Annotated in this window: 111 protein-coding genes, 1 tRNA gene and 2 pseudogenes (1 of these 114 running past the window's edge); 43 read left to right on the plus strand and 71 right to left on the minus strand. The window is 59.2% G+C overall.

The window, feature by feature from the left end:
- From RRH01S_RS26540 to RRH01S_RS26570, 7 genes and pseudogenes are all read right to left on the minus strand, one after another.
- Nucleotides 1-534 (minus strand): annotated as a pseudogene (locus RRH01S_RS26540) (hypothetical protein); the annotation flags it as partial.
- A 132-nt stretch (nt 535-666) separates the two neighbouring features.
- A complete protein-coding gene (locus tag RRH01S_RS26545; RefSeq protein ID WP_042475477.1) occupies nt 667-975 on the minus strand; it encodes a hypothetical protein in 309 nt (102 codons plus the stop codon).
- Nucleotides 972-1,316, minus strand: a complete 345-nt coding sequence (locus RRH01S_RS26550) for a head-tail adaptor protein (RefSeq protein WP_042475480.1) — start codon at nt 1,314-1,316, stop codon at nt 972-974. The genes RRH01S_RS26545 and RRH01S_RS26550 overlap by 4 nt, the downstream gene beginning before the upstream one ends.
- Nucleotides 1,313-2,539 (minus strand): phage portal protein, encoded by a 1,227-nt coding sequence (locus RRH01S_RS26555; protein WP_080705480.1) that lies wholly within the window; start codon nt 2,537-2,539, stop codon nt 1,313-1,315. The genes RRH01S_RS26550 and RRH01S_RS26555 overlap by 4 nt, the downstream gene beginning before the upstream one ends.
- Entirely contained in the window at nt 2,526-3,071 is a 546-nt protein-coding gene (locus tag RRH01S_RS26560) for an HK97 family phage prohead protease (protein ID WP_042475484.1), read from the minus strand. Before RRH01S_RS26560 ends, RRH01S_RS26555 begins: the two co-directional genes overlap by 14 nt.
- Nucleotides 3,068-3,346: a head-tail connector protein gene (locus RRH01S_RS26565; RefSeq protein WP_042475488.1), complete on the minus strand. Its 279-nt coding sequence runs from the start codon at nt 3,344-3,346 to the stop codon at nt 3,068-3,070. The genes RRH01S_RS26560 and RRH01S_RS26565 overlap by 4 nt, the downstream gene beginning before the upstream one ends.
- Before the next feature lie 2 nt (nt 3,347-3,348).
- Nucleotides 3,349-4,518, minus strand: a complete 1,170-nt coding sequence (locus RRH01S_RS26570) for a phage major capsid protein (protein ID WP_042475491.1) — start codon at nt 4,516-4,518, stop codon at nt 3,349-3,351.
- 679 nt (nt 4,519-5,197) lie between these two features.
- Between RRH01S_RS26570 and RRH01S_RS34220 the strand changes: the two genes are divergently transcribed.
- Nucleotides 5,198-5,785: a hypothetical protein gene (locus tag RRH01S_RS34220; protein ID WP_131597867.1), complete on the plus strand. Its 588-nt coding sequence runs from the start codon at nt 5,198-5,200 to the stop codon at nt 5,783-5,785.
- 457 nt (nt 5,786-6,242) lie between these two features.
- Here RRH01S_RS34220 and RRH01S_RS26575 read toward each other — a convergent pair whose 3' ends face one another.
- The 5 genes from RRH01S_RS26575 to RRH01S_RS26590 all read right to left on the minus strand — a co-directional run bounded on the left by RRH01S_RS26575 (nt 6,243) and on the right by RRH01S_RS26590 (nt 10,265).
- Complete coding sequence (locus RRH01S_RS26575) at nt 6,243-7,565, minus strand: AAA family ATPase (protein ID WP_042475495.1); 1,323 nt, start codon at nt 7,563-7,565, stop codon at nt 6,243-6,245.
- 1 nt (nt 7,566) lies between these two features.
- A complete protein-coding gene (locus RRH01S_RS26580; RefSeq protein ID WP_042475498.1) occupies nt 7,567-7,776 on the minus strand; it encodes a hypothetical protein in 210 nt (69 codons plus the stop codon).
- Nucleotides 7,773-8,003 carry a helix-turn-helix transcriptional regulator gene (locus RRH01S_RS33665; RefSeq protein ID WP_080705481.1) on the minus strand — a complete coding sequence of 77 codons (231 nt, stop codon included), beginning with the start codon at nt 8,001-8,003 and terminating at the stop codon, nt 7,773-7,775. The genes RRH01S_RS26580 and RRH01S_RS33665 overlap by 4 nt, the downstream gene beginning before the upstream one ends.
- A 93-nt stretch (nt 8,004-8,096) precedes the next feature.
- On the minus strand, nt 8,097-9,269 hold the full coding sequence (locus RRH01S_RS26585; RefSeq protein ID WP_042475502.1) for a tyrosine-type recombinase/integrase: 1,173 nt from the start codon (nt 9,267-9,269) through the stop codon (nt 8,097-8,099).
- A gap of 705 nt (nt 9,270-9,974) precedes the next feature.
- On the minus strand, nt 9,975-10,265 hold the full coding sequence (locus RRH01S_RS26590) for a PsiF family protein (RefSeq protein ID WP_042475504.1): 291 nt from the start codon (nt 10,263-10,265) through the stop codon (nt 9,975-9,977).
- Nucleotides 10,266-10,720: 455 nt separating this feature from the next.
- Here RRH01S_RS26590 and RRH01S_RS26595 point away from each other — a divergent pair, with 455 nt between their 5' ends.
- The 4 genes from RRH01S_RS26595 to RRH01S_RS26610 all read left to right on the plus strand — a co-directional run bounded on the left by RRH01S_RS26595 (nt 10,721) and on the right by RRH01S_RS26610 (nt 15,027).
- Complete coding sequence (locus RRH01S_RS26595) at nt 10,721-11,887, plus strand: septal ring lytic transglycosylase RlpA family protein (RefSeq protein WP_034518217.1); 1,167 nt, start codon at nt 10,721-10,723, stop codon at nt 11,885-11,887.
- A gap of 68 nt (nt 11,888-11,955) precedes the next feature.
- On the plus strand, nt 11,956-13,167 hold the full coding sequence (locus RRH01S_RS26600; protein ID WP_012651478.1) for a D-alanyl-D-alanine carboxypeptidase family protein: 1,212 nt from the start codon (nt 11,956-11,958) through the stop codon (nt 13,165-13,167).
- 142 nt (nt 13,168-13,309) lie between these two features.
- Nucleotides 13,310-13,993 carry a dTMP kinase gene (tmk, locus tag RRH01S_RS26605; protein ID WP_012651477.1) on the plus strand — a complete coding sequence of 228 codons (684 nt, stop codon included), beginning with the start codon at nt 13,310-13,312 and terminating at the stop codon, nt 13,991-13,993.
- Nucleotides 13,990-15,027 carry a DNA polymerase III subunit delta' gene (locus RRH01S_RS26610; protein WP_012651476.1) on the plus strand — a complete coding sequence of 346 codons (1,038 nt, stop codon included), beginning with the start codon at nt 13,990-13,992 and terminating at the stop codon, nt 15,025-15,027. The genes tmk and RRH01S_RS26610 overlap by 4 nt, the downstream gene beginning before the upstream one ends.
- Here RRH01S_RS26610 and RRH01S_RS26615 read toward each other — a convergent pair.
- Complete coding sequence (locus RRH01S_RS26615) at nt 15,024-15,824, minus strand: sulfite exporter TauE/SafE family protein (protein WP_012651475.1); 801 nt, start codon at nt 15,822-15,824, stop codon at nt 15,024-15,026. The genes RRH01S_RS26610 and RRH01S_RS26615 overlap by 4 nt on opposite strands.
- Before the next feature lie 248 nt (nt 15,825-16,072).
- Here RRH01S_RS26615 and metG point away from each other — a divergent pair, with 248 nt between their 5' ends.
- The 4 genes from metG to RRH01S_RS26635 are packed head-to-tail and all read left to right on the plus strand — an operon-like array spanning nt 16,073 to nt 19,737.
- Nucleotides 16,073-17,626 (plus strand): methionine--tRNA ligase, encoded by a 1,554-nt coding sequence (gene metG, locus RRH01S_RS26620; protein ID WP_012651474.1) that lies wholly within the window; start codon nt 16,073-16,075, stop codon nt 17,624-17,626.
- An 8-nt stretch (nt 17,627-17,634) separates the two neighbouring features.
- On the plus strand, nt 17,635-18,417 hold the full coding sequence (locus RRH01S_RS26625; RefSeq protein WP_007696067.1) for a TatD family hydrolase: 783 nt from the start codon (nt 17,635-17,637) through the stop codon (nt 18,415-18,417).
- A 4-nt stretch (nt 18,418-18,421) separates the two neighbouring features.
- Nucleotides 18,422-19,249 (plus strand): MBL fold metallo-hydrolase, encoded by an 828-nt coding sequence (locus tag RRH01S_RS26630; RefSeq protein WP_007696065.1) that lies wholly within the window; start codon nt 18,422-18,424, stop codon nt 19,247-19,249.
- Nucleotides 19,246-19,737 (plus strand): YbaK/EbsC family protein, encoded by a 492-nt coding sequence (locus RRH01S_RS26635; protein WP_007696063.1) that lies wholly within the window; start codon nt 19,246-19,248, stop codon nt 19,735-19,737. Before RRH01S_RS26630 ends, RRH01S_RS26635 begins: the two co-directional genes overlap by 4 nt.
- A gap of 181 nt (nt 19,738-19,918) precedes the next feature.
- Here the strand turns inward: RRH01S_RS26635 and RRH01S_RS26640 are convergent, their stop codons facing one another.
- The 3 genes from RRH01S_RS26640 to RRH01S_RS26650 all read right to left on the minus strand — a co-directional run bounded on the left by RRH01S_RS26640 (nt 19,919) and on the right by RRH01S_RS26650 (nt 21,615).
- A complete protein-coding gene (locus tag RRH01S_RS26640; RefSeq protein WP_034518222.1) occupies nt 19,919-20,476 on the minus strand; it encodes an SEL1-like repeat protein in 558 nt (185 codons plus the stop codon).
- Nucleotides 20,473-21,165, minus strand: coding sequence for a hypothetical protein (locus RRH01S_RS26645; protein WP_234711752.1), 693 nt, complete (start codon nt 21,163-21,165; stop codon nt 20,473-20,475). Before RRH01S_RS26645 ends, RRH01S_RS26640 begins: the two co-directional genes overlap by 4 nt.
- Before the next feature lie 228 nt (nt 21,166-21,393).
- Complete coding sequence (locus RRH01S_RS26650; protein WP_037218482.1) at nt 21,394-21,615, minus strand: DUF1127 domain-containing protein; 222 nt, start codon at nt 21,613-21,615, stop codon at nt 21,394-21,396.
- Nucleotides 21,616-21,745: 130 nt separating this feature from the next.
- On the opposite strand from RRH01S_RS26650, the gene RRH01S_RS26655 reads away from it, so the two are divergent.
- The 7 genes from RRH01S_RS26655 to RRH01S_RS26685 all read left to right on the plus strand — a co-directional run bounded on the left by RRH01S_RS26655 (nt 21,746) and on the right by RRH01S_RS26685 (nt 29,511).
- Entirely contained in the window at nt 21,746-22,621 is an 876-nt protein-coding gene (locus RRH01S_RS26655; RefSeq protein ID WP_174010317.1) for a LysR family transcriptional regulator, read from the plus strand.
- A 269-nt stretch (nt 22,622-22,890) separates the two neighbouring features.
- Nucleotides 22,891-24,669, plus strand: coding sequence for an ABC transporter ATP-binding protein (locus RRH01S_RS26660; protein WP_234904987.1), 1,779 nt, complete (start codon nt 22,891-22,893; stop codon nt 24,667-24,669).
- Nucleotides 24,670-24,671: 2 nt separating this feature from the next.
- Nucleotides 24,672-26,573 (plus strand): ABC transporter ATP-binding protein, encoded by a 1,902-nt coding sequence (locus tag RRH01S_RS26665; RefSeq protein WP_012651469.1) that lies wholly within the window; start codon nt 24,672-24,674, stop codon nt 26,571-26,573.
- Between the two features lie 43 nt (nt 26,574-26,616).
- On the plus strand, nt 26,617-27,081 hold the full coding sequence (locus RRH01S_RS26670) for a GNAT family N-acetyltransferase (RefSeq protein ID WP_012651468.1): 465 nt from the start codon (nt 26,617-26,619) through the stop codon (nt 27,079-27,081).
- A gap of 156 nt (nt 27,082-27,237) precedes the next feature.
- Nucleotides 27,238-27,744 carry a winged helix-turn-helix transcriptional regulator gene (locus RRH01S_RS26675; protein WP_042475599.1) on the plus strand — a complete coding sequence of 169 codons (507 nt, stop codon included), beginning with the start codon at nt 27,238-27,240 and terminating at the stop codon, nt 27,742-27,744.
- A 22-nt stretch (nt 27,745-27,766) separates the two neighbouring features.
- The gene (gene fabF, locus RRH01S_RS26680) at nt 27,767-29,032 is read left to right on the plus strand and encodes a beta-ketoacyl-ACP synthase II (protein WP_042475513.1); all 1,266 of its coding nucleotides are present in this window, start codon (nt 27,767-27,769) and stop codon (nt 29,030-29,032) included.
- Nucleotides 29,033-29,091: 59 nt separating this feature from the next.
- On the plus strand, nt 29,092-29,511 hold the full coding sequence (locus RRH01S_RS26685) for a DUF4864 domain-containing protein (RefSeq protein WP_012651465.1): 420 nt from the start codon (nt 29,092-29,094) through the stop codon (nt 29,509-29,511).
- An 80-nt stretch (nt 29,512-29,591) separates the two neighbouring features.
- On the opposite strand, the gene RRH01S_RS26690 is transcribed toward RRH01S_RS26685, so the two are convergent.
- Both RRH01S_RS26690 and RRH01S_RS26695 read right to left on the minus strand, forming a co-directional pair.
- The gene (locus RRH01S_RS26690; RefSeq protein ID WP_034518234.1) at nt 29,592-30,470 is read right to left on the minus strand and encodes a cell wall hydrolase; all 879 of its coding nucleotides are present in this window, start codon (nt 30,468-30,470) and stop codon (nt 29,592-29,594) included.
- Nucleotides 30,471-30,763: 293 nt separating this feature from the next.
- Nucleotides 30,764-31,153 (minus strand): VOC family protein, encoded by a 390-nt coding sequence (locus tag RRH01S_RS26695; RefSeq protein WP_034519361.1) that lies wholly within the window; start codon nt 31,151-31,153, stop codon nt 30,764-30,766.
- A gap of 33 nt (nt 31,154-31,186) precedes the next feature.
- On the opposite strand from RRH01S_RS26695, the gene RRH01S_RS34695 reads away from it, so the two are divergent.
- Together RRH01S_RS34695 and RRH01S_RS26700 are read left to right on the plus strand one after the other, a co-directional pair.
- Nucleotides 31,187-31,345, plus strand: coding sequence for a hypothetical protein (locus RRH01S_RS34695; RefSeq protein WP_155293908.1), 159 nt, complete (start codon nt 31,187-31,189; stop codon nt 31,343-31,345).
- A gap of 157 nt (nt 31,346-31,502) precedes the next feature.
- A pseudogene (locus RRH01S_RS26700) lies at nt 31,503-32,197 on the plus strand (class I SAM-dependent methyltransferase).
- A 79-nt stretch (nt 32,198-32,276) separates the two neighbouring features.
- Here the strand turns inward: RRH01S_RS26700 and tgt are convergent.
- From tgt to coaD, 5 genes are all read right to left on the minus strand, one after another.
- Complete coding sequence (gene tgt / locus RRH01S_RS26705; protein WP_012651461.1) at nt 32,277-33,407, minus strand: tRNA guanosine(34) transglycosylase Tgt; 1,131 nt, start codon at nt 33,405-33,407, stop codon at nt 32,277-32,279.
- Nucleotides 33,408-33,413: 6 nt separating this feature from the next.
- Complete coding sequence (gene queA / locus RRH01S_RS26710; RefSeq protein ID WP_034518237.1) at nt 33,414-34,496, minus strand: tRNA preQ1(34) S-adenosylmethionine ribosyltransferase-isomerase QueA; 1,083 nt, start codon at nt 34,494-34,496, stop codon at nt 33,414-33,416.
- A gap of 74 nt (nt 34,497-34,570) precedes the next feature.
- On the minus strand, nt 34,571-35,071 hold the full coding sequence (locus tag RRH01S_RS26715; RefSeq protein WP_007696028.1) for a peptidylprolyl isomerase: 501 nt from the start codon (nt 35,069-35,071) through the stop codon (nt 34,571-34,573).
- 82 nt (nt 35,072-35,153) lie between these two features.
- Nucleotides 35,154-35,726: a peptidylprolyl isomerase gene (locus RRH01S_RS26720; protein WP_007696027.1), complete on the minus strand. Its 573-nt coding sequence runs from the start codon at nt 35,724-35,726 to the stop codon at nt 35,154-35,156.
- A 38-nt stretch (nt 35,727-35,764) separates the two neighbouring features.
- The gene (gene coaD, locus RRH01S_RS26725) at nt 35,765-36,268 is read right to left on the minus strand and encodes a pantetheine-phosphate adenylyltransferase (RefSeq protein WP_007696025.1); all 504 of its coding nucleotides are present in this window, start codon (nt 36,266-36,268) and stop codon (nt 35,765-35,767) included.
- A gap of 201 nt (nt 36,269-36,469) precedes the next feature.
- Between coaD and RRH01S_RS26730 the strand changes: the two genes are divergently transcribed.
- From RRH01S_RS26730 to RRH01S_RS26740, 5 genes are all read left to right on the plus strand, one after another.
- Nucleotides 36,470-36,691, plus strand: a complete 222-nt coding sequence (locus RRH01S_RS26730) for a hypothetical protein (RefSeq protein ID WP_007696023.1) — start codon at nt 36,470-36,472, stop codon at nt 36,689-36,691.
- A 92-nt stretch (nt 36,692-36,783) separates the two neighbouring features.
- Nucleotides 36,784-36,942 (plus strand): hypothetical protein, encoded by a 159-nt coding sequence (locus tag RRH01S_RS34535; RefSeq protein WP_007696021.1) that lies wholly within the window; start codon nt 36,784-36,786, stop codon nt 36,940-36,942.
- Between the two features lie 41 nt (nt 36,943-36,983).
- Nucleotides 36,984-37,118: a hypothetical protein gene (locus tag RRH01S_RS35125; protein ID WP_007696019.1), complete on the plus strand. Its 135-nt coding sequence runs from the start codon at nt 36,984-36,986 to the stop codon at nt 37,116-37,118.
- A gap of 226 nt (nt 37,119-37,344) precedes the next feature.
- On the plus strand, nt 37,345-37,989 hold the full coding sequence (locus RRH01S_RS26735; RefSeq protein ID WP_012651458.1) for a TetR/AcrR family transcriptional regulator: 645 nt from the start codon (nt 37,345-37,347) through the stop codon (nt 37,987-37,989).
- Nucleotides 37,982-38,341: a DoxX family protein gene (locus RRH01S_RS26740; RefSeq protein ID WP_007696014.1), complete on the plus strand. Its 360-nt coding sequence runs from the start codon at nt 37,982-37,984 to the stop codon at nt 38,339-38,341. The genes RRH01S_RS26735 and RRH01S_RS26740 overlap by 8 nt, the downstream gene beginning before the upstream one ends.
- A 98-nt stretch (nt 38,342-38,439) precedes the next feature.
- On the opposite strand, the gene gyrA is transcribed toward RRH01S_RS26740, so the two are convergent.
- Complete coding sequence (gene gyrA / locus RRH01S_RS26745) at nt 38,440-41,244, minus strand: DNA gyrase subunit A (RefSeq protein ID WP_012651457.1); 2,805 nt, start codon at nt 41,242-41,244, stop codon at nt 38,440-38,442.
- A gap of 226 nt (nt 41,245-41,470) precedes the next feature.
- On the opposite strand from gyrA, the gene RRH01S_RS26750 reads away from it, so the two are divergent.
- The gene (locus RRH01S_RS26750; RefSeq protein WP_012651456.1) at nt 41,471-42,103 is read left to right on the plus strand and encodes a MarC family protein; all 633 of its coding nucleotides are present in this window, start codon (nt 41,471-41,473) and stop codon (nt 42,101-42,103) included.
- A 69-nt stretch (nt 42,104-42,172) separates the two neighbouring features.
- Here RRH01S_RS26750 and RRH01S_RS26755 read toward each other — a convergent pair whose 3' ends face one another.
- Nucleotides 42,173-42,721: a single-stranded DNA-binding protein gene (locus tag RRH01S_RS26755; protein ID WP_037218473.1), complete on the minus strand. Its 549-nt coding sequence runs from the start codon at nt 42,719-42,721 to the stop codon at nt 42,173-42,175.
- A gap of 259 nt (nt 42,722-42,980) precedes the next feature.
- On the opposite strand from RRH01S_RS26755, the gene uvrA reads away from it, so the two are divergent.
- Complete coding sequence (gene uvrA, locus RRH01S_RS26760; protein WP_042475519.1) at nt 42,981-45,902, plus strand: excinuclease ABC subunit UvrA; 2,922 nt, start codon at nt 42,981-42,983, stop codon at nt 45,900-45,902.
- Nucleotides 45,903-45,932: 30 nt separating this feature from the next.
- Nucleotides 45,933-46,739: a DUF72 domain-containing protein gene (locus RRH01S_RS26765; protein WP_007696008.1), complete on the plus strand. Its 807-nt coding sequence runs from the start codon at nt 45,933-45,935 to the stop codon at nt 46,737-46,739.
- 6 nt (nt 46,740-46,745) lie between these two features.
- Here RRH01S_RS26765 and RRH01S_RS26770 read toward each other — a convergent pair whose 3' ends face one another.
- Complete coding sequence (locus RRH01S_RS26770) at nt 46,746-48,221, minus strand: NAD(P)H-hydrate dehydratase (RefSeq protein ID WP_042475603.1); 1,476 nt, start codon at nt 48,219-48,221, stop codon at nt 46,746-46,748.
- A 349-nt stretch (nt 48,222-48,570) separates the two neighbouring features.
- Between RRH01S_RS26770 and RRH01S_RS26775 the strand changes: the two genes are divergently transcribed.
- From RRH01S_RS26775 to hspQ, 3 genes are all read left to right on the plus strand, one after another.
- Nucleotides 48,571-48,909, plus strand: coding sequence for a P-II family nitrogen regulator (locus tag RRH01S_RS26775; RefSeq protein WP_003539626.1), 339 nt, complete (start codon nt 48,571-48,573; stop codon nt 48,907-48,909).
- A gap of 62 nt (nt 48,910-48,971) precedes the next feature.
- Nucleotides 48,972-50,381: a type I glutamate--ammonia ligase gene (glnA, locus tag RRH01S_RS26780; protein ID WP_007693550.1), complete on the plus strand. Its 1,410-nt coding sequence runs from the start codon at nt 48,972-48,974 to the stop codon at nt 50,379-50,381.
- A 235-nt stretch (nt 50,382-50,616) separates the two neighbouring features.
- The gene (hspQ, locus tag RRH01S_RS26785; protein WP_007693548.1) at nt 50,617-50,946 is read left to right on the plus strand and encodes a heat shock protein HspQ; all 330 of its coding nucleotides are present in this window, start codon (nt 50,617-50,619) and stop codon (nt 50,944-50,946) included.
- Nucleotides 50,947-51,098: 152 nt separating this feature from the next.
- Here hspQ and RRH01S_RS26790 read toward each other — a convergent pair whose 3' ends face one another.
- Nucleotides 51,099-51,755, minus strand: a complete 657-nt coding sequence (locus tag RRH01S_RS26790) for an invasion associated locus B family protein (RefSeq protein ID WP_007693546.1) — start codon at nt 51,753-51,755, stop codon at nt 51,099-51,101.
- A gap of 265 nt (nt 51,756-52,020) precedes the next feature.
- On the opposite strand from RRH01S_RS26790, the gene RRH01S_RS26795 reads away from it, so the two are divergent.
- Together RRH01S_RS26795 and RRH01S_RS26800 are read left to right on the plus strand one after the other, a co-directional pair.
- Complete coding sequence (locus tag RRH01S_RS26795) at nt 52,021-53,829, plus strand: extracellular solute-binding protein (protein WP_042475528.1); 1,809 nt, start codon at nt 52,021-52,023, stop codon at nt 53,827-53,829.
- Nucleotides 53,830-53,939: 110 nt separating this feature from the next.
- On the plus strand, nt 53,940-54,611 hold the full coding sequence (locus RRH01S_RS26800) for a DsbA family oxidoreductase (protein ID WP_042475530.1): 672 nt from the start codon (nt 53,940-53,942) through the stop codon (nt 54,609-54,611).
- A 127-nt stretch (nt 54,612-54,738) separates the two neighbouring features.
- Here the strand turns inward: RRH01S_RS26800 and RRH01S_RS26805 are convergent, their stop codons facing one another.
- Nucleotides 54,739-55,644, minus strand: a complete 906-nt coding sequence (locus tag RRH01S_RS26805; protein ID WP_042475534.1) for a LysR substrate-binding domain-containing protein — start codon at nt 55,642-55,644, stop codon at nt 54,739-54,741.
- 118 nt (nt 55,645-55,762) lie between these two features.
- On the opposite strand from RRH01S_RS26805, the gene RRH01S_RS26810 reads away from it, so the two are divergent.
- Nucleotides 55,763-56,185 carry a DoxX family protein gene (locus RRH01S_RS26810; RefSeq protein WP_042475537.1) on the plus strand — a complete coding sequence of 141 codons (423 nt, stop codon included), beginning with the start codon at nt 55,763-55,765 and terminating at the stop codon, nt 56,183-56,185.
- A 44-nt stretch (nt 56,186-56,229) separates the two neighbouring features.
- Entirely contained in the window at nt 56,230-57,102 is an 873-nt protein-coding gene (locus RRH01S_RS26815) for an NmrA family NAD(P)-binding protein (RefSeq protein ID WP_042475540.1), read from the plus strand.
- Between the two features lie 243 nt (nt 57,103-57,345).
- Here the strand turns inward: RRH01S_RS26815 and mfd are convergent, their stop codons facing one another.
- Entirely contained in the window at nt 57,346-60,846 is a 3,501-nt protein-coding gene (gene mfd, locus RRH01S_RS26820) for a transcription-repair coupling factor (protein ID WP_042475543.1), read from the minus strand.
- A complete protein-coding gene (locus tag RRH01S_RS26825) occupies nt 60,843-61,157 on the minus strand; it encodes an FAD assembly factor SdhE (protein WP_007693532.1) in 315 nt (104 codons plus the stop codon). The genes mfd and RRH01S_RS26825 overlap by 4 nt, the downstream gene beginning before the upstream one ends.
- A 173-nt stretch (nt 61,158-61,330) precedes the next feature.
- Between RRH01S_RS26825 and recG the strand changes: the two genes are divergently transcribed.
- Nucleotides 61,331-63,436, plus strand: a complete 2,106-nt coding sequence (gene recG / locus RRH01S_RS26830; RefSeq protein ID WP_042475547.1) for an ATP-dependent DNA helicase RecG — start codon at nt 61,331-61,333, stop codon at nt 63,434-63,436.
- Between the two features lie 42 nt (nt 63,437-63,478).
- Here recG and RRH01S_RS26835 read toward each other — a convergent pair whose 3' ends face one another.
- Nucleotides 63,479-64,957, minus strand: coding sequence for an esterase-like activity of phytase family protein (locus tag RRH01S_RS26835; protein WP_085946426.1), 1,479 nt, complete (start codon nt 64,955-64,957; stop codon nt 63,479-63,481).
- 391 nt (nt 64,958-65,348) lie between these two features.
- Between RRH01S_RS26835 and RRH01S_RS26840 the strand changes: the two genes are divergently transcribed.
- A complete protein-coding gene (locus RRH01S_RS26840) occupies nt 65,349-66,287 on the plus strand; it encodes a YiiG family protein (RefSeq protein WP_034518257.1) in 939 nt (312 codons plus the stop codon).
- 60 nt (nt 66,288-66,347) lie between these two features.
- Here RRH01S_RS26840 and RRH01S_RS26845 read toward each other — a convergent pair whose 3' ends face one another.
- The 14 genes from RRH01S_RS26845 to pcsA all read right to left on the minus strand — a co-directional run bounded on the left by RRH01S_RS26845 (nt 66,348) and on the right by pcsA (nt 82,721).
- Nucleotides 66,348-67,049, minus strand: coding sequence for a DUF502 domain-containing protein (locus tag RRH01S_RS26845; RefSeq protein ID WP_012651446.1), 702 nt, complete (start codon nt 67,047-67,049; stop codon nt 66,348-66,350).
- A 177-nt stretch (nt 67,050-67,226) separates the two neighbouring features.
- Nucleotides 67,227-69,053, minus strand: coding sequence for a glutamine--fructose-6-phosphate transaminase (isomerizing) (glmS, locus tag RRH01S_RS26850; RefSeq protein ID WP_034518261.1), 1,827 nt, complete (start codon nt 69,051-69,053; stop codon nt 67,227-67,229).
- Between the two features lie 117 nt (nt 69,054-69,170).
- A complete protein-coding gene (glmU, locus tag RRH01S_RS26855; RefSeq protein WP_034518264.1) occupies nt 69,171-70,532 on the minus strand; it encodes a bifunctional UDP-N-acetylglucosamine diphosphorylase/glucosamine-1-phosphate N-acetyltransferase GlmU in 1,362 nt (453 codons plus the stop codon).
- A gap of 204 nt (nt 70,533-70,736) precedes the next feature.
- Nucleotides 70,737-71,483, minus strand: a complete 747-nt coding sequence (locus tag RRH01S_RS26860) for a FadR/GntR family transcriptional regulator (RefSeq protein ID WP_007693517.1) — start codon at nt 71,481-71,483, stop codon at nt 70,737-70,739.
- A gap of 16 nt (nt 71,484-71,499) precedes the next feature.
- Nucleotides 71,500-72,468 carry a galactofuranose ABC transporter, permease protein YjfF gene (gene yjfF / locus RRH01S_RS26865; protein ID WP_007693515.1) on the minus strand — a complete coding sequence of 323 codons (969 nt, stop codon included), beginning with the start codon at nt 72,466-72,468 and terminating at the stop codon, nt 71,500-71,502.
- Nucleotides 72,465-73,493, minus strand: coding sequence for an ABC transporter permease (locus RRH01S_RS26870; protein ID WP_012651443.1), 1,029 nt, complete (start codon nt 73,491-73,493; stop codon nt 72,465-72,467). Before RRH01S_RS26870 ends, yjfF begins: the two co-directional genes overlap by 4 nt.
- Nucleotides 73,490-75,013, minus strand: a complete 1,524-nt coding sequence (ytfR, locus tag RRH01S_RS26875) for a galactofuranose ABC transporter, ATP-binding protein YtfR (RefSeq protein WP_034518267.1) — start codon at nt 75,011-75,013, stop codon at nt 73,490-73,492. Before ytfR ends, RRH01S_RS26870 begins: the two co-directional genes overlap by 4 nt.
- A 129-nt stretch (nt 75,014-75,142) precedes the next feature.
- Complete coding sequence (ytfQ, locus tag RRH01S_RS26880) at nt 75,143-76,105, minus strand: galactofuranose ABC transporter, galactofuranose-binding protein YtfQ (RefSeq protein WP_007693510.1); 963 nt, start codon at nt 76,103-76,105, stop codon at nt 75,143-75,145.
- A gap of 146 nt (nt 76,106-76,251) precedes the next feature.
- Complete coding sequence (locus RRH01S_RS26885) at nt 76,252-77,337, minus strand: BMP family ABC transporter substrate-binding protein (RefSeq protein WP_007693508.1); 1,086 nt, start codon at nt 77,335-77,337, stop codon at nt 76,252-76,254.
- Between the two features lie 49 nt (nt 77,338-77,386).
- Nucleotides 77,387-78,307, minus strand: coding sequence for an ABC transporter permease (locus RRH01S_RS26890; protein WP_007693506.1), 921 nt, complete (start codon nt 78,305-78,307; stop codon nt 77,387-77,389).
- Nucleotides 78,304-79,398, minus strand: a complete 1,095-nt coding sequence (locus tag RRH01S_RS26895; RefSeq protein ID WP_012651441.1) for an ABC transporter permease — start codon at nt 79,396-79,398, stop codon at nt 78,304-78,306. The genes RRH01S_RS26890 and RRH01S_RS26895 overlap by 4 nt, the downstream gene beginning before the upstream one ends.
- On the minus strand, nt 79,388-80,947 hold the full coding sequence (locus RRH01S_RS26900) for an ABC transporter ATP-binding protein (RefSeq protein ID WP_153510320.1): 1,560 nt from the start codon (nt 80,945-80,947) through the stop codon (nt 79,388-79,390). Before RRH01S_RS26900 ends, RRH01S_RS26895 begins: the two co-directional genes overlap by 11 nt.
- Nucleotides 80,948-81,002: 55 nt before the next feature.
- The gene (locus RRH01S_RS26905; RefSeq protein ID WP_034518273.1) at nt 81,003-81,983 is read right to left on the minus strand and encodes a quinone oxidoreductase family protein; all 981 of its coding nucleotides are present in this window, start codon (nt 81,981-81,983) and stop codon (nt 81,003-81,005) included.
- 12 nt (nt 81,984-81,995) lie between these two features.
- Nucleotides 81,996-82,721 (minus strand): phosphatidylcholine synthase, encoded by a 726-nt coding sequence (gene pcsA, locus RRH01S_RS26910; RefSeq protein WP_012651438.1) that lies wholly within the window; start codon nt 82,719-82,721, stop codon nt 81,996-81,998.
- Between the two features lie 213 nt (nt 82,722-82,934).
- Here pcsA and RRH01S_RS26915 point away from each other — a divergent pair, with 213 nt between their 5' ends.
- On the plus strand, nt 82,935-84,137 hold the full coding sequence (locus RRH01S_RS26915) for a UbiH/UbiF family hydroxylase (protein ID WP_012651437.1): 1,203 nt from the start codon (nt 82,935-82,937) through the stop codon (nt 84,135-84,137).
- On the opposite strand, the gene RRH01S_RS26920 is transcribed toward RRH01S_RS26915, so the two are convergent.
- The 4 genes from RRH01S_RS26920 to RRH01S_RS26940 all read right to left on the minus strand — a co-directional run bounded on the left by RRH01S_RS26920 (nt 84,114) and on the right by RRH01S_RS26940 (nt 87,135).
- Complete coding sequence (locus tag RRH01S_RS26920) at nt 84,114-85,076, minus strand: AEC family transporter (RefSeq protein ID WP_012651436.1); 963 nt, start codon at nt 85,074-85,076, stop codon at nt 84,114-84,116. The genes RRH01S_RS26915 and RRH01S_RS26920 overlap by 24 nt on opposite strands.
- Nucleotides 85,077-85,141: 65 nt before the next feature.
- Nucleotides 85,142-85,894 (minus strand): cytochrome c biogenesis CcdA family protein, encoded by a 753-nt coding sequence (locus tag RRH01S_RS26925; RefSeq protein WP_012651435.1) that lies wholly within the window; start codon nt 85,892-85,894, stop codon nt 85,142-85,144.
- Between the two features lie 654 nt (nt 85,895-86,548).
- Entirely contained in the window at nt 86,549-86,947 is a 399-nt protein-coding gene (locus RRH01S_RS34930) for a DUF982 domain-containing protein (protein ID WP_234711753.1), read from the minus strand.
- A gap of 112 nt (nt 86,948-87,059) precedes the next feature.
- Nucleotides 87,060-87,135 (minus strand) — tRNA-Lys (locus RRH01S_RS26940).
- Between the two features lie 371 nt (nt 87,136-87,506).
- Here RRH01S_RS26940 and RRH01S_RS26945 point away from each other — a divergent pair.
- From RRH01S_RS26945 to RRH01S_RS26955, 3 genes are all read left to right on the plus strand, one after another.
- Complete coding sequence (locus RRH01S_RS26945; protein WP_007693493.1) at nt 87,507-87,755, plus strand: GlsB/YeaQ/YmgE family stress response membrane protein; 249 nt, start codon at nt 87,507-87,509, stop codon at nt 87,753-87,755.
- Between the two features lie 163 nt (nt 87,756-87,918).
- The gene (locus RRH01S_RS26950; RefSeq protein WP_007693492.1) at nt 87,919-88,125 is read left to right on the plus strand and encodes a hypothetical protein; all 207 of its coding nucleotides are present in this window, start codon (nt 87,919-87,921) and stop codon (nt 88,123-88,125) included.
- Between the two features lie 177 nt (nt 88,126-88,302).
- Entirely contained in the window at nt 88,303-88,917 is a 615-nt protein-coding gene (locus RRH01S_RS26955; protein ID WP_007693491.1) for a GntR family transcriptional regulator, read from the plus strand.
- 55 nt (nt 88,918-88,972) lie between these two features.
- Here RRH01S_RS26955 and RRH01S_RS26960 read toward each other — a convergent pair whose 3' ends face one another.
- The 5 genes from RRH01S_RS26960 to cysG all read right to left on the minus strand — a co-directional run bounded on the left by RRH01S_RS26960 (nt 88,973) and on the right by cysG (nt 93,997).
- On the minus strand, nt 88,973-89,785 hold the full coding sequence (locus RRH01S_RS26960) for a ferredoxin--NADP reductase (RefSeq protein ID WP_007693490.1): 813 nt from the start codon (nt 89,783-89,785) through the stop codon (nt 88,973-88,975).
- A 240-nt stretch (nt 89,786-90,025) separates the two neighbouring features.
- Nucleotides 90,026-90,538 (minus strand): DUF934 domain-containing protein, encoded by a 513-nt coding sequence (locus tag RRH01S_RS26965; protein ID WP_012651386.1) that lies wholly within the window; start codon nt 90,536-90,538, stop codon nt 90,026-90,028.
- A 10-nt stretch (nt 90,539-90,548) separates the two neighbouring features.
- Entirely contained in the window at nt 90,549-92,222 is a 1,674-nt protein-coding gene (locus RRH01S_RS26970; protein WP_012651385.1) for a nitrite/sulfite reductase, read from the minus strand.
- A 19-nt stretch (nt 92,223-92,241) separates the two neighbouring features.
- Complete coding sequence (locus tag RRH01S_RS26975; RefSeq protein ID WP_007693487.1) at nt 92,242-92,556, minus strand: DUF2849 domain-containing protein; 315 nt, start codon at nt 92,554-92,556, stop codon at nt 92,242-92,244.
- A 4-nt stretch (nt 92,557-92,560) separates the two neighbouring features.
- On the minus strand, nt 92,561-93,997 hold the full coding sequence (gene cysG / locus RRH01S_RS26980; protein WP_034518283.1) for a siroheme synthase CysG: 1,437 nt from the start codon (nt 93,995-93,997) through the stop codon (nt 92,561-92,563).
- Between the two features lie 295 nt (nt 93,998-94,292).
- Here cysG and RRH01S_RS26985 point away from each other — a divergent pair, with 295 nt between their 5' ends.
- Together RRH01S_RS26985 and mazG are read left to right on the plus strand one after the other, a co-directional pair.
- Complete coding sequence (locus RRH01S_RS26985) at nt 94,293-94,880, plus strand: nucleoside deaminase (RefSeq protein WP_042475556.1); 588 nt, start codon at nt 94,293-94,295, stop codon at nt 94,878-94,880.
- Nucleotides 94,881-94,905: 25 nt separating this feature from the next.
- Nucleotides 94,906-95,742, plus strand: coding sequence for a nucleoside triphosphate pyrophosphohydrolase (mazG, locus tag RRH01S_RS26990; RefSeq protein WP_034518286.1), 837 nt, complete (start codon nt 94,906-94,908; stop codon nt 95,740-95,742).
- Nucleotides 95,743-95,762: 20 nt separating this feature from the next.
- Here the strand turns inward: mazG and hflX are convergent, their stop codons facing one another.
- The 8 genes from hflX to dusB form a co-directional block, all read right to left on the minus strand.
- Entirely contained in the window at nt 95,763-97,094 is a 1,332-nt protein-coding gene (gene hflX / locus RRH01S_RS26995; RefSeq protein WP_034518289.1) for a GTPase HflX, read from the minus strand.
- A 78-nt stretch (nt 97,095-97,172) separates the two neighbouring features.
- Nucleotides 97,173-97,415 carry an RNA chaperone Hfq gene (gene hfq, locus RRH01S_RS27000; protein WP_007693481.1) on the minus strand — a complete coding sequence of 81 codons (243 nt, stop codon included), beginning with the start codon at nt 97,413-97,415 and terminating at the stop codon, nt 97,173-97,175.
- 107 nt (nt 97,416-97,522) lie between these two features.
- Nucleotides 97,523-98,386 (minus strand): D-amino-acid transaminase, encoded by an 864-nt coding sequence (locus RRH01S_RS27005; protein ID WP_012651381.1) that lies wholly within the window; start codon nt 98,384-98,386, stop codon nt 97,523-97,525.
- 75 nt (nt 98,387-98,461) lie between these two features.
- Entirely contained in the window at nt 98,462-99,826 is a 1,365-nt protein-coding gene (gene ntrX, locus RRH01S_RS27010) for a nitrogen assimilation response regulator NtrX (protein ID WP_007693479.1), read from the minus strand.
- Nucleotides 99,816-102,089 carry a sensor histidine kinase NtrY-like gene (locus tag RRH01S_RS27015; protein WP_007693478.1) on the minus strand — a complete coding sequence of 758 codons (2,274 nt, stop codon included), beginning with the start codon at nt 102,087-102,089 and terminating at the stop codon, nt 99,816-99,818. Before RRH01S_RS27015 ends, ntrX begins: the two co-directional genes overlap by 11 nt.
- A 283-nt stretch (nt 102,090-102,372) precedes the next feature.
- Entirely contained in the window at nt 102,373-103,824 is a 1,452-nt protein-coding gene (gene ntrC / locus RRH01S_RS27020) for a nitrogen regulation protein NR(I) (RefSeq protein WP_007693477.1), read from the minus strand.
- Nucleotides 103,821-104,978, minus strand: a complete 1,158-nt coding sequence (locus tag RRH01S_RS27025; RefSeq protein ID WP_007693476.1) for a two-component system sensor histidine kinase NtrB — start codon at nt 104,976-104,978, stop codon at nt 103,821-103,823. Before RRH01S_RS27025 ends, ntrC begins: the two co-directional genes overlap by 4 nt.
- Nucleotides 104,975-106,003 carry a tRNA dihydrouridine synthase DusB gene (gene dusB, locus RRH01S_RS27030; RefSeq protein WP_012651379.1) on the minus strand — a complete coding sequence of 343 codons (1,029 nt, stop codon included), beginning with the start codon at nt 106,001-106,003 and terminating at the stop codon, nt 104,975-104,977. Before dusB ends, RRH01S_RS27025 begins: the two co-directional genes overlap by 4 nt.
- A gap of 222 nt (nt 106,004-106,225) precedes the next feature.
- On the opposite strand from dusB, the gene RRH01S_RS27035 reads away from it, so the two are divergent.
- Nucleotides 106,226-107,446 (plus strand): bifunctional 2-C-methyl-D-erythritol 4-phosphate cytidylyltransferase/2-C-methyl-D-erythritol 2,4-cyclodiphosphate synthase, encoded by a 1,221-nt coding sequence (locus RRH01S_RS27035; RefSeq protein WP_012651378.1) that lies wholly within the window; start codon nt 106,226-106,228, stop codon nt 107,444-107,446.
- The gene (locus RRH01S_RS27040) at nt 107,443-107,943 is read left to right on the plus strand and encodes a CinA family protein (RefSeq protein ID WP_012651377.1); all 501 of its coding nucleotides are present in this window, start codon (nt 107,443-107,445) and stop codon (nt 107,941-107,943) included. Before RRH01S_RS27035 ends, RRH01S_RS27040 begins: the two co-directional genes overlap by 4 nt.
- Here the strand turns inward: RRH01S_RS27040 and RRH01S_RS27045 are convergent.
- The 9 genes from RRH01S_RS27045 to RRH01S_RS27085 all read right to left on the minus strand — a co-directional run.
- Nucleotides 107,934-108,377: a type II toxin-antitoxin system RatA family toxin gene (locus RRH01S_RS27045; protein WP_041722509.1), complete on the minus strand. Its 444-nt coding sequence runs from the start codon at nt 108,375-108,377 to the stop codon at nt 107,934-107,936. The genes RRH01S_RS27040 and RRH01S_RS27045 overlap by 10 nt on opposite strands.
- A 9-nt stretch (nt 108,378-108,386) precedes the next feature.
- On the minus strand, nt 108,387-108,953 hold the full coding sequence (locus RRH01S_RS27050) for a P-loop NTPase family protein (protein ID WP_012651375.1): 567 nt from the start codon (nt 108,951-108,953) through the stop codon (nt 108,387-108,389).
- Between the two features lie 51 nt (nt 108,954-109,004).
- Nucleotides 109,005-109,589, minus strand: a complete 585-nt coding sequence (locus RRH01S_RS27055; protein WP_041722506.1) for a P-loop NTPase family protein — start codon at nt 109,587-109,589, stop codon at nt 109,005-109,007.
- A gap of 156 nt (nt 109,590-109,745) precedes the next feature.
- Complete coding sequence (gene lipA / locus RRH01S_RS27060; protein ID WP_012651373.1) at nt 109,746-110,717, minus strand: lipoyl synthase; 972 nt, start codon at nt 110,715-110,717, stop codon at nt 109,746-109,748.
- 36 nt (nt 110,718-110,753) lie between these two features.
- Complete coding sequence (locus tag RRH01S_RS27065; protein WP_007693461.1) at nt 110,754-111,002, minus strand: GlsB/YeaQ/YmgE family stress response membrane protein; 249 nt, start codon at nt 111,000-111,002, stop codon at nt 110,754-110,756.
- Between the two features lie 13 nt (nt 111,003-111,015).
- Entirely contained in the window at nt 111,016-111,273 is a 258-nt protein-coding gene (locus RRH01S_RS27070) for a GlsB/YeaQ/YmgE family stress response membrane protein (RefSeq protein WP_007693459.1), read from the minus strand.
- A 55-nt stretch (nt 111,274-111,328) separates the two neighbouring features.
- Nucleotides 111,329-112,774, minus strand: coding sequence for a dihydrolipoyl dehydrogenase (gene lpdA / locus RRH01S_RS27075; RefSeq protein WP_012651372.1), 1,446 nt, complete (start codon nt 112,772-112,774; stop codon nt 111,329-111,331).
- 54 nt (nt 112,775-112,828) lie between these two features.
- Nucleotides 112,829-113,470 (minus strand): SGNH/GDSL hydrolase family protein, encoded by a 642-nt coding sequence (locus RRH01S_RS27080; protein ID WP_012651371.1) that lies wholly within the window; start codon nt 113,468-113,470, stop codon nt 112,829-112,831.
- A 25-nt stretch (nt 113,471-113,495) separates the two neighbouring features.
- Nucleotides 113,496-113,981, minus strand: the 3' end of a protein-coding gene (locus RRH01S_RS27085; RefSeq protein WP_012651370.1) for a pyruvate dehydrogenase complex dihydrolipoamide acetyltransferase. The gene runs 852 nt beyond the window's last position; 486 of the gene's 1,338 nt are visible here — the last part of the coding sequence; its start codon lies off the right edge, out of view — the gene reads right to left on this strand; its stop codon occupies nt 113,496-113,498.

Genomic DNA, 113,981 nt, shown 5'->3' on the forward strand with positions numbered 1-113,981 from the left:
GTGCTCGATACACCGATCATAGTTAAACGTGACAATAGATACATTATCGAATATCGCATCAATTGAATCCGACTGAATGTTTTCCGTAAGTATTTTGCAGAATATATTATGCCAAAGCAGACTATTGTTTCCTCCAAAAGCGATACGGCCGCTTCTATTCTTGTCCGCCATGATTGTGCTATTCTTTTCAGCTTCAAGAATAGCGGCTGCAATCCCAAGCTTGCCGCACAGCACGATTTCCGCATCATTACTGTGCGTGTGGAGAAAATTATCAATGGATATAGCCAGTGGCATAGCCGAAACAATCGAACGGCAAGCATTCAAATAGTTATCAATTTGGCCTTGATTTTTTTGTTGAGCGGCTGCCTCAAGGGCTTTTAGGACAAGTGGATCGCCAGATGCTAGTTCTCTAAATCCTTCGAAGCGCAAGTCGAGTTTGGTTGCAATGATACCTTTCAGTCCTTCTCCTAAGGGGAAATTTAGATCATAGCTTCCACCGGCGCCTACGATTAAAACGGTCTTCTTTTTGAACATTTGGTACAATCCTCACGTTACTCAAAATGTACCATGGCGACGGGACAGAGACATCGGTGGTTGTCGGTAATCAACTGAAAAATGCCATCTGGGCAAATAGAGAAGCCCGGCTGTTAACCGGGGTCTCTGTCGTTACGCCGCTTGCCGCTGAAAGGCTTCAAGCTCTTTTTCGTATCGCCGAACCGCCATACGCCTAATGGTTCGCTCAAACGGCCCGTCCACCTCAATCCTAAAAGCCCTCGTTTGGGTGTTTGGTAGAGTCGCTGCCGGGCTAATTACCTTCCACCCATCCTCATAATCGCAGAGCTGCAAACCCCTAATCTCGATTTGAAGCTGCGGGATGAGGATCGTTAAGATCGCGCGGAGCTTACTCTTGGAACCCGGCCGATTGTGGAACAGGCGAAAGTCCGTGATTTTGACGGTCAATTCATCGCTGGTCATGCATTTATCCCACTTTTGCAGACAATCGATACAAAGGCTGACCGTTCGTCCGGCTCGACTGAGACAATGTTGTAGAGCTTGCCGGACCGCAGGTCCTTCACCCGCCAAGTGTTGTCCATCGGGATCACGGCTGGCTGGTAGCGGATCGTCCAAACCACGGTCTGCACACCCGTCAGCTTGGCATTCATGACGGACTCGTCGCCCCGTAAAATCTGACGGCGGGCAGGTGCCGTGAACTGCGCGACGAATGGTCCACCCGGAAAGGTATTGCCGAAACCGTCGTCATCCATGGACCGCGCCTCAAGCGCGATCCTTTCCCTAAGCTGTCCCGCGCCGGTCATTGTGTCACCTGCGGGGCGTTATGCTGGCCGTTCACTGCGATTGTGCCAAGCGGGGCATAGTTGAGCGGTTGCAAGTACACGTCGCCGCCCTTGACCTTGCCCATGGATTCGCGAGCGCGGATTTCGTCCGTGTTCAGGAATCCGTTTTGCTTGCCGATAGCGTACGCCTCATAGCGCGTCTTCTGGTCGCCTGCGAGCATGTCCGACCAGTCGTGCTCTAGGTAGTACTCTTTGCGCGCTGTCGGGCTTAGCAAGGCCGTGGAAAGCTGTGCCTCGATTCGCTTGCCGAAAGGCCGAAGGCAACGAATGACTAGAGCGCGGCTTTCGTCCGAAATCGAATTCCAGTTGGAAAACAGAAGCAACCCGACAGCAGAAGGTGGGACGCCAAAAATCCTACAAATGTCATACGCAGCCCACTGCCGAGATTCCAAGAGCTGTGCATCAGCGGCGGAAAACTGGATCGGAGTCCACTTAGCGCCGTTGTCGAGCACCATCAACGAGTTGATATTCCTGCGGCCCAGGAACTTGTCGCGGAACGAGGTTCGAAGCGCTTCGAACTTTGTCGGGTCGACTGCATCGGGAAGGCTGATCAAGCCAGAGGGACGGAAGCTGTTTTCAGCAGATTCGCCTTGGGATTCCTCCATGGCCGTGGCGATACCCATGGAAATTGCCGCGAGGGCGATGGGGGATTGCCCGACATTTTTCCCGTTCGCACGATATTTGAGATGCACAACTTCATCCGCCGTCAATACCTGCACATCGCCGGGCTTGTTCGGGTTGATCCAGCGATAGCGAGGACGGCCCGTGGAGGAGATCGTCTCTACCGTCACGTCGCCCCATGCGAGATGCTGGAGTCCGCTCACCTGAGACTTCCCGTTCCGATGGACCTTCAGGACCGAGTTGCCATAGGTGGCGATTTCAGCGGCAACGGCTTCTTTCATATCGAAGCTCGACACGCCGTTGTAAGCTTCATCGACAAGCACGGACTGCAATGGATGGCTGGCCGCGATTTCAGCCCCACCGGCCGGATTGAGCTTATAGACGTTCAGCTCTGCCGCCGCGATGCTTTCCGAAATCAGCTTCACGCACGCTTGAGCGACCGCAAGATTGCTCACTTTCTCGATGTCGACGCTACCGGCAAACCGAGCGCCAAGGAACTGGCCTAGTAGTGGGTCGCTCGATGCGATCCGCTGCTCCTGTGCGGGTTGTTTAAATGGCCACATTATTCGCAGCTCCTTCCAGTTCGAGAATTCGGATACGGCGCTCGGCGTCCGTCATGGGCTGGCGAGAGCGGACGCTTGCTTCCGTGCCGCTGTAGGCCGGGAAGCTGGACACGAGACTCGCCTCCCGAAGGTTGATCCGCTTCAGGGTTCGATGACTTCCCGTCCAACTCTCAGAATCCGGCCCGTCTACGGTGAATCCAAAACTGAGACCTCCCGCCGTCTTAGTTCGAACCATCTCCAGCGCGTCACGGCCTGCCGCCGTATCCACGGGCGTCAATTCGAACCGCAAGCCGATATAGTCTTCGGCCAGCTTCAGCGAGCCGTTAGCAGTCCGACCGATAACGCGGTCATATTGATGATCCTGCAAAAATAGGATGTCCGGGTTGCTGCGAAGGCTCTCCGAAAACGCACCGGGCGAAATTTCTTCCGAAAAATCAGATATTTGCGCGGTGTTGTTAAATTTGGCGATGTAGCCGACGATGGTCTTGCCGCTCGACTGAACATCAGTAGCGGCGCGCTTTTCAAGCGTCATAGCTGGACTCCCCTCAATGCTGTGATGAATGTTCTAAGAGACAGAGGCAGTTCCTTGACAATCCCGTCTACTACCGGCTCGCGCCACTGGTAGAGCTGACCGCAGAGCAGCAACACGGCTATCTTTGCGTCGGGGTCGATAGGGGCGGCGACTGCCACCCCTATGCGGTTCAAGTACTTCTCTGCCGCCTCGACGTAGGTCATAATCAGCTCGTCGTCTTCATTGTGGAAAACGCGAATTGCCTTTTTGACCGTTTGGAGATCGACAACGCTCATGATTAGACGGCCTTCCAAGCGAATGCCTGATTGTGGCGAACGACCGTATCGCAATCAAGAAATGCGTGGAGTCGCAGGCCGCCCTTGCTGGCGTCCGTGTACGGATTTGCGAGGATGTCTACCCCAGAGAAATACCCGATCATCAGCTCATTCCAGACGCCTGCAATCAGCGGATTCTCGCCAGCGATTGCCGCCACCTGATTGGTGGAAACGACGGGCGTATTGTGGAAGATTTCAGCCTGCGGGATGGTGCGACCCGTGGTGTCCTTAATCTTACGAGCGACAGCAAGCAGGGCCGGATTCGTCAGGAATCCAACCGTTCCCGTCACATCATCAAGCTCCAGATCCGCCAGCAAGTCGGCGGCAATGTCGGACAGGATCGTGCTTACCGTCGCGTTCTCAGCGATGGCGGTAAGAAGGCCGGTCGGCTGGTTAGTGCCAGTACCAGCAATCGCAGCCTTATCGAGACCCTGTGCGAGAACGAAGGCCAGATCATTGCGAAGGACGTTTTCGAGCGCAACGCCATTTTGGAGGAGAAGGCGACGGCTAAGGTACTGTTCCGCTGTGATCGTCTTCGGCTTCAGAGAAACCTTGTCAAAAACGCTATCGGAAGCTGTAGAGCTACCGTCTTCCGCAACCCAGGTAGTAGACGGACCACTCACAAGACGCGGCAAGTCAAGATTCGAGGTAAGGCCAGAGATGACATTCGCGCCAAGCTTTTGGACAGCAAGGACGGGCCGCAGACGGTCGATAAGGCCGCCAAGGTCGGTCGCTACAGTGTTGCCACCCGAACCGCCAACGGTCATTGCACGCTGCTCTTGCTGGCGTTCGCCAAAGATAACGCTGGTAGGGATCATGACGCCCCGTACTTCGCGACCCTTCGACAGGGACTCATGCTGTTCGCGTTCGATACCGGTGAGAGTGCCGTCCTGAGCTTCACGGATAGCTTTGGCTACCGAATAGGACCGAAGTTCGCGACTAAGGTTAGCGTCCGGTTGCGCGTCGGCCTGCCGCTCAAAATCAGCGATTTTGCGGGCGTTCTGGATCTGGATGTCCAGAGCGCGGATTTCGGACTCGAGAGCATTAAAAGCGGCCTGATCCGGGCTAGCGCCGAGAGCCTTCATGGCTTCAAGCTTGGCTGCGCGATTTTCGATTGCATGATTAAGATTCAAGCTGTAGTTCTCCTGTTAGATTGGCTGTTTTCGCGTTGTGGTGATGGGAAAAGCAGCCGGATTGAATGAGTGCGCTTCGCGCGCTGGCCATATCACAGGCCATGGAGCTGAATGCTCGGGAGCTTAGGTGCTCAAGGTTCTGGAAAATGTTGCCGCTTGGGCTGTTGGTCATTCCTTTCTGAATTGGTTCAAATCGACCTAGCTTCAGAGGGAGAGCGGCGACGGAAAATGGTGAAACCGCCGCCGCCTATAAGAGAACACCCACTCGAAGCGTAATACATACTTAGCGGTGGGGTGGGGGCGCTCAACACGAGCCAAATATGATTATTCGTCGTTCTTGTAAGCCGTTGATTTTGATCAGGTAAATCTATTTGGCGCGTGAGCGGAGATATTGTTGCGCAAAGAAAACCCTGTCGGCTCATGTTGGCAGGGTTGCAAGAAATAAAGCCATAGCGAGCACCGCAGGGCTTCAATACATATGAATAGCCCTATATTTTCAATTGCAGCTGTGTGTGCATCGGGACCCCGCCGGTAGTTGATCGCCGCAAATCGACAGACTCCGATGCCGCCCCGGTCCTGTCAGCGATCGAACGTCGCCCCGTCGCTCGCTCAAGTTGATCTCGATTTGCAGCTAAAAAGCTATTATTAATTGCAAGATTCAATTTGGTAGGGCGGAACAATGTGGGTAGTAATTTTAGTCTGTTTTGTCGCTTTCGTGATAGTTGTAAGGTGGCTTCCCGAGAGAAAGAAAATAAGAACGCTCAATAAAGCGCTCGCTAGAATGGAGAATTTTAATCCGCTAGTCTCACGGGCGCCGAGTGGACAGAGTACGGGTATTGCCATCGACCCGACCAGTAACAGGTTCGTACTCACTGATAGTGAAAGACTTAAAGTCTTTAGCTTCTCGGACCTGATCGCTGTTGAAGTTATGAAGAATGGAACATCAATTTCCGTAACCAATCGCGGAAGTCAGGCCGCAGGTGCAGCGGTTGGAGCTTTGTTGCTCGGACCCGTTGGCCTTCTGCTTGGAGGCGTAACGGGATCAAAACGGAACATTCAAAAAATCGAACAATTGTCATTGAAGATATTCACCAATGATCTTGTAAAGCCGGTCTATGAGATAGTGTTTTTCAGTGGAAAGCCCCTCGATCCCAGATCGACGTTGATAAAAAAAGCATCTGAAGAGCTGGATACATGGCATGGTCGTTTTCGAACAATCTTGCATGGAGCACATTCCGAAAGACCAGCAATCAGCCATCTCGAATAGCTGGATTGCCAACCCGGTCAAGCTCTTGCAAGGCGAGCCGCGATGGTGAATCTAGGTGTTGTCTTCGTCAAGACGCCTAACAGCTTGGAAAAGCAATGCGCGAACACATAATCAGCGAGATACGGAGACTGGCTGCGCAAAGCAAAGGTCAGCCACCCGGCAGTAAAGCATATTGGCAACGACGCTTCGCAGATCGGCGAGCGAACGGCGAATGGTTTAAACTCACTCCTGAGGACGTGAAGGCATTCATGCGCCGTAAGTTCCAATAGCTCGCGCTCGCTTTCACTCCGTCCTGTCGGTATCCTTTCCTCACAAAAAACTCGCCACATCTTCTCCGCTCGCTCTTCCTCATCCTCTTAAAGAGGAATGAGGACGAGGATCGGGAGCAGATTCTGATCTCCCGTCCTCATATCCTCAAAGAGATTTCCTCAATGAGGATGACTGTGAGGATGGTGGACTATTCGTCTTGTGATTGATTTTTTGGCGGGGAAATCTCCCCTATTGATGTCAACTCATAGACCATGGATCGCCCGTCCTCTTTCAGGACTCCACGTTCAGTAAGCTTGCTTTTGGCTCGCATCAGATCGCGCCCGGCATTCTTCGGCGGGACCATTGTCTTGAACTCGGCTTCGGCCATGTTCATACTTGCGCGGTAAATCCACAGATCGTCATCGTTCTTTTCCGGTTGCCGTCCGCTGCTGTATACGACGCGAGAAATCGCCAGCCTTAGAGACTTCTCCACTGTCGAGAACGGGTCGACTTTCTTTGGCTGGCCGCTATAGACGACAACAGGGGCAAACCGGGTATCGCCCGATGCTTTCAGGCCGACCGCCACGGAACGCATGCTGTAATCTGTAAGGTAGCCGGTCTCTTCGTCGCGATGCTTTTCTAGAAACATATAACGACGCCCGCGCTCACCCTCGACGTTTTCGGCCTTCAGACCGATAATGAAATCAGCGTGGTCATAGCTGACGCCAGAGCCGCGCACGATTGATCCTTCCTCACCCTTTGCCGAGTGATGCAAAACAGCGATGGTAATACCAAGCGAGCTTGAGATTTCCATCAGCAACGGCCATGCTTTGTTCCATTGCTCTTGATCCGAATCGTTGGTGACGAGGCCGGAAGCCGTGGCAGTGTCGATGACGAGGACGGTAAGTTCACACCCATGCTCTTCGCGGCAGCGCTCTTGATGGTGACGGACAGCGCCAAACATGACGGCATAGCCACTCTTAGCATCCAGTCGAGATGGATTGCTGAGAACTGGGTAAAACGGCACATGGTGCATGACCGATCCAACCTCTTTCGCAATCGCCTTCCACCTATACTTAATAGAGTTGACGCTTTCGTAGCCGTACCAGAGGACACCTTGCTTGCCGGTAACGCGACGGCCGTTCCAGACGTCGCCACGGACAAGGTGCGCCACGATGTCTAGCATTATGGCGGTCTTGCCTGTGCCACTCATGCCAGCAAGCAAACCGACGCCCGGCAGGGGAATTACGCCCTCGATAATCTCCGGTGCATTCGGGATGTCGGCAGTAACGTCGAACTCATCCGCCAATTCCCCAAGGCTATACTTGTCGGCAATTTCCAGAAGCGACATATCAGCGACTTCGCCGCGTGGCGCGCTTTTTAGTCGTTGTTCGGCCAGTTGCCTTGTAAGCTCGGCTTCCCGGCGCTTAGACGCCTCAAGTAGAGCAGCTAACTTTCCTGCTTCGATGTTTGTGTTTGCGGGCTCGGCAAGATGATCCCCAACCCGAATGGCTTTCCTGAGAGGGGCCATTTCAGTCGTTGACCATAAGAACGCTCACCCGGCCGCGCTCAAGCTTAGCCTCGTTTACGGGTGGTATGCCGTGCTTCGCCATGGTGCGGGTAAACCAACCGTCATTGGTGCGGTGGGGGCGAAAATAGATATCGACACCGGCTTCCCGGTAGCCCGCAATCGCACGCTCTGTCTCGATGATGGATTTTTGGATTCGATCAAACTGGCTCATGCTGCACCTCCGACAATGATCATCGGGTACTTTGGTGCACCCCCAATGCGTTCATTAATCCAAGCAGTTACTTCGCTTCGGACATAAGCTATTCTGCGTTCGCCGATCTGCCGGGCGGTTGGAAATTTACCCTCACGCTCCATTGCTCTCAGCAACGGCTTAGACATGGTAGTAAGAGCCGCCGCTTCATTGGGGCTCATCAATAGGCTTACAAATTCAGTCTTCAAGGTAACTCTCCTTTTCGTTTTCTCGCCTTCAAGACATACGTAGAATCTGAGCCCGGTCGCTCAACTTGCCTGAAAAGAGAAATACGAAAAAAATCATACTGCCGGCGAGCTACCGCAATAAGTGGCCCATTCATCCATGAGCGCTCGTCTCTTCTTCAGGGCATCAGAGCGGCGGTATGCGGCTTCCGTCTTATCGGAAAGACCATGAGCAAGAGCATGTTCCATGACTTCGCGCGGATGATGGGTCTCATCTCCAGCCCAATCTCTGAAGCTAGACCGAAAGCCGTGAATCGTCTCATTGCCACCGGATGCCAGCCGTATAGCCTTGACCATTGCCGTATCGCTTATCGGTCGGCCCTCGGACTCGCCCTCGAATACTAGGTCACCCGTGGCGACTTGTTGCCGCTCTTTCAGGAGTTCCACCGCGCGATCACTCAGAGGAACACGATGCTCGACGCCCGCTTTCATCCGTTCCTTCGGAATGACCCAAAGCGCGCCCGCAAGGTCGAATTCGGGCCAGACAGCGCCGCGAACCTCACCTGATCGGCAAGCCGTCAAACAAGTGAGTTCAGAAGCCCTAGCGGAAACGCCCGTGGCGGCCCGCAGTTTAGCCATGACGGCAGGTATCTTCTCGTAAGCGACGGCCTCATGATTGCCGCGCGACAGCTTGCTTTGAGCCGGTAGAAGTTCTTTTAATCCACCCTTCCACCGGGCTGGGTTGTCGCCAGTGAAGATTTTGCGCGCCATGGCATTTTCGAAGACAGATTCAATGCGCATTCTGGTCCGGTTTGCTGTTTCCGGCTTTTCTGTCCAGATGGGCTTGAGCGCCTCAAATACGTCGTCAATGGTGATGTCGGCTATGAATTTCATGTGCAGCGGCTTGGCGTAGGTGCGCAAGGTCATTGCCCATTGCGCCTTGTGTTTCTCATTCTTGGCGCTAGCGGTCTTAACCGTGATCACTTCTTCCATGATCTTTTCGAACGTCGGTCGCTCATCCTTGATGCCGTCTATTGGCTGACCCCGCGCAAGCTGATCTCGAATTTCTTGCGCCTTCTCACGAGCTAGCTCCAACGATACGGGCTGTGTAGAAAAGCCGGGATATGGGCCTAGCGCGATCTCTGTTCGCTTGCCTGACCGCTTGTAAATGAAGTGCCAAGACTTCGAACCACCAACCCGAATCCGAAGGAAAAGCCCCGCTCCATCGCTGTAGATTCCGGGCTTGATTAGCCTCTCTATGCGGGTCTTTGTCAGCTTTTTCTCTGCCATGTCCGATTCCCTATGTCATAACTCTAGTAAGGGAAATACGAAAAATACGGAGAAAATTCAATGGTGTTAGCCCATACTATCCTTATCTTGCGGGAACACGCGGACACCTCTTCCGCCATTTCTACCCTTATCCATAACAGCCGGTACTCAATTCCATATTTCGGCCCCGGCATAACAGCCTCGCGTTCACCTGCGAGATGCCACTTGATTGTCACCGTCGATCCTGTAGACACCACCGAAGAACGCGACTGCCGTCAACTTTAGGGCGGGGTCGGGCGGCAGATTGACGTCACGCTGCTGCCACGAGATTACGTGGCCGTTCTTTTTCTTGAAGACACGAGACATGATACGCCCATGGCTGCACACCCTCGGCCATTTCTCACCATGTCACGCCAGCTGTCACGCGACATTCCTCACTCGCTCCTGTAGTTAGCCTCCAACGTTCGGGTTTGAGGTGCGGATGATGTCGACTTCGATTTTGACTGCTTTGACGGTATGTGCAGGCGCAATCACGGTGGCATTTATGGTAGCGCAGTTGCTTCACTGACCTTGGCGTCCAGTGGCCTGGCTTTTTCTAATTTTTATTTAGAATTACCAATATCATAGGTAATTGCCACCACGGATGAATAGGCTTGACGATGTCCATCGCCCGGAACCGAGAGGGCTGCGGCGGTGTTTACGCCGCAGCCTCAATGTCAGGCCGGCTTATACCTTGCCGCCGTTTTTCTTGCACTGGCTGCGGAACTTGGAGCGTTCCTTTCCATGCAGGCCCTTTGCATCAGCCTGTGCGGAGCAAGCCTTCGAAACCTCTGTCTGTGCAGGCTTGGCGGCCTTCTGCTTCGTCGCGGTTGCGGTCGTTTTCGCGGTTGCCGCCGGCGCTGTCGTGGTCGTGGCCGGCGTGGTCGTTGTCGTCGATGGGGTCGCTGTTTGCGCCATCGCGTTTGCGCTGATCAAAGCAACAATGGCCGCTGCCGTGAATGTCTTAACAAATCGCATGATGTTTTCCTCCGTTAACTGACTTGGTTGGGGGTTCGTAGAGTCAGGTTAACGGTGGAAACTTGGATCATTGTTTGAGCAAAAGCAATCAACTAACCCTTGTAGCGTCCGCCATCGCGACTCGGTGGGATCTGGCAACGTTCGTTAGCCGCGCGTTTCACACCGGGCCGTGCGGGGGTATCGTTTAGACGTATCGGCCCTGATTTTATCCTCATACTCGACCTGCGCGAAGGCGGCCAAGTGTCGGGCAGTAGCCTTCCACTAGCTTTTATTTTCATAATTCATTAACCATAACATTCGGAATTATCCGTATCCGCTCAATTCGGAACGCAAATTCGACAACATGCAATCATGATTAAAGTACCGTTAGGTGATTGGGGCGTAGCAGATATTGGTATGAGGGATATGCCATTGCATGCCTCGGTCCTGGTAATTTGTTAAGCGGCGTGGGACAGATGAAATTCGATAATCGTGCGGTGACATACGCGACAGGTATGCGTTGGTTTGCTCTCTCATTGATGTGCGCCACCGTCACCGCTTGCGGAACCTCGCAGCAGGTTGCGACGAAGCGTCAGCACGGCAAGGAATATTTTTCCGAGAAGGAATATGGCGTCAAAGCAAGCCCGCGGGTTGTCGCCAACGGACCTGTTCCCAAGGGCGGCGGCCGTTTCCTCGTCGGCAATCCCTATCAGGTCAAGGGCAAGTGGTATTATCCCAAGGAGGATTATGCCTATAACAAGACCGGGATCGCCTCCTGGTATGGCTCTGCTTTTCACGGCCGCCTGACCGCCAATGGCGAAGTCTACGACCAGCAGGCGCTGACCGCAGCACACCCGACTTTTCCGCTGCCGAGCTATGCGCGCGTGACCAATGTCGAAACCGGCTCCTCCATCATCGTGCGCGTCAACGATCGCGGGCCTTATCATCCCGGCCGTATCATCGACCTTTCCAACAAGACGGCACAGTTGCTCGATCTGCAGCACAGCGGCACCGGTGATGTGCGCGTGCAATATGTCGGCCGCGCCCGTATGGACGGCCACGACGAGCCCTATCTGATGGCCTCCTACATTCCCAAGGGGTCGCGCATTCCAAGCATCAATCCCGGCGGCCAGATCGCAACGGGCGTGATGGTTGCTTCGAACGGCGCGATGACCGCCGATCAATTGCCCCAGTCGGATAGCTATGCCCGCAAGAGCCGTGAGCAGCGCAGCTTCGACACCACACCGGCACTGGCTCCGATACCGCGATCCTCACCGAATTCTGCTGTCGCCTTTGCCGGCTCCACGCCGACGAATTCCAATGCCGGCAAGCACAACAATCCGCCGCCGATGACCTGGAACGGCGGCGCCGCGCCGTCCGTTGATCCTGTCGAGCCGACGCTTGTTGTCCTGCCCATGATCGGACCCATCCCTTACGAGCGTCCGGATTTCTCACCGGGCATGGCCAGCCTCGCCACGCCGTCGCTCGCCTCCACGGTTGCGGCCTACCAGGATGCGCCGGTCAAGACGGTTTATGTCAACCTCGCTTTCGATGCGGTCATGGTCCGCAATGACGGGTTGACGCAGGAATCGATTCTCTCCGCCTATCACCGCCAGCATCAAGGTCAGACGCAAGTCGATTGATCGGCGTGATTGCCTGAATCTTCACCCCTGGCTAATATGTTCGGGGGTGGTCGCATTGGGGAGCCGGCATGCTAAGACGCTTTACTGTCGCGTTTTTCTTCCTTGTCGGAATTGGATGCCTGCCGGCGGTCGCGCAACAGGCACCGCCTCCCGCTTTCGATACCAAGGCTACTCAAGCCTTCATGGTGGAAGCCTCGACCGGCACGATTCTGCTTGCCAAGAACGCGGATCAACAGATTTCTCCGGCATCGCTTGCCAAGCTGATGACGCTAGATGTCATCTTTGACGCAATCAAGCGCGGCGAGATCTCGCTCGACACCGAATATCCCGTCTCGGAAAATGCCTGGCGAACAGGCGGAGCGCCGTCACGCACCTCGACCATGTTCGCCGTGCTGAAATCACGCGTACGCGTCGGGGACCTGATCCAGGGCATCGCAGTGCAGCAGGCCAATGATAGCTGCATCGTCCTTGCCGAAGGGATTTCGATCAGCGAAAAGGAATTTGCCCGACGCATGACGGCGCGTGCGCGGGAAATCGGCATGCCGCGGGCGGTGTTCACCAATTCCACCGGCCTGCCGGATGCGAACGATCAGAACGGTGGCGGCAAAGTCTCGGTGCGGGAACTTGTGACGCTGGCGCAGGACCTTCAGCAGAATTATCCCGATTTCTACAAGTATCTCGCCCAGCCGGATTTCACCTGGAACAAGATCTTCCAGCGCAATCGCAATCCTCTGCTGCCGCTGAACATCGGCGTCGATGGCCTAGGCCTCGGCTTTGCGGACGGTGAGGGCTACTCGATCGTCGCCTCCATCGAGCGCGATGGCAGACGGCTATTTCTGGCGCTGGGCGGCTTGAAAACGGACAAGGAACGCACCGAAGAAAGCCGCCGCGTGCTGGAATGGGGCCTCAGCAACTTCAAAAGCCAGCGCATCTTCGCCGACGGCGAAGTGATCGGCAATGCCAGCGTCTACGGCGGGGCACAATCCACAGTCGGGCTGCTCGCCAAGATGCCAGTCGATGTCTATGTGGCAAACGACAATCCCGATCGCCTCTCGGCCCGCATCGTCTATCGTTGGCCCCTGACGGCACCTGTTGCGGCTGGCTACGAAGCCGGAACGCTCCGCGTCTTTTCCGGCGCGCGGCTGTTGCGCGAACTGCCGCTTTATACGAAGGATCCGGTCGCGCAGGGAACGCTCAGCCGTCGCGCCTTCGATGCCTTCGTGGAGTTGACGGAGACGCTGCTATTTTCATGGCTCTGGGATACGCCAGCCCCGACCTGATCGCTTCGCGCCTCGCGAAATCCTTGTTCACAGCCTATATAGAATGTCCGAGCTGGTGGTTTCACCCGCCTGCGTCTTGGGTTAAACAGAACACACGTCACGCGGCGGTAAAAGAGCGTAAAACAAGTGCAGGACATGATCATTGGCTGATGCAACCGGACTGTTCGTGAGCTTCGAGGGTGGGGAAGGGGCCGGCAAATCGACCCAGATTCGCCGTCTGGCGGCGTGGTTGCGCGAGCTGGGGCATGATGTGCTGGTGACGCGCGAGCCGGGCGGTTCGCCGGGAGCCGAAGCGGTGCGGCATGTGCTGCTTTCGGGCGCGGCGGAAATGTTCGGCACACGCATGGAAGCCATCCTGTTTGCGGCAGCCCGCAACGATCATGTCGAGGAGATCATCCGCCCGGCGCTTGCGCACGGCACGATCGTACTCTGCGATCGCTTCATGGATTCCTCCCGCGTCTATCAGGGTATCACGGGTAATCTGGAACCGGATTTCATCGAAGCCCTGCAACGGGTGGCCGTCAACGGTGTCGTGCCGGACTGCACGCTGATCCTCGATATCCCCGCCGAACTGGGTCTGGAGCGCGCCCGCAAGCGCGCCTCGGCCGATGCCGCGCCGGATCGCTTCGAAAAGGAAGAATTGCAGACCCATGAGAAGCGCCGCGAGGCCTTTCTCGATATTGCCGCGCGCGACCCGGACCGCTGCCACGTCGTCGACGCGCAACGCGGGGAGGATGTCATTGCCGATGAGATCGCCGCTATTATCGAAAAGCGATTGAGCCTGGCGGATGACGTGCGAGCCACCAGACCGGAAGTTGCACAATGAGCGAAGACCGGCCCGGCGTTCTGGACGGAGCAATCCCTCCGCAGGATAATACCCGTCTTTTCGGCCATGAGGATGCAGAGGCCTTTCTGGCGCAATCCTATCGGTCCGGCAAGGGCCACCATGCAGTGCTGATCGAAGGGCCGGAAGGCATCGGTAAGGCGACGCTCGCTTTCCGCTTCGCCAACCATGTGCTCTCGCATCCGGATCCCGCCACGGCACCCGAGACGATCAGCGATCCGGATCCAGCTTCCGCCGTCAGCCGGCAGATTTCCGGCGGCGCCTCGCACAATCTGCTGCACCTTGCCCGCCCGGTCGACGAAAAGACCGGCAAGGTGAAATCGGCGATCACCGTCGATGAAGTCCGTCGCGCCGGAAAATTCTTTTCGCAGACCTCCGGCACCGGCAACTGGCGGGTCGTCATCATCGACCCCGCCGACGACCTCAACCGCAATGCCGCCAACGCTATCCTGAAAATCCTCGAGGAGCCACCGAAGCGGGCGCTTTTCCTGGTGCTGTCGCACGCGCCGGGCAAGCTTTTGCCGACCATTCGTTCGCGCTGCCTGCCGCTGAAACTGGCGCCGCTCAGCGATAATGCCCTGAGCAACGCTCTTGGACATCTTGGTATTGGCTTGTCAGCAGGGCAGGGAAGTGAACTGCTGGCCGCGGCTAAAGGCAGCGTCAATGAAGCGCTGAAGTTGCTGAATTATGGCGGCGGCGAGATCGTTGCTGCCTATGAGCAGGTGATTTCGGCGGAAGGCCCCGCCGCGCGCCGGGCGATGCACCGCCTCGCCGATGCGCTGTCGGCCAAGGAGAGCGAGACGATATTCGGTTTCTTCGTATCCCACATCGGCGACGACATCATGGCCCGGGCGCGGGCGGCTGCACTGGAGGGGCATCTGACCGTGGCGGAAAAGCTCGCCCGTCTCTATTCCGATGTCACCGAGCGGCTCACCGTATCGCAAGCCTATAATCTCGACCGCAAACAGACCATCATCACCGTACTCGGTGAACTGAAGCAGCAGCTTTCCTACTAAGGGAAGATCAGCTTCAAGGCGACGACCATCAGAGTAACGGCGAGGACGATGCGGATCAGCCGCTCATGCAGGCGCGGCGCAAGCAGGCTGCCGGCGACGATGCCGGGGATCGAGCCGAGCAGCAGCGCAAACAGCATCGTCCAATTGATCTCGCCGATAAACCAATAGCCCATGCCGCCGATCAAGGTCAGCGGTACGGCATGGACGATATCCGAGCCGACGATCTCTCGGACATCGAGCTGCGGATAGAGCACCAGCAACACCGTAACGCCCAGTGCGCCGGCACCGACCGATGTCATGGTAACGAGCGTGCCGAGCACAAGACCGAGGACCAACGTCAGCAGCGCGATGGTGCGCGGCGCCAGCATCCCACGCTCGCCCCGCCATTTGCGCATGGCGTTCAACACCTGGCCACGACAGAGCAGCATCAGCGCCGTCAGCAGCAGAAGACAGCCGAGCGACAGGGTGATTGCATGCGCAACCTCCGGGCTCTCGCGATTGACGCCGGCCATCAGCCACAACATCGCCAAGGCAGCCGGCACGCTGCCGGAAGCAAGCAGGCCCACCACTTTCCAGTTCACCCGCCCATGCATGCCGTGCACGGCCGTTCCAGCCGTCTTGGTGATCGCCGCATAGAGGAGATCAGTGCCGACGGCCGTGGCCGGATGCACGCCGAACAGCAGGACGAGCAAGGGTGTCATCAACGATCCGCCGCCAACGCCGGTAATGCCCACCAACATGCCGACGAAGAAACCGGAGAAGGAATAAAGGGGTTGAAATGTTGCTGGAAAACTCAAAATCACGGCCTTTTCGAGCCGTTGAACAGGCTGTCAAAAATGAAAATGGAATTCACGGTGATTTCTGTCCTGCCCTTCGGTTTTCCGCAGGGGTAAAGCCGGGTCAGGACCCTGTCAAGCAAAGCACGTTCGGAGCCAAGGAATGTTGCAGGCGCGAAACTTGGTGTTTCGCTCCCTGCAAACATGCGCTAAAGCGAGCATGAGCAAGAATAACAATGATGAAACCGTAAAGCGGACCATTGCCTGATATGACCGAAAAGACCCCGTTCTACATCACCACCGCGATCGCCTATCCCAACGGCAAGCCGCATATCGGCCATGCCTATGAGCTGATTGCCACCGACGCCATGGCACGTTTCCAGCGGCTGGACGGGCGCGACGTTTTCTTCCTGACGGGTACGGACGAACACGGCCAGAAGATGCAGCAGACGGCGCGCGCCGAGGGCCTGTCTCCGCAAGAGCTCGCCGACCGCAATTCAGCGGAGTTCCAGGCGATGGGCAAGCTGCTCAATTCGTCGAACGACGACTATATCCGCACGACGGAAGAACGCCACCACGAGACCTCGCGGAACATCTGGAACCTGATGGCCGATGCCGGCGACATCTACAAGGATTCTTATGCGGGCTGGTATTCGGTGCGCGACGAAGCCTATTACCAAGAAAACGAAACGGAGCTGCGCGCTGACGGCGTGCGCTACGGGCCACAGGGCACGCCGGTCGAATGGGTGCAGGAGGAAAGCTATTTCTTCAAGCTCTCGGAATACCAGGATCGCCTGCTGAAGCTCTACGAGGAAAACCCCGACTTCATCGGCCCAGCTGAGCGCCGTAACGAGGTGATTTCCTTCGTGAAATCGGGCCTGAAGGACCTGTCGATCTCGCGCACGACGTTCGATTGGGGCATCAAGGTGCCGAACGATCCGGCGCATGTCATGTATGTCTGGGTCGATGCGCTGACCAACTACATTACAGCAACCGGCTATATCGAGGACCGGAACAATCCGCGCGCGAAATACTGGCCGGCTGATGTCCACATCATCGGCAAGGACATCATCCGCTTCCATGCCGTCTATTGGCCGGCTTTCCTGATGTCTGCAAAGCTGCCGCTGCCGAAGCGCGTCTTTGCTCACGGCTTCCTGCTCAACAAGGGCGAGAAGATGTCGAAGTCGCTCGGTAATGTCGTCGATCCGGTCAATCTGGTGAACCACTTCGGTCTCGACCAGGTGCGCTATTTCTTCCTGCGCGAAGTCTCCTTCGGCCAGGACGGCAGCTACAGCGAAGAGGCGATCGGCACGCGCATCAATTCCGATCTCGCCAATGGCATCGGCAATCTCGCCAGCCGCTCGCTGTCGATGATCGTCAAGAATTGCGATGGCAAGATCCCGGAATGCGGAGAGCTGACTGAAGAGGACAAGGCTCTGCTGGCACAAGCCGATGCGCTGCTGGCCTCCACGCGCGAGGATATGGGCAAGCAGGCGCTTCATCGTGCGCTCGCCTCGATCATCGCCGTCGTCTCCGAAAGCGACCGTTATTTCGCCGGCCAGGAACCCTGGGCGCTGAAGAAGACCGATCCGGCCCGCATGGCGACCGTGCTCTATGTCACGGCCGACGTCGTCCGCCAGATCGGCATTCTGCTGCAGCCGTTCATGCCGGATTCCTCGACCAAGCTGCTGGATCTGATCGCCATTCCCTCAGACAAGCGCGATTTCGCCGCCCTCGGCGAAGCTGGCCGTCTTGTCCCCGGCACACCGCTGGAAGCGCCGAAGCCGGTCTTTCCGCGCTATGTGGCGCCGACAGTCGAATAAGGTTTGTTATGCTCATCGATACGCATTGCCATCTGGACTTTGCCGATTTCGCGGAGGAACGCGACGTAATCGTCGCGCGCGCTCACGAGGTCGGCGTCAAGCAGATGGTCACCATCTCGACCAAGGTCCGAAAGCTCGACGGGTTGCTTGCGATCACCGAGCGGTATCCGTCCGTTTTCTGCTCAGTGGGCACGCATCCGAACAGTGCCGATCAGGAACTGGATATCCAGACCGAGGATCTCGTGCGGCTGGCAAATCAGCACGAGAAGATCGTCGCCATCGGCGAGGCGGGCCTCGACTATTTCTACGACACGGTAAAGCCTGAAGATCAGAGGACCGGATTCCTGCGCCATATAGCGGCCGCTCGCGAAACACAGCTGCCACTGGTCATTCACAGCCGCAGCGCCGACGAAGATATGGCCGCGATCCTGACGGAGGAAACAGGGAAGGGGGCTTTCCCCTTCATTCTGCATTGCTTCTCAGCCGGCCCGGCCCTCGCCCGTACCGGCGTCGAACTCGGCGGCTATATCTCCTTTTCCGGTATTCTGACCTTCCCGAAATCCGAGGAACTGCGCGACATCGCCAAGACGATCCCGCACGATCGGCTGCTGGTGGAGACCGATGCGCCGTATCTCGCGCCAAAGCGTTGGCGCGGCAAGCGCAACGAACCGTCCTATGTCGTCAACACCGCCGAGGTGCTGGCCGACACGATCGGCGTCAGCATGAACGACATCTCAGCGATCACCACCGAGAACGCATTCCGCTGCTTCTCCCGGATGACGAGGGTCTGACGGCGTGACACACCGGCGGCGCTTCACCATATTGGGCTGTTCGTCGTCGCCGGGCGTGCCGCGCATCACCGGCGATTGGGGCGCTTGCGACCCGAAGAATTCCAAAAACCGACGCACGCGCTCGGCCTTCATGGTCGAGCAGATCGCGCCCGATGGCGGCGTGACCACCGTCGTCATCGACACAGGCCCGGATTTTCGCGAACAGATGATCCGCGCCGGCGTCGGCTCGATCGAAGCCGTGCTCTATACGCATGCCCATGCAGACCATATTCACGGCCTCGACGATCTGCGCGGCTTCTTCCACAATTCGCATGAACGCATTCCAATCTATGCGGATCAGCCGACCATGGACCGCATCCGCGAAGGTTTCGGCTATTGCCTTGAAACGCCGCCGGGCAGCAGCTATCCGCCGATCGTCCGTCCGGTCATCATCGAAAGCCTGGACAAGAGCTTCACAGTCGAAGGGCCGGGCGGTCCGATCAGCTTCTGGCCGCACAAACAGCAGCATGGCGACATCCATTCGCTTGGCTTTCGCATCGGCAAACTTGCTTATTGCAGCGATATCAGTGACTTCCCGGCGGAATCTGTCGAGAAGGTACAAAATCTCGACATCTTGATCATCGACGCCTTGCAATATCGACCACATCCAAGCCATCTTTCGCTGGAGCAATCGCTCGCCTGGATCGAACGCTTGCAGCCAAAGCATGCGATCCTGACCCATATGCACACACCGCTCGACTACGAGACCGTACTTGCGGAAACGCCTGAACATGTCGAACCGGCCTACGACCAGATGCGTATTGAGCTCGATGTAGAGGATGATGATCTATGAGCGAGGATAGCAGGAAGCTTTCAAGCCTGGAGCGCGTCGAGCAGGCCGCTCGCGATCTCGGCCTCGACATCGCCATCAAGCGCATGGAGCAATCGACCCGCACGGCCGAGGAAGCCGCCAATGCGGCCGGCTGCGCCGTCGGCCAGATCGTCAAATCGCTGGTCTTCGTCAATGCGGACACCAATGGCCTGACGCTGCTTCTCGTTTCCGGCGCACACAATGCCGATACGGCAAATATCGCTGCCACTTACGGCCTGCGCCTAAAGCGCGCCGACATCGACCGCGTCCGTGACGAAACCGGCTTCGCCATCGGCGGCGTCGGCCCGATCGGCCACCGCGTCAACCTGCCAGTCTTCGTCGATGAAAGCCTGCTGGCCTATGATCAGGTCTGGTGTGCGGCGGGACGGCCAGACAGTATTTTTGCTTGCGACCCCAAGGTTTTGGCGGAGAAGATCGGGGCTAAGGTGATACGGGTGAAGGCTGGCTGAACGGATCCAGAGCACGTCGGATATCGATTTTAGTTCCATAATCTATCTTATGTGACTTTCGTATTCGGGCGGGTGAGCTCTATTTCCAAGTGCGACTTACAATCGTGTGATCACCACACTTCTCCCGCCCACCCCATAGTCATGGACGTCGCGCAAACTCAGGAATTCAGCCATTCCTCGATTACCGAAGTCGTTCATCATATAGATCGCTACGGGTCTGACGGAAGAGATCTCGATGGAGACCAGGCCATATGGACAAACCCCGGCGCCGCGTCCCGAAGCGTTTGTGCCCTTTCATCATTCGAACAGCCGCATCGCGTTTCGCGAATAGATGACCACTGTCTGCCGCCTCGATTAGAAGGTTCTCGGCTTCGTCAGCATAACGCGCCAAATGAGGATGCGTCGCTATAGTCCTGTATTGCCAATAGAGCGACGATATCGGGCGCACGCGGTCTTTCCGGAACCATTCCAGCGCGCGTTCGGCGCGTCCCGCGTCGAAATGGATGAGCCCTAAAGGATTTGCGGCGGACAAGCGTCCGCCGTCATAGGCAAGCTGGTAGTGATGAAGCGATCGATCTCTATCCTTTCGAACAGCGTGGCCATACCAATACATCCAACCGAGCTCTTCGTGAGCCCACGCAAATCCGGCGTTTGCGGCCGCCTCTAGGAGAGGAAATGCTTCCTTATAGCGCTTCTGTTTGCGCAACCGATCTGCCATCTGCTCATCGAACGCCGTCATGTCAGCATCGTACCGATCAGGAGTACAGCCTCTTTAACCTCTGGGCCGTGACGCATGTCGAGCCGATCTACCAACCTGCGCCCCAGTCGCCGCCAGGCATCGAGATGGGTGTCGTAGCCGGTTCCCGAAAGCAACCATGATCCAGCTAAGCGTCCGCCGGCGGATTGACGACGCCTGACGACTTCTTCGGTGGATATGATCCATTCGCAGAGACCGAGAAGCGCTGCATCGTCCTGTTGGGCTAAACGACCAAGCGCGAACCACAGCATGGCCAATCCGAAGAATGGGACTTCTCCCGCTTCATGGTCGGGCAAGCGCGGAATAAGCCAGGACAGCAGTGACAGAGCGTCATCCTCGACTTCCGTGCCGAGCATCTCCAGGCTGTCGAGTAGCTTTATGAGCGTCTGGTTGCTGCCATAGGATGCATCCACGTTGTTTGGATCACCATAGGAGACGAGGAGAACCGTGCATGCGAATGCACGCTGCCTATGTATCCTCGCCACGATATCGAGATCTTCCGCAGAAGCCTCGGACCATCGGGTCAGTTCCAGAACTTCACGCGGATGCCATTTCAGGGGTGTCGGCAATTCGCACAGCCGGACGATATCTGCGAGCCGAGCGAAATGCTCCCCGCTGTCATTGCCGTAATCAGCCCGCGCGACACTCTGCAGATCGTCTTCATCGAGCAAATTGATTGTGGCTCTGAGAAGAGGATATGGATCCCCTGGTGCAATCGATGGAAGCGCAGGCATCACTACTGCTGAGACCCTCTCCTTCATCTTCCTATAAAGCCTTCGCAGATATCTCTTCGGTAAAGATAGGGTGCTGCGACAGATTATTGCAACAGCATTTCGCGTCTGTTCTGCTCATGCCGCCAACTGTTCAAAATCGATCCGGACGTTGAGATCCAGGTCGCGCTACCCCCAGAGCCACGATTTTTTAACCTCTGCCCTCGCCTCCGAACGCGTCACGCCGATATCCAGAAGCTGCGTGTCGGACAACTCCGCCAGATCTATCCTTGTCCTGCGTTTCTCCAGATGGCAGACGAGCGCGGTCAGCGTGCGCCGCACGATATCCATCGCCCTATTCCAGTCCCTTCCCGGCCCTATCGCAATCGGGTTTTCAATGTCGGTTGTCATCGCATAAGCTCCTGATCTGCCATGCAGCCGATGAAACGCCATGCTGCTTTTGGGCATGCCCATAAAATGCACTGGCGCTCCCCACGAAGGAAGCTTATGAAATTAATACAATTCATAAGGAATTCTTCTGATGCTCAATCTCGATCAGCTCGCTGCGTTCGTCAGCGTCGTGGACCTCGGCAGTTTCACGGCCGCTGCCGACAAGGTGGGACTGACGCAGCCGGCCGTCAGTTTGCAGGTGAAGCTTCTTGAGCAGCGGCTCGGCGTTCGATTGATCGAACGCGTGGGTCGGCGGGCGCAGCCCTCTCCGGCTGGCGTCGAGCTGCTGCTTCACGCGCGGCGGATATTGGAGGACTGTTCCGCGGCGCAGGAGGCGATGATGCCTTACCGCCAGGGATCGGTCGGACGCGTCCGGATCGGCAGCGGCGGCACCGCCTCCATCCACCTCCTGCCCCGCGCCATCGCCGCCGTGAAGAAGCGGATGCCTGGGCTGGAGATTATCGTCCGCATCGGCAATACCGACGAGATACTTCGCGATCTGGAGGCGAATGCGCTGGATCTCGCGGTGGTCGTCCTGCCCGCAGCCGGACGCTCGCTCGAGGTGGAACCATTCTACGAGGATGAGCTTCTCGCCGTAGCCCCCAAGGGTAGCCTGATACCGGAAAATGGTCCGGAGCCTGCATTCTTCAGCGACAAGACCCTCATGCTTTACGAGGGTGGCAACACGCGGCGCGCAATCGATGAATGGTTCGCTGCCGCCGGAATCCGGTTGAAGCCCGCGATGGAGTTTGGCAGCGTCGAGGCGGTCAAAGAATTGGTGGCGGCGGGCCTCGGCTGGTCGTTGCTTCCGGGGCTGGCCCTGCAGCGCGATCGAAGCGAGTATCTGCAGACATCGCCCTTAAAGCCAAGGCTTGCGCGCCAGCTGGGCATGGTCATGCGTCGCGACAAACATCTGACCAAAGGCCTGCGCGAAGTCGTCAACTGCTTGCGCGAGTTCCGGAATTGAACATCTATGAACACGCAATCTAACGTTCGGGCAGCACTTGTGACCAATTGAACCCTTGAATGACCGGTTGGAATCGGCGACATTCGTCACATCAATAATTCCCCTTTGCGATCCGAACCCGTTCCGGGCCCGCCTCGTTCTAAAAATGCCTGGATAAGAGCGTGAGCAGCGATTCATCAAGAAGCGCCGCGAAGTCATTGACTTCGTTAGCGCATGTTAGTGCGGCCGGTTGGGGTCGAGGTCTCTCCACAATCGTGCGGATCACGCATATGACGCTGCGTCACCCTTGGCAGACAAGCTTTGCCATAGGTGCCACTTTCGTAGCTGCAACGTTACAGTTGATGATCCCGCGCCTGCTTGGCCATGCCGTGGACCAGACGCAATCGGCCTTCGCCGGCGGTGCCGCCGGCCAGATCGCCGAACATGCCCTGATGACGACAGCGCTACTCCTTCTCGTCGTCAGCGCTCTGCGCGGCCTCTTCACGATGGTGCAGAATTATTACAGCGAAGCCGTCGGCCACCATATGGGCTACGAGCTGCGCCTCGCCTGTTATGAGAAGTTCCAGCAGCTTCCCTTCAGCTTCCACGACAAGGTTCACTCCGGCGACCTCATAACGATTGGGCTGCTCGATCTCGAAGGCGTGCGTATGTATTTCTCCACGGCGCTCGTCCGCACGGTGCTGCTCACCGTGTTGATCGGTGTCGGCGCCTATATACTGCTGTCGACCGATTTCCTGCTCGGGCTTCTGGCTTTGAGCTTTGTGCCCTTCGTCGCCTGGCGCTCCTCCGTAACGCAGCTCAGGCTGCGCGCTACCTGGCTTGATCTGCAGGAACGACTGTCGGTGCTGACCCGTGTCATGGAGGAAAATCTCAGCGGCATTCGTGTCGTGCGTGCCTTCGCCGCGCAGGCTCACGAGCTGATGAAATTCGACAAGGCGTCGCACAACGCCCTCACCCTCGCCCACAAGCGCGTCGGTATTCGCGTCATCAACACCAGCGCGATGAACTTCTCGTTTTTCGCCGCCATGGGCCTCGTGCTTTGGGTCGGCGGCAACAAAGTGATCGCCGGCGAGATCAGCGTCGGCACCCTCGCCTCGTTCCTGACTTTCATGACCATTCTGCAGATGCCGGTGCGCCAGCTTGGGCTGATGGTCAACGCCTTCGCCCGCGCCTCGACCTGCGGCTCGAGGCTCTTTGGCCTGCTCGATCTGGATATCGCCATCAAGGACGCGCCGGACGCCAAGCCGCTGGTCGTTACCGACGGCGTACTGCGTTTCGAGAATGTCAGCTTCGTCTATCCTGGCCTGGAAGACCGTCCTGTGCTCAACACTATCAGTTTCGAGGCACGGCGAGGCGAGACGATCGGCATCGTCGGCCCCCCCGGCAGCGGCAAATCCACCATCGCGCATCTGATCCCGCGCTTCTACGACGTGACTTCCGGCCGCATCACCATAGATGGTCAGGACATCAACAAGGCGACGTTGCAATCGCTGCGCCAGAACGTCGCCGTCGTGCAGCAGGATTCCTTCCTGTTCACCACCAGCATCGAGAACAATATCGCCTATGGCGATCCCTGGGCGAAGGAAGGCCGCATCGAGCGCGCCGCCGAATCCGCGCAACTACACAACTACATTCTCGGCCTGCCGGCCGGCTACACCACCGTCGTCGGCGAACGCGGCGTGTCGCTTTCCGGCGGCCAGCGTCAACGTTTGACGATCGCGCGGACGCTGATGCTGAAGCCGGCGGTGATGGTGTTCGACGATTCCACCGCTGCGATCGACGCGGCCACCGAACAGCGCATCCGCAGCGCCATGAAGCGTTTTGCCCGCGATCGTGTGACACTCGTGGTCGCCCATCGGCTGAGCTCGCTGATGCATGCCGACCAGATCCTGTTCATCGAAGACGGCGAAATCGTCGAGCGTGGAACCCATGAGCAGCTGCTGGCAGCAGGGGGGAGGTACAAGGCGCTGTACGATTTGCAGGTTCGCCCGGATGACGACATGAAGGTGTCCGCCGACCGGGTCGTCGCCGTGAAGAGGGAGGCCTGACAATGTCAGAAACCATCGAGACCGAGCGCAACGATGTGCGCGAGGACGGACGTCGCCCTCCCCGTGCCGTGGTCGGCTCGCATCGAGTCGAGGAAGAAATCTTCGGCAAGGTCTTCGACAGCAAGATCGTCGGCCGCATCTGGACCTTCGTCAGCCCCTATCGCCGCCAGGTCTATATCGCTGTTGTGGCGGTGCTTCTCTTTACCGCGTCGCAGATCGTCATACCGCTCGTCATTCGCTATGCGATCGACCATGCGATGGCGCCCGGCGCTGTCAATTACTCGGCGCTCTGGCTAGCCCTGGCGATCTTTAGCGTGGCGATCCTCGTCAATTATGGGGCGAGCTACGTCCAGGAGACCTATGTCGGCGAAGTCGCGGAAGAGGTTCTGTTCGATATTCGCCGGGCGATGTTTGCGCATATACAGCGCGTATCGCTCTCCTTCATGGACAAGACCGAGGTTGGCCGACTGATGTCGCGCCTGCAAGGCGACGTTAACTCCATGCAGGAATTCCTTGAAACATCAGTACTTTCCGTCGGCGACATTGCCCTGCTCTTCGGCATTATCGTCGTCATGCTGTCGCTCGATTTCCGGCTTGGCCTGCTGACGCTTTCGGTCATGCCGATCCTCTTCATCGTTCGGCTGTTCTGGCTGCCGAAGGCGCGCGTCGCCTTCATGAACGCGCATGAAGTCAATTCCATCACCAGCGGCGCGCTGGCCGAGGCGATCCATGGCGTGCGCGCCGTCCAGGGCATGCATCGCCAGCGCGTCAATTTCGACCTTTTCGACGAGAAGGCGCATACCAATCTGAAGGCGCACCTGACGGCGGCACGATATGCGCAGATCATGGTGCCGATCGTCGACACGCTGACGGGCATGGCCATGGCCATCGTCATCATCGTCGGCGGTTCGATGGTGCTGAACAACAGGCTCGATGTCGGCGTCATGGTCGCCTTCCTGTTCTACATCCAGCGCTTCTTCGACCCGATCCGCTCGCTGACGATGCAGTATTCCGTCATGCAACGTGCCATGGCCTCCGGCCAGCGGCTGACGGACGTGCTCGACGTGCCGATCGACATCAAGGATGCACCCGACGCCAAGGTGTTATCGGCGGATATGGATGGCTCTGTCGAATTCCGCGACGTCGTCTTCGGCTATGATCCGAAGCATCCGGTGCTGAAGAATGTCAGTTTCAAGGTCAATCCCGGCGAGACCGTCGCGCTCATCGGGCCAACCGGCTCGGGCAAGTCGAGCTCGATGGCGCTGATCCATCGGTTCTACGACGTGCAGCAGGGCCAGGTGCTGGTCGGCGGCCATGATGTGCGCTCCCTCACCCAGGATTCGCTCGGCCGGCAGATCGCCATGGTGCTGCAGGAGCCCTTTCTCTTCACGGGCACCGTGCTGGAGAATATTCGCTACAACAAGGCCGAGGCGACGCGCGAGGAAATCATCGAGGCGGCAAAGGCGGTTGGCGCGCATGAATTCATCATACGGTTGCCCGATGGCTACGAAACCGTACTCGGCGAGCGCGGCGGTGGCCTGTCGCTCGGCCAGCGCCAGCTCGTCAGTTTCGCCCGCGCCCTCGTTGCCGACGCGAAGATCCTCGTGCTCGACGAGGCGACGGCCAATATCGACAGCTACACCGAGATGCTGATCCAGAAAGCACTGGTGAAGCTGCTGGAAGGCCGCACCGGCCTGGTGATCGCCCATCGGCTGGCTACCATCCGCGAGGCGGACCGCATCATTGTGCTGCAAAACGGCCAGCTGATCGAAAGCGGCAATCACAACGAGCTGATGGCCAACGGCAAGCTCTATTCGAAACTCTATAACCTCAATTATTCTTCCTTCGACGATATCCCCGACGAGGAAGCGACCCCGTCCACACCAACGGAGTCGCGGACGTAGGCCTGGAATCGTTCCATCCACAGGTTACGAGGATGAGACAAGTATGAACATCAGACCCGCCGAATCCATTGATGCTCAGGGTATGAGCAATGTTCTGAACGAGATTTTCGACGCGGGCCTGCGAAAGAGTGCGGGCGACGTCACGTTGGTCCTGGCGCAGTACATCGAGCATGAACATCGGATAGAATGCTCGGTCGCAGAGGACGAGCAAGGACAGATTCTCGGGTTCCAGTCCCTACGCTACGCCGTAGCGGGAAATCCGTATGGGGTATCTGAGGACTGGGGGATCATCGGAACCCATGTCAGCCCTCGTGCTGGCCGCCAGGGCATCGGTTCAGCGCTATTTCAGGCGACGTTGCGGGCCGCCAAGACTTTTGGTTTGCAAAATATCGATGCGACCATCGGCGAAGGCAACAAGATGGGGCTCGCCTACTATGAGGCTATGGGCTTCCGAACCTATCGCTCGGGCGATGGATCAATCTCCAAGGCCTATAAAATCGACCAATGATTCTTTCCCGAAAAGCTGCTCTCTGAATCGATTTCGCGATCGGTTCACGTTTGACGCTGTTCGTCGGGAAACCAAAGCGATGTCCTCAGCATGGTTCTCTTGCTCCATATTGAGTAACTTGCATCATGATAGTTATTCATGCTATTCGCCTCTGCCATGCAGAGAACCAGCTTCAGCACCTTTAAATGTCCCGCTGCCCGCGCACTTGAAAGCGTCGGTGACTGGTGGAGCATTCTGATCCTGCGGGACGCGCTCCAGGGCCTGACACGGTTCGATGAATTCCAGAAAAATCTTGGCGTCGCCCCGAATATCCTGACGCGGCGGCTGAAGCATTTGACCGATGAAGGTCTGTTCGAACGCCGCCTCTACAACGAGCGACCGCCGCGCTACGAATATGTCCTGACCGACAAGGGGCGCGATTTCTTTCCTGTCTTGATGGCGCTGTTCGCCTGGGGCAACCGGCATGTGCCGCCCGAGGACGTCGCAATGCGGCTTGCCGATGCGGCCACCAGTAAAGATCGCGATCCGCTTCTCATCGACCGCGTGACCGGCCGCGCCTTCCATCCCGAAGATACGATTCTCGTGCCCGGCCCAGCAGCTGATGAAGCCGTCCATGAGCGGATAGAACACATGAAGGCATGGTTCTTGGGCTTCGACGCCTGATTACGTTAAATAGGAGCAAGACATGGATCGCATCGTCGTAACAGGCATGGGCCTGGTTTCACCACTCGGCGTCGGCGTCAGCGCAGCCTGGAAACGACTGGTCGAAGGTCGTTCCGGTCTTAGGCTCTTACCGGAGACGATGGTCGACGATCTCGCCGCCAAGGTCGGCGGCGTCGTGCCCAACCTCGAAGAGGATGCGGAGGCCGGTTTCGACGCCGATCGCTACGTGCCGATGAAGGACCAGAAGAAAATGGACCGCTTCATCCTCTTTGCGATGGCCGCGGCCGAAGAGGCAGTGAAGCAAGCCGGCTGGCAGCCGACCGATCTTCGTGACCTTGAGCGCACAGCCACCGTGATCGCGTCGGGCATTGGTGGTTTTCCGGCAATCGCTGATGCGGTCCGGACAGCAGAAGCGCGCGGCGTACGGCGACTATCTCCCTTCACCGTCCCCTCTTTCCTCGTCAATCTCGCAGCCGGCCAGGTCAGTATCCGCTACGGTTACAAGGGACCGCTTGGCGCACCGGTCACCGCCTGCGCCGCCAGCGTCCAGGCAATCGGCGATGCGGCGCGACTGATCCGAGCTGGTGAGGCCGATGTGGCGATCTGCGGCGGCGCGGAAGCTTGCATCGACAAGGTCAGCCTCGGCGGCTTTGCGGCGGCACGCGCCCTCTCTACCGGCTTCAGCAATAGGCCGGAGGAAGCTTCCCGCCCCTTCGATGCCGCCCGCGACGGCTTCGTCATGGGCGAAGGCGCTGGCATGTTGGTGATCGAAACGCTGGATCATGCGCTGGCCCGCGGTGCCACGCCGCTTGCGGAACTCGTCGGCTACGGCACTGCAGCCGACGCCTATCACATGACAGCCGGCCCAGAGGATGGCGATGGAGCACGCCGGGCAATGCTGGCGGCTTTGTCGCAGGCTCGAATTTCGCCCCGCGAAGTCAAACATCTCAACGCCCATGCCACGTCGACGCCGGTCGGAGACCGCGGTGAGATGGAGGCGATCAAGACAGTATTCGGTCGCGATGGCGGCATTGGCGTCAGCGGTACGAAGGCTGCCACCGGCCATCTCCTCGGCGCCGCCGGCGGCCTGGAGGCTGTTTTCACGATCATGGCGCTGCGCGACCAAATCGCGCCGCCGAACCGCAATCTGCAGGACGCCGATCCCGCGGCCGAAGGTATCGATCTCGTCGGAGCAACTGCCCGGCCGATGTCGATGGAATATGCGATCTCGAATGGTTTTGGATTTGGTGGCGTGAATGCCAGCGCCTTGTTTCGCCGCTGGCAATAGCCGCTTCTTCAAAAACGTGAAGCGCGCTATGCTCTCCGGGATATTCGCCGGAGATGTCCATGCGCGCTTTATCCCTCGCCGTCATGCTGTGCCTCATCCTTGCGGCCAAGGCGCAAGCGGAAGATCCTGTGCAAACGGCGCAAACGCTGATCCAGGGACAGATAGAAGCCTTCCTGCAGAATGATGCGGCGACGGCCTATTCTTTTGCGGCGCCGGGCATCAAGGCGCTCTTTCCAGACAAGGACGTCTTTTTCGCAATGGTGAAGAAGAGCTACCAGCCGGTCTATCACCCCGGCAACTACGCCTTCGGCAAAAGCCGCGCCATCGACAACGGCGCCGTTGTCTATCAGGAAGTGTTGATCACCGGTATCGACGACAAGGACTGGACGGCGATCTATCAGATAGCTCGCCAGCCGGATGGCAGTTACAAGATCAACGGCGTACAGATCCTGCCCAATACGGCAAGCAAAGGCATTTGAGCGGCATGCGGGATCGATGCCACGAAGCGGCGCATCTATCGCCGATAGTGCGCGCCGCTGAAAGGCAGTTGCTGGCTTCGTTAGCCGCGAATTCTAACAGAGTTGCCGGAATAGCTCTCACCCTCGAATTCGGGGCGCGGCTGGGGAATCGCTATGGTCGAGATCGGCTCGACGACTGCCGTCCCATGGGTAACTGGCACCGAGATCAGGGCTGGAGCCGGCGTCGGGATGGGAACCTCTGCCGGGATCGCAGCCGTCGCAGCCGGCATGGCAAAAGTCGGGTTCGAGACCGGCGTAAAGGCGACGACGGACGGCGCTTGCTGCACCTGCTGCGTTTCCGGCAATATGAACGGCGATTGTGTTGTCGATATGCCTTGCGTCGATACGTAGTTCATCGCGACCTCATAGGCCGGAAGCGGCGCCGGGGTCTGCAACTCGCCATCCCGGCCGCGCTTCTCGTAGAACGCATTCCCGCCGGCTATCGCGACATAGTGCATGTTATTGTAGGGGAACTTCAGGCCATTGGTGTGGAAGAACATCGCATCCTTCACGCCCGCATGCCGCTCTCCGCGCAGAATAGCCGTGGCCGCCGTATCAAGCTCCGGTTCCGCCTCGGGGCGCACCAGCCTTGTCATTACGCCCGGCGCGAATTGCCGCTCCTGTGCGACGACGCCGCAAATCGAATTGGCATAAGCCCCCGACGTCAGCCTGTTCATCACGACAGTGCCCACCGCCATGTACCCATCGTGATCCGAATGCTCGGACTCGAAATACATGACACGCTTCAGACAGTCGCGATCCTTGGCGGTGTAATTATACGTTACCTTCGCCGGCTGGATCGATTTTGTCGAGCTATGAGTAGCCGAAGATGTTTTCGTGTCAGTCGTGCAGCCTGTTGCCGCCAATCCGACAAATAACAAGCCGGACAGACATGTCCCCAATTTACCTTGCGCCCTCAACGGCAGGTGCCTCCTACTTATGATTAGAACAGCCCTTATCGATCAAGAAAAAGCGTTGTAGCCGAAATCCACAGGAATTCCAAACCCATCGCGATTAAATTAGCCAATGAAGCTTATCATTGGCGGACGGACCGTTTATTCCGATTCGCCATTTTTCCAAACGATTTCTCATCACGCCGCCGTTTCGGCTGGCCTCGCGGCCTATCGAAAAACCTCGAATACGCCCCCTGAAAACGCCCGGTTTGTGACGCGAAGATCGCATCACAAACCATTACAGTCATTAATATTTTTGACTAGGCTGTTGGGTCTGAACGCCAACCGACCTCGATGAGAATTCGCCCCGGCGCAAAGCAGTAAAATAACCACCCGCCCCGCACCGCCGAAGGCGGTTGCCAGATCTCGCAGCCGGCCGATTTGGCCCGCTCAAATTGTTCGTCCACAGCCTCGCGCGACGGCAATATGAAGCCGACATGATAGGTATTGCGTCCAACCGAGGCCGAATCAGCTCCGCCGAACTTCTCGATCGGACGGCTGATGACCAGTTCGAGACCGGCGTCGTCACGCAAAATGGCAAGGCCATTTACGCCCCGCGTCTCGATTTCGATCAGGCCGAAGGCAGATACCAGAACGTCCCTCGTCGCGGCGACATCGGGAACATGAAGATCAAGATGATTTAGTCGCATGGCAGGCAGCTCCATGGGTCTTCCCGCGGAGGCATGACGGCCGAAATCGCCCACCCCAACGCGGGCGGCTCGGCCGGTATGGCCAAGCTTCCGCGTCGTGGGTACTCGCGCCAAGGCGCGGAACAGAGCTTCCAGATAGAAGGGGTCGGGCTTACCGAAACCGACCCTGCCTTTTTCGACAATTCCGATTAGCGCCGATTTTGGGCAGGCGCAAGGACTGCGAACGATGGAATGAATCAAAGAGACGGCCTTGCCGGAGATATTGGCGCTTCGATAGTTCGATAGAGTGAGTATCTCTACCGTATTGAAACCAATCGTCTTTCAGGTGAGCCTCTGGAGAGGAACGACGTTGTCTGAGAATGATTACGATGCGTTTGCGGCAGCCTATCAGGCTGACAACGAGAACAACGCTTGGAATGCCTATTATGAGCGGCCGGCAATTCTTTCGATGATTGCCGATGTTGCCGGGCTCCGGGTCCTTGATGCGGGATGCGGTGGTGGAGCACATGCGGCAGCGCTTCTTGATCGAGGCGCGATCCTAACCGGCATCGATTCGAGTGCAGGCTTGCTGGAAATTGCGCGACGTCGCCTTGAAGGACGTGCGCAATTACGACTGGTTGATCTGAATGAGCCGCTGCCCTTCGATGATGGCAGTTTCGATTTGATCCTCGCCTCGCTTGTCATGCTTTACCTGCCTGACTGGTCGCGGCCCCTCGCCGAGTTCAACCGTCTGCTCTCCCAAAGCGGCCGCCTTGTTTTCTCCACCCACCATCCCTTCATGATCATCCGTCGCCCGGCCACGATAATTATTTCGAGACCTACAGCTTTGACGAGACCTGGCAGCGCGGAGGAAAGGACATCGCCATGCGCTTCTGGCATCGACCGCTCCACGCCATATTTGACGCGCTCAAGGCAGCCGGTTTTCAGATTGATATCCTGAGTGAACCCCAACCCGATCCGCGAGCCCGCGAGCTCTTTCCGGAGGCATTTCGGAGCCTCACAACCAAACCGCGCTTCCTGTTTTTCTCGGCCAGGAAAGCATAAGTCCGAGATGCAAATGGCTAAGAAGACGGCACGATCGTATCGATCGTCGCCACCTTTAGCAGAGATAGTGGATCACATCTCAAACCGGCTCGAGATCGCCCCTCGCCCAGTTCTCCTGCGTCTCCGCCATGAAATCGGCAAAACGGCCCTCGGCGATCGCCTGCCGGATGCCCTGCATCAGTTCCTGATAGTAGGCGAGATTGTTCCAGGAGAGCAGCATGCCGCCGAGCGCCTCGTTGGCGCGGACGAGATGATGCAGATAGGCGCGTGAATAGTCGCGCGAGGCTGGGCAATTCGATTGGTCATCGAGCGGACGCATGTCCTCGGCGTGGCGGGCATTGCGGATATTGACCTTCCCGCGGCGGGTAAACGCCAGGCCGTGGCGACCGGAGCGGGTCGGCATCACGCAGTCGAACATGTCGATGCCGCGGGCGACGGATTTCAGAATATCGTCCGGCGTGCCGACGCCCATCAGATAGCGCGGCTTTTCAGTCGGCAGTTCCGGTAGGGTGGTTTCCAGCATGCGCAGCATCACATCCTGCGGCTCACCGACGGCAAGGCCGCCGACGGCGTAGCCCTTCAGGTCCATCTGGCTCAGCGCCTGCGCCGAGCGGACACGCAAGTCAGGCACGTCGCCGCCCTGCACGATGCCGAACATCGCCTTGCCGGGCTGGTCGCCAAAGGCGACCTTGCAGCGCTCGGCCCAGCGCAAGGACATTTCCATGGCCCGCTCGATCTCTTTCGGAGTCGAGGGCAGCGCCACGCATTCATCGAGCTGCATCTGGATATCGGAGCCGAGCAGGCCCTGGATCTCGATCGAGCGTTCCGGCGACATATGATGCAGGCTGCCATCGACATGCGACTTGAAGGTCACGCCCTTCTCGTCGAGCTTGCGCAGACCGGACAGCGACATCACCTGGAAACCGCCGGAATCGGTCAGGATCGGATGCGGCCAGCGGATCAGCTCATGCAAGCCGCCGAGGCGGGCGACACGCTCGGCGGTCGGGCGCAGCATCAGGTGATAGGTATTGCCGAGAATGATATCGGCGCCGCTTTCGCGCACCTGATCGAGATACATCGCCTTGACAGTGCCGACCGTGCCGACGGGCATGAAGGCTGGCGTGCGGATCGTGCCGCGCGGCATGGAAACTTCGCCGAGACGGGCGCCGCCATCGGTCTTCTTCAATTGGAACTGAAAGCTCTCGCTCATCTCGTCTTAGTCTTTCCGGTGGAGCAGGCTGCCATCGCCATAGGAATAGAAGCGATAACCCGTCTCAATAGCATGGGTATAGGCCGCGCGCATGGTATCGAGGCCGGCAAAGGCCGACACCAGCATGAACAGCGTCGAGCGCGGCAGGTGAAAATTGGTCATCAGCAGATCGACCGCCTTGAAGCGGTAACCGGGTGTAATGAAGATGCCGGTTGCGCCGGACCAGGGCTTGATCGTGCCGTCCTCGGCAGCCGCACTTTCGAGCAGCCGCAGCGACGTGGTGCCGACGCAGACGATGCGCCCGCCCCTCGCCTTCACGGCGTTCAGCTTCTCCGCTGTCGCTGCATCGACATGGCCGATCTCGAAATGCATCTTGTGGTCTTCGGTATCGTCAGCCTTGACCGGCAGGAAGGTGCCGGCGCCGACATGCAGCGTCACGAAATGCCGCTCGACGCCCATGGCGTCCAGCGTTGCAAACAGTGACGGGGTGAAATGCAGGCCGGCGGTGGGCGCTGCGACGGCGCCCTCCTCGCGGGCGTAGATGGTCTGGTAATCGGCGCGGTCGCGCTCGTCTTCCGGACGCTTGGCGGCGATATAAGGCGGCAGCGGGATATGACCGACGGCGGCAATCGCCTCGTCCAGCGCCGGACCGGAGAGATCAAAGCGCAGCGTGATCTCGCCACCCTCGCCCTTCTCCTCGACCACAGCATCAAGCGCGCCGAGAGCGCAGACATTTTCGCCATGGCCGAACTGGATGCGGTCGCCGATCTTGATGCGCTTGCCCGGCTTCGCGAACGCCTTCCAGCGATCGGGTGCGGCGCGCATATGCAGCGTCGCCGAAACCTGCTGGCCGGGCGCACCCTCGCGATGACGAATGCCTTCCAACTGTGCCGGAATGACCTTCGTGTCGTTGAAGACGATAGCGTCGCCGGGGCGAAGGTAGGACGAGAGATCGCGGATTTGGCGGTCGCTCAAGACCATCTCCGCATTCGGATCGACCACGAGCAAGCGCGCGCTATCGCGCGGCTCGGCGGGCCTAAGCGCGATACGCTCGTCCGGCAGGTCGAAATCGAAAAGGTCAACACGCATTCAGGCAATCCGGGCAAAGCGAAACCCGCCCCCGCGCCAAAGGCGCAAGAGGCGGGTTTCAGGAATAATCACAATCAGACGTCGGCGGCAATCCGCGCGGAGACGATCGAGTCCGGATCCTTCACCGGCTCGCCGCGCTTGATCTTGTCGACATTGTCCATGCCGCTGATCACCTGGCCCCAGACCGAATACTGCTTGTTCAGCCAGGATGCGTCAGCGAAGCAGATAAAGAACTGCGAGTTGGCCGAGTTCGGGTTCTGCGAACGCGCCATCGAGCAAGTGCCGCGAATGTGCGACGTGGCGGAAAATTCAGCCTTCAGGTCCGGCTTGGACGAGCCGCCCGTACCGGCGCGGGCCGTGTTGCCGCCTACCTTGCCATGCTCCACATCGCCGGTCTGGGCCATGAAGCCGTCGATGACGCGATGGAAAACAACGCCGTCATAGGCCTTCTCGCGAGCGAGTTCCTTGATGCGGGCGACATGCTCGGGCGCTACCTGCGGCAGGAGCTGAATGACAACTTCGCCCTTGGTGGTTTCCAGGATGAGGGTGTTTTCGGGATCCTTGATCTCAGCCATTTTCGTTTCCTCGTTCTATGTTTGATTGCGCACGATCTTATCCAAAAACCGCTTCACACTTTTTGGGATCATGCCTTTGGATTTACTTCTTGCTGACGGTGACCTTCAGCATCTTGTCCGGGTTGCTCACTTCGCCATTCTGGCCTTCGCCGCGCTTGATCTTGTCGACGAGTTCCATGCCGGAGACGACCTTGCCGACGACCGTATACTGGCCGTTCAGAAAATCGCCGTCAGCGAACATGATGAAGAACTGCGAGTTGGCGGAATTCGGATCCTGGGCACGCGCCATGCCGATAACGCCGCGCGTGAACGGAACCTTGGAGAATTCGGCCGGAAGGTTCGGAAGATCGGAACCGCCGGTGCCGGCCTTGGCGGCGTTATAGCCCTTCGTCGTGTTGCCGTACTGGACATCGCCGGTCTGGGCCATGAAACCATCGATGACGCGGTGGAAGACAACATTGTCATACGCACCCTTCTTCGCCAACGCTTCGATCTGCGCGACATGCTTCGGCGCAACTTCGGGCATCAACTCGATGACAACAGGGCCGTCCTTCAGCTGGATCGTCAGAAGATCGGTGGCCGCGGCCGAGATGGCGCTGCCTGCGAAGGCGGCGAGGCCGAGAAAGCCTGCCAATGCGATATGAAGAAGTTTCATGGGTGCTCCGTTCGGAAAAATGGATTTCGGCCTGACTTTTATTTGGCCGGATCTTTTAACTTGCCAGTCAGGGCTTCAAGAACCGCTGGCGGGACGAAGGCGCTGACATTGCCGCCCATGGAGGCGATCTGCCGCACCAATGTGGCGGTTATGGGCCGGGACGCCGTGCCGGCGGGCAGAAACAGGGTCTGAATATCCGGCGCCATCTGGCGGTTCATACCGGCCATCTGCATTTCATAATCGAGATCGGTGCCATCGCGCAGGCCACGCACCAGGAGGCTCGCGCCATGCTTGCGGGCCGCGTCGACCACCAGATTGTCGAAGGAGACTACGGATATGTCAGCAGCCTTCTTCGGCAGCGCATCAGCAAGCGACCGGTTGATCAGCTCCGCCCGCTCCTCGAAGGAAAAAAGCGGTTTCTTGCCAGGATGAATCCCGATCGCGACAATGACCTTGGAGGCGACATTCAGCGCCTGCACGAGGACGTCCAGATGTCCATTGGTCATGGGATCGAAGGATCCGGGATAAAAGGCTGTCGTCATACCGAGCCGGCTCGTTGTTTCGACGCCTTTTGTCACGGATAGCCCCTTCTCGCAAGTCATTTACAACCCGGCAATGGCCTCTGAACGACAGATGAATGCGGCGTTCAAGCCCGTTTCAGATCGACAATGCTTTACTCACCCCAACATCGAAACGGGCCGGTTCAACCGGTTCATCCATCTCCGGCTCAGGAATATCAGGCCATGCTGGTCCTCATCGTCGCAGTCGCCATTGTCGCCTCCATCCTCATTGAGCACGTTGTTCACCTGTTCGCGAACAATTACGAAATCGAATGGGCTGCTCATACCGACAGTGATGACACCACTTCTGCTCAAGAAATCATCAGCGCCATGCGCAAAACGCATCGCGAATCTGAACGCCAGATGAACAAGGCATTCAAGGTTGCTTCAGATGGGCGTTGGTAAATAGAGCCCAACATATGGCGGAACCATTCACGAGCCGCTGCGTTAAAGTACGAACCTTAAATTTGCACGTTGCTGTAAGAAGGAAAAAGAGTATGCCCGACAAGATCACCCTTATTAACGTTGTTTGGATGACGATGATTTCCGGAATGCTTGCAGCAACGATCGCTCTTTACGATCAAAAGCCTGACCAGTCGAAGATCTATGGTCCCTTTGCTTCGGCTCGTTCCTTTACGGCTTCCAGCCAATACTAAAGGGATCTGAACGCTAGTTCCGCGAGAGGAAGGGAGCGATCATGTTCACGATATTAACGGTGCTTACGCTTTTCATCAGCATCATGTTCGTTGTGTCTGTTGCATCCACCATATCGGCGCTCCATCGCGAAAGCGAAGAGAGCAAGAAGCTGAACAAGCGTCACGGAACACTCTGACCCTTCGGGCTCCTGACAATCTCCCCCACCCGCGTGCGGCCCTCCAGGCGCCCGGGACCAGTCAAACCGGACGCTCCCCAGCGTCCGGTTTTTTCTATGCAGTGGCTGCACAGCGGAAATCCTGAAATCGACAAAAGGTCGCACGCCTCCGACACACCCTGACAAATCTTGTGTCGCCAAATGGTATGGTATAGTACCATACCATTATTCATCGAATGAGGCTTATATGGAGACCCATAGGACAGAGCGCGGGGCAGACCGAGTTAAGCAACTCGTGGAAAGTGCAGCGGAATTGTTCCTTGAGCAGGGATATGATGCCGTTTCCATCGACATGGTGATATCCCGCTCCGGTGGTTCACGACGCAATGTCTACGATCATTTCGGCGGCAAGGAAGGGCTTTTCATCGAAGCGGTCACACGGCTTTGCGCCGACATTTCCGCTCCGCTCGAACTGCTTGAAATCCCCAAAACCGGAGAGTTCGACAGGGCACTCACATCCTTCGCCTGCAGTGTTCTTGGCATCGTGCTTCAACCACAAGCGCTCGCATTGCATCGCCTGATGGCATCCAAAGGCCATCAATTCCCAAGGCTCGCCCAGGCAATCTGGTTCGGAGGCCCGGAGAATGCCACGCGCATTCTGGCAAGCTGGATCGAACCCAAGCAAACGGATGGCCAGTTTCGGGCAGACATCTCTGCGTTTGATTTGGCCGAGCAGTTCCTGAGCATGCTGGTGATGGCGCCACAATTGCGCGGCCTCGTGGGGATTGATCGCAAACCGCCAGATAAGGCAGCAATCGAGCGCCTGAGCGAAGCGGCCGTTAAAACATTTCTACAGGGTGTCATAACAAGCGAGGCTAAAGACCGTGGGTAAATTCAAATGGAGCCTGATACTTCCGTGGATCGTGGGAATTTTCTTCGTGGCGGGAGGATTGGGCAATATCTTTGCATCCAATACCATTCTCGATGATTACCAGCGCTGGGGCTATCCCGGATGGTTTCATTACGTGACTGGCATAGTCGAGCTGGCTGCCGCCGCCCTCATCCTTTTGCGCCCCACTCGCCTTCTCGGCCTAGCGCTCGCCGCCACCATCATGCTCTCAGCGATTGCGACCGTGCTGGGACACGGTGAATATTCACATGCCATTGCTCCCGCGACCGTATTAGGCTTGGTGCTGCTGACAGGCTGGACCACCTGGCGGACAGGTCTTGCCGCCTCTCGATAGGGCGTGTTGCATTCCAAGATCTATACCGATGCTTTCGAACAGACAAAAACGGCCGCCCAAAGGCGGCCGTTTTCCATTAAACTCATTAAAATCGAGAGCTATTCCTCGCTGGTACCTTCGGCCTCGCCTGCAGGCACCTCGGCCTCTCCATTCGGCACACCATCCTCAGCATCTGCCTCGACGGCGTCATCATCACCTTCCGGCTCGCTGATGCGCTCGACCGAAACGACCTTCTCGTCCTTGGCGGTCGAGAAGATGGTGACGCCCTTGGTGGCGCGGCTGGCGATGCGAATGCCGCCGACCGGAACACGGATCAGCTGACCGCCATCCGAGACCAGCATGATCTGGTTGCTGTCCTCAACCGGGAAGGCGGCGACCAGTTCGCCGATCTCGGCAGTCTTCGATGTGTCGGTGGCGCGGATACCCTTGCCGCCACGGCCGGAGATACGGAAATCGTAGGAAGACGAACGCTTGCCAAAGCCCTTTTCCGAAACCGTCAGCACGAATTGCTCCAGCGCCTTCAGTTCTTCATAGCGCTCGTCGCTCAGCTGTCCCTCTTCGGTGACTTCCTCGCCGACCAGCGCAATTTCCTCTTCCTCGCCCGTGGTCGAGCGACGCTCGCTGGTCGAGCGCTTGAGATAGGCAGCGCGCTCCCAGGGCTCCGCATCCACATGGTTGACGATGGTCATCGAAATGATGCTGTCGCCCGACGCCAGCGAAATACCGCGAACGCCGATGGAATTGCGGCCGGCGAAGACGCGCACGTCCGAGACCTGGAAGCGGATGCACTGTCCGAGCGCCGTCGTCAGCAGCACATCGTCATGCTCGGTGCAGGTCTCGACGGAGAGGATTTCGTCGCCCTCTTCCTCGAGCTTCATGGCGATCTTGCCGTTGCGGTTCACCTGTACGAAGTCCGACAGCTTGTTGCGGCGCACGGTGCCGCGCGTCGTCGAGAACATGACGTCGAGATTGTCCCAGCTCGTCTCGTCCTCGGGCAGCGGCATGATCGTGGTGATGCGTTCGCCGGGCTCAAGCGGCAGCATATTGATCAAGGCCTTGCCACGCGATGTCGGCGTGCCGATCGGCAGGCGCCAGACCTTCTCCTTATAGACGATGCCGCGCGACGAGAAGAACAGTACCGGCGTATGCGTATTGAGAACGAATAGCCGGGTAACGAAATCTTCGTCGCGCGTCGTCATTCCGGAGCGACCCTTGCCGCCGCGGCGCTGGGCGCGGTAGGTGGTGAGCGGCACGCGCTTGATGTAACCGAGATGCGAAACGGTGACGACCATGTCCTCGCGGGCAATCAGATCCTCATCGTCCATCTCGAGACCGCCATCGACGATCTCGGTGCGGCGCGGCGTTCCGAACTCGTCGCGAACGGCAATAAGCTCTTCTTTTACAATGGTTTGGATGCGGACACGCGACGAGAGGATATCGAGATAATCCTTGATCTCAGCGCCGATCTTGTTGAGCTCGTCGCCGATTTCGTCACGGCCGAGTGCCGTCAGGCGAGCAAGACGCAGCTCGAGAATGGCGCGCGCCTGCTCCTCCGAAAGATTGTAGGTGCCGTCTTCGTTGATACGGTGACGCGGATCGTCGATTAGCCGGATAAGGGATTCGACATCTTCCGCAGGCCAGCGGCGAGTCATCAACTCCTCACGCGCCGACTGCGGATCGGGAGCGCGGCGGATAACGCGGATGACTTCGTCGATATTGGCGACGGCGATGGCGAGACCGACCAAGACGTGGGCGCGTTCGCGCGCCTTGCGCAGCAGGTACTTGGTGCGGCGGCTGACGACATCTTCGCGGAAGGACACGAAGGCGCGCAGCATGTCGAGCAGGGTCAACTGTTCGGGCTTGCCGCCATTCAGAGCCACCACGTTGGCGCCGAAAGACGTCTGCAGCGGCGTATAGCGGTAAAGCTGGTTCAGGATGACGTCGGCATTGGCGTCACGCTTCAGCTCGACAACGACGCGGTAGCCCTGGCGGTCGGATTCGTCGCGCAGATCGGAGATGCCTTCGATGCGCTTTTCGCGCACCAGTTCGGCCATCTTCTCGATCATCGTTGCCTTGTTCACCTGATAGGGAATTTCGGTGATGATGATCTGCTCGCGGTCGCCGCGCATCGGCTCGATCGCTGCAACGCCGCGCATGACGATGGAGCCGCGCCCGGTCTCATAGGCCGAGCGGATACCGGCACGGCCGAGGATCTTGGCGCCTGTCGGGAAGTCCGGACCCGGAATGATCTGCATGATCTCCGGCAGTTCGATCGCCGGATTGTCGATCAGCGCGATACAGCCATCGATCACTTCGGAGAGGTTATGCGGCGGAATATTGGTCGCCATGCCCACAGCGATACCGCCGGAGCCGTTGACGAGCAGGTTCGGGAACTTTGCCGGCACAACGACGGGCTCGCTCAGCGTGCCGTCATAGTTGTCGCGGAAATCGACGGTTTCCTTGTCGAGATCGTCGAGCAGCGAATGCGCCACCTTCTGCAGGCGGCATTCCGTGTAACGTTCGGCCGCCGGCGGATCGCCATCGACGGAACCGAAATTGCCCTGCCCGTCGATCAACGGCAGCCGAAGCGACCAGGGCTGCGCCATGCGGGCGAGCGCATCGTAAATCGCCAGGTTACCGTGCGGATGGTATTTACCCATCACGTCACCGGTTACGCGGGCGCACTTCACATATTTCTTGTTCCAGTCGATCCCGAGTTCCGACATACCGTAGAGGATGCGTCGATGAACGGGCTTGAGACCATCGCGAACATCGGGAAGTGCGCGGCTGACGATCACGCTCATCGCGTAATCGAGGTACGACCGCTGCATTTCCTCCATGATAGAAATTGGCTCGATGCCTGGCGGGAGCTTCCCGCCGCCGGGTGGTGTTTGCTCAGTCAAAACAGATCACGATCTCTTTTAGAATCACTGCGAAATTTATAGCCGAAAGGCCCTGCGAGCGCCAATTTTGGCGGGTGCTTTTGAACAGGCTTTTGCCCTCTTAACCCGCTAAATCGAACATTTCCGTGGCAGCACGTCCCGGATTGGCCGCATTGCGCTTTGCGAAAGCCCATTCCTCGCATATCAATGGATCAACAACCATAGAAAACAAATGGCTGGGGAACATATGGCGAGCGCGGACACGCTAATCAATGCCTTCACGACGCTGCTTGTCACGGTCGATCCGCCAGGTCTCGCTCCGCTTTTCATCGGCCTCACAGCGGGCATGAACCGGGCCGAACGCAAGCAGGTGGCCTTGCGCGGATCCCTGATCGCCTTCTTCATCCTGGCTGCCTTCGCTTTGTTCGGCGCCAGCGTGCTCGGCATCCTCGGCATCTCTATCGGCGCCTTCCGCATTGCCGGCGGCCTGCTGCTCTTCTGGATCGCCTTCGAGATGGTATTCGAGAAGCGGCAGGACCGGAAGGAGAAGACGACCGAGGTCGCGATCACCAAGGATCACATCCACAATATCGCGGTCTTCCCCCTCGCCTTGCCATTGATCGCCGGCCCCGGGGCCATTTCGGCAACCATACTGCTTGCCGGTTCGCTGCAGACCACGTTTGATCGGGCACAGCTGATCGGCGTCATCGCCGTCAATCTCGGGCTCGTCTTCGCGGCGCTCGCAATCTCCGACAGACTCGACCGCATGCTGGGGGCAACGGGGCGTGCCATCCTGACTCGCCTGCTCGGCGTCATCCTCGCGGCACTTGCCGCCCAGTTCGTCGTGGACGGCGTGCGGTCCGCCCTCACGCTTACATAGAAAAAGCCCGCCGGGAAAGGCGGGCTGCTCAACACAATTCGATATAAGCTATCGATCAGAGTCGCTCGATCAAAACGGGATATCGTCGTCCAGGTCGCGCGAGAAGTTGCTGCCGCCACCGCTGCTTGCGGGAGCGCCACGGCTTGCACCAGCGCTGCGGCCTCCGCCGGATGACGGTGCGGGCTGGCCATAGTCGTCACCGCCGTAATCACCGCCACCAAAATCACCGCCGCCGCCACGATTACCGCCGCCGCCACCGCCTTCACCGCGGCCGTCCAGCATGGTCAGCGTCGAATTGAAGCCCTGCAGCACAATTTCGGTCGAATACTTGTCCTGGCCGTTCTGATCCTGCCACTTGCGGGTCTGAAGCGCGCCTTCGATATAAACCTTGGCGCCCTTCTTCAGATATTGTTCGGCAACCTTGCAGAGACCTTCGTTGAAGATCACCACGCGGTGCCACTCGGTCTTTTCCTTGCGCTCGCCGGAATTGCGATCACGCCAGGTTTCCGATGTCGCGATGTTGAGATTGGCGATCGGACGGCCATCCTGCGTACGGCGAATTTCCGGATCCGCCCCGAGATTTCCAACCAGAATTACCTTGTTCACACTACCGGCCATGATACCACCCTACTTGCCGCCCATCGACGGCTCTGAAATTTTATCCGCGCACCTTAGACCATTGCCGCCATCAGGTGCTATTTAAGCAACCATCCAAGAGAGCTTCATCCACAAGGAATTTTGTTCTTTCTTTGTTCTATTTTATCCCTATGATCCTGTCAACCGAATCGAAAACCTGGCGCTGCCCTTCATTTCAGCCTCGACTCACGGCCCGGCATCACTAAATAAAGGCAGACATCAAGGGACCAAGCGGACGACGATGAGTGAACTGAAGACTATATCCATACGTGGCGCACGCGAGCACAATCTCAAGGGCATCGATCTCGACCTTCCGCGCAACAAGCTGATCGTCATGACCGGCCTTTCGGGCTCGGGCAAGTCCTCGCTCGCCTTCGACACGATCTATGCCGAGGGGCAGCGTCGCTATGTCGAGAGCCTGTCGGCCTATGCGCGGCAATTTCTGGAGATGATGCAGAAGCCTGACGTCGACCAGATCGATGGCCTGTCGCCGGCGATTTCGATCGAGCAGAAGACCACGTCGCGCAATCCGCGCTCGACGGTCGGCACCGTCACCGAAATCTACGACTATATGCGCCTGCTGTTTGCCCGCGTCGGCGTGCCTTATTCGCCGGCCACCGGCCTGCCGATCGAGAGCCAGACGGTCAGCCAGATGGTCGACCGCGTGCTCGCCTACGAGGAAGGCACCCGGCTTTATATCCTGGCGCCGCTCGTGCGCGGCCGGAAGGGCGAATATAAGAAGGAACTGGCGGAGCTCATGAAAAAGGGCTTCCAGCGTGTCAAAGTCGACGGCCAGTTCTACGAGATCGCCGATGCACCGACGCTGGACAAGAAGTACAAGCACGATATCGACGTCGTGGTCGACCGTATCGTCGTCCGACCCGACGTCTCGGCCCGCCTGGCGGACAGCTTCGAAACATCGCTGCGGCTCGCCGATGGCCTTGCCATTGCGGAATTTGCCGACAAGCCGCTGCCGCCGGAGGAGACTTCTGCCGGTGGGTCGGCCAACAAGTCGCTGAACGAAACGCATGAACGCGTGCTGTTTTCGGAAAAATTCGCCTGCCCGGTCTCCGGTTTCACCATTTCGGAAATCGAGCCGCGCCTGTTCTCGTTCAATAATCCCTTCGGCGCCTGTCCGTCCTGCGATGGCCTCGGCTCGCTGAAGAAGATCGATCCAGCCCTGATCGTGCCGGAACCGGAGCGGACTCTGCGCGACGGCGCGATCTCTCCCTGGGCCAAATCGACCTCGCCCTATTACAATCAGACGCTGGAAGCGCTCGGCAAGCATTACGGCTTCAAGCTCGGCAGCCGCTGGAGCGACCTGCCGGATACGGCGAAAGACGTGATCCTCAACGGTACCGAGGACAAGATCGAGTTCCACTACGCAGACGGCGCCCGTTCCTATACGACGCACAAGAATTTCGAAGGCATCGTGCCGAACCTCGAGCGGCGCTGGAAGGAAACGGATTCCGCCTGGGCGCGTGAGGAGATCGAGCGCTTCATGTCGGCCGCCCCCTGCCCGGCTTGCAACGGCTATCGCCTGAAGCCGGAAGCGCTGGCGGTCAAGATCAACAAGCTGCACATCAGCCAGGTCGCGGAAATGTCGATCCGGATTGCCCGCGACTGGTTCGACCTGCTGCCGGAGACCTTCACCGACAAGCAGAACGAGATTGCCGTCCGCATTCTCAAGGAGATCCGCGATCGCCTGCGCTTCCTCAACGACGTCGGCCTCGAATATCTGAGCCTGTCGCGCAATTCCGGCACGCTGTCCGGCGGCGAAAGCCAGCGTATTCGCCTGGCCTCGCAGATCGGCTCGGGCCTCACCGGCGTGCTCTATGTCCTCGACGAACCCTCGATCGGCCTGCATCAGCGCGACAATGCCCGTCTGCTGGAAACGCTGAAGCACCTGCGCGACATCGGCAATACGGTGATCGTCGTCGAACATGACGAGGATGCAATCATGACGGCGGATGACGTGGTCGATATCGGCCCCGCCGCCGGCATACATGGCGGCCAGGTGGTGGCGCATGGCACACCGCAGGAGATCATGGCAAACCCGAAGTCGCTGACCGGGAAATATCTCTCCGGCGAACTCGGCGTGCCGGTTCCCGACGAGCGTCGCAAGGTCAAGAAGGGCAAGGAGATCAAGGTCGTCGGCGCCAGGGGTAACAACCTCAAGGACGTCACTGCTGCGATCCCGCTCGGCGTCTTTACCGCCGTCACCGGCGTTTCCGGCGGCGGCAAGTCGACCTTCCTGATCGAGACGCTCTATAAATCCGCCGCACGCCGCGTCATGGGCGCACGCGAAATCCCGGCCGAGCATGACCGGATCGATGGCTTCGAGCATATCGACAAGGTGATCGATATCGACCAGTCGCCGATCGGCCGCACACCGCGCTCGAACCCGGCGACTTATACCGGCGCCTTCACGCCGATCCGCGACTGGTTCGCCGGCCTGCCGGAAGCCAAGGCGCGGGGCTACCAGCCAGGTCGCTTCTCGTTCAACGTCAAGGGCGGCCGCTGCGAGGCCTGCCAGGGTGACGGCGTCATCAAGATCGAGATGCACTTCCTGCCCGACGTCTACGTCACCTGCGACGTCTGCCACGGCAAGCGCTACAACAGAGAGACGCTGGATGTCACTTTCAAGACCAAGTCGATCGCCGATGTGCTCGACATGACCGTCGAGGAAGGCGTCGATTTCTTCGCGGCTGTTCCCGCCGTGCGCGACAAGCTGCAATCGCTGAAGGATGTCGGCCTCGGCTATATCAAGGTCGGCCAGCAGGCCAATACGCTTTCGGGTGGCGAGGCGCAGCGCGTCAAGCTAGCCAAGGAACTGTCGAAGCGATCGACGGGCCGCACGCTTTACATTCTCGACGAACCGACCACCGGTCTGCATTTCCATGACGTCGCCAAGCTTCTGGAAATGCTGCACGAACTGGTCAACCAAGGCAATTCAGTCGTCGTCATCGAGCACAATCTCGAAGTCATAAAGACGGCCGACTGGATCCTCGACTTCGGTCCTGAAGGCGGTGACGGCGGCGGCGAGATCGTTGCAACGGGCACGCCGGAGATGATCGTCAAAGAGAAGCGGTCCTATACGGGACAGTTCCTCAAGGAATTGCTGGAGCGGCGGCCAATAAAAAAAGTCGTAGCGGCGGAGTGATCTAGCCGCGCCCAATCAATGGAGGAGAGAATGACCAAAACCGGCACGATCCGAACCGGCATTGGCGGCTGGACGTTTGAGCCGTGGCGGGGGACATTCTATCCCGACACGCTCAAGCAGAAGGACGAGCTCAATTTCGCCAGCCGCCAGCTGAAGGTGATCGAGGTCAACGGCACCTATTACAGCACGCAAAAGCCGGAGGTTTTTGCCAAGTGGGCGGCCGACGTGCCGGATGGTTTCATCTTCTCGCTGAAAGCGACGCGTTTCGTCACCAATCGGCGCGTGCTTGCCGAGGCGGGTGAGTCGATGCAGCGCTTTCTCACATCCGGCATCAGTGAGCTGGGCGACCATCTCGGGCCGCTGCTCTGGCAGTTTGCGCCAACGAAGAAGTTCGACCCGGATGATTTCGAGGCGTTCCTGAAGCTGCTGCCGGGCAAGCAAGACGGTCTGGCGCTCCAGCATGTCGTCGAGGTCCGGCATGACTCGTTCAAGGTGCCGGAATTCGTCGCCCTGCTTGCAAAATACAATATCGCGCCGGTTTGCGCCGAGCATTTCGAATATCCGATGATTGCCGATGTGACCGCCGATTTCGTCTATGCCCGCCTGCAGAAGGGCTCCGACGACATCAAGACCTGCTATCCGCCGAAGGACTTGAAGGCCTGGGCGAAGCGGCTGGAGACCTGGGCAGAGGGCAAAATCCCCGATGATCTGCCGTTGATCGACGGGGACCGCAAGGTCAAGGTCGAGCCGCGCGACGTCTTCGCCTTCATGATCCATGAGGGCAAGGTCAATGCGCCTCATGGCGCGATCGCGCTGCAGGAAGAAGTGGCGAAATAGCGCCCCTCAAACGGGCGTGACGTGCGCAACGAGATCTTCCGCCGTCAGTCCTTTTCCGGCGCGCTGCCCAGCGACGCCATGCAGCCAGACACCGGCGGCGGCGGCCTCGAAGGCTGGCGCACCCTGTGCCATCAGTCCACCGATGATGCCGGCGAGCACGTCGCCGGAGCCGGCGGTGGCAAGCCATGGCGGGGCGTTGGCGTTGATCAGCGCCCGGCCGTCGGGTGCAGCGATGACACTATCGGCACCCTTGTAGATAATGGCGGCATGAGCCCGCGTCGCCGCCGCCCTGGCCTTCTCCACTTTGCTCAGCGCACCGTCGGCGGCGATATCGGGAAAGAGGCGAGCGAACTCCCCCTCATGCGGCGTCAGCACCAGACGCGTCGGGCCATCCGCGAAGGCATCAAACAGGAGTTGCGGGTCGTCGCGAAACGAGGTGATGCCGTCGGCGTCCAGCACCAGATGACGATCGTTCAAGGCCAGGGCAAACTGGCGGGCCTTCTCGCCGGCGCCGAAGCCAGGGCCGAGAACGAAGGTCGAAAGGCGCTTGTCGGAGAGCCACTCGCGCAAGGAAACCTCGTCCTCGACCGCGCGCAGCATGATCGCCGTCAGCATCCCGGCATTGACCGCCAGCGCCTGTTCCGGGGAAGCGATGGTGACAAGCCCTGCCCCTGCCTTCAACCCAGCCATGGCCGACATGCGCGCCGCGCCCGTAGCTGTCGCGCCGCCGGAAAAGACGACGAGGTGGCCGCGCTTGTATTTGTGGGTGTCGGTGGCAGCCGCTGGCAGGTTTGCCTGCCATTGCGCTGGCGTATTTTCCGCAAGCATGCCATTTGCATGGGCACGGACAATGCGCGCGGGAATGCCGATGTCGGCGACCTCCAGAACGCCACAGAGCTCCCGCCCCGGTATCAGCAGATGGCCCGGTTTGCGGGTCATGAAGGTGATTGTGCGTTCGGCGCGGAAAGCAGCGCCAAGCATCTGACCGCTCCGACCATCAAGACCTGAAGGCAGGTCGACGGCAATGACGGGAATGTCGGCTTCGGCAACCCGCGCGATGGCAATAGTGACCTGATTAGGGAGTGGACGAGAGAGGCCCGCCCCGAAGATGGCATCGATGACCACGTCGCCAGAGCGCGGCAGATAGTGCTCCAATTTTTCTCCGGCGAAAGGACAATCGGCAAAGGCGCGGGCGGCATCCCCCTTGAGCGTTTTAGGTTCGCCCAGATGATAGAGTTGGACCTCCGCGCCGCTTTGCCGGAGCGCGCGTGCCGCCACATAGCCATCGCCGCCATTGTTGCCAGGCCCGCAGAGCACGACATATCGCATGGCCTCGGGGAAATGCCGAAGGGCGCTCGCAGCCACCGCCTGCCCCGCCTTTTCCATGAGGCCATATGAATCGATACCCGAGGCCGCTGCGGCGCGATCGACGGCAGCCATATCATCGGGTGAGAGAAGCAGGTCGGCGAGCGGTAATATCATGATGGACAACATTGAATCCGAAACCTGCCTGAAAAACAACCGTCATTCGGTTGCGTGATTTGATCAATAATTATGCATTTGCTTAAAATAATCCCATCAACCACAAACACCTCACCAAGGTACGATTGTGAGAGTTGAGGCACTTTTTCGCAAAAATATGCTTATCCCGCCCATTTTTGTGCGAAATCGCTTTCATTTTCCCGAAAAATCCTCATCAATCCGGGGTCTCGGCGTCAATTCGCCGGGATTTTTCGCAGCGGACCACTCTGAACTGGCATGATACGTGCATCACGTTGGCCGAGCGGGGAGTAGTCCTGCTGTAACAGGAAAAGCGGAGAGACATTTTCTCATGAAAAAGATCGAAGCGATCATTAAGCCTTTCAAGCTCGACGAAGTGAAGGAAGCCCTTCAGGAAGTCGGCCTGCAGGGCATCACCGTCACGGAAGCGAAGGGCTTCGGTCGTCAGAAAGGCCACACGGAACTTTACCGTGGTGCTGAATACGTCGTTGACTTCCTGCCGAAGGTGAAGGTCGAAGTCGTATTGGCGGACGAAAACGCGGAGGCGGTGATCGACGCTATCCGCAAGGCAGCACAGACCGGCCGTATCGGCGACGGAAAAATTTTCGTCTCCAATGTGGAAGAGGTCATTCGAATCCGTACCGGTGAAACTGGCATAGACGCCATTTAACCCGCCCGGCCTTTTCGGCCGCGGCTAAAAATCGTCATCTAAGTCAAGGGAAGAGAAATTTAATGACGACGGCAAGCGAAATTCTCAAGCAGATCAAGGATAACGACGTCAAGTTCGTTGACCTGCGCTTCACCGACCCCAAGGGCAAGCTGCAGCATGTCACGATGGACATCGTCTGCGTCGATGAAGACATGTTCGCCGATGGCGTCATGTTCGACGGCTCCTCGATTGCTGGCTGGAAGGCCATCAACGAATCCGACATGGTGCTGATGCCGGACACCGAAACGGTTCACATGGATCCGTTCTTCGCGCAGTCCACCATGGTCATCCTCTGTGACATCCTCGACCCGGTCTCGGGCGAAGCCTATAACCGTGACCCGCGCGGCACCGCCAAGAAGGCCGAAGCCTATCTCAAGGCCTCCGGCATCGGCGACACCGCCTTCTTCGGTCCGGAAGCCGAATTCTTCGTCTTCGACGACGTCAAGTACAAGGCCGATCCGTATAACACCGGCTTCAAGCTCGACTCGAGCGAATTGCCGTCGAACGACGACACCGACTATGAAACCGGCAACCTCGGTCACCGTCCGCGCGTCAAGGGCGGCTATTTCCCGGTTCCGCCGGTCGACAGCGCCCAGGACATGCGTTCGGAAATGCTGACGGTTCTCGGCGAAATGGGCGTCACCGTCGAAAAGCATCACCACGAAGTTGCCGCCGCTCAGCACGAACTCGGTATCAAGTTCGACACGCTGGTGCGCAACGCCGACAAGATGCAGATCTACAAGTATGTCGTTCATCAGGTCGCCAATGCCTACGGAAAGACGGCAACCTTCATGCCGAAGCCGATCTTCGGCGATAACGGCTCGGGCATGCACGTTCACCAGTCGATCTGGAAGGCCGGTAAGCCGACTTTCGCCGGCGACGAATATGCAGGCCTCTCCGAGAGCTGCCTCTACTATATCGGTGGCATCATCAAGCATGCTAAGGCGCTCAACGCTTTCACCAACCCTTCGACGAACTCCTACAAGCGTCTCGTCCCGGGCTACGAAGCTCCGGTTCTGCTCGCCTACTCGGCACGCAACCGCTCGGCTTCCTGCCGCATTCCCTTCGGCACCAATCCGAAGGCAAAGCGCGTCGAAGTCCGCTTCCCTGACCCGACCGCGAACCCCTACCTCGGCTTCGCCGCCATGCTGATGGCCGGCCTCGACGGCATCAAGAACAAGATCCATCCGGGCAAGGCCATGGACAAGGATCTGTACGATCTGCCGCCGAAGGAGCTGAAGAAGATCCCGACGGTTTGCGGCTCGCTGCGCGAAGCGCTCGAAAGCCTGGACAAGGACCGCAAGTTCCTGACCGCCGGCGGCGTCTTCGACGACGACCAGATCGACGCGTTCATCGAACTGAAGATGCAGGAAGTCATGCGCTTCGAAATGACCCCGCATCCGGTCGAATATGACATGTACTATTCGGCATAAGCGCCGAAGCGAAAGCCCCGGTTCGCCGGGGCTTTTTCATTACCGGCAAGCGTGAGGCAGGCATTTGTCGGTCACGACTACCTCACTGGATGTCACATTTCGTGCATCGCATCATCGAACGATCAGGGTACGATACGCGTTAATCGAATGTGACGGCTACATGAAGGAATCGGGGCAAAATCCTTGATATCGGCGGTGAAACTCACCACATGATTGCTTGAAAGGAAGTCGCGCCATGAAACAACGCAACGCAAAGTTCAATATAGGCGACGTGGTTCGACACCGGATGTTCCCATTTCGCGGTGTCATCTTCGACGTCGACCCGGAATTCGCCAATACCGAAGAATGGTGGAATTCCATTCCGATGGAAGTGCGGCCCAGCAAGGACCAGCCCTTCTATCACCTTCTCGCCGAAAACGACGAGACGGAATATGTCGCATACGTATCCGAGCAGAACCTGATCAATGACGAGAGCGGCGTTCCGCTCCGCAACCCACAGATCGCTCAGATTTTCGACCAGGCGCCCACGGGTGAGCTCAAGCCCAAGATGAGCCTCGCGCATTAAGCGCCTATTTCATAACAGGTTTCCCGAAGGGAAGACGCTCCCAACGTCTTCCCTTTCGTTTTGAGCGGTTCACCTTTCACCAGACCGGTGCCGCAATAGAAAAAGCCCGGCTCGCGCCGGGCTTTTTCATGAAATCTCACAGGGGCCGCAGCTTACTGCTTGGCGGCCTTCTGAGCGTCTTCGAGCTTCTTGCGAGCTTCCTCAGCCTTCTTCTGCATGCTGTCCTGCAGGCTCTTCTGGCTTTCGGCCAGCTTCGAGTCGGAGATCGCAGCACCGTCAAAGGCGGCGCCGAAACCGGTCAGCGAAATCTTGATCGGGTTCGGAGCGCGACGGAAGTTGATCGAGGTGAAGGTCACGTCCGTGCCCTTCTTCAAAGCAGCGATCATGGCGTCGGTCACCGGCACTTCTGCCGTGCACTTGTCCGGCAAGCAGACAGCGTAATCGAGCTTCTGGCCCTTGCCGCCATCGATCTGCATGGTGATGCCCGGAGGGATCAGGCGTGCGGTCGGAACGGAAATCTGCAGGATCTTGCGGTTGACCTTGCCGTCGACCGAGATGAGGCCGACTGCCGTCACGAGCTGACCATTGTTAGCCATCATCAGGTTCTGAACGATGCAGATATCGGCATCGTCCTGCTTGGTGCAGGTCTTGTACCAGCCGAGGCGCGGCTGGTTAGCATCGCCGCCACCGTCGGCAGGGGCTGCGCCGGAGGCGTCCTGAGCGAAAGCAGCGGCCGGAAGCGCTGCACCGATCATGAGAGCCAGAGCAGACAGACCTGCCCGCGTTTTGTTGTCAGTCTTGAACATCATAGCGAAACCGCCTCCTGAAATCCGATGCGGGACGACAGCCTGTCGCCCCATGCCAACCGGGTCAAACCAACGTCCACCTGTCGAATGAATAAGGCGAATGCATGACCCGGGAAACCCGGGACTTCTGTTACATCGCACAGGCGAGGATATCCAGCTTTTCTTTGGTCTTTTCTGCTGAGACCCAAGAATTCCCCGGCCGCGTGTTGAATTCGGCACTGTCATGATAAGGTCCGGCAGAATCATACCCCTTACCGGAAAGGATGCCATGCAAGCGCTCCGGATCGCTACTCTCCTGTTCTTCGCAGCATTCTGCAATGTGGCGGCCGCACAGCCGCTCTATGGCATCGCAATGCATGGAGATCCCGCCCTGCCGGCGGACTATACGCATTTCCCCTACGTCAATCCGAACGTCAAAAAGGGCGGCCGTATCAGCTATGGCGTCGTCGGCACCTTCGACAATCTCAATCCCTTCATTCTGAAGAGCATGCGTACGACGGCGCGCGGCATGTGGGATCCCGATTACGGCAATCTCATCTACGAATCGCTGATGCAGCGCTCGCGCGACGAGCCCTTCACCCTTTATGGGCTGCTGGCACAGACGGTCGAATGGGACGAGAGCCGCAGTTTCATCCAGTTCAACCTCAATCCGAACGCCAAATGGTCGGACGGGCAGCCGGTGACGCCCGAGGATGTGATTTTCACCTTCGAGCTCCTGCGCGACAAGGGCCGTGTGGTCTTCTCCTCCCCGCTGCAGGCCGTCGGCAAGATGGAGAAGGTCGGCGAGCATGGCGTGCTGATCCATTTCAACGACAAGGCGAATCGCGAAACGCCGCTGATCATCGCCACGCTGCCGATCCTGCCGAAACACGCCACCGATCCGGAAAGTTTCGACCGGACCACGCTTGCCATTCCCATCGGCTCCGGCCCCTATGGGATCAAGAGCATCGACCCCGGCCAACGCATCATCTTCCAACGCAATCCCGACTATTGGGGCAAGGATATTCCGACGAAGGTCGGCGTCGACAATTACGACGAGATTTCCGTCACCTATTTCCTGCAGGAAACCACGCTGTTCGAAGCTTTCAAGAAGGGCGATATCGACGTCTATCCCGACGGAAGCCCGGGCCACTGGCAACAGGCCTATGACTTTCCGGCAGCCACCTCCGGCGCTGTCGTCAAGGACGTTTTCAAGCCGAAGCTACCGAGCGGCATGTTCGGTTTTGTCTTCAACACGCGCCGGCCGATCTTCGCCGACAAGAAGGTGCGGCAGGGCCTGACGCTTGCCTTCGATTTCGAATGGGTCAACCGCAGCCTTTCCTCGAACGCCTATACGCGCACGCAGAGTTACTGGCAGAACTCCGATCTCTCATCGCTCGGCGTGCCCGCTGATGCACGCGAGCTGGCCATGCTCGGCCCGATCAAGGATCGCATCGATCCCGATGTGCTCGATGGCACCTATAGGCTGCCCGTCAGCGACGGGTCCGGTCGCGATCGCGTCATCCTGCGCAAGGCCGTCGATCTGCTCCAGCAGGGCGGCTACACGATCAAAGGCGAAAAGATGGTCGATAGCGCCGGGCGTCAGTTGAGCTTCGAGATCATGACGCAGAATGCCGATCAGGAGCGCATCGCGATCGCCTATCGCCGGTCATTGGCGCTGCTCGGCATCTCTGTGACGATCCGCACCGTCGATGATTCGCAATATCAGCTCCGGACGATCAGCTTCGATTACGACATGATCCTCAAAGCCTACCCCTCATCGCTGTCGCCAGGCATCGAGCAGGTGGGACGCTGGAGCTCCGCCGCTGCCAAGGCCGAAGGCAGCCTCAATTTCGCGGGTGTCGCTGATCCCGATGTCGATACTTTGATGGATCACTTCCTGACGGCTCACTCCGCCGAGGATTTCCGTGACGCGGTGCACTCCTTCGACCGCCTCTTGATTTCCGGCTACTACGTCCTGCCGCTCTATCATATCGGCCAGCAATGGGTGGCGCGACGCAGCCGCATCGCCCATCCCGATGTGCTGCCCCTATACGGTTATCAATTGCCGACATGGTGGGACGCTTCGGTGCAATAGGGCACTGAAGCCGCCAAAATGTTGCCGGTTCCCTTTCGGTAACCGGTTGAAGCCTCCGGCTGGAAAGCCTAGATGGGATCTTTGGCCGATAAAGCGGAAGGACACGGACCATGGAACGCATCACGATCGATATCGTCTCGGACGTCGTATGTCCCTGGTGCTATCTCGGCAAGGCGCGGCTAGAGCTGGCGATCGCCGAGGTGCAGGACGAAGTGGGCGTAGACCTCAACTGGCGCCCCTATCGGCTCAATCCCGAATATCCGCCCGAGGGCGTCGACCAGAAGAAGGCGCTGGCGCAGACGCTCGGCGGCGAGGAGCGTGTCGCGCAGGCGCACAAGATGCTGAGCGATCTCGGCCGCGACGTCGGCATCAAGTTCGATTTCGACGCCATCAAGATCGGCCCGAACACGCTTGATGCCCACCGCCTCATCCATTGGGCGGGGACCGAAAACCGCGAAAAGCAGGAGAAGGTGGTCAACGCCCTGTTCAAGGCCAATTTCGAGGAAGGACGCAATGTCGGCGATCATGCCGTGCTGCTGGATATCGCCGAAGGCGCCGGCCTCGACCGCTCCGTCATCGCAGCCCTGCTCTCCTCCGACGCCGACCGCGACCTGATCATCGGCGAGATCGAAGCAGCGCAGAAGATCGGCGTCACCGGCGTCCCCTTCTTCATCTTCGACCAGCAATATGCCGTCAGCGGCGCCCAGACGCCGGATGTACTCATCGAGGCACTGCGCGATATCGCCAAGATGAAGGCTGAGGCGCGGGCTGGGATGAATTGAGCGGCGTCTACAGATTTTAACCTTCATAGGGGGAAGGTCACGGCTGCTTCTTAAAAGAGTTGAAGGACGCTTTGCGCCCTCATCCTCGCCGTTCGCGGGCAAAGTGAGTCGTACCGAAAGCGGCCATCTATTCCAGATACGGCGTCAGCACATCTTCGATCCATTTCATGAATGCGCGGACTCGGCGCGACAGATTGCTCCGATGTGCTACGACGAGGGACACGGCGATCGCCCGGCGACGAAAATCGGGCATGATCTCCACAAGCGCTCCACTCTCTATGTATTGGCCAATCCCCAAGAGTGGCGCCTGAATCAGGCCAAGGCCGGCGAGTGCAGCGGCGTCGTAGGTTTGCGCGCTATTAACGTGTAGCGCACCTGGCAACTGAAGCACCGCGTAGCCGTAGCCATCCGGATATTCCCATCCATAGGGTCTTGCGCCCAAAATCGTCGAAAAATGAATTGTCCGATGCCCCTGGCGCTGGAGGTCTTCTAGCGATCGAGGGATGCCATAGCGCGCCAGATAGGCGGGACTGGCAGCGTTGGCCATGCGCAATAGGCCCAACGAGCGGGCAATCAGCGTCTCGTCCCCGATGGGTCCAAGCCGCAACACACAGTCGAACCCTTCTTGAACCAGATCGACTTGCCGATCCGTACTCGAAAGCTCCAGCTCCAACTCTGGGTGAGCCGCCATGAAAGCCGGTAAAGCCGGCACGATCGTTGTGCGCGCCACCTCAGTGGGAAGATCAACCCGTAAGCGCCCGCGAAGTGCCACGCTGTCGCCTGCGAACATTGAGTGTAGGTCATCAACTTCAGCCAGCAGATCGCGGGCGCGGGCATGAAATGCGCGTCCGTCCTCCGTCAACTGCACGCTGCGTGTCGTCCGGTGCAGGAGCCTGACACCGACATCTTCTTCCAGCTTCCGGACCGCCGTTGAGGCCCTTCCCTTTTGAATGCCCAGGCTATCGGCCGCGTGAGTGAAGCTCCCCATTTCGGCTACCGTTATGAAAATGAGGATAGGTTCGAGATTCTGCATTTTCGCGCCTCGGTATTGTTCACATTGAAGAGAACAGTGAGTTCGGTTCCTAGGCATTTATCATACCCAAGAGACACAGTAGCCTTCGAAATTAGATGACCACATCGGAGAACGACAAGTGTCCAAAACCATGAACCCGCATCAGTTATCTAAAACCATGACCTTACATCGCGCCCTGTGGGCCGGCCGCATAATGAGCGCGATTGTCGTTATCGCCCTGGTGGCAGACGGTACTATTCAGCTTTTCGCGCCGGCACAGATTGCGAGCATGTTGCAGGAAACTGGGTTCGCGATGGACCTGACCCGCGTCGTGGGGCCGATCATACTCGCCAGCGCCATCCTCTACGCCACTCCGGCCACAGCCGTCCTCGGTGCGATCCTGGTGACTGGCTTTCTGGGAGGTGCCATCTGCGCCCATGTCCGCATCGGTGAGTTGGGGTCGCCGCCGGAACTTATTTCCCTGCTTCTGGGCGTGATGACATGGGGCGGCCTCTATCTGCGCGATCCCCGTATTCGGGCCATTTTGCCGCTCATCCATTGAACTAACAGGGGCGTTGTTCTGTCCTTAAAATCAGGAGAAAATGCATGTTTTTAGTAATGGGAATTACCGGAAAAGTCGGTGGTGCAACGGCACAACATCTGTTGACACAAGGCAAGAAAGTACGCGCGCTCGTCCGTAACCGCGAAAAAGCGGCCAATTGGGCAGACAAGGGCGTGGAATTGGTAGACGGCGATTGGAATGATTCGGCAGCCATCGAACAGGCGCTCAAAGGCGTTGAAGGTGCGTTTGTTATGTTGCCTTCTGTATGGGCACCCTCGCCTGACTACAAAGAAGCAAAGTGCATGATTGCGAACTATGTCGCAGCGCTCACCAAGGCAGCGCCGCCGCGAGTGGTAGCGCTCTCGTCGATGGGTGCGAACAGAACCAGCGGGCTCGGGATGATCACGGCGCTGTCGCTTCTGGAGCAAGGTTTTCGCAATCTGACATCTCCGGTCACCTTTGTGCGCGCAGGCGGCTTCTTCGAAAACTTCCTTTACGGCTTGCACGTCGCCCAAGGTGGAATGCTTCCGGTCTACTATAATCCGACAAACCGGAAATCGACCATGGTCGCGACGAACGACATCGGCGCGGAGGTTGCAATCCTTTTGACCGGGCCAACCTGGCCTGGGCATCGTGTCGTCGAGCTTGGTTCGATGGTCAGCGCAGATGAAGTCGCGAAGCAATTGGGTGAAGTCCTGAATCTCGACGTGAAAGCCTTTGCAGTCCCCCGTGCAGGGTGGGCGGAAGCGTTCGAGCAATTCGGTATCCCCAAGGGTCACACCGGGCCTGCCGAAGAAATGTATGAGGCCGTGAATGCAGGATGGATGGACCTCGGAGCCGAGGGGACGGAGCACATAGCGGGTACGACGTCCGCATGCGAAGTCTTTGAGGCTGCACAGAAAGCCGCTAAGGCGTAAGTCAGGGACGGATCAGGCGTGACCGAGACTACCCGCTTCTGCATCAGACGCGTCACGGGAAGCACTCAACAGTTCAAGTCAACACGAGGCGCGTCTACTCCCGCCTAATCTTCTGAATCTCAGAATAGCGGCCTTTTGGCTTGGGAGAAGTCCGCTATTCGCGCCTTTTCATTTCATAGCGGCCCGACTGCTCTCGGCCGCAAAGCTGTCGTCAATACCACTGCCTGCTGATTGCCTGTCTTTCTACTTCGCCAACTCCGCCAACTGCGTCATCACCACAGCCGCTCCCTGCAACCTCTTCTCCGGCGTCGGCAAATCCCGCGTCAGGAACACGCTGTGGTCCGGGCGGATCTTCGCCATGGTGCCCTGCTTGGCGATATAGCCGACGAGATTGGCCGGGTTCGGGAATTCCTTGTTGCGGAACTGTACGACGACGCCCTTCGGGCCGGCATCCAGCTTTTCGACATTGGCGACGCGGCAGAGCGACTTGATGTAGACGATCTTCAGGAGATGCTGCACCTCGATCGGCATTGGCCCGAAGCGGTCGATCATTTCGGCGCCGAAGCCGTCGATTTCCTTGATTTCGGTGATCTCGCCGAGGCGGCGATAGAGCGCCATGCGCAGATGTAGGTCCGGCACGTAGGCGTCGGGGATCATGACCGGTGTGCCGACAGAGATCTGCGGCGACCAGCCGGTGTCCTGGATCTCGTCGACGCCCTTGACCTCGGCAACGGCCTCTTCGAGCATCTGCTGGTAGAGTTCGAAGCCGACTTCCTTGATATGGCCGGACTGCTCCTCGCCGAGCAGATTGCCGGCGCCGCGGATATCGAGGTCGTGGCTGGCGAGCTGGAAGCCGGCGCCGAGCGTATCGAGCGATTGCAGCACCTTGAGGCGGCGCTCGGCCGTCGTCGTCAGCACCTTGTTGACCGGCAGGGTGAACAGCGCAAAGGCGCGCACCTTGGAACGGCCGACACGGCCGCGCAGCTGGTAGAGCTGCGCCAGGCCGAACATGTCGGCGCGGTGGACGATCAGCGTATTGGCCGTGGGCACGTCGAGGCCGGATTCAACGATGGTGGTCGAGAGCAACACATCGTAGCGGCCTTCGTAGAAGGCGTTCATGATGTCCTCGAGCTCGCCGGCCGGCATCTGGCCATGCGCAACCGCCACCTTCAGCTCCGGCACGTCCGATTGCAGGAAGGCGTGAATGTCGGCGAGATCGGCCAGACGCGGGCAGACATAAAAACTCTGGCCGCCGCGATAATGCTCACGCATCAGCGTTTCGCGGATGACGAGCGAATCGAAGGGCGAGATGAAAGTGCGAACCGCCATACGGTCGACCGGGGGCGTGGTGATCAGCGACAGTTCGCGCACGCCGGTCATGGCAAGCTGCAGCGTGCGCGGGATCGGCGTCGCCGACAGCGTCAGTACATGCACGTCACTCTTCAGCTCCTTCAGGCGCTCCTTGTGCTTGACGCCGAAATGTTGCTCCTCGTCGATGACCAGCAGGCCGAGATTGGCGAACTGGATACCGGCGCCGAGCAGCGCATGCGTGCCGACGACGATATCGGTCTTGCCATCGGCCACTTCCTTCTTGGTCAGCGCCAGATCCTTGGCGCCGACGAGGCGGGATGCCTGCTGTATGCGGATCGGCAGGCCACGGAAGCGGTCGGTGAAGGTCTTGAAATGCTGACGCGCCAGAAGCGTCGTCGGCACGACGACGGCGACCTGCGCGCCGTTCATGGCGGCGACGAAGGCAGCGCGCAGCGCCACTTCCGTCTTGCCGAAGCCGACGTCACCGCAGACAAGTCGATCCATCGGGCGGCCGGCGCCGAGATCGTCGCGCACCGCTTCGATGGCGTTCATCTGGTCTTCGGTCTCGTCATAGGGGAAGCGGGCGGCGAACTCGTCATAGAGGCCATCCGGGGTGCTGAGCACCGGCGCATGCCGCGTCAGGCGCTCGGCTGCGATGCGGATCAACGCACCGGCCATATCCAACAGGCGCTTCTTGAGCTTGGCCTTGCGCATCTGCCATGCGCCGCCACCCAGCTTGTCGAGCTGCGCCTCGGTGCCCTCACCCCCGTAGCGCGACAGAAGATCGATATTTTCGACCGGCAGGAACAGCTTGGCGTCGTCGGCATATTGCAGCTCAAGACATGCATGCGGCGCACCCGCCGCCTCGATAGTCCTCAGACCGACGAAACGGCCGATACCGTGTTCGGCATGGACGACGATCGATCCCTCGTCGAGACCTGCCACTTCCGAGATGAAATCGGCGGCGCGCTTGCGGCGCTTGGAGCGGCGCACCATGCGGTCGCCGAGAATATCCTGCTCGCCGATGACGACGAAATCACCGACTTCGAAACCGGCTTCCAGGCTCAGCACGGCCGCTGCCGCCTCGCCCTTCGCCAATGTCGGAAGGTCTTTGAAAGACTCGATCGTCTTCACGCGTGCAAGGCCGTGTTCGGCAAGCACCTGCAAGAGGCGGTCGAGCGAGCCTTCCGTCCAGGCCGTGATCATTACCTTGCCGCCGGCGGCACGCCGTTCGGCGATATGTTTGACCACGGAATCGAAGACGTTGACGCGCTCTGCGTCAGCGTTTTCGGTCGCGGATCGTGCCCAGCGAGGACCCTGACGGGCCTCGATATTGATGACGCGACGAGCCTCGCCCTCGTGTTCGTTGAAAGGCGAGATGCGGATGGCGTTGAAAGCATCGAGCGCTTTGCTGAGGGTGCCGCCGTCGAGATAGAGCTGGCCTGGCGTTACCGGCTTGTAGGGCGTGCCCTGCGACATCTGGCTCTTGGCCGGCTGTCCGGAGTTCAAGCGGGCATCATAATAGTCGAAAACGAGCTTGGAGCGCTCCTCGGCGGCTTCACGCACCGTATGGTCGGTGACCAGCCGGAAGCCCCGGAGGTAGTCGAAGACCGTCTCCAGCTTCTCGTAGAACAGCGGTAGCCAATGTTCCATGCCGGCATAGCGGCGGCCTTCGGAGACGGCGACATAGAGCGCGTCGTCGCGCGTAGCGGCACCAAAGGAGGAAAGGTAATTCTTGCGGAAGCGGCTGATGGTGTCCGGCGTCAGCGTCACCTCGCTCATCGGATTGAGATCGAGGGAGCGGACCTGGCCGGTGGTGCGCTGGCTGGCGGGATCGAAGCTGCGGATGCTTTCCAGCGTGTCTCCGAAGAAATCGAGGCGCACCGGCTCTTCCGTCCCCGGCACGAAGACATCGAGGATGCCGCCGCGCACGGCATATTCACCGACTTCACGCACGGTCGCGACGCGGTCGAAGCCGTTGCGCTCCAGGCGGCCGGCGATATCGTCCATACGCACCTGATTGCCCGGTCGGGCCGAAAATGCCAGGCTCTCGATCACATCCTGCGGCGCCACTTTTTGCAGCATGGCGTTGACGGTCACCAACACGATCGCCGCATGCGGCTTGCGATGGTAGGCGATCAGGCCGCTCAAGGCCGCGAGACGGCGGGCCGAGGTGTCGGAGCTGGGCGACACGCGGTCATAGGGAAGACAGTCCCAGGCAGGCAGCGTCAAAACCGGGATTTCGGGCGCGAGGAAACCGAGCATCTGCTCGACATCGGCCATGTGCTGACCGTCCGACATGACATAGGCGACCGGCTCGCCGGTTCGTGCCAGTTCGGCCAGCAGGAAGGGCTCCATGCCCGCCGGAACATGGCCAACCGTCAGCGGCTCGCTCGCCGCGAGCAGTTTCTTCGCGTCGAATCCTGGGATCATCTGGTTATCCCAAGCCTTTCCGCGACCTCTTCGAAATCTGGCTTATAGGCGGCCACCCGCTTGAAAAGCGGCGTCTGCAGATGCTCGGGCACCGGCAGCGTTCCGAGGATCCATCGGACGAGATCATTGTCTTCCTCGTCCATGATGCGCTCGAATTCATCGAGGTCGGTTTCGCTGAGCCCCGGCAACTCATTGTCGGCGAACTGACCGAAAACGAGATCCATCTCGCGGAGGCCACGATGCCAGCAACGAAACAGAATGCGGCGGCGGCGGGGATCGAGATCGGCACTGCTGAGTGTCAGCCCAGTCATCACAAAAACCTTTATGTTGATGCGTCTCTATAAAACCAGCCTTGGAAGGTGGGAACCGCTTTTTCGGAAAAAAGCGCCTGACATTCAATTTTCCGGGGAGTGTGTGCCTCGCGGAAGCCTCCGTGGCGGTCAGCTCTTGCCAAGACTACCCTCCCCGTCGCATTTTGCCGGCCATGCGACCCGCCATCCTCGACCCGTTATTTGCATCCATTTCTTCGCTGCCCGGCGTTGGGCCGAAGGTCGCCGAGCTGCTGGTGAAGCTGCTCGACCGGGAAACCATCGACGATTGCCGCGTCATCGATCTCCTTTTTCATGCGCCACACTCCATTATCGACCGACGGAAGCAGCCGGGCATCGCGCGGGCGCCGCAGGGCGCGATCGTCACCATTACCGGACGCGTCGACCGCCACCAGCCGCCGCCGAACCCGCGCAGCAACGTGCCCTATCGCGTCTTCCTGCATGACGAGACCGGCGAACTCGGCCTGGTATTCTTCCGCGGCAAGGCGCAATGGCTGGAAAAGCAATTGCCGATCGATGAGACGGTCACCGTCAGCGGCAAGGTCGACTGGTTCAATGGCCGCCCGTCGATGGTGCATCCCGACTACATCATGCGCGAAAGCGAAGCGCAGAACCTGCCATTGGTCGAACCCGTCTATCCGCTGACGGCGGGGCTCGCACTGAAATTCCTGCGCAAGACCGTCGAGGCGGCGCTGGCACGCTTGCCGCAATTGCCGGAATGGGACGACGAGGCGCTGGCACAGAAGCAGGGCTTTCCCTCGATATCCGACAGCTTCCATATGCTGCATGCGCCGCTCGACGCCGCCGATATCGACCCGCAGGCACCCGCTCGCCGCCGGCTTGCCTATGACGAATTCCTGGCGGGGCAATTGTCGCTGGCGCTCGTCCGCCAACGGCTGCGCAAAGTCGCGGGACAGCCCGTCCATCCGACTGGAGACATCAGCCGGAAGATATTGGAATCCCTTCCCTTCTCCCTGACGAACAGCCAAACGGCAGCCATTGCCGATATCCTCAAGGATATGGCGGGTACTGACCGCATGCTGCGGCTGCTGCAGGGTGATGTCGGCGCGGGCAAGACGCTGGTCGCACTGATGGCGATTACAGCCGTCATCGAAAGCGGTGGCCAGGCGGTGCTGATGGCCCCGACCGAAATCCTGGCGCGACAGCACTATGCGACCATCGCGAAATTCGCCGCCAGCGCCAATCTCTCCGTTGAAGTTCTGACCGGCCGCACCAAGGGCCGGGAGCGCGACGCCATCCTCGAGCGCATCGCCTCCGGCGAAGCGCAGATCGTCATCGGCACGCATGCGCTGTTCCAGGATAGCGTCAGCTATGCCAACCTGATGCTGGCCGTCGTCGACGAGCAGCATCGCTTCGGCGTCCACCAGCGCCTGCGGCTCACGGCAAAGGGCATCTCGCCGCATATGCTGGTGATGACCGCCACGCCGATCCCGCGCACGCTGGTGCTGGCCGCCTTCGGCGATATGGATGTCTCCAAGCTCACGGAAAAGCCGGCAGGCCGCAAGCCGATCCAGACGATCACCATTCCCACCGAACGAACCGGAGATATCGTATCCCGGCTGAAGAGCGCACTATCTGAAAGCAAGAAAGCCTATTGGATTTGCCCACTTGTGGAGGAATCCGAAGAATCCGATTTAATGTCGGTCGAGGAACGGCATGCAACCCTGGTCAAGGCGCTTGGCCCGGGTATAGGCCTCATTCATGGCCGCATGAGCGGGCCGGAGAAAGACGCTGTAATGATGGCGTTCAAGAACGGCGAAATCCGGCTTTTGGTTGCCACCACCGTTGTCGAGGTCGGCGTCGATGTGCCGGATGCGACGATCATGGTGATCGAGCATGCCGAGCGTTTCGGTCTGGCGCAGTTGCATCAGCTTCGCGGTCGCGTCGGGCGTGGTGACGAAGCCTCGACCTGCATCCTGCTCTATAAGGGTCCGCTCGGCGAGACCGGCCATGCGCGGCTGTCGATCATGCGCGATACTGAGGACGGTTTTCGGATTGCCGAGGAGGATCTGAAACTGCGGGGCGAAGGTGAGTTGCTCGGCACGCGCCAGTCCGGCACGCCCGGTTTTCGCATCGCCAGCCTCGAAGCCCATGCCGATCTTCTCGAAATCGCCCGCAAGGATGCCGCCTATCTGATCGACCGCGATCCGGATCTGACCGGCGAACGCGGCATGGCGGTACGCACCCTGCTCTATCTCTTCCGTCGTGACGAGGCGATCCGGTTCCTCAGAGCCGGATAGTTGGATGGACGCAGCGAGCGCGTCCATCCCTTTCAAAGACCATTACTTGGCAGACAGGCCGGGGATCGTGACCTGGAACACCTGGAACATGGTGTCGACATCAGCCCCACCTTCACCCTTGTAGGCGGCACCCACCTGGAAGCCGTCCTGGGTCAAGAAGTCGTTGTCATTGGCGACGAACAGGAAGTAGTCATCTGGCAGCTTCGGGTCGAGAACGCTGACGAACGACATAGCCTCCCATTTTTCGGAGAGGTTGTTGCGGTCGTTCGGCGCACCGTTATGGAGACCGAAGCGAGCCAGATTGGCACTGTCGTTGATGTCGATGAGCTGGCTGACCGTTGCGGGTTTCACTGAGGCATCAAGGACACCCTTCGGAGCAATCGGCGTGTCGGCATCGAATTTGCTGCCGGCAATATCGGTGGCAGTCGAGACGTCGACGATGTCGATGCTGCGATAGAGCGACTTTTCGCCTTCCATGCCGTAGCCGTTGTTGCTGTCGCGCGCCAGCATCAGAAAGCTCGTCGGCGAAAGCGCCACGACTTCGCTCTGGGCGGCGACAGCCGTCTTGCCCTTGCTGTTGGTGAAGACCGGCAATGGCACGACATATTCGTGCACCAGCTTCAGATGCGCCAGATCGGCGGCATCATAGACCAATGCGCGAGTGTTTTGCCGGGTCGAGCCGGAATCGCCGCCGTCTTGGCGGGTCGCCGATTGCAGCACGGCGATCAGAAACTTGCCATGCGGGGTCATCGACATGCCTTCGAGGCCCTGATTGTTCTGGCGGCCACTGGTCGGATCCTTGGGATCAGGTGCACTTTCGCCGGGGCCAGGATTGTTCGAGGCGAAGTTCACGGCGCCATTGCGCATCGGCAGCAGCGCAGCCGGCGGCGGCGTGGCGGACATCATGCGGCCGTCGGCAGAGAAACGGTAGATATAGGGGCCGTATTCATCGCTGATGAACATCGTGCCGTCAGACAGGCGGACGATGGCTTCGTTGTCGAGCGAGATCTTGCCGTTCGGTGCTTCGGGCAGCGAGGGCATGCCATCTTTCGGGGAGCGAATGCCATTGGTCGGATCGAGGCCGGTGGTGTCGGCGCCCTTGTTGTCGGTCAGCAGCATGGTATCGGCGAGCTTGGCAACGACGCCCGACTGCTCCTTGCCGGCTGGCGGCGTTGCGCCTGGGGCGACCGGCGTCAGTTCAACATCGATGGTGTTGAGGCGCGGACGATAATCGGTTGTGCCGACGACGTTGTAGCCGCGATCCGGCAGCAGCCACAGCGATCCCTTATAGGAGCCATCGGCATTGCGCTCCCAGCTTTTGGCGTCGATCGACATGCCGGAACCGGAGCCGAAGGTCTCACCGAACTTGTCGCGCTGGTTGGCGGGAATGCGGCCTACAGCGACGAGGCCCTTGTTGACCAGGGTAACACCGCCGACGGTAACTGAACTATCGGCAAAGGCTGTGACCGGCATGGCGAAAATGACAGTGGTGAGCGCTGCCGACAGCAGCGGCAAACTCATTGAACGCAAATTTCTCACGGCAATATCCTCCTGATGAAAACTCTTTGTGCTGGAATGGCATTCATCTGCGGATCGGTTGAAAACCGCGTCGAACGAAAATATCAGGCTCCGTTGAGCCGCCAACGTTCGACCATGAGATGTGCCCGCCTGCCCTTCCGGCAACCGGTCTAGAACGGCAATATGATAGAGACATGACAGTTTGGATCCGGCTGATGCGAACGGCGCCCGGATGATCGCCAGCATAAGGTTCCGTTGGGCGGCCGCGACATCTTGAGATTGAAACCGTGCCGTATTTGGCGTAGGTCGTTTCCTAAGTCTGCTGCGAATAGAATTTACGATGTCCTCGCAACAATTGCCGTTAACGCCATAATATAGCGAAGGGTTTCATTCCATGAAGACGTCTGCTCCTGTCGCAATTATCGCGATGGCATTCACGGTAGTGCTGGCCCTTTCGGCTTGCGACGATCAGTCGAATTCCACTGCCACCAGCAATCAGTCCTCGGCCGATACGGCATCGAAGCTGGCGAATAGCGCGAAATTAAACGACTACGTGCTCGCCTATAATGATCTCATCGGAGATTCCGGCCTGCTGGCACAATATCAGGCCTACGAGAACGCCAATATTTCGAAGAGCACGACGTCCGACAATATTACAGACGTCAGCAAAGGCTCGCTCGAACAATCCGCGGACAAATTGAAGACCGTGCGCGGCGCGAAGAGCAATGCGCCCACGGAACTCGATACCGCCGCCGACAAGCTGATCTCCGCGCTTGGTCAGGTCGTTCCCCGCCTTTCCGGCCTTGATGTCTACTACGCCAGCAAGGCCTATATGGAAGACGGGCTCGCGCGCGGAAAGCGCGAGGATCCCTTGATGCTTACCGATTTTCAGGCAGCCGCCGTCGCGCTGGAGGAGTTCCATCAGCAATTGCAGAAGGAGCTCGACCGCCGGGAACAGGCTGAGCTTGCCAAGATCAAGGAACGCGGGGATATGCCGGTCTATCAGACACGGCTTGCCCTCAGCCAGGCAAGGCAACTGGTCGATCTTCTCAATAGTTCGGAAGAGCCCGGCAAGCCTGCTCTTCAGAGCCAGATAGATGCAAAGATCACTGATCTGGAAAAGACATTGGAGGATCAGCGCACCGCCATGGCGAAGGCTAAACAGGAAGGCGGCAGCGGCGTCAATACTCCGCTTCTTGACGGCATCAACGACAGTCTGACCGGAATGGTCGGCGATTTCCGCGAGATCAAGCAGGACCCCACGCCGGACAAATACCAACTCGTCGTCACCCGCTTCAACAGTGCCATCGAAATGTTCAATAGCGTGAGATAAAGGCGCTACACGCAACGACTGGCCGCGGCACAAGCTACCGTACCACCACGCGATCTAGCATTAAGACAAGGATTTCATAGGAACGGGCGGCGGCAATTCCTTGGCCGCGATCAGCTTTTCGCGATATTCGGGCGAGACCAGGCCGCCCGAAATCAAAAGCTTGGCGCCGTCTTCCGGGCTCATGTCGAGAATCGTGATTTTCTCGCGCGGTACGAAGATCAGGAAGCCGGCGGTTGGCACGGGGGTCGGCGGCAGGAAAACCGCCACCATATCATGCCCCATGGCATTGAATTTCGAGGCTATTTCGCCTTTGGCGTCGGTCGAGATGAACACCATCGACCAGAGGCCGGGGCTCGGATATTCGATCAGCCCGACCTTCTTGAACGAGGTGCCCTGCTCCTTCAGCACAGTTTCGAAGATCTGTTTCAGGCTCTTGTAGATGGTTCGCACCAGCGGCACGCGCTGTACGATCGACTCGCCGAAGCGAACGATGCTCTGGCCGATCAGGTTCTTGGCGAGGAAACCGATGATGGTGATGAAGATCATCGCGATCACCACGCCCGTACCGGGAACGGCAAAGTTCAGATAGCTCTCGGGATCGTAGCGCGCGGGAATATAAGGCCGAACCCAGCTATCGGCCCAGTGGATGACAGACCAGGTAAGCCAGAGCGTGATGGCAATCGGCGCGCAAATGATGAGGCCGGCCAGGAAATTATTTCTGATCCGTGCTGCCACAGACACTTTGATGGGCTTGTCCGTCATTCGCCGTTCGAAAACTCCGTTCCGTCGTCAACCGCTAACCGGCAAATTCCCCCACCATCTCCTTGCTGAATCGTGCCAGAAATCGGCCGAGCGCACAACCCGGCAGTCACGCCACCGGGCCAGATATCGGCCCGGTTCACGACGACGTTATCACACGAAAATAAATGGGGCCGCGATCTATTCCACAGTCACCGACTTGGCGAGATTGCGCGGCTGGTCGACATCCGTGCCCATGAAGACGGCCGTGTGATAGGCGAGCAACTGGATCGGCAGTGAGAAGATCATCGGCGCGATGATTTCATCGACAACCGGCAGGACGATCGTCGCCATCGTCGGCAGCGTGGAGGCGGCCGCCCCCGCCTCGTCGGTGATGAAGATGATACGACCGCCGCGCGCCGCCACTTCCTGCATGTTTGAGACGGTCTTGTCGAAGAAACGGTCGTAGGGCGCAATGACGATAACCGGCATGTTCTCATCGATCAGCGCGATCGGGCCATGCTTCAGCTCACCGGCGGCATAACCTTCGGCGTGGATGTAGGAGATTTCCTTGAGCTTCAGCGCGCCTTCCATGGCGAGCGGGAAGCTGGTGCCGCGACCGAGATAGAGCACATCCTTGAACTTGGAGATTTCGCGGGCAAGGCTTTCCATCTGCGGCTGGATGATGTTCAGCACCCTTGCCATGATGCGCGGCATCTCGACCAGGTGGCGCACCATCGCGTTTTCATCCTCGGCACTCACCGTGCCGCGTGCAACGCCCGCGCCGATTGCCAGCGACGCCAGAACGGCGAGCTGGCAGGTGAAAGCCTTGGTCGAGGCAACGCCGATCTCCGGGCCGGCCATGATCGGAAACACCGCATCGGATTCACGCGCGATGGTCGATTCCTTGACGTTGACGATGGCGCCGATCTTCAGGCCATTGTCCTTGCAATAGCGCAGCGACGCCAGCGTATCGGCGGTTTCGCCGGACTGCGAAATGAACAGTGCGGCCTGTGAGGGCGACAACGGCATTTCGCGGTAGCGGAATTCGGAGGCGACATCGATCTCGACCGGCAGACGCGCGTAGCGCTCGAACCAATATTTGCCAATCAAACCAGCAAGATAGGCCGTGCCGCAAGCCGAAATCGCGAGGCCGGATACGCCCTTGAAATCGATCGCCGATGCATTCGGGCGCAGCCGATGACCGACGAAATCGACATATTGGCTGAGCGCATGGGAGATCACCTCCGGCTGCTCGTAGATTTCCTTTTCCATGAAGTGGCGGTGATTGCCCTTGTCGACGACATAGGCAGTTGCCTGCGATATCTGCCGGGGACGACTGACTTCCTGGCCGTTGAAATCGAGGATCGTGGCACTGTTGCGCGTGATGATCGCGCAGTCGCCGTCGACGAGATAGGTGATCTCGTTGGTGAAGGGAGAAAGAGCGATGGCGTCGGAGCCGAGGAACATCTCGCCATTGCCGAAGCCGACGGCAAGCGGCGGGCCGGAGCGGGCCGCCATCAGCGTATCGGGGTCGCTCTGGAACATGATCGCGAGTGCATAGGCGCCGGTGACGCGGTTCAGCATCTTCAGCATCGCCGCGCGCGGATCGAGTCCTTCGCCGACATATTTCGCCAGCAGATGCGCGACGACTTCCGTGTCCGTCTGCGTCGTGAACACCTTGCCCTCGGCCTTCAATTCCTCGCGCAATTCGGAAAAATTCTCGATGATGCCGTTGTGGACGACGGCGACACCTTCAACGAAATGCGGATGGGCATTGGTCTCGTTCGGGACGCCATGCGTCGCCCAACGGGTGTGGGCGATGCCGGTCACGCCGGGCAGCGGCTCAGCATCGAGCCGCTTTTCCAGATTGAAGAGCTTTCCTTCGGCGCGGCGGCGATCCATCACGCCGTCATGAATGGTCGCGACGCCCGCCGAATCGTAACCGCGATATTCGAGACGCCGCAAGGCATCCACCAATCGCCCCGCTACAGGCTTCGTTCCGACAATCCCAACAATGCCGCACATGCAACTCTCCGTCTGGCCTCAAATAAGAAGGCAAGTCCTAATGATTCTAACAGTTTTCACAATTACCGCGATGGTCACTTTCGGTTTCCAACCGTTACGCGACCACAAGCGAAATACTTAATGGCTGCCCTTTTTTGCTGCCTTGATGGCCAGGGCTCTTTCGCGGATGACCTTGGCGCGGCCGGGTTTCACCTCCTGGCGCGCGCGGCCGAAGGCAAGCGCATCCGCAGGGACGTCCTCGGTAATTACGCTGCCGGAGGCGACATAGGCATTGTCGCCGATGCGTACCGGCGCCACCAATGAGGAGTTGGAGCCGATGAAGCTGTTGGCGCCGATATGGGTCTCATGCTTGTTGACGCCATCATAGTTGCAGGTGATCGTACCCGCACCGATGTTGCTGCCGGCGCCGATCGTGGCGTCGCCGATATAGCTCAAATGATTGACCTTGGCGCCCTCGCCGATCTTGCCGTTCTTCACTTCGCAGAAGTTGCCGACCTTCGAGCCGTCGGCAAGATCCGCGCCGGGGCGCAGCCGTGCAAACGGGCCGACTGTAGCGGTGCCGCTGACATGGGCGCCTTCGATATGCGAGAAAGCATGGATGACCGCCCCGCTGTCGATTACCACGCGGGGGCCGAAGACGACGCTCGGCTCGATCAACGCATCCTGACCAATGACGGTATCATAGGCGAGGAACACAGTTTCCGGTGCGATCATCGTGACACCCGAAAGCATCAGCTCATGACGGCGGCGCTCCTGCCAGAGGCGTTCGATGAATGCGAGCTCGGCGCGGTTGTTGCAGCCGGTCATTTCCACTTCCGGCGCATCGACGGCAACGGCGCGGCCGCCGAGCGAACGGGCGATTTCCACAAGATCCGTCAGATAGTATTCGCCCTTGGCGTTGCTGTTACCGATGCGGTCGAGCAGATTGAGTGCCTTGCGGCCATTGATCGCCATCAGGCCGCTGTTGCACCAGGTCACCGCGAGCTCGGCATCGGTTGCGTCCTTCGCCTCGCGAATAGCGATCAGTTCGCCGTCCTTGACCAGCAGCCGGCCATAGGCATTCGGATTTTCCGTATGAAAGCCGATGACGACGATATCGTTGCCGTCGGCAAGTCCCTTTCGGGCGGCGCGCAGCGGCACGTCGGTAAGCAACGGCACGTCGCCATAGGCGACGATGATATCGTCATACCCCCTGGCGATTGCCTCACGCGCGGCAAGCACGGCATGGCCGGTCCCCAGACGCTCCTTCTGCAGATAGGCTTCGACATCGATGCCACCGATATCGGCGGCGGCGGCGACCTCTTCCGCATTGCGGCCGACAACGAGGGCCGCGGCAGAAATATCGGTCCTGGCGATCGCTTCCATCACATGCGCGATCATCGGACGGCCGGCGATCGGATGCAGCACCTTGGAGACCGACGATTTCATGCGGGTGCTGTCACCGGCGGCGAGGATGATGGCGAGACAGGTGCGTTCCATTTCAAACTCCGAAAGATACGACTCGGCGAGGCCTATGCAGGCTTCGTCTCCTCTTAGCAACTACTGCATAATTCCTTAAATCGGAATCGATTTAGGGATAAAATTATGCAGCAGATTTGAAGTGCTACAGCGACCTTTGCGCGTCACATGTGACGCGCGGCGCTGTAGTTAAATGGCGAACTACGGCGAATTTAGATATGGGACTCAGGCATCCGCAAGCGCCGCGAAGGCTTCCAGCACATGCTGACGGCCATCGAAAATGACGAACTCCATCGCCTTATATGCGGTCGGTCCGTCGTGAGCCGCGATGGCATCGACAATGGCCATGTGCGTATCGGCAATATTTGCAAAGCCGTTGCTGGAGGGAGGCGCGCTCATGCGAAACATGCCGACCAACGCGGCCTCGATCAGGCCCCCGAGCGACCGCATGAAGGGATTGTGAGACGCTTCTGTGACCGCCAGGTGAAAATGAAGGTCGGCGAGCGCGAGGCTATCCGCCGTATGTTCCGGCGCGGCCATCGCCAGAGCCAGCCGCCGCAGCAGCTCGATTTCTTCCGCGCCGGCCCGCTCGGCTACGAGACTGGCGGCAAACGGTTCGAAGGCCAGGCGAATATCATAGAGGTGAAGCAGGAACTCTTCGTTGACGCCGCTTTCGAAGTGCCAGGTCAGCACCTCGTTGTCGAACATGTTCCAGTGGATTCTCTCGGTGACGCGAGTGCCGACCCTGGCGCGCGGAACGACCAGCCCTTTTGCCGCCAGCGTCTTCATGCTCTCGCGCAGAACCGTGCGCGATACTTTGAACCGTTGCAGGAGATCGCTGTCGCCCGGAAGGATGCCGCCGATGGGAAAAACGCCCGACACGATCGCCTTGCCGAGATCATCGACAACCTGAGCATGGCTCGTTCGTGATTTTCCTTGGCCTTTCCGTGTCTCAAGCAATCTGCTGCGCAACCGCTCTGTCCTTCCCTTAGGCGTAACGTCGATTGAAACGGGAAAGTAACAGAAGCCCCTTCTGCATCAAAATAAACGCAAAAAGCAGCAGCCCGATCAAGATCTTCGTCCACCAGCTGGAAAGTGTTCCGTCAAAGGTGATGTAGGTCTGGATCAAGCCCTGTATAAGAATCCCGATCAGAGTCCCCCCGACGAACCCTGCTCCCCCCGTCAACAATGTTCCGCCGATAACCACCGCGGCAATGGCGTCGAGTTCGACACCGACCGTGGCAAGCGAATATCCGGCGGATGTATAGAGCGAAAAAACGATTCCGGATAGACCGGCCAAAAAGCCCGACAAAGCGTAGATCTGCATCGTCGTGCGCGCGACCGGAACGCCCATCAACTGCGCCGTCTGCACACCGCCGCCGAGCGCATAGACGTTGGCGCCGAAGCGGGTGCGATGCGCCAGCAGGATGCCGGCGGCAAAAACGATGAGCATTACGCCACCGATCACCGTCAGGCGGCCGCCGCCCGGCAGCAACAGATACATATCGCTGAGTTGCGAATAGAAATCATGGCTGATCGGAATGCTGTCGATCGACAGGACAAAAGCGATGCCGCGCGCCAGAAACATGCCCGCCAGCGTGACGATGAAGGGCGGCATGGCGAGGTAATGAATGATCGCGCCCATGCCCGCGCCGAAGGCCGTCGTGATCACAAGAACAATTGCGAAGGCAAACAACGGATGGATCGAGGTGTCGCGCAGGATGATCGCCAGGAAAACGCCGGTAAAGGCAATGACCGAACCGATCGACAGGTCGATACCGCCGGAGATAATCACGAAGGTCATGCCGACGGCGGCTATCCCGAGAAAGGCATTGTCCGTCAGCAGATTGCCGGCAACCCTCGTCGACAGCATGGTCGGATACTGTAACGCGCAGCCAGTATAGGCGAGGATGAAAATGACGATCGTTGCGAGCAGCGGGAGATATTTCGAATTCACTTTGCCTGCTCCTCATGGATCATCTGCGCCTCGTCACGCCGGCGCCATAGGAACGTCGTGACGGACTGAAGGGCGGGAGACTGGATGACCAGGATAATGATGACGATGACGGCCTTGATCACCAGATTGAACTCCGGCGGGAAGCCGGACAAAAGGATGCCCGTATTGACCGACTGGATGATCATCGCGCCGATCAGCGAGCCGACAATGCTGAAGCGGCCGCCGAGAAGGGAATTTCCGCCGACAACTACGGCCAGGATCGCGTCCAGCTCGAGCCAGAGGCCGGCATTGTTGGCATCCGCGCCCTTGATATCGGCAGACACGATGATGCCGGCGATGGAGGCGCAGAGGCCGCTCAGCGCATAAACGGCGATCAGCAATATCGGCGTCTGGATGCCGGACAGCGTGCTGGCGCGGCGATTGATCCCGATCGCCTCGACCAACATGCCGAGCGCGGTGCGCCTGACGAGCAGGATGACAGCAAGCCCCACCGCCAGCCAGACGACGACGGGCATCGGCAGCCAGGCAAAGGATCCGCTGCCGAAAAAGATGAGCCCGTCATTGTTGAAAGTCAGGATGACGCCTTCGGTGATCAATTGCGCGATGCCGCGACCCGCGACCATCAGCACTAGCGTCGCGATGATCGGTTGAATGCCGAGAACCGCGACCAGAAATCCGTTCCACAATCCGCAGGCAATCCCGACGCCGATGGTCAGCATCAGCGTGTAGGCGAGCGAACCTCCGGCGACGATCGTCGATGCCGCAACGGCGCCGCAAATTGCAATCACCGCGCCGACCGAGAGATCGATGCCCTTGGTGGCGATGACCAGCGTCATGCCGATCGCCAGAAGCGCCACCGGCGCACCGCGATTGAGGACGTCGATGACGCTGCCGTACAATCTGCCATTCTGCATTTCCAGATTAAAGAAATGCGGGAACATGATGAAATTCAAAAGAAGAATGGCAGCCAAGGCAATGAGCTGCGGCATCAATCGAAACAAGGATGCCTTGATCTGGGAACTCATGCGTCCTCCCGCTTGCTCTGCGCCGTGGCGATGGCATCGACGATATGGCTGGCGGTTATGTCGCTGCCGGTCAACTCTGCAATATGCTCGCGATCGCGCAGCACGATGACGCGAGAGCTATAGGCCACGAGTTCCTCCAGTTCGGAGGAAATCACCACCAGCGACATGCCCTGCCGGCAGAGATCCTCGATCAGCCGAATAATTTCAGCATGCGCGCCGACATCGATGCCGCGCGTCGGTTCATCGAGAATGAGGAAGCTCGGATTGGTCGCCAGCCAGCGGGCCAGAATGGCCTTCTGCTGATTGCCACCGGACAGAAGCCTGATCGGCTTTTCCCGGTCGGTGGTGCGAATATCCAGCGCCTTGATGTAGCGGTCGGCGATCGCGTTCTGCTCGCCGCGTGACAGCGGGCGCGCCCAGCCGCGACGGGCCTGAAGCGCCATGACGATATTCTCGCGAATGGAAAGATCGCCGATGATGCCATCCGTCTTGCGGTCTTCCGGGCAAAAACCAAAGCCGTTCTTGATGGCGGCGCGCGGTGACGAAAGGGTCACCGACTGCGCATCGATCCTTGCCTCGCCGCTGTCGGCGCGCTCGACGCCGAACATCACTTCGGCGGTTTCCGTGCGCCCGGAACCGAGCAGGCCGGCAATGCCCACCACCTCGCCGACGCGAACCTCAAGGTCGAAGGGCTTGATCTTGCCGCGTTTGCCGAAATTGGTGAAATGATACTTTGCAGGCCCGCTTTCGCTGGCTGCCTCCTTCACGCTCGCCTCGACTTCGGCAAGTTCGCGGCCCAGCATCATTGCGATCAGGGTCTGGCGTGACAGGCCCTCCGCATCGCGGGTGCCGACAAGTCGACCATTGCGGAGAACGGTAATACGGTCGCAGATCTCGTAGACTTGCTCCAAAAAATGCGTAATGAAAACAATCCCCAATCCGCGCTGCTTCAAATTTCGGATGATGCCGAAAAGCATGGCGACTTCCTGGGTATCCAGGCTCGCGGTCGGCTCGTCGAGGATGAGGACCTTGCCCGAGAGATCGACGGCACGCGCGATCGCAATCACCTGCTGGATCGCGACGGAGAAGCGATCCAGCTGCCGGCTGACATCGATATCGATACCGTATTGCGACAACAGATCCTTCGCCATGGCGTTCATCACGCGGGTGCTGATCATGCCGAAGCGCTTCGGCTGGCGACCGAGAAACAGGTTCTCCGCAACACTCAGATTGGCAAGGAGGTTCACCTCTTGATAGACCGTGCCGATACCGAGCTTCTGCGCCGCCAGCGTGTCGTGCGGATCGATCTCGACGCCATCGAGAGCAAGGCTGCCGGCGTCGCGACGGTATGCTCCGGTCATGCATTTGATGAGTGTTGACTTCCCTGCACCGTTTTCACCGAGAAGCGCATGGACCTCGCCTCGCCGCAGCGTGAAATCGACATGGTCAAGGGCGGTGGAACCGGGAAAATATTTGCAGAAACCAGTCGCGGTCAGAAGGCGCTCGACATCGTGAGCCATGGAGCAAGAATTTCCTTGGATTGAGCGGTATAAAAAACGCGGAACTGCCGTTCGCATCGCGCATCGGCAATTCCGCGCCGAAAAAACCGCACCGACCGGTTTCCCGGCCGATGCGACCCGTTTTTTAACTCAGTAGCCCAGGTCTTTCTTCGCTTCGTAGACCTTCTCCGGGTCGTCAGCCTGCGTATACAGCTTGGACTCGGTCTGGATCCACTTCGGCGGCTCCTTCTTGGTCTTCAGATAGGCGTCGAGCGCATCGAAGGCGGGACCGGCCATGTTCGGCGTCAGCTCCACAGTCGCATTCGCTTCGCCAGCCGCCATGGCCTTGAAGAGATCCGGAACCGAATCGATGGATACGGTCAGAATGTCCTTGCCCGGCTTCAGGCCGGCTTCCTTGATCGCCTGGATGGCGCCGACGGCCATGTCGTCATTGTGAGCGTAGAGCGCACAGATGTCCTTGCCGCCGTTCTCCGCCTTCAGGAAGCTTTCCATGACTTCCTTGCCCTTGGCGCGGGTGAAGTCGCCCGTCTGGCTGCGGACGATCTTCAGGTTGTCATGACCCTTGATGGCTTCCTCGAAGCCCTTCTTGCGCGCAATCGCCGGCGAGGACCCCGTGGTGCCCTGAAGCTCGACGATGTTGCACTTCTTGTCGCCGACATTCTTCACCAGCCAATCGCCGGCAACCTTGCCTTCGTGGATCTGGTCGGAGGTAACGGCGGTCAGATAGAGATCCTTCGGCGCATTGATCGTGCGGTCCAGCAGGATGACCGGGATCTTGGCTTCCTTAGCTTCCTTCAGAACGGAATCCCATCCGGTTTCCACGACCGGTGCCAGCAGAATCGCGTCAACACCCTGGGCGATGAAGGAGCGAATCGCCTTGATCTGGTTTTCCTGCTTCTGCTGCGCGTCGGCAAACTTAAGATCGATGCCGCGCTTCTTAGCTTCCTGTTTGGTCAGGGTCGTTTCCGCGGCCCGCCAGCCGGATTCCGAGCCGATTTGCGAGAAGCCGACGACCAGATCCTTTGCCGATGCAGACGTGAACATGCAGGCGGCAAGAATGGTGGCACTCACCAGTGCAGTCTTCAATTTCATGATATCCTCCCAAAGGGCCATCTCCTGAGGCCATGGAGAAAAAATCATATAGTAATACTTTTGTAAATCGACATTCGTTGATGCAGTGCAACAAAAAAGGGCGCCATCAGCGCCCTTTTTCAACTTTTGCGATTTTCGCCCGCTTTTTACTTCGAGGCCGGCAACTTGTCGTCGATGCCTTCGATGTAGAAGTTCATGCCGAGCAGCGTGCCGTCATCGGCGCGCTCGCCTGCCTTCAGCCAAACCGTACCGTCCTGCTTGTTGATCGGGCCGGTGAAGGGCGCGAGTTCGCCGGACTTGATCTTGGCTTCGGTCTCTTCGGCCAGCTTCTTCACGTCGTCCGGCATGTTGGTATAGGGCGCCATCGTCAGGATGCCGTCCTTCAGGCCGTCGAAGCTCTGCTCGGACTTCCAGGTGCCGTCGAAGAAGGCGTGGACGCGCTTGATGTAGTAAGCGCCCCAGGTGTCCTCGATCGCGGTCAGCTGCGTGTGTGGACCGGCGGCGATCATGTCGGAAGCCTGACCGAAAGCCTTGATGCCACGCTGTTCGGCGACCTGCATCGGCGCGGTCGTGTCGGTGTGCTGCGTCAGGATATCAACGCCCTGATCGATCAGCGCCTTGGCGGCGTCGGCTTCCTTGCCCGGGTCGAACCAGGTGTTGACCCAGATGACCTTCATCTTGAAGTTCGGGTTGACCGACTTGGCACCGGCTTCAAAGCCGTTGATGCCCATCACCACTTCCGGGATCGGGAAGGTGGCGATGTAGCCGGCCGTTCCGGTCTTCGACAATTTGGCGGCGATGACGCCGCTGATGTAGCGGCCTTCATAGAAGCGCGAATTATAGGTCGCGACGTTGTCGGCCGTCTTGAAGCCGGTGGCGTGCTCGAACTTCACCTTCGGATACTTCTTGGCGACGGCGATCGTCGGATCCATGAAACCAAAGGAAGTGGTGAAGACCATGGCGCAGCCGGAGCGGGCCAGGCGCTCGATGGCGCGTTCGGCATCCGGGCCTTCCGGAACGTTTTCGAGGAACGGCGTTTCGATCTTGTCGCCGAATGCCTTTTGCAGTTCCTGGCGACCCTTGTCATGGGCCTGCGTCCAGCCACCGTCGGTCTTCGAGCCGACATAGATGAAGCAGATCTTCGTCTTGGCGGCAGCTTCCGCCGAGGTGGCAGCGCCGATACCGACGATCAGGGCCGCGGTGGCGGCGAGTGAGAGTGCTAGTTTTTTCATAGTAACCCCTGTTGGTTGGAAGGTTTCCGATAGCCCGTCTTTTGATTGTTCATCGATCCGGCACGAAAGACTTGCCGAGCGATGCTGGCGTGTTGATCAACGTCGCACGCCGATTTTGAGAGATAATAACCAGGACGACAACCGTGGAAAGATACGGCAGCATCGAGAGAAATTGTGACGGCACGCCGATGCCGAATGCCTGTGCGTGCAGTTGCAGGATCGTCACGGCGCCGAAGAGATAGCCGCCGATGAGAATACGCCATGGGCGCCAGGACGCGAAGACGACCAAGGCAAGCGCGATCCAGCCGCGGCCGCCGGACATGCTTTCCGTCCATTGCGGCGTATAGATCAGCGATAGCTGAGCGCCGGCAAGCCCCGCGCAGGCGCCGCCGAACATGACGGCGAGATAGCGCGTGCGGATGACATTGATGCCAAGCGCATGCGCCGAGGCGTGATTGTCGCCGATGGAGCGAAGCTTGAGGCCGGCGCGGCTGCGGAACAGGAACCAGTTGACCGCAATCACCAGGACGATCGACAGATAGAAGACGATATCCTGCTTGAACAGCACGGTGCCGATATAGGGTATCTGCGACAGGACCGGGATTTCGATCGGCAGCAGGCGGATGCCCGGCACGCCGACATAACCTTCGCCGATCATGCCGGATACACCGAGCCCGAGGATCGTCAACGCCAGGCCGGTCGCCACCTGATTGCTGACCAGTGTCAAGGTCAAGAAGGCGAAAAGCAGCGAGAACAGCGCGCCTGAGACCACGCCGGCAACGAGGCCCAGATAGGGGTTGCCGGTGATCTGGGCGGCAACGAAAGCCCCGACCGATCCCATGATCATCATGCCTTCGACGCCGAGATTGAGCACGCCCGCCCGCTCGGTCACCAGCTCGCCGATAGCGGCGATGACCAGAGGCGTTGCCGCGGTAACGATCGTTAGCAGGACGGCTTCGAAAAAGGTCATGCCGCACCTCCGGTCTTGACGTGCGCCCGCGACCGGACGAAGCGGATCTTGTAATAGATCAGCGCGTCGCAGGATAAGACGAAGAACAACAGGAAGCCCTGGAAGACGCTGGTCACCTTGTCGGAAACGCCGATGGTCAACTGCGCACCCTCGCCGCCGATATAGGTCAGCGCCAGCACGAGGCCGGAGGCGATGAGGCCAAGCGGATTGAGCCGGCCGAGATAGGCGACGATGATCGCTGTAAAGCCATAGCCCGGCGAGATCGACGGCTGCAGGTGGCCGATGGTGCCGGAAACCTCGGAAATGCCGGCGAGACCGGCAAGCGCGCCTGACAACAGGAATGCGAACCAGACCATCTTCTTCGGCGAGAATCCGGCGAAACGCCCTGCCCGCTCCGATTGCCCGAGCACGACCACCTCGAAGCCCTTCAGCGTGAAGCGCATCATGAACCAGAGAAGGATGGCCGCGACGATCGCAAAGACGAAGCCCCAATGCGCGGTGATGGTGTCATCCCAGATCGGCGGCAGCACGCCTTCCGGGACGAAGTCGCGCGTTCCGTAAAAGCCATGGCCATCCGGGTTGCGCCAAGGTCCGCGCGTCAACCAGTCTAGGAAGAGTTGGGCGACGTAAGTCAGCATCAGGCTGGTCAGGATTTCGTTGGTGTTGAAATGCGTCTTCAAAAGAGCCGGAATGGCGGCATAGAGCGCGCCGCCGATAGCGCCACAGATCATGATCAACGGCAGCAACAGCGGCGAATGCCAATCATAGAAATAGACGGGAATGATGGAGCCGAATATGGCGCCGACGCTATATTGGCCTTCCGCGCCGATATTCCAGTTGTTGGAGCGATAACAGACCGACAGGCCCACGGCGATGAGGATCAGCGGCCCCGCCTTCTTCGCCAGCTCGTTCAGCGACCAGGGATCGAACAGCGGCTCGATGAGCAAGGCCTCGAGCGAATCCAGCGGATCCTTGCCGAGCATCCAGAACATGATACCGCCGGCAATCAGCATCAAAACCAGCGCGAGCAGCGGCGACACAAAGCCATAAAGCTTCGATGCCTGCGGGCGCTTTTCGAGTTCAATTCGCATGCGCTGGCTCCGAATGGGTCTTGGATTCGTGCAGGCCGCCCATCAGCAGACCAATCTTCTCCCGCGTCAGCTCGTTTGCCGGATAGGCAGGCGACAGCCGGCCTTCGGAAATTACGGCGATATCGGTCGCCACTTCGAAGATTTCGTCAAGATCCTGGCTGATGACGAGCACGGCCGAGCCGCTTCGAGCGAGATCCACCAGCGCCTGACGGATGCGGCTTGCTGCACCCGCATCGACGCCCCATGTCGGCTGATTGACGACCAGCACGGTCGGTTGGCGATCCAGCTCGCGGCCGACGATGAATTTCTGCAGGTTGCCGCCCGAAAGCGCCCCGGCGGCCGGATCCTCGCCGCTCTTGCGAACATCCATAGCCTCGCAAATCCGCTTGGCTGCCTGTTTGATCGCGCCATGGCGGATCACCTTCAGGAAACCGCCGCCGAGAAAAGCCTTGCGATCCGATTGAGCGCGGGCAAGCACGAGATTGTCCGACAATTTCAGGCCCGTCACCGCCGCATGGCCCTGGCGCTCTTCCGGCACGAAACCGGCGCCGAGCAAGCGGCGCGCATTGATGCCCTTGGTGCCGACCGCCTGGCCGCGCACATGGATCAAATCGTCCGAGATTACGGTATGCTCGCCGGAGATGACGTCGAACAGCTCCCCCTGCCCGTTGCCGGCCACACCTGCAATCGCCAGAATTTCACCGGCGCGGACACGAAGCGAAATATCCTTCAGCGAGATGGCAAACGGCGTGCGCGCGGGAACGGTAAGGCCGGCGACCTCCAATTGGATGTCGCCTTTCTTGCCAAGCCCTTCATGCTGAACGCTGGCAACATCGCTGCCGACCATCATCCGCGCGAGCGAGCCGGTCGTTTCCTGCCGCGGGTCGCAGGCGCCGGTCACCTTTCCATGGCGAAGCACGGTCGCGCGCGAACAGATGCGCTGCACCTCCTCCAGGCGATGGCTTATATAGAGAACCGAGCGGCCTTCATCCCTGAGCTGGAACAACGTCTCGAACATGCGGTCGGCTTCCTGCGGCGTCAGCACCGAGGTCGGCTCGTCGAGAATGATCAGCTTCGGGTTCTGCAACAGCGCGCGCACGATCTCGATCCGCTGGCGCTCGCCAACGGAGAGATCGGCGACATGCGCGTGCGGATCGAGCGGCAGGCCATAGGCGCGCGACAAGCTGGCAGCCTCCTCGACGATCTTTCCGATCGGAACGCTGTCATCAAGGGAAAGAGCGATATTCTCGGCAACCGTCAGCGCCTCGAACAACGAGAAATGCTGGAACACCATACCGATGCCGAGCTTGCGCGCAGCGCCCGGCGAAGCGATGGATACGGGCTTCCCCTGCCAGGCGATCTCGCCAGCAGTCGGCTCCAGAACGCCGAACAGCATCTTCACGAGAGTGGATTTGCCTGCGCCGTTTTCACCGAGCAGAGCGTGGATCTCGCCCGGTTGGATTTCCAGATCAATTTCATTACAGGCAGCAAAGCTACCGAACAGCTTCGTCAGTTTTCGAACCGACAATAACGCACCGGCTGCCGGCATATCGGATGACGACACGTTCCCCTCATTTCTTTCCCAACAATCCGCCCTTTTGGATCTATGGGATCAGCAGCGTAGTTCCACTCGTTTTTCTTGATTCCAGATCCGAGTGCGCGCGCCCTGCATCGCTCAGCGGATAGGTCTGGCTGATATTGATACGCACTTTGCTGCTTTGCACAACAGCAAATAATGCTTCCGCACTGGCTCTTAACTCCTCAGGGGTGCCGACATAGGCGAAAAGACTTGGCCTTGTGGCGAAAAGCGAGCCCTTCTGATTGAGGATGGCAAGGTTAAAATTCTCTATCGGACCGGAGGACTGACCGAAGGTTACCCACAGGCCACGCGGCTTCAGACAATCGAGAGACTGTGGAAACGTATCCCGGCCAACCGAGTCATAGACGACATCGACGCCCTTGCCGCCGGTGATCTCCTTGACGCGGTCGGCGAAGTTTTCACGGCTGTAGTCGATGACATGGTCATAGTCATGCTCCAGCGCCAGCTTGACCTTCTCCGGCGAGCCGGCCGTTCCGATCACGGTGGCGCCGAGGGATTTCGCCCATTGTCCGGCAATCAGTCCAACGCCGCCGGCCGCCGCATGGAACAGCAACACGGTTCCCGGCCCGACTTTGAAGGTGCGGTTGAGCAAATACTCCACCGTCATCCCCTTCAGCATCATCACGCCGGCGGTCTCGAGCGGAATATCGTCCGGAACCTTGACGAGATGACGGGTCTCGATATTGCGCTCGACGCTGTAGGCACCGTCACTGCCGACATAGGCAACGCGATCGCCAACGGCAAAGTCGGTCACCCCGGAGCCAATGGCGGTGATCGTGCCGGCCGCTTCCTTGCCCAGCGGCAGCGGGAAATACGGCGCCTTGTAGAGGCCTGAGCGGAAATAGACGTCGATGAAGTTCAACCCGATCGCGGCATGGCGGATCTGCACCTCGCCGACGCCCGGCGGCGGCAGGTCCACCTCTTCCAGCTTCATGACTTCAGGACCGCCGTTTTGATGGATGCGAATGGCCTGGGTCTTCTTCATGACGCGCAAATCCTATTGACGCCCGAGGGATGGGAAAAGCTGCAACACACCGCCGATGCAATAAAGATAGATGCCGCTGAGGACAAACAGGACGACTGCCCAGTGCGGCATGACGAAGTGCATCAGCAGCGAATAGACACCGAGCGCGGACCAGAACAGGAAGATGCCGAGATTGAGCGGCCGCAGCCGCTTGACGCGCACCGGATGCAGGAAATTGATCGGCAGAAACGTCAGGACGACGGAGACGCCGACGACAATCATTGCGGTCGTCGCATTGGCGCCGATGACGAACAACGTGAAGACCACCATGTTCCAGACGACGGGAAAGCCGGAGAAGAAATATTCATCCGTCTTCATGCCGGTATCGGCGTAATAGATGGCGCTGGAAACGACGATCATGCCGGCGGCAACGAAGGACCAGGGCTCGCCGATCATACCGCTTTCGTAGAGCGCGAAGGCCGGCAGCAGCACGTAGGTCACATAGTCGATGATATTGTCGAGCGTGTCGCCGGACCAATTGGGCAGCACTTCCTTGACGCGGACCTTACGGGCGATCGGCCCGTCGATACCGTCGACGAGCAGCGCAAGGCCGAGCCACCAGAACATATCGACAAAGCGATGCTCCGCCGCGGCGACAACGCCGAGAAAGGCGAGGAAAGAGCCGGATGCCGTCAATATGTGCACGGAGAAGGCACGAATCTCCGCATAAGGCACCCGCTTGTAATTGAAGACTTTCATCCGCCCCACTGCTCGCCTGTTTATTCACCTGCCCCGGCAGGCGATTTTTCTCGCTAATATGCATCGTTTGCCCGGCACCGCCAGCGCAAAAGCTCCATTTCCAGTGCACGCTATAGCGTGTACCCGTCATTTTCACCCACTGCGATGTTTCATCCCATGGATTTCAACAGGCTAAGTGCTTATTTTCAGAGCGAAGACAATTGAGGCATCGATATGAAGCAGGTTGAAGTGGCCGTCATCGGCGGTGGTCTGGCAGGGATGGTGGCGGCGGTCGCGCTGGCGCGCGGCGGAAGACCCGTCGCCCTGGTGGCCGCGCCCTACACGAAGACGGACCGCCGGACCACGGCACTGATGGACCAATCGATTCGCTTCCTGGAGCGGCTGGCACTGTGGGGGTCGATCGCGCCTTCGACCGCCGCATTGACGACGATGCAGATCATCGACGGCACGACCCGCCTGCTGCGCGCGCCGACCGTCTCCTTCCGCGCCTCGGAAATCGGCCTCGACGCCTTCGGCTATAATATCCCGAACGCCGTGCTGCTCGGCACTCTTAGTGAAGCCGTCAAGGCCGAGGGGAATATCACCCTCATCGAGACCACCGCTTCCGAGGTCGCCATCCGCGACGATAGCGTCACGATCACGCTCGAAGATGGCGACACGGTCGAAGCGGCTTTCGTGGTCGGCGCGGATGGGCGCAATTCGATGGTGCGAGACACGCTCGGGATCAAGGTCAAGAGCTGGTCCTATCAGCAATCGGCCATGGTGCTGAACTTTGCGCATTCCCTGCCGCATCAGAACATATCGACGGAGTTCCACACTGAGAGCGGACCGTTCACCCAGGTTCCCCTGCCCGGTAACCGCTCCAGTCTCGTCTGGGTGCAAAAGCCTGAGGAAGCCGCCGCCAATGCGGAGAAATCGCTGGAAGACCTCGGCCGGTTGATCGAGGAGCGCATGCAATCGATGCTCGGCAAGGTCGATGTCGAGGACAATGTGCAGGTCTGGCCGCTCTCCGGCATGACGGCCCACCGCTTCGGCAAGGGTCGTGCCGCGCTGATCGGCGAATCCGCCCATGTTTTCCCGCCGATCGGTGCGCAGGGCCTGAACCTCAGCCTGCGTGACATCATCGCTCTGACCGATATTCTTTGCGGCAGCGCCGATCAGCCTATTGCGGCCTCCGCCGGGGACACTTTCGACCGCAAGCGACGCACGGATATCATCAGCCGGACGACAAGCGTCGACCTGCTGAACCGCTCGCTCCTGTCGGACTTCCTGCCGGTGCAGATGCTGCGGGCCGCAGGCCTGCACGTCCTCTCCGCCATCCCGCCACTGCGCAACGTCGTCATGCGCGAGGGCATAGAGCCCGGTGGCAGCCTGCGCGGCTTTACCTCGATGTTACGGGAAAAGCTGAGCCGGTAAGGTGCCGGACTTGATCAGGTAGAGCAGCAGCGACACCGTCACCACGGAGCATGCCGTGGTGATCAGGATGGTGGCGGACGCCCGCTCCTGCCAGACGCCATATTGCTGACCGATGACGAAAACATTCGTCGCCGTTGGCAAGGCAGCAAGCAGCACCGCCGATTCGATCCAGATCGGATCGAAGCCCCCGACCATCTGCAGCACGAGATAGACCATCAGCGGATGCAGGATGAGCTTTGCCGGCACGATATAGCCGATCTCGACGGGAATTCGCTTCAGCGGCCGAAGAGCGAGCGTCACGCCCATGGCGAACAGCGCGCAAGGGGCGGCAGCCTGGGCGAGATAATCAACAAAACGCTGGAAGGCGACCGGCTGGTGGACCGAAAAGGCAGCCGCGGCAAAACCAAAAGCGGTCGACAGAATGAAGGGGTGCAACAGCACTTTCCGGGCGATATCGGCGGCAACCCGGCCGGGCGAACGCTTGTCGCCGCCCTCGATGGCCATCAGCGCCGGAGCGACGATGAAATGCAGCGCATTTTCGAAGCAGACGATCAGCGCCACGGGAACGGCGGCTTTTTCGCCCAGCGCCAGCAATGCCAGACCCGGCCCCATGTAGCCGATATTGCCATAAGCACCGGCAAAGGCCTGGATCGTGCTGTCGGCCAGCGAATTGCGGCGCAGGACGCGTCCAACCAGGAACACCAGCAGGAAGATCGAATAGGTCGCGGCGATGTCGGCGACGATGAAGTCGACGCGAGTCAACTGCTCGATCGGCGTCTGCGAGACGAGCTTGAAAAATAGCGCCGGCAGCGCGGCATAGATGATGAAGGTATTGAGCCAGCCGAGTGCCTCGGCGGGCTGTTTCGTGATACGTGCGGCAATGTAACCGATCAGGATCAGGCCGAAGAACGGCAGCAACAGACCGACAATGTCAGTCATCGGGGTCAGCCATCGGGCATTTTCCACTCTGACGATGAAAACAGGAACGGACGATGGCGTCCGGCTTAGCCGATTTTCATCAGGATTGGAAAGGTCTGCTGGAACCAGATTGCCATATCGCTGACATAGCCGAACATGAAGGCGAGGCCAGTCAGCACCAGAAACCCGCCCATGACCTTCTCGACGGTGCCGAGATGGCGGCGGAAGCGGACCAGGAAGCTCATGAACGCACCGGAGAAACCGGCGGCGATCCAGAAGGGAATGGCGAGACCCAGCGAATAGATGGCAAGCAGCCCGGCGCCGGCGCCGATCGTCTCGCGCGACGCCGCAACCCCGAGGATCGCTCCGAGCACCGGGCCGATGCAGGGCGTCCAGCCGAAGGCGAAGGCAAGGCCCATAATATAGGCGCCCGTCAGCGTCGCCGGCTTGCCATTTCCTTGAAAGCGCGCCTCACGCGCGAGAATGCCAAGCCGGAAAACGCCAAGGAAATTCAAGCCCATGATAACGATGATCAGGCCACCGATCTTGGAAAGAATATCAAGATGCTGGCGCAGCAGAAGGCCGATCGATGACGCGCCCGCGCCAAGCGCGATGAAGACGGTCGCAAAGCCGAGCGTGAAAAACAGAGCGGAAAACAGCACATTGCCGCGAACGCTCGCCCCACTCGCCACGGCCGCTCCGCCGCCTCGAAACTGCTCGACGGAAATACCGGCCATGTAACAGAGATAAGGCGGCACCAGCGGCAGGACGCAGGGCGACAGAAACGAAAGCGCTCCGGCGAGCAAGGCACTGAGAAGCGAGATATCGGCAAGCGACACGATAGACTCCGGCTATGTCATTCAGCCGTCTTACTAACGTCGCGAGGGGCGGAAGGCCAATCACCTTTTCGAGGGGTAGCGCGGAGCAAGGCGGAGGCCGAAATGCATCGGCGTGGGGAATAGGGCTGCGGCGTTCGAGACGATGATCAGGATCGGCGACAAGTTGGTTGGATAATGAGGGTGTTCTCCATCAGCACCCAATATGTTGAAGCTTGTTTGATTATTTTTTCACAAGTGATGAAAACTTTAGCGAGCACTCCCATTTCAGTGAAGTCGCTATGCGAGCCCGTCCCGCAAGATTGAAAGCTGGAGCAGACCGTGAATAAAGTTCTCAACTATGTTGGCATCGATGGCTATAGATGTTTTCTGGTTGCCATTGTTTGCATACCATCCTTCTTCGACGTGAGAATATTCTATGGCGTTTCGATATTTTTTGGATTTTGCCTTCCCGGGATTTTGAACGAGCTTCTCAATAAGCCCGACGCCTCCGGAAATAGAATATTCTTTGTACCTGGGCGATTTCTCTTTCCCTATGAAACCTTCCTGTTTGTCTGGAATGGCTTCAGGGTGAAAAGCTAACAGGAACGATCAACCGTGTTTCCGTAAGCAAAACAAGAGCTCGAATATAAACAGCCGCCATGCCTTAGCTTGACCTCACTGCAACAGAGATACCCCAGCTTCCTCTGCGGCTTTGATAAAGGCGTTTCGGGCGGCTTGAGGATGAACGCGTTCCATGATCGCGTCGAGACATGCCTGGATCGCTGTCAGGTACGCCTCACCATCCCTAATCGGCCAATGGTCCAATAGCGTCTCCGTCGCATCCTGTGCCGTATTGACACGTCGATATCCGCCGGTGTCGCTCATCACCAGCGTTACGGCGGCTGGAAATGGTCGCAAAGTGTTTCGTTCCAAAACTGATGACCTCAAAAGCGTAAAGACGCGAATAACCTTGCAAAAGCCGTTCCAGGAAATGCGGCCGACATTCTCAAGCGTGGTTCGGGGCGCTGGGAAGCCTGAAGAATTGATCAGGCGATGCGTCGGCGTCGTAAACACGGCCCTTGCGTTTGATGACATAACGCAGGTCTTTCCTTCGCCGTTACCCCAAGCTCAGAAAGATCATTGTCTCTTGGATTAACTTCACCAAACCGGCCATTTAAAGGAACCGTGGTGAGAGCGTCGGGGTTCGAACCCGAGACCTACTGATTAAAAGTCAGTTGCTCTACCAGCTGAGCTACGCTCTCCCCGTCCGCGGGTGATTGGCACCCCGGCTGGAAGTGCGCGGAACATATGCAGGCGCCCTATTGCGGTCAACCCATAAAATCGCCGTTGCGGCATCGCAAAATGCTTTTCCGCAGGTTGAGGTCGCAAAATCCGTCGGCATTGCCGACGGAAACGCCGGGATCGGCTGAAAACCGAGCCTTCACAGAGCCGGAAAATATGTTGTCGATAGATGAATTAGCTCAGGCATCGCGGACCAATTGTAGCAATAACCGTCGATAATGGGGGTGGCGATGGCCGCGCGCCATCCCGCGCGTGCAATTGTTTGCCGTACGAATCGCTTTTGGTGTATATCAGCATTTGTGAACAACCCACCGAGTCTCAGGAGGACCTTATGGAAGTCGGTTGGATTGCAGCTATTATTATTGGTGGCCTTGCCGGCTGGTTCGCTGAAATGATCATGAAGAGCGATACCGGCATAATCATGAACATCGTCCTCGGCATTGTAGGTGCGCTCGTTGCCAGTTGGCTTTTCGGGATTGTGGGCCTCTCGCTGCCCTTCAACGCCTTGATCAACTATCTGATCACCGGCTTTATCGGTGCCTGCATCCTGATCTTCATCGGTCGACTGATCAGGCGATAGACATCGTGCGGGCGAAAGCTCGTCCCGAGTGGGAACAGAAGGGAAGACGGGACAACCGCCTTCCCTTTTTTATTGCTCTGACATGCGCTCCGCCGACCGAGACCCTTTTCAACCTCACGAAGAGCGCTAGGTACAAAGCAGAAGCAAAGAGGAGTTTGGAAGCATGATGGAAAGCGCCAATCAGACGCCGAGCCGCAAGGTACTGCGCGGTCGCCCCTACAGCATCGCCGAATTCGCGCGGAAATATCGCCTCGACGACGAGGAGGCCAAGCGTCTCTTCGACAAGTTCGGCCCATCGGCCACCGAACTGGATCTGCTGATGGCCGCCAAGCGGAAACCACCGAGTCTCGCCACCGTCATCGGCCATTGATCGACATGACGCGGCGGAAATCCGGGTGTTTATCCGGCTTCTTCCGCCGGCATAGCAGCCAGCACGAGGCACGCGACAGCACCCCTCCCTCCAATCTGATATATCAGTGCGGCTTGCCATCGCAAATGTGGCGTGCCAGAAAATGATATATCGGCATGGACATGGGAATCGGCTGGGATGCATCATTCGCAAAGCCACCTCGCCTATCTCGCCCTGGAGCACCTGATCGTTACGCTGGTGCTGAAGCCCGGTGCGCTCGTCACGGAAAAGCAGCTGATCGAACTGGCGGGCCATGGCCGCACGCCGGTGCGCGAGGCGATCCAGAAGCTCGCATGGCAGGGGCTTATCCATGTGCGGCCACGCGTCGGGCTGCAGATCGCGGAAATCCGACCGGACGACCATATGCATGTCATGCAGGTCAGGCGCGAACTGGAGCCGATCGCCGCTTCACTGGTTGCCATCAACGCCAATCAGCAGCAGCGCGACCAGCTGGTCGAATGCGCCCGCCTAATGTCTGACTGCACCATCACGGGCGACCTGCCCGGTTTCTTCGCTGCCGACAAGACATTCGATGAAATCCTGGAAGAAGCCTGCCCGAACGGCTTCATCACTGCAGCGCTTGGCCCGGTGCAGACCCACTCGCGCCGGCTCTGGTATTCTACAGCAACGCCAGACGGCATGGACCGGGCGATCGCGCTGCATGTCGGCGTCATCCGGGCCATTCATCAGGGCAATGCCGAAGATGCCAGCAAGGCAATGGCAACGCTGATCGACTATCTGAGCGGCACATGAAAAAGGCGGCCTCGCTATCGAGGCCGCCGTTGCCTATTTCAATATCGGAGAGATCTCAGCCGACGAAAGCACGCTCGATCACGAATTCGGCCGGCTTGCTGTTGGCGCCTTCGTTGAGACCAGCCTTCTCCAGCAGCTCCTTGGTATCCTTCAGCATCGCCGAGGAACCGCAGATCATGCCGCGGTCGATCTCTGGATCGAGCGCCGGAATACCGAGATCGGTGAAGAGCTTGCCGTTTTCCATCAGATCGGTGATACGGCCCGTGAAGGGATAGTCTTCGCGGGTGACAGTCGCATAGTGGCGCAGCTTGTCGCCGACGACCTCGCTCAGAAGCTCGTCATTGCGGATTTCCTCCACGAGATCGAAACCATATTTCAGCTCGGCAACATCGCGGGTGGTGTGGGTGAGGATCACTTCCTCGAACTTCTCATAGGTCTCTGGATCGCGGATCAGGCTCGCGAAGGGCGCGATGCCGGTGCCGGTCGAGAACATATAGAGCCGCTTGCCCGGCGTCAGCGCGTCAAGCACCAGCGTGCCCGTCGGCTTCTTGCGCATCAGCACTTCGTCGCCCGGCTTGATGTTCTGCAGATGGGAGGTCAGCGGGCCATCCGGTACCTTGATCGAAAAGAACTCAAGTTCTTCGGCCCAGGCCGGGCTTGCGATCGAATAGGCGCGGTAAAGCGGCTTGCCGTCGACCATCAGGCCGATCATTGCGAACTCGCCCGAGCGGAAACGGAAGCCTTGCGGCCGGGTCATCGTAAAACGAAAGAGCCGGTCGGTATAATGCGTCACGCTCAGCACCTTCTCGGCGAAAACACCGGCGGGTACAGCGGAAACAAATTCTTCGGTCTTGGCGGGGGCGTTCATTCGGTCTCAGATCCCGTATTCGTCGTGTGGGCGTCGGTCTTGGCAGTCTGTGTCTGGCGAGGCTGATATTACACTATAGTGCGGATTTAAAGGCATTCTATTCCATCCTGCAGCACCAGCATAAAATATGCGTATTATACTCAAGTTTTATGCGGTCCTGCAGGTCATATATAGTCATCGCCAGGAATGCGACAATCCGATGAAAATCCTATGCCGCAATTCCTGGAATAAAGAGCCGAATCAGGCCGTCTTGGCCGCCTGGCGGCGCCAGCTATAGGTCTCGCCGCCTTCGGCAGGCCGGGCCGTCGGCTGATAATAATGCGGAATACCCGGCAGGCGATTTTCCGAAAGTCGCTTCAGCGCCGTTTCATTGGTGACCGCGCAACTGTCGATGCCGACGCGCAGCATCAACGGAACCTGGTCGATCAGCACATCGCCGACCGCGCGCAGTTCGTTGGCATAGCCGAGCCGCTGACGCAGCAGCGAGGCATGGCTGAAGGCGCGACCATCGCTGAAAGCAGGGAAAGCCACGGCAACGATGGCCAGCCGATCGAGATAGGGCTGCAGCTTCGTCACATCATCGGCCGGCTTGATCACCACGCCGAGGCCGATATCATTGCTTTCCTCAGCCTTGGCGATCAGGTCATCTAGGCTCAGCAGCGGCTTCTGCTCTTCGGTCGCCTTCAACTCCTCGGTCTCGATAACCCAGGGATCGTTCTCGACAAAACCGGTCTCGCGCCAAATCTTCGTCATGGTCATCTCCTTACGCAGCTTCGGCCGAAGCCGAGCCGTAGAGCGCATCCTTGAAGGGCTGCGGCCCAACACGCCGATAGGCATCGAGGAAGATTTCGGAGGGATCGAGGCGCAAGCCCAGATAGGTGTCGACGATCGTCTCGATTGCGTCGGTCACCTTGTTCGGCTCGAAACCACGGCCGATGATTTCACCGATCGAGGTATGTTCGTCGCCGGAGCCGCCGAGCGTGATCTGATAGAGTTCCGCACCCTTCTTCTCGACGCCGAGCAGGCCGATATGGCCGACATGGTGATGTCCGCAAGCATTGATGCAGCCGGAAATCTTGATCTTCAGTTCGCCGATCTCCGCCTGACGCTCAGCCGAGCCGAAACGCGTGGAGATTTCCTGCGCGAGCGGGATCGAGCGGGCATTGGCGAGCGCGCAATAGTCGAGCCCGGGACAGGCAATGATATCCGTGATGAGACCGGCATTGGCGGTTTCAAGCCCGGCGGAAACGAGGCCGCGATAGACGGCTTCGAGATCGGCGAGCGCCACATGCGGCAGGATCAGGTTCTGTTCATGGCTGACGCGGATTTCGTCGAAGGCATATTCCTCGGCGATATCGGCAACGACATCCATCTGCGCATCCGAGGCATCGCCCGGAATACCGCCGATCGGCTTCAGCGAGATCGTCACCATGCCGTAATCGGGGTTCTTGTGCGGCTGCACGTTCTGCTGCACCCAGCGGGCGAAGTCCGGATCGGTCTTCTTCCAGCGAGCGAGGCTTTCCCAGCCTTCGGCGCGCTGTGGCAGTGCCGGCGGAGCGAAATAGGCCGAGATCGCCTGAACGTCAGCCTCGGGGAGCTTCAGCTCCGTGTCCTTCAGCTTGGCAAACTCGACCTCGACCTGACGGGCAAGCTCTTCGGCACCCGTTTCGTGCACGAGGATCTTGATGCGGGCCTTGTACTTGTTGTCGCGGCGGCCATGCAGATTGTACACGCGCATAACAGCGGTCGTGTAGGACAGCAGGTCCTCTTCCGGCAGGAAGTCGCGGATTAGCTTGGCGACCATCGGCGTACGCCCCTGCCCGCCGCCGACGTAGACGGCAAAGCCGATCTCACCCTTGTCGTTCTTCTTCAGATGCAGGCCGATATCGTGCACCTGGATCGCGGCGCGGTCACGCTCGGCGCCGGTGACGGCGATCTTGAACTTGCGCGGCAGGAAGGAGAATTCCGGATGGACCGAAGACCACTGACGCAGGATTTCAGCATAGGGACGCGGATCGGCGACTTCGTCAGCCGCAGCACCGGCGAAATGATCGGCGGTGACGTTGCGAATGCAATTGCCCGACGTCTGGATCGCATGCATTTCCACAGAGGCCAGTTCAGCGAGCACGTCCGGCATATCCGACAGCTTCGGCCAGTTGAACTGCAGGTTCTGACGGGTGGTGAAATGGCCGTAGCCACGGTCATAGGTGCGCGCGATATGGGCGAGCATACGCATCTGGCGCGAGCTCAGCGTGCCATAGGGAATGGCGATGCGCAGCATGTAGGCATGCAGCTGCAGATAGACGCCGTTCATCAGACGCAGCGGCTTGAACGCATCTTCCGCGAGTTCCCCCGAAAGGCGCCGCTGTACCTGATCGCGGAACTGGGCAACGCGTTCCGCGACAAAGGCGTGGTCAAATTCGTCGTAGCGATACATAAACTTCCTCGGGGCTTCCTCAGACTGCAATAAATTCAGGATCGGCCGCAGCATAGCCCGGCGCGTATTCCATGGTGGGACCTTCGGCGCGGATGCGCTCGCGCAGGCGCAGCGGCCAAAGCTTGCCGCCGGTTTCCTGAACTTCGATCAGGTTGACGTCGACAACCTTGTTATCGGCGTAAGCCTGCTTGCCGATCGCCTCGAGCGCGGCCTCGGCCTCGGCGTGACGCGCAACCAGCGACTCCTGCAGGGACGTTACCCACTCGCCATTGGCATTCAGCCAGACGGCGACGCCATCGGTCAGCCTATTAGCGGTCAGAACCTTGTCGACCATGGGATCAGCTCCTTGCAAATTCTTGAGCGGCGGCCTCCTGACGGACCAGCGGCTCGGACTGTTCGAAATTGGCACCAGCGACGGCTTCGCCGATGATGACCATGACCGGACCGCTCAACTCGTCGCGATGTTCCAGATCCGGCAGATCTTTCAATGTGCCGTGCATCAGGCGACGGTCGCGACGGCTGGCATTCTCGATGACGGCAACCGTGGTCTCGGGCGGAAGCCCGGCTTCCATCAGACGGCCGGCGACGGAAGCGGCAACCGTGCGGCCCATATAGACAGCGATGGTTGCACCCGAAATAGCAAGGCTTGCCCAATCCGGCAGAACGTCGCCGGTCAGGTCATGGCCCGTGGTGAAGACCAGCGACGAGGCAACACCGCGCAGTGTCAGCGGCAGTTCGAAATCAGCGGCGGCGGCGAAAGCCGAGGTAATGCCCGGAACGATCTCATAGGTAACGCCGGCGGCGCGCATCGCGGCCATTTCTTCGCCCGCCCGGCCATAGACCAGGGGATCGCCGGATTTCAGCCGCACGACACGCTTGCCGTCGCGGCCAAGCTGCACCAGCAGGTCGTTGATCTCTTCCTGAGATTTCGTATGGCAGCCCTTGCGCTTGCCGACCGAAAGGCGCTCGGCATCGCGGCGCCCCATGTCGACGATCGCCTGCGGCACGAGCGCGTCATACACAATGACGTCCGCTTCCATCATCACGCGCTGGGCACGCAGCGTCAGCAGGTCTTCAGCACCAGGACCGGCACCGACCAGCCAGACATGGCCTTCGACCTTGTGGGCCGAGTGCAGCAGGCTATTGGCGGCATGTTCGGCTTGCGGCAAGTGACCGGCACTGACGGCATCGGCAACAGGGCCTGAAAAGAAACGGCGCCAGAAGACGCGGCGGGCGACGCCGCGCGGCACCAGGCGCTCAACGGGCTTGCGGTAACGCGTCGCCAGTTCCGCAAGCTTGCCGAGCGAGGGCGACAGCATCTGGTCGATCTGCGCACGGATCATCTGCGCCAGCACAGGACCGGCGCCTTCGGTGCCGATGGCAACGGCGACTGGAGCGCGGTTGACGAGTGCCGGGGTATAGAAATCGCAATAGTCGGGCTGATCGACGGCGTTTGCCGGAATTCTCTCGACACGCGCCGCGTCAACGATCGCGCGATCGGCCTCCGCATCGCCAGTGGCGGCAAAAACCAGGGCAGCGCCCTTGACCTGATCCGGAGAGAAAGCGGTACGCACGGTTTCGATGCGATTGGCGATCAGGAAGGCATGATAGTCCGCTTCCGGCGCCGTGGCATAGGCAACGATCTTCGCCTGCGTGTTCATCAGAAGCCGCGCCTTGGCGAAAGCTTCATCACCATTACCGAAGACAGCCGTGATCCTTCCTTCCACGCGAAAGAAAGCTGGAAACACCGAGAGCTGGTCAGTCCTGGGAGGCATTATCGTTCCACTTCGAGATTGCCCGAATATCGCCTTTGCAGCCATAAGATTGAAGAAACAGAAATTCTAATGCCTCGGCAAGTCCGTATTCTTTTGCTCGACATCTCGCCGATTTGAGCAAAACTCACCAGAAGCCCCGACACAAGATAAATACAGGAAATCTATAGACTTTTAAGACTTTTCAGTACCGAAGATAGATTTATTGCCTGTGGCCAACAGTGTCTATACGTCATTTGCGCATTCCGCCACGCTGGCAATGCCGCTAAGCTAAGAGAAAATCCTCGGAGTACGACGCTTGTCCACAAACACCATTGCCACCCGCCTTCTCGATGTCATGGAACAGGATATCCTGCCACTGACGCAAAAAGGCGTTGCCGCCGGAAACAAGGTATTCGGCGCGGCGATCCTTCGCAAGTCGGACTTGTCGCTGGTGGTCGCTGAAACCAACAACGAGCTGGAAAATCCGCTCTGGCACGGCGAAGTGCATGCGCTGAAGCGTTTTTACGAGCTTGGCGACAGGCCGGCGACCAAGGACCTGATCTTCCTGTCGACCCATGAGCCCTGTACCATGTGCATGTCGGCGATCACCTGGGCCGGCTTCGACAACTTTTATTACTTCTTCAGCCATGAGGATTCCCGCGACGCTTTCGCGATTCCGCATGACTTGCTGATCTTGAAAGAGGTCTTTGGGCTGGAGCCCGGCGGCTATCGCCGGCAGAACGCCTTCTGGAACAGCTTTGCCATTGCCGATCTGGTCGAGACGGAAGAAGATCCGCTGAAGACGGCACTCAAGGAACAGACCGCACGTATCAAGGCCGCCTATACCGCGCTTTCCGATAGCTACCAGTCGTCCAAGGGCGACAACGACATTCCGCTGAATTGACCAAGGCCGGACCACAGAGATCCCAATGGAAGCATCACGAGACATATCCCGCCTGATCGAGATCATGGCGGCGCTGCGCAATCCTCAGACCGGCTGCCCCTGGGACATCGTCCAGACCTTCGAGACGATCAAGCCCTATACGATCGAGGAAGCCTATGAGGTTTCCGATGCAATCGAGCGCAAGGACATGGACGATCTCTGCGACGAACTCGGCGATCTTCTGCTGCAGGTGGTGTTCCACGCCCGCATGGCAGAGGAAGCCGGCGACTTCTCCTTTGGCGACGTCGTTGAAGCCATCACCCGCAAGATGATCCGCCGGCATCCGCATGTCTTCGCCGTTTCCGGCGCCGACACGCCCGATGCGGTGAAGCTGCAATGGGACGAGATCAAGGCCGAGGAGAAGCGTGAGCGCACAGAGCGCCGGGCAAAACGCGGCATCTCAGAGGATTTCAAGACGGGCTTCCTCGGCTCCGTACAGCGCTCATTCCCGGCTTTGACCGAGGCGCTGAAACTGCAGGAACGCGCCGCCAAGGTCGGCTTCGACTGGTCCGCGCCGGAGCCGATCCTCGACAAGATCGAAGAAGAGATCGATGAATTGCGGGTGGCGCTCGCGAGCGGCGACAAGGCCAAGGTCAGCGACGAACTCGGCGACCTCATCTTCGCGGTCGTCAATATCGGCCGGCATGTAAAAACGGACCCTGAGCAGGCTCTACGCGGCACCAATACGAAATTCCGCCGTCGCTTCAATCACATCGAGACGACGCTTGAGGCGGCAGGCGAAACGCTCGAAGGAGCCTCGCTGGAGCGGATGGAAGACATCTGGCAGGCGGCAAAGGCGATCGAAAGGCAGCTCGCCGAATAGGGCGCGACAACGCGCCTGCCCTATTCCCAATCCTCGCGCTGCGGCTTCGGACCGCGGCCTAGACGCCGCTCCAGTTCCGTCGCTTCCGTCTCGGTCAAACGAACTTCCAGCTTTACGGTGCCGTCCTCGTTATCCTCACGGCTATCGACGATGGCATGATTGTAGACCCAGGACAAAAGCGCCAGCTTGTCTAAGGGCAGCGTGATCGTCGTCTCTGTCAGGACACCGGAAAGCCGGCGACTGATTTCGTCCATCAGGCGATCGACACCCTCGCCGCTCATTGCCGATACGGCGATGACGTTTTCGGCGGTCGATGCCTTCTGGACGATGGCGTCATGCGCCTCCGGCTCCAGACGGTCGATCTTGTTCCAGACTTCGAGGATGCGCTCAGCCCCTTCCGCCTCGCCGATGCCGAGGTCGCCGAGGATCCGCATGACATCGGCGCTCTGCGCCTGATTGTCTTCGTCCGAGAGATCGCGGACATGCAGGATCAGGTCAGCTTCCAGCACCTCTTCCAGCGTGGCGCGGAAGGCGGCGACGAGATGGGTCGGCAGATCGGAAATGAAGCCGACGGTATCGGAGAGAATGACGGTACGGCCATGCGGCAGCTTCATGCGCCGCAGTGTCGGGTCGAGCGTTGCGAACAACATGTCCTCGGCAAGGACGCCGGCGCCGGTAATGCGATTGAACAGCGTCGACTTGCCGGCGTTGGTATAGCCCACCAGAGCCACGATCGGATGCGGCACCTTCCTGCGCTTGGCGCGGTGAAGCTGGCGGGTACGCACCACCTGCTCCAGCTCGCGTTCCAGCCGGATGATCCGCTCCTGCAACTGCCGCCGGTCGGCTTCGATCTGGGTTTCGCCGGGGCCGCCCATGAAGCCCGCGCCACCGCGCTGGCGCTCAAGGTGGGTCCAGCTTCGAACCAGCCGGCCCTTCTGATAGTTGAGATGCGCAAGTTCGACCTGCAGCGTGCCCTCCTTGGTGGAGGCGCGGCGACCGAAAATTTCGAGAATGAGGCCTGTGCGGTCGATGACCTTGGCGTTCCAGGCCTTTTCGAGATTGCGCTGCTGAACCGGCGTCAGCGGATGATCGACAATCACCAGACCAGCATTCAATTCATCGAGTAGCGCGAGGATTTCCTCGATCTTGCCGGTGCCGAGCAAGGTCGCCGGGCGCGGATCGTTGATCGGTACGATGGAGCCGTTGACGATATCAAGGTCGATCGCCTGCGCCAGGCCCTTGCCCTCTTCGAGGCGGCTCTCGGGTGTGCGCGACGTTGTCGCCGCACCATCCGCCTGTGCCGAGCGCGAACGCCCCTGCTTCAGCACAGGCACGATGACAACAGTCCGCATATCATCCCGATGCTTTATGGCTTCCGGGATGATGGAATCATTTTTGGTATCGCGTGTCGTGATAACGGCAAATCCTAGTTAGGATGCGACTTCTTCGCTCTCGAACATCTGCATCGGCTGACCCGGCATGATGGTCGAAATCGCGTGCTTGTAAACAAGCTGCGAATGACCATCTCGGCGCAACAGGACGCAGAAATTGTCGAAGGACGTAACAACGCCCGTGAGCTTCACGCCATTGATCAAGAAGATTGTGAGTGAAATCTTTTGCTTGCGAACAGTATTGAGAAACAAGTCCTGCAAGTTCTGAGAACGTTCCGCCATCGCGCCGATTCTTTCTTTTTTGCCGACCTAAGCCGGTGCAATATCAAGATATATTGAGGTCTCGGACAGGAGATACCCTCAATCTCTCCCGCCATCGATTGTTGGTATCAAATCGCAGTCTTTTCCGCAACGTCGAAAAAGGCTTCACGAATTTTCTCGGAAACGCTGCCCGGATGGCCATTCGCAATCGCCTCACCATCGATGGCAATCACAGGAAAACAAATACTTGTGGCCGCCGTGATGAACACTTCCCGGGCCGCCATCATCTCCTCGACGGAGAAGAAACGCTCGACGATGGTAAGCCCGAGCTTGGCCGCAACCTCCATCAACGTCGTGCGCGTGATGCCGCGCAGAATGCCATGTTCGGCCGGGCGCGTGACCAAATTACCGTCGGGATCGACGATCCAGACATTGGTCGCGGCACCTTCCTTCACCATGCTGTTGTGATCGATGTAGATTGCCTCCTGCGCGCCGGCCTCCTTGGCCTGCTGGCGTGCCAGCGCATTCGGCAAAAGCCCGACCGACTTGATATCAACCCGGTCCCAGCGATTGTCACGCACCGTAATCGCCTTGATGCCGTTGGCATTTTTTCTGGCGATGACGGCGGGATCGGTGCTCTTGGCGGTGACGACGATCGAGGACGGCGTGCCTTCCGGCGGGAAGACATGGTCGCGCCGAGCGACGCCGCGCGTTACCTGCAGATAGAACAGGCCGTTGCGGACGTGATTGCGGCGAAGTGTTTCGCGAATCACATGGATCAGTGCCGCACGGCCCATCGGCCAGGCGATCCGCAACTCCCCGAGCGAACGGTTGAGACGGTCGAGGTGCCGAGTCAAATCGACAATCAACCCATGACGAACTTCGCAGACCTCGTAGACGCCATCGGCAAACTGATAGCCGCGGTCCTCGACGTGAACCATGGCGTCGCTGTGCTTGACGTAACGACCATTCACATAAGCTATTCTCGGCATGACGGACCTTGATCAGAACTTCACGAGACTACGGGCAAATCCGTGCGACAGATTGCTGCAGCCACACGAACGACATCAGACACCGAGCGACTTCAGCTTGCGGTGCAGCGCCGAGCGCTCCATGCCGACAAACTCCGCCGTGCGCGAGATATTGCCGCCGAAGCGATTGATCTGCGCGATCAGATAGTCGCGCTCGAACATTTCGCGGGCTTCGCGCAGCGGCAGCGTCATGATGTGATAGTCGTTTTTGGCGGAGACCTTCGGCAGCATGTCGCCAAGATCGGTCGGCAGCATTTCCGCCGTGATCGGCGTATCCGGGCCATCGGTACGCGCGAGAATCATTAGCCGTTCGATGTTGTTGCGCAGCTGGCGGATATTGCCCGGCCAATCATGCGCCTGCAGCACCGCCATGGCGTCATCGCCGATCCGGCGCGATCGAATGCCGGCCTGCTCCGAAATCTGCCGCATCAGCTGGTCGACGAGGAAAGGAATGTCCTCCCGCCGCTCGGCAAGCGCCGGCACGCGCACGGGCACCACGGCAAGCCGGTGATAGAGATCCTCGCGGAACAGGCTTTCGGCAATCCGGCTCTCGAGATTGTAGGCGGTGGACGAGATAATGCGGACATCGACCTTGACCCGCTTGGAGCCGCCGACGCGCTCGAACTGCTGATCGACCAGCACGCGCAGGATCTTGTTCTGCGTCTCGCGCGGCATTTCGCCGACTTCATCGAGATAGAGGATGCCACGATGCGACTCTTCCAGCGCGCCGATCTTGCGCGGCTGGCCGGGCGAACCCTCGGTGCCGAACAGGGCAACTTCCATCCGCTCGGGCGTGATCGTCGCGGCATTCAGGGCAACGAAAGGCCCATTGGCACGCGCCGACTTCTTATGGATCATACGCGCCACAAGCTCCTTGCCGGAACCGGAAGGGCCGAAGATCATCACGCGGCTATTGGTCGGCGAAACCTTGTCGATGGTCTGGCGGAGCTGCGAGACGGCAACAGAGGTGCCGATCAGCTCTATGGCATCGCCGGTGCGACGCTTCAGCTCCGAAACCTCGCGCTTCAGCTTGGAATTTTCCAAAGCGCGCTCGGCGATCAAAATCAGTCGGTCGGCCTTGAACGGCTTCTCGATAAAATCGAAGGCGCCGCGCTTGATGGCGGAGACAGCGGTTTCGACGTTGCCGTGACCGGAGATCATCACGACCGGCAGATCGGGATGGCGCGCCTTGATCTCGTCCAGCAGCGCAAGCCCGTCGAGCTTGCTGCCCTGCATCCAGATGTCGAGGAAGATCAGCCGCGGCGCACGATCGGAGATCGCCGCCAGCGCGCTGTCGCTGTCATGGGCGGTGCGGGTCTCATGCCCTTCATCCGAAAGAATTCCCGAAACGATTTCGCGAATGTCTTCCTCATCGTCCACCACGAGAATATCAGATGCCATAAACGCTTTCCTTGTCACTTGCTGTCTGGGCGACGATGGCTTGCTCACGGCGCGGCAGATGCACGCGGATCATGGCCCCCCTGCCCTGGTCGAAATCGGCGGGAGCATCGTGCAGTTCGAGCTGCCCGCCATGGTCTTCAATGATCTTCTTGACGATCGCGAGCCCAAGGCCCGTGCCCTTCTCGCGCATCGTCATATAGGGTTCGAGAATGCTGTGCCGGTTCTCGACCGGCAGGCCGCGACCATTGTCGACGACATCGACCGTAAAGCGGTCGCGTTCGGTGTCCAGCGACGCGCGCACGAGAATTTTCGGCTCCTCGCGGGTCTCGCCACTCGGCACGCCATCAATCGCCTCGACAGCATTCTTGATAAGATTGCCGAAGGCCTGACCGAGCATACGCGTGTCGAACATGCCCTCCAGCCGCTCGTCGCCAAGCTCGCGCTCGAACTTGACATGGCTGTTGCCCATTTCGCGCAGGAACACCGCGTCGCGCAGGATATCGCGGAGATCACTCGGCTCCATGGTCGGCTTCGGCATCCGGGCAAAAGACGAGAATTCATCGACCATCCGGCCGATGTCGCCGACCTGCCGGATGATCGTGTCGGTGCATTGATCGAAAACGGGGCGGTCGGCCTCGGCGATATTCTTGCCGAAACGACGGCGGATGCGCTCGGCGGAAAGCTGGATCGGCGTCAGCGGGTTCTTGATCTCATGCGCGATACGGCGGGCGACGTCGGCCCAGGCGGTCGAACGCTGGGCGATGACGAGATCGGTGATGTCGTCGAGGGTGATGACGTAGGACTCGTTCGTATCGCGCGTTTCTTCGCGCGTCACCTGAACGCTGAGCGTCCGTACCGTGCCGCCGCGCACGAGGCTAATCTGCTTGCGGAAATCATTGCGATGCCGCGAGGTGGCTTCGGTCACGACCTGCTCGACCTCCGGGGCAATCTCGGCGAGGTTCTTGCCGACAAGTTCGTCGCTCTTCAGGGACAGAAGCTCTTCGGCCGACGTATTGGCGATGGTGATCCGCCTGTCGTGTTCGACGCCGATCACAGCGGCCGTCACGCCGGAAAGCACCGCTTCGATGAAGCGGCGGCGGTCATCCACCTCGTCCTTGGCTTCGAGGATCTCGTCGCGCTGGGTGCGGATCTCGGAAATCATCTTGTTGAAAGTGCGCGACAGGCTGCCGACGTCGCCATCGGCGGCGCGCACCGGCACCAGCACGTTCATATTGCCGGAAGCGACGTTGTCGGCGGCGCTGATCAAAAGCCGGATCGGCCGCACGATGCGGTCGGCCACCGCGATTGCGGTCCAGATCGCTGCCAGAAGCACGATCAGGGCAAAACCGATGTAAAGCACTGCAAAGGCGATCTGCAGGGACATGCGTCCCTGTTCCATCGCCTTGTATTCGGCCGTGTTGTCCTCGACCATACGCATGGCGTTCATGACGCGCGGATCGACGGCCCGAACCGTATAGAGGAAAGCGCCGGGAAGATCGTCGAGCTTGATGATCGCGCCGACTAGGTTGGTAACGCCGGGCGGGATAAGCGTCGGCTGGCCATCGGCGGAGGCGTCGAGCGCGTCCTTGGGGATCGCCGGCAGCGGACGCTCGGTCTTGATATCGGCCTGGACGATCGCCGTGCCGTCGCGACGCACTAGGAAGGCGCCCAGCAGGCCGCGGCCCTTGGCCTGCCTCGTCATGAGATCGGCGAAACCGGTGCGGTCGAGACTGTAGAGCGAGCGGTTGCGTTCCAGATCGTTCGCCATGGATACGGTCTGGCCCTGCAGATAGCTGGCATTCTCCATCAAATAGGCCTGCGCGACGTTCTGCGAGGAGCTGATGATCTGCTGCGTGCGCAATGCGAACCAGCGGTCGAGGCCGACATTCAGCGTCAGGCTGGCGACGATGGCCACGAGGATCGCGGGCGTAATCGCCACGATGGAAAAGAGAACGACAATGCGGATATGCAGGCGTGCGGCGGCGCGGCCACGGCTGCGCGCCTTTACGAGACGCGCGACCTCGCGCCCGATCAGCGCAATCAGCCCCAGAACGAACAGGCCGTTGATCACGACGGAGGTAAAGACGACCGAGGATGTGGGGGCAATGGGCGTCAGCCCCAGAAGCACCAGAAGCGTGGCAATCGCACACGACAACGCGCCACCGGCCAGGATCAGGCCAGGAAGAGCGAAGGACGCACGACGGTCCGTCACCTTGACAACCGCCTCGTCGCTCGCCGCCGACGACACCGCGTCCTGCTTCATTCCCAATATCTCCAGGCACAGGCGACGGTCGGCGCCTTGGCCTAATTGCAATCAGCACTGTTTTGGCGGCAGAGCGCAGCAGGTAAGGGCGGCATTGCCACCCGGTTTCGCATCAACGCGAAACCCCTGCTTAAAATTATTGATACAACGGCCTGAAACTTCTGAACAAATTCTACTTGCGCAGGAGTCTTGCCGATGAATCGCTACCGCAAAAACCGCGAACCGGCTGCGTGACCTTTAAGCAACGCATTGTGGCGAAAATGCAACGCATCCGATCACATTGTCAAGCCGTGCGGGAGCTGCGATAGACGGAAACACCCAGTTCTCTGATCTTTTTGCGCAACGTATTGCGATTGAGGCCAAGCAGATCGGCGGCCTTGATCTGATTGCCACGAGTGGCCGTCAGCGCCGCGAGGATCAGCGGGTACTCCATTTCGGTCAGCACGCGGTCGTAGAGACCGGGCGGAGGCAAATTGTCGCCGAAGCTGGAGAAATAGCTGCGCATATTCTCCTCCACCGCCTGGGCGATGGTCATGGTGCCGGTCCGCACCGGCCCCTTCTCGATCGGGCTATCCGGCACATCGGCGCGCAATTCCGAATCGATGATCTCGCGGGTGATGACATCCTGCGGATAGAGCGCCATCAGGCGGCGGATGAGGTTTTCGAGTTCGCGCACGTTGCCCGGCCACGGGTAGGCCTTCATCAACTCAAGCGCTTCCTGGTCGAATCGCTTGGAGCCAAGCCCTTCCTTTTCCGCCTGCGTGATGAAATGGCGGACGAGATCGGGGATATCCTCGGCGCGGTCGCGCAGCGGCGGCAGACGCAGCGGCACGACGTTGAGGCGGTAATAGAGATCCTCGCGGAACAGGCCCTGATTGATCGCCTGCTTCAGATCCTTGTTGGTGGCGGCAACGATGCGAACGTCGGTGCGGATCGGCGTACGGCCGCCGACCGTCGTATATTCGCCCTGCTGCAGGACGCGCAGAAGGCGTGTCTGGGCATCCATCGGCATGTCGCCGATTTCGTCGAGAAACAGCGTGCCGCCCTCGGCCTGTTCGAAACGGCCGGTCGAGCGTGTCTGCGCGCCGGTGAAGGCGCCCTTCTCGTGGCCGAACAATTCCGATTCGATCAGGTCGCGCGGGATCGCGGCCATATTGATGGCGACGAAAGGACCGTTGCGGCGCTTGCCGTAGTCGTGCAGCGCGCGGGCGACGAGCTCCTTGCCGGTACCGGATTCGCCGGTGATCATCAGCGTCAGGTCGGTCTGCATCAGACGCGCCAGCACACGATAGATTTCCTGCATCGCGGCAGAGCGACCGACCAGTGGCATGCCGTCCTGCATGTCGTCATCGAGCTTGGCGGGCTTGCGCTTAGGCTCCGACAAAGCGCGGCCGATGATAGCGATCAGCTCCGTCAGGTCGAACGGCTTCGGCAGATAGTCGTAGGCACCCTTTTCCGAGGCCTTGATCGCCGTCATGAAGGTGTTTTGCGCGCTCATGACCAGGACAGGCAGTTCCGGCCGCGCCTTCTTGATGCGCGGCAGAAGGTCGAAGGCGTTTTCATCCGGCATGACGACGTCGGTTACAACGAGGTCGCCTTCGCCGGCGGAAACCCAACGCCAGAGCGTCGCGGCGTTGGAGGTGATGCGTACATCGTAACCGGCGCGGCTCAAAGCCTGATTAAGCACGGTACGGATGGCTGCATCGTCGTCGGCGACAAGGATCGTGGCTGTCATCGAGTAGTCCCTGTAGAGTTCGGAAAGGGGGCGTCTTCAAGAGTGATGCCTTTGGAGGCCGGCATCAGAACCCGGAAAGTGGTGCGATGGTTCTGGCTGTCGCATTCGACAATGCCACCATGATCACCGATGATCTTGGCCACAAGCGCCAGGCCAAGGCCGGTTCCGTTCGTCTTCGTGGTGATGAACGGGTCGAATAGATGCGGTACGAGATCGGTCGGCACACCTGGGCCGTTGTCGATCACGCAGAACTCCAGCGGCAGCGAGATTTTTTCGCGCGTACCGGCGACGGAAAGGCGAATACCCGGGCGATAGGCGGTCGTCAGCATGATCTCGCCATCCGGCTTATCGCCGATGGCTTCGGCGGCATTCTTCACCAGATTGAGGAAGATCTGCACCAGCTGGTCCCTGTTGGCATAGACCGCCGGCAAGGATGGGTCGTAGTTTTCGCTGAACTTGATGTTGCGTGCAAAGCCGGCCTTGGCAACCGCCTTCACATGATCGAGCACGGAATGGATATTGACCGGGACGCGATCGATCGGACGCTCGTCGGAAAAGACCTCCATGCGGTCGACCAGCGAAACGATACGGTCGGTTTCGTCGCAGATCAGCCGCGTCAGCGCGCGATCGTCATCCTCCACAGACTGCTCCAGCAACTGGGCGGCACCGCGAATGCCGGAGAGCGGGTTCTTGATCTCATGCGCCAGCATCGAGGCAAGGCCGGTGACCGAGCGAGCGGCGGCGCGGTGCGTCAGCTGCCGGTCGATCTTGTCGGCCATGGAGCGCTCCTGGAAAACGACCACCACGGAGCCGGGATCGCTCGACACGGGCGCGACGTAGATATCCACCAGCTTGTCCTGGCCAAGGCGTGGCGAGCTCAGATCGACGCGATATTCATTCACCGGCGCGCGGCGTTCGCGCACCTGATCGATCAGCGCCAATAACGGGCTGCCGAAGGGAATGAAGGCGGAAATCTCATAGCGCGCCAGATGCGAAGCGCTGGCGCCGAAGAAGGCCTCGGCCTCCCAGTTGGCAAACGCAATCAGGCCGGCCTCGTTGACCATGACGACCGGATTCTGGATCGCGTTGAGAACCGCCATGGCCACGGCGCCACCCGTATGCTCGGCACCGCCGGAATTGGATTTCGAGCTCATGCGGCCTCCTGGAGGCTTCGGGCGAGATCGGACCCGGCCTGTAGCGCCGCATGCAACAAGGCGGCCGCCTCTTGGCTGTCTTTCGAAGTCATGATTCTTGCCTTTTCAGCACCATTGATGGTGGGAGCGTAACGGTCCAGATACCAGCCGAGATGTTTGCGGGCATGACGAATGCCGACGGCCTCGCCATAAAAATCCAGCATCATCCGGTAGTGTTCGAGGGCGATGTCGGCGATCTCACCACGATCCGGCTCGCGATGACCGGCAAGCACGCCCGCATGCCACGGCCGCCCCTGACAGCCGCGCCCGACCATGACCGCGTCGGCACCTGAACGGCGAAGTATTTCGCTCGCGTCTTCCGGCGTATCGACATCGCCATTGGCAACGAGCGGAATGGAAATGACATCGCGCACGGCGCGGATCGCATCCCAATCCGCCCTGCCCTCGTAAAACTGCATCCGCGTGCGGCCGTGGATCGTCACCAGCTGGATGCCGGCCTCCTCGGCGCGGCGCGCGATATGCGGCGCGTTGATGGAATTTTCGTCCCAGCCGAGCCGCATCTTCAGCGTCACAGGGACATCGACCGCCTTGACGGTCGCCTCGATCAGGCCCAGCGCGTGATCCGGATCGCGCATCAAAGCCGAGCCGGAATAACCGCCGATCACCTTCTTGGCGGGACATCCCATGTTGATGTCGATGATATCAGCGCCATTGTCGGCGGCGATCTTTGCCGCTTCCGCCATCCAATACGCCTCGCGTCCGGCAAGCTGCACCATATGCGGCTTCAGCCCGGCACTCTTCAGACGCGCCCAGGATTCGGCCGTGTCCTGCACCAGCTCGCGGCTTGCGACCATCTCGGTCACGACAAGGCCGGCCCCATAGCGCAGAGCCAATTGCCGGAACGGCAAATCGGTTACGCCCGACATCGGCGCGAGGATCACGCGATTGCGGATGGGCACCGGGCCAATGGAAAATGGGGCTGCAAGCTCGGACGGAAGCAAATGATTATCTTTCAGGCACACCATGCATCTGCACTATTTTTAGACAGTCTTGAGAGGCTTGCCAAGAGGTTTCGGAGAATGCCGATATTTTTTGGGCAAATGCTGGAAAATACCCATTCGAGGCGGTAGACCCTGCTGTAGTAAGATCCTGCTTTGGCGATCTTCTTAGCATGATCTTGTCCAGAAAACCGCTTCGCACTTTTTTGGGGATCATGCTGGAGCGGAGCCTTTCATCCCCGGGGGTTTATGACGCAAATGCACTCAACGCAACCGATGTCGATCGGAATCGTGATCGTTGCTGCCGGGCGCGGTGAGCGGGCGGGATCGCCCGAGGAAGGCCCGAAGCAGTATCGCGCGATCGGCGGCAGGCCGGTTATTGCGCATACGCTTGAAAAATTCGTGACATGGCCGCAGACGACGAAGATCGTAATCGTCATTCACCGCGACGACGAGAAATTGCTGCGCTCGGCGCAGGAGACGATTGTCGATTCGTCCGGTGTCGAGATCGCATTCGGCGGCACCACGCGCCAGCAATCGGTGCTTGCGGGGGTGCGGCAGCTGGAAAAGACCGGAGTCAGCCATGTCATGATCCACGACGCCGTGCGCCCCTTCTTCGATCACGATCTGCTCGATCGTGTCGCTGCGGCGCTTGCCGCCGGAGCGCCCGCCGTGCTGCCGGCCATGCCGGTGACGGATACGCTGAAGCGAGCGGACACTGACGCGCTGGTAACGGAAACCGTGCCACGCGCCGGGCTCTATGCCGCACAGACACCGCAGTCGTTCCGGCTGGCCGATATTCTGGCTGCGCATGAAAAGGCTGCCGCAGATAACAAGACGGATTTCACCGACGATGCGGCGATTGCCGAATGGGCCGGCCTGCCTGTGACGCTGGTTGCCGGCAGCGCGGACAATGTCAAACTGACAATCAAGAGGGATATCGCCATGGCCGATGAAAAGCTTTCCGCCGGCCTGCTGCCGGATGTTCGTACCGGCAACGGCTACGACGTCCACCAGCTCGAACCGGGCGACGGCGTGACGCTCTGCGGCGTCTTCATTCCGCATGACCAGACGCTCAAGGGCCATTCCGACGCCGATGTCGCGCTGCATGCGCTGACCGACGCCCTGCTCGCCACTTGCGGCGCCGGCGATATCGGCGATCATTTCCCGCCCTCCGATCCGCAATGGAGGGGCGCGCCGTCGCGTATCTTCATCGAGCATGCAGCAAGGATCGTTCGTGATCACGGCGGCACGATCATGAATGCCGATGTCTCGCTGATCGCCGAAGCGCCGAAGGTCGGCCCGCATCGCGAAGCCATGCGCGCCAAGCTCTCGGAGTTTTTGGGGATCAGCCTTGAGCGCTGCTCGGTGAAGGCAACCACCAACGAACAGATCGGCTTCGTCGGCCGGCGCGAAGGCATTGCCGCCATCGCCACGGCAACGGTCGTCTATCGCGGCGGCAGACCATGAGCCATTTCCCGGATGACATTCTGGCGCTTGCGCGCGGCATCATCAGCGACTTCGCAGCAAAAGGCCGGATGATCGCCACGGCGGAATCCTGCACCGGCGGGCTGATTGCTGGCGCCCTGACGGACATTCCGGGCTCGTCGGCGGTCGTCGACCGTGGCTTCGTCACCTATACGAACACGGCGAAGATGGAGATGCTTGGCGTTCAGGAGCAGACGCTTGCGCAGTTCGGTGCCGTTTCGAAAGAGACGGCGCTGCAGATGGTGCATGGCGCCCTCTTCCGTTCGCATGCCGATCTGGCCGTCGCCGTGACCGGCATCGCCGGGCCGGGCGGCGGATCGGCGGACAAGCCGGTCGGCTTGGTTCACCTTGCCGCCAAGGCACGAACGGGCGGCCTTATCCATCGCGAGATGCGTTACGGCGATATCGGCCGCGACAAGGTTCGTCTTGCTACCGTGCGGACGGCGCTGGACATGCTGATCGCGCTGGATCAGGCGTAGATCTTGCCGGCACGCGTCTCGAAGGCATCCGTGAACATGCGGAAGGCGCGGTCGAACATCGAGCCCATCAGGGCGCCGAGAATGCGGCTCTTGAACTCATAGTCGATGAAGAAATCGATGACGCTGCCGTTATCAGTCGGCTGGAAACGCCAGCGATTGTCGAGGTATTTGAACGGCCCGTCGATATATTTCACATCGATCGCCCGCTCCGCCTTGTTGAGCAGCACCTGTGTCGTGAAGGTTTCGCGGATCGCCTTGTAGCCGACGGTCATATCGGCCACCAGCAGGACCTTGCCGTCCCGCTCCTTGCGATTGCGGATCACCAGCGCATCGCAGAGCGGCAGAAATTCCGGATAGCGCTCGACATCGGCGACGAGGTCGAACATCTGGTCAGGCGTGTGTGGGACGGGGCGGTGCGTTTCAAACTGTGGCATGAGCCGCAATTAAGCAGGACGGTCGAGAAGATCAAGAAGCTGACGCATTTCGCCGCGGGATTTTAGCTGGAAAACAGGGATGTCAGGGCCATGTTGAGCAAGGCCCGCCAGTACTTTTGGCGCAAATTTGCGTTCCCAATCCCAGATGTAGCGCAGGAATTCCCTATCGATGCGCTCGCGGCAACCCGGCGCCATGTCCGGACGGGACCGCCCCAACCATCGCACCGCTCTCGACAGAGCGCCCCACATGCACAACCAGCGCGGCATCCGCACCCAAAGAACAAGCTCTGTGCGCGGCAATCTCAGATCAAAGCTTGATGGTGCTGTTCCATCGATCAACCAGCACTCCTCGGCAACCTTTGCCGCGATCAGAGCACGCTCCTCCGCCTTGTCTCTCTTTACCCAGCCCGGCAGCCAGAAAAACTCGCGATCCATCGAGACGTAGGGCAGATTCGTGCGTGCGCAGATCTTCCGCGAAAGGGTCGTCTTTCCACCGCCTGAGCAGCCCATGACTAGGATGCGATCGGTAGCCTTAAGGCGGATGACAGTTTCGGCTATGCTGTTTAATTCCTTCACGTTTCACCTCTCAAAACCAGCCGCTTGCATCGCTGTGAAGTCCGGTTTCAGTCAATCGAGAAGATCAAGCAACGCGCGCATCTGCCGGCGGCTCGTCAGTTGAAGAATTGGGACGTCTGGGCCGTGCTCGGCAAGGCCTGCTAGGACGCGCGGCGTAAATTTCTCCTCGAAGGTCCAGATGAATTGCAGAAACTCCCAGTCGACCTTCTCGGGGCAACCAGGCGCCATTTCCGGACGCGTACGGCCGACCCATTTGAGCCACCGCGATAAAGCTCCCCAGATACAAAGCAGGCGCGGCATGCGGACCCAGATGACGATGTCCGTGCGTGGCAGGCGAATATCGAACGTCGACGGATTCGTGCCGTCCATGATCCAGCGCGCTCCCAGGATCTTTTCAGCGATGATTTTCCTCTGCTCCATCTTGTCGCGCTGCTTCCAGCCAGGAAGCCAAAGGACGTCGCGATCGATGGAGACATAGGAAAGGCCGAACCGCTTGCCGATCTTCTGCGACAAGGTCGACTTGCCGCCACCGGAACAACCGATAACGAGGACGCGTTTGGCACTCTTGAGGATGGATGCCGCTGTCTCGATGTCGACAACATAGGGCGGTGCTTGCGGCGCGACGATCTGCTCCACGGTCCAACTCCACATTGAATCTTGACTGGCCCAATACCAGCAACAAGCGGCGGGACGCGTCCTGTAGACCGCACAGATGATGATCTGATGACGGCGCAAACAAAAACCGCGGCAAGATCGCCGCGGTTCGTTAAAAAGGCAAGAGCTTATGAAGGCCTACTCGGCGGCGAGCAGAATCTTCTTCTCCCGAGCCGCCCGCAGCCGGGCGAAATCGTCGCCGGCGTGATGGGACGAGCGCGTCAGCGGGCTGGAGGCTACCATCAGGAAGCCCTTGGTGTAGGCAACCGTCTCATAGGACTTGAATTCCTCAGGGGTGACGAAGCTCATGACCTGATGGTGCTTGCGGGTCGGCTGCAGATACTGGCCGATGGTCAGGAAGTCGACATCGGCGGTCCGCAGGTCGTCCATCAGCTGCAGCACTTCGTTGCGCTCTTCGCCAAGACCAACCATGATGCCGGACTTGGTGAACATGGTCGGATCGAGTTCCTTGACCCGCTGCAAAAGCCGGACCGAGTGGAAGTAACGCGCGCCGGGACGCACCGTCAGGTAGTTTCCGGGCACCGTTTCCATATTGTGGTTGAAGACGTCGGGCTTGGCGGCCACGACGCGCTCCAGAGCGCCGGGCTTCTTCAGGAAGTCGGGCGTCAGGATTTCAATCGTCGTCATCGGTGAAGCGGCTCGGATCGCCCAGATCACCTTTTCGAAGTGCTCGGCACCGCCATCCGCCAGATCGTCACGGTCGACGGAGGTGATGACGACGTGGCTGAGGCCCATTTCCTTGACGGCCTTGGCGATATTTTCAGGCTCGGCCATATCGAGCGCATTCGGCTTGCCTGTCGCGACATTGCAGAAGGCGCAGGCGCGCGTACAGATCTCGCCCATGATCATGAAGGTGGCGTGCTTCTTCTCCCAGCACTCGCCGATATTCGGGCAGCCGGCCTCCTCGCAGACCGTGACGAGCTTGTGCTCCTTCACGATCGAGCGTGTCTCGGCATAGCCCTTCGATGTCGGCGCCTTGACTCGGATCCAGTCGGGCTTGCGCAGAACTTCCGTGTCCGGCCGATGTGCCTTTTCCGGATGCCTTACGCGCTTTGCGTCTGGATTGATCCTGTCGAGAATCGTGACCATGAAACGTCTACTTTCCGCCGCTTGCCCGCGGCCTCTTCATCGCCGGGCGAATTTGGCGAGGAATATCAGAATGCATGCACCAATGAAACCGGTGACGAAAAAACCAAACCTGCCGCCGGGTACGCCGACGTGCAGCCCCGCGAGAATGGCGGCTGCGACCACCGAGCCGGCAATGCCGAGGACGATGTTGAGAATGACGCCATAGCGCACCTCCATCAGCTTACCCGCGAGCCAGCCCGCAAGACCACCGATGATAACCAACCCCAACCAGCCTGTACTTTCCATCGAATCCCTGCCCTTAAGCTATCAATCTCGCAAATAGCACCACGACAATCGCGCCCACCGTCGCGTGAATGATCTCGACGACCAGTGGGCTTTCAATTCCCAGCGAGATCCCGAACCAGTTGAACAGGAACCCGCCAACGAAAGCACCGATCACGCCGCTGACCAGGCAACCGATCAAACCACCGCCGCCGCCAACGATCAGGCTGGCGAGAAACCCCGCCACCAGACCGATCAGAAGAAAGACGACCCAAGCTTCCGTGCCGATAGACATGATGATTTCCTTTGCTATTTTCCACCCTCAACATAGAGGGCGTGCAAGGAAATTATCAAGCGTTCAGTACGCGGCCATAGGCGTCCAGCACGGCTTCCTTCATCGATTCCGAAACGGTCGGATGCGGGAAGATCGTGTGCATCAGTTCTTCTTCCGTCGTCTCCAGGTTCATGGCGACGACAAAGCCCTGGATCAGTTCGGTGACTTCAGCGCCGACCATGTGGGCGCCCAGCAGCTCACCGGTCTTCTTGTCGAAGATGACCTTGACCATGCCCTGATCTTCGCCGAGCGCGATCGCCTTGCCGTTGGCGACGAAGGAGAAACGGCCAACGCGGATATCGCGGCCCTGCTCCTTGGCCTTGGCTTCCGTCAGGCCGACGGAGGCGACCTGCGGATTGCAATAGGTGCAGCCCGGCACCTTGCTCTTGTCGGTCGGATGCACGTTCGGCAGGCCGGCGATCTTCTCGATGCAGACAACACCTTCATGCTCGGCCTTGTGCGCCAGCATCGGCGGGCCGGCGACGTCGCCGATTGCATAGATGCCCGCTACATTGGTCTTGCCATAGCCGTCGATAACAACGCAGCCGCGATCGGTCTTCACGCCGAGCGCTTCAAGGCCCAGATTCTCGATGTTGCCCTGCACGCCAACGGCGGAGATCATGCGGTCGGCAACGATCTGCTGCACCTTGCCGTCTTCGGTCTCGACATGGGCGGTGATGTTGTTCGCACCCTTCTCGACCTTGGTGACCTTGGCCTTGGTGAAGATCTTCAGGCCGCGCTTTTCGAGCTGCTTGCGGGCGATGCCGGAGATTTCGGCGTCTTCGACCGGCATGATGGTCGGCATGACTTCGACGACGGTGACGTCGACGCCCATGGAGCGATAGAAGCTCGCGAACTCAATACCGATGGCGCCCGAGCCCATGACCAGCAGCGACTTCGGCAGGACGTCCGGCTTCAGCGCTTCGAAATAGGTCCAGATCAGCTTGCCATCCGGCTCGATGCCGGGCAGAGCGCGCGGACGTGCACCGGTGGCGACGATGATGTGCTTGGCGGTGTAGGTACCCTCGCCCTTGACGTTCTTCGGCAGCGGATGCTGCGGCTCGACGACCGGCTTGGTCGACTTGCCGACGACGATTTCGCCGGGCTTGGTGATCTTGGCTTCGCCCCAGATCACGTCGACTTTGTTCTTCTTCATCAGATAGCCGATGCCCTGATTGAGGCGGGCGGACACCCCGCGCGAGCGGGCGACAACCGCCTTCACATCAGCGCTGACCTTGCCCTCAAGAACAAGGCCATAATCCTTCAGATGGTTGGAATGATCGAGAATTTCGGCCGAGCGGAGCAGCGCCTTGGTCGGGATGCAGCCCCAGTTCAGGCAGATGCCGCCCAGGTGCTCGCGTTCGACGATCGCCGTCTTCAGGCCAAGCTGACCGGCGCGCACGGCGGCGACATAGCCGCCTGGACCGGAACCGATGATGATGACGTCGTAATTCTCAGCCATGTGTTTCCTGCCTTTTTGGTGGCGGCCGGTAAAGCGTCAGCCTGCCCTGAATTGTTAGATACCCAGCATCATGCGCACGATCGACTCTACGCCACGACCAAGCGCCCGGGTGTTTTCCGCATCGAGATGCACGCCATCGAGCGGCGTAGTGACGGCTACCGAAGCGCCGTCGAAAAAGCCGCAGCCTTCCTCGTCGGCAAGATCGCGGTAAAGCGTTGCCAGCTTGCCTGACTCCTCGACCCCGCCAAGGAAACTTGACGCGAAAGCCGCATTGGCTGTTTCGGTGATAACAGGCGGCGCGACGATCAGAATATCGGGGACCTCATGATCGAAACCCCATGTATGATTGCGCACGAGCTGGATCAACCGCCGCACACCCTGCATCGCCGCGAAAGCGGGACCCGCAACAACCGGCTTCATGTCGTTGGTGCCGAGCATGATGATGACGAGATCGAGCGGCGCATGCGTCTGCAGGATCGTCGGCAACACCCTTGCGCCATTGCGGTCGCAATCGGCAAGGTGATCATCGAAAGCCGTCGTGCGGCCGTTCAGCCCTTCCGGGATGACCCGGGCCTGATCGCCGAGCGCCTTTTGCAGCACGCTCGGCCACCGATCTTCGAAGGCATGACGACCGATCGTTTCGGCGTTATAGCCCCATGTGAGCGAGTCGCCATAACACAGAACGGTCTTGGTCATGCATGCCTCCGTTTGACGTCAAGGCTCAGACGAGCATCCCCATCGGGTTTTCGATGTAGCCCTTGAAGGCGCCCAGGAGTTCGGCGCCGAGTGCGCCGTCGACGGCGCGATGGTCGGTCGACAGCGTGACGCTCATCACGGTGGCAACAACCATTTCGCCCTTCCGGACAATCACCCGCTGCTCACCCGCGCCCACAGCGAGGATGGTCGCATGCGGCGGATTGACGACGGCGGCGAAGTTCTTGACGCCCATCATGCCCATGTTGGACACGGCGGTGGTGCCGCCCTGATATTCCTCGGGCTTCAGCTTACGCTCCTTGGCGCGCTTGCCGTAGTCCTTCATCTCGTTGGAGATGGCAGACAGGGTCTTCAGCTCGGCGCTGCGAATGATCGGCGTGATCAGGCCGCCCGGGATGGAAACGGCAACGCCGACATCGGCATGCTTGTGCTTGACCATGTTGCTGTCGGTCCAGGAAACGTTCGCGTCCGGCACGTCGCGCAGAGCCAGCGC

Origin of the sequence: Rhizobium rhizogenes NBRC 13257 (assembly GCF_000696095.1) — a bacterium.
GTDB classification, from domain to species: Bacteria; Pseudomonadota; Alphaproteobacteria; order Rhizobiales; family Rhizobiaceae; genus Rhizobium; species Rhizobium rhizogenes.

Coding starts and splice junctions, on each gene's coding strand:
- glmS (WP_034518261.1), bottom strand. CDS start 69,053: ATGTGCGGCATTGTTGGGATTGTCGGAACGAAGCCTGTAGCGGGGCGA.
- RRH01S_RS26565 (WP_042475488.1), bottom strand. CDS start 3,346: ATGAGCGTTGTCGATCTCCAAACGGTCAAAAAGGCAATTCGCGTTTTC.
- RRH01S_RS26885 (WP_007693508.1), bottom strand. CDS start 77,337: ATGAAAAAACTAGCACTCTCACTCGCCGCCACCGCGGCCCTGATCGTC.
- RRH01S_RS26915 (WP_012651437.1), top strand. CDS start 82,935: ATGAAGCAGGTTGAAGTGGCCGTCATCGGCGGTGGTCTGGCAGGGATG.
- hfq (WP_007693481.1), bottom strand. CDS start 97,415: ATGGCGGAACGTTCTCAGAACTTGCAGGACTTGTTTCTCAATACTGTT.
- RRH01S_RS26660 (WP_234904987.1), top strand. CDS start 22,891: ATGACGCTGCGTCACCCTTGGCAGACAAGCTTTGCCATAGGTGCCACT.
- RRH01S_RS26800 (WP_042475530.1), top strand. CDS start 53,940: ATGGAACGCATCACGATCGATATCGTCTCGGACGTCGTATGTCCCTGG.
- RRH01S_RS27025 (WP_007693476.1), bottom strand. CDS start 104,978: ATGAGCTCGAAATCCAATTCCGGCGGTGCCGAGCATACGGGTGGCGCC.
- hspQ (WP_007693548.1), top strand. CDS start 50,617: ATGAAACAACGCAACGCAAAGTTCAATATAGGCGACGTGGTTCGACAC.
- RRH01S_RS26610 (WP_012651476.1), top strand. CDS start 13,990: ATGAGCGAAGACCGGCCCGGCGTTCTGGACGGAGCAATCCCTCCGCAG.
- coaD (WP_007696025.1), bottom strand. CDS start 36,268: ATGACGACAGCCTTTTATCCCGGATCCTTCGATCCCATGACCAATGGA.
- RRH01S_RS26650 (WP_037218482.1), bottom strand. CDS start 21,615: ATGACAACCGACATTGAAAACCCGATTGCGATAGGGCCGGGAAGGGAC.
- ytfQ (WP_007693510.1), bottom strand. CDS start 76,105: ATGAAATTGAAGACTGCACTGGTGAGTGCCACCATTCTTGCCGCCTGC.
- RRH01S_RS26815 (WP_042475540.1), top strand. CDS start 56,230: ATGTTTTTAGTAATGGGAATTACCGGAAAAGTCGGTGGTGCAACGGCA.
- RRH01S_RS26775 (WP_003539626.1), top strand. CDS start 48,571: ATGAAAAAGATCGAAGCGATCATTAAGCCTTTCAAGCTCGACGAAGTG.
- ntrX (WP_007693479.1), bottom strand. CDS start 99,826: ATGGCATCTGATATTCTCGTGGTGGACGATGAGGAAGACATTCGCGAA.
- queA (WP_034518237.1), bottom strand. CDS start 34,496: ATGCGTGTTGACCTTTTCGATTTCGACCTGCCGGACGAGCGTATCGCG.
- RRH01S_RS26750 (WP_012651456.1), top strand. CDS start 41,471: ATGGCGAGCGCGGACACGCTAATCAATGCCTTCACGACGCTGCTTGTC.
- glnA (WP_007693550.1), top strand. CDS start 48,972: ATGACGACGGCAAGCGAAATTCTCAAGCAGATCAAGGATAACGACGTC.
- RRH01S_RS27035 (WP_012651378.1), top strand. CDS start 106,226: ATGACGCAAATGCACTCAACGCAACCGATGTCGATCGGAATCGTGATC.
- RRH01S_RS26970 (WP_012651385.1), bottom strand. CDS start 92,222: ATGTATCGCTACGACGAATTTGACCACGCCTTTGTCGCGGAACGCGTT.
- RRH01S_RS26870 (WP_012651443.1), bottom strand. CDS start 73,493: ATGAGTTCCCAGATCAAGGCATCCTTGTTTCGATTGATGCCGCAGCTC.
- uvrA (WP_042475519.1), top strand. CDS start 42,981: ATGAGTGAACTGAAGACTATATCCATACGTGGCGCACGCGAGCACAAT.
- RRH01S_RS26795 (WP_042475528.1), top strand. CDS start 52,021: ATGCAAGCGCTCCGGATCGCTACTCTCCTGTTCTTCGCAGCATTCTGC.
- RRH01S_RS26805 (WP_042475534.1), bottom strand. CDS start 55,644: ATGCAGAATCTCGAACCTATCCTCATTTTCATAACGGTAGCCGAAATG.
- RRH01S_RS26920 (WP_012651436.1), bottom strand. CDS start 85,076: ATGACTGACATTGTCGGTCTGTTGCTGCCGTTCTTCGGCCTGATCCTG.
- ytfR (WP_034518267.1), bottom strand. CDS start 75,013: ATGGCTCACGATGTCGAGCGCCTTCTGACCGCGACTGGTTTCTGCAAA.
- RRH01S_RS26590 (WP_042475504.1), bottom strand. CDS start 10,265: ATGCGATTTGTTAAGACATTCACGGCAGCGGCCATTGTTGCTTTGATC.
- RRH01S_RS27040 (WP_012651377.1), top strand. CDS start 107,443: ATGAGCCATTTCCCGGATGACATTCTGGCGCTTGCGCGCGGCATCATC.
- fabF (WP_042475513.1), top strand. CDS start 27,767: ATGGATCGCATCGTCGTAACAGGCATGGGCCTGGTTTCACCACTCGGC.
- RRH01S_RS26955 (WP_007693491.1), top strand. CDS start 88,303: ATGCATCATTCGCAAAGCCACCTCGCCTATCTCGCCCTGGAGCACCTG.
- RRH01S_RS35125 (WP_007696019.1), top strand. CDS start 36,984: ATGTTCACGATATTAACGGTGCTTACGCTTTTCATCAGCATCATGTTC.
- RRH01S_RS34220 (WP_131597867.1), top strand. CDS start 5,198: ATGTGGGTAGTAATTTTAGTCTGTTTTGTCGCTTTCGTGATAGTTGTA.
- RRH01S_RS26825 (WP_007693532.1), bottom strand. CDS start 61,157: ATGACTGGGCTGACACTCAGCAGTGCCGATCTCGATCCCCGCCGCCGC.
- RRH01S_RS27080 (WP_012651371.1), bottom strand. CDS start 113,470: ATGACCAAGACCGTTCTGTGTTATGGCGACTCGCTCACATGGGGCTAT.
- RRH01S_RS26625 (WP_007696067.1), top strand. CDS start 17,635: ATGCTCATCGATACGCATTGCCATCTGGACTTTGCCGATTTCGCGGAG.
- RRH01S_RS26975 (WP_007693487.1), bottom strand. CDS start 92,556: ATGGTCGACAAGGTTCTGACCGCTAATAGGCTGACCGATGGCGTCGCC.
- RRH01S_RS26735 (WP_012651458.1), top strand. CDS start 37,345: ATGGAGACCCATAGGACAGAGCGCGGGGCAGACCGAGTTAAGCAACTC.
- hflX (WP_034518289.1), bottom strand. CDS start 97,094: ATGCGGACTGTTGTCATCGTGCCTGTGCTGAAGCAGGGGCGTTCGCGC.
- RRH01S_RS26765 (WP_007696008.1), top strand. CDS start 45,933: ATGACCAAAACCGGCACGATCCGAACCGGCATTGGCGGCTGGACGTTT.
- RRH01S_RS34695 (WP_155293908.1), top strand. CDS start 31,187: ATGACGGCCGAAATCGCCCACCCCAACGCGGGCGGCTCGGCCGGTATG.
- RRH01S_RS26575 (WP_042475495.1), bottom strand. CDS start 7,565: ATGGCCCCTCTCAGGAAAGCCATTCGGGTTGGGGATCATCTTGCCGAG.
- RRH01S_RS26905 (WP_034518273.1), bottom strand. CDS start 81,983: ATGAAGAAGACCCAGGCCATTCGCATCCATCAAAACGGCGGTCCTGAA.
- RRH01S_RS26840 (WP_034518257.1), top strand. CDS start 65,349: ATGAAGACGTCTGCTCCTGTCGCAATTATCGCGATGGCATTCACGGTA.
- RRH01S_RS26835 (WP_085946426.1), bottom strand. CDS start 64,957: ATGAGTTTGCCGCTGCTGTCGGCAGCGCTCACCACTGTCATTTTCGCC.
- mazG (WP_034518286.1), top strand. CDS start 94,906: ATGGAAGCATCACGAGACATATCCCGCCTGATCGAGATCATGGCGGCG.
- RRH01S_RS26640 (WP_034518222.1), bottom strand. CDS start 20,476: ATGACGGCGTTCGATGAGCAGATGGCAGATCGGTTGCGCAAACAGAAG.
- RRH01S_RS26895 (WP_012651441.1), bottom strand. CDS start 79,398: ATGCGAATTGAACTCGAAAAGCGCCCGCAGGCATCGAAGCTTTATGGC.
- RRH01S_RS26890 (WP_007693506.1), bottom strand. CDS start 78,307: ATGACCTTTTTCGAAGCCGTCCTGCTAACGATCGTTACCGCGGCAACG.
- RRH01S_RS26675 (WP_042475599.1), top strand. CDS start 27,238: ATGCAGAGAACCAGCTTCAGCACCTTTAAATGTCCCGCTGCCCGCGCA.
- RRH01S_RS26770 (WP_042475603.1), bottom strand. CDS start 48,221: ATGATATTACCGCTCGCCGACCTGCTTCTCTCACCCGATGATATGGCT.
- lpdA (WP_012651372.1), bottom strand. CDS start 112,774: ATGGCTGAGAATTACGACGTCATCATCATCGGTTCCGGTCCAGGCGGC.
- metG (WP_012651474.1), top strand. CDS start 16,073: ATGACCGAAAAGACCCCGTTCTACATCACCACCGCGATCGCCTATCCC.
- RRH01S_RS27005 (WP_012651381.1), bottom strand. CDS start 98,386: ATGCCGAGAATAGCTTATGTGAATGGTCGTTACGTCAAGCACAGCGAC.
- RRH01S_RS34535 (WP_007696021.1), top strand. CDS start 36,784: ATGCCCGACAAGATCACCCTTATTAACGTTGTTTGGATGACGATGATT.
- RRH01S_RS26900 (WP_153510320.1), bottom strand. CDS start 80,947: ATGCCGGCAGCCGGTGCGTTATTGTCGGTTCGAAAACTGACGAAGCTG.
- mfd (WP_042475543.1), bottom strand. CDS start 60,846: ATGATCCCAGGATTCGACGCGAAGAAACTGCTCGCGGCGAGCGAGCCG.
- RRH01S_RS26945 (WP_007693493.1), top strand. CDS start 87,507: ATGGAAGTCGGTTGGATTGCAGCTATTATTATTGGTGGCCTTGCCGGC.
- RRH01S_RS26665 (WP_012651469.1), top strand. CDS start 24,672: ATGTCAGAAACCATCGAGACCGAGCGCAACGATGTGCGCGAGGACGGA.
- pcsA (WP_012651438.1), bottom strand. CDS start 82,721: ATGAAAGTCTTCAATTACAAGCGGGTGCCTTATGCGGAGATTCGTGCC.
- RRH01S_RS27045 (WP_041722509.1), bottom strand. CDS start 108,377: ATGCCACAGTTTGAAACGCACCGCCCCGTCCCACACACGCCTGACCAG.
- RRH01S_RS26585 (WP_042475502.1), bottom strand. CDS start 9,269: ATGGCAGAGAAAAAGCTGACAAAGACCCGCATAGAGAGGCTAATCAAG.
- RRH01S_RS26960 (WP_007693490.1), bottom strand. CDS start 89,785: ATGAACGCCCCCGCCAAGACCGAAGAATTTGTTTCCGCTGTACCCGCC.
- RRH01S_RS26545 (WP_042475477.1), bottom strand. CDS start 975: ATGACCAGCGATGAATTGACCGTCAAAATCACGGACTTTCGCCTGTTC.
- RRH01S_RS26635 (WP_007696063.1), top strand. CDS start 19,246: ATGAGCGAGGATAGCAGGAAGCTTTCAAGCCTGGAGCGCGTCGAGCAG.
- RRH01S_RS26950 (WP_007693492.1), top strand. CDS start 87,919: ATGATGGAAAGCGCCAATCAGACGCCGAGCCGCAAGGTACTGCGCGGT.
- glmU (WP_034518264.1), bottom strand. CDS start 70,532: ATGGAACGCACCTGTCTCGCCATCATCCTCGCCGCCGGTGACAGCACC.
- RRH01S_RS26965 (WP_012651386.1), bottom strand. CDS start 90,538: ATGACGAAGATTTGGCGCGAGACCGGTTTTGTCGAGAACGATCCCTGG.
- RRH01S_RS26685 (WP_012651465.1), top strand. CDS start 29,092: ATGCGCGCTTTATCCCTCGCCGTCATGCTGTGCCTCATCCTTGCGGCC.
- RRH01S_RS26555 (WP_080705480.1), bottom strand. CDS start 2,539: ATGTGGCCATTTAAACAACCCGCACAGGAGCAGCGGATCGCATCGAGC.
- cysG (WP_034518283.1), bottom strand. CDS start 93,997: ATGCCTCCCAGGACTGACCAGCTCTCGGTGTTTCCAGCTTTCTTTCGC.
- RRH01S_RS26595 (WP_034518217.1), top strand. CDS start 10,721: ATGAAATTCGATAATCGTGCGGTGACATACGCGACAGGTATGCGTTGG.
- RRH01S_RS27015 (WP_007693478.1), bottom strand. CDS start 102,089: ATGAAGCAGGACGCGGTGTCGTCGGCGGCGAGCGACGAGGCGGTTGTC.
- RRH01S_RS26755 (WP_037218473.1), bottom strand. CDS start 42,721: ATGGCCGGTAGTGTGAACAAGGTAATTCTGGTTGGAAATCTCGGGGCG.
- RRH01S_RS26550 (WP_042475480.1), bottom strand. CDS start 1,316: ATGACCGGCGCGGGACAGCTTAGGGAAAGGATCGCGCTTGAGGCGCGG.
- tgt (WP_012651461.1), bottom strand. CDS start 33,407: ATGAGCGAGAGCTTTCAGTTCCAATTGAAGAAGACCGATGGCGGCGCC.
- RRH01S_RS26560 (WP_042475484.1), bottom strand. CDS start 3,071: ATGACGCTTGAAAAGCGCGCCGCTACTGATGTTCAGTCGAGCGGCAAG.
- RRH01S_RS26600 (WP_012651478.1), top strand. CDS start 11,956: ATGCTAAGACGCTTTACTGTCGCGTTTTTCTTCCTTGTCGGAATTGGA.
- ntrC (WP_007693477.1), bottom strand. CDS start 103,824: ATGACAGCCACGATCCTTGTCGCCGACGACGATGCAGCCATCCGTACC.
- RRH01S_RS26670 (WP_012651468.1), top strand. CDS start 26,617: ATGAACATCAGACCCGCCGAATCCATTGATGCTCAGGGTATGAGCAAT.
- RRH01S_RS26845 (WP_012651446.1), bottom strand. CDS start 67,049: ATGACGGACAAGCCCATCAAAGTGTCTGTGGCAGCACGGATCAGAAAT.
- lipA (WP_012651373.1), bottom strand. CDS start 110,717: ATGGTCACGATTCTCGACAGGATCAATCCAGACGCAAAGCGCGTAAGG.
- RRH01S_RS26720 (WP_007696027.1), bottom strand. CDS start 35,726: ATGAAACTTCTTCATATCGCATTGGCAGGCTTTCTCGGCCTCGCCGCC.
- RRH01S_RS26580 (WP_042475498.1), bottom strand. CDS start 7,776: ATGAGCCAGTTTGATCGAATCCAAAAATCCATCATCGAGACAGAGCGT.
- recG (WP_042475547.1), top strand. CDS start 61,331: ATGCGACCCGCCATCCTCGACCCGTTATTTGCATCCATTTCTTCGCTG.
- RRH01S_RS27065 (WP_007693461.1), bottom strand. CDS start 111,002: ATGGAAAGTACAGGCTGGTTGGGGTTGGTTATCATCGGTGGTCTTGCG.
- RRH01S_RS26790 (WP_007693546.1), bottom strand. CDS start 51,755: ATGATGTTCAAGACTGACAACAAAACGCGGGCAGGTCTGTCTGCTCTG.
- RRH01S_RS26695 (WP_034519361.1), bottom strand. CDS start 31,153: ATGCGACTAAATCATCTTGATCTTCATGTTCCCGATGTCGCCGCGACG.
- RRH01S_RS26655 (WP_174010317.1), top strand. CDS start 21,746: ATGCTCAATCTCGATCAGCTCGCTGCGTTCGTCAGCGTCGTGGACCTC.
- RRH01S_RS27070 (WP_007693459.1), bottom strand. CDS start 111,273: ATGTCTATCGGCACGGAAGCTTGGGTCGTCTTTCTTCTGATCGGTCTG.
- RRH01S_RS26715 (WP_007696028.1), bottom strand. CDS start 35,071: ATGGCTGAGATCAAGGATCCCGAAAACACCCTCATCCTGGAAACCACC.
- dusB (WP_012651379.1), bottom strand. CDS start 106,003: ATGGTGTGCCTGAAAGATAATCATTTGCTTCCGTCCGAGCTTGCAGCC.
- RRH01S_RS26730 (WP_007696023.1), top strand. CDS start 36,470: ATGCTGGTCCTCATCGTCGCAGTCGCCATTGTCGCCTCCATCCTCATT.